The sequence below is a fragment of the Micromonospora sp. NBC_00898 genome (assembly GCF_045207895.1).
Taxonomy (GTDB): domain Bacteria; phylum Actinomycetota; class Actinomycetes; order Mycobacteriales; family Micromonosporaceae; genus Micromonospora.
In genome coordinates this window covers 2,105,010-2,215,656 of sequence record NZ_CP108775.1, presented here as the reverse complement: position 1 = coordinate 2,215,656, position 110,647 = coordinate 2,105,010, and the positions used below count along the sequence as shown (strand labels likewise).

The window sequence follows — 110,647 nt, the reverse complement described above, 5'->3', positions numbered from 1 at the left end:
CCGGCCACGCCGTCGCCTTCGCGGTGGCCGCCCTGCCGTACCTGGCGGTGGCGGGCTGGCTGGTCCGCTCCCGGCCGCGCCGCCCTCGGCCGGGCGCCGGTTGACGACGTTCCGCGATGAGTGACAAATCAGTAGTTAACGGATAAAAACTCTCGGCCCTGACTACGGTGTGTGCGGAGGTGGGGCCGGTGACGATGGAAGCAGAGCGCACCCTGCGCGAGGAGGAGCTCGCCGGACTGGCTGAGCTCGCCGCCCAGCTACGGGTGGACGCGATCCGGTGCAGCACCAGGGCCGGCTCCGGGCACCCGACCTCCAGCCTCTCCGCCGCCGACCTGCTCGCGGTGCTGATCTCCCGGCACCTGCGGTACAACTGGACTGACCCGCGCGGTCGCACCAACGACCACCTGATCTTCTCCAAGGGGCACGCCTCGCCGTTGCTGTACGCGGTCTTCAAGGCGGTGGGTGCGATCACCGATCAGGAACTGGTCGAGACCTACCGCCAGTTCGGGTCGCGGCTGCAGGGACACCCCACGCCGATCCTGCCCTGGGTCGACGTCGCCACCGGCTCGCTCGGTCAGGGACTGCCCGTCGGCGTCGGGATCGCGCTCGCCGGCCGGTACCTCGACCACCTGCCGTACCACGTCTGGGCGCTCTGCGGCGACAGCGAGATGGCCGAGGGCTCCATCTGGGAGGCGCTGGACAAAGCCGGTCACTACTGCCTGCGCAACCTCACCGCGATCGTCGACATCAACAGGTTCGGCCAACGCGGCCCGACCGAGTTGGAGTGGGACCTGGACACCTACCGGCGGCGGGTCGAGGCGTTCGGCTGCCAGGCGCTCGTCATCGACGGCCACGACCTGGCCGCCATCGACGAGGCGCTGGGCCAGGCCCGGCAGGCGACCGGCCCGACGGTGGTGCTCGCCCGGACGGTCAAGGGCAAGGGGGTACCGGAGGTCGAGAACCAGCCCGGCTGGCACGGCAAGCCGCTGAAGCCCGACATGGCCGAGCGGGCCGTGGACGCCCTGGGCGGGGTCCGCCGGATCCGCGTGACCGGGCCGCGACCCGAGCCCGCGCCGCCCGCCGCCGCCCCGGCCGGCGAGCCGCTCACCATGCCCCGGTACGACAAGGGGGCGGAGGTGGCCACCCGCAACGCGTACGGTGACGCGCTGCGCGCGTTGGGCGGCCGGCCGGACGTGGTCGCCCTCGACGGCGAGGTCAGCGACTCCACCCGCGCCGACAAGTTCGGCGAGGCGTACCCCGACCGGTTCTTCGAGATGTTCATCTCCGAGCAGCAACTGGTCGCCGCCGCCGTCGGGTTGCAGGTGCGCGGCTACCGGCCGTTCGCCGCGACCTTCGCGGCGTTTCTCTCCCGCGCCTACGACTTCATCCGGATGGCCGGAATCTCCCGGGCGGACCTCGCGCTGTCCGGGTCGCACGCCGGGGTGGAGATCGGGCCGGACGGTCCCTCGCAGATGGGGCTGGAGGACCTGGCGGCCATGCGGGCAGTGCAGGGGTCCACGGTGGTGTATCCCAGCGACGCCGTGTCGTGCGCCGCACTCGTCGCGCAGCTGGTCGACCGCAAGGGCGTCAGCTACCTGCGCATCACCCGGGGCAAGTACCCGGTGCTCTACGACAACGAGGACGCCTTCCCGGTCGGCGGCAGCAAGCTGCTCCGCGGCGGTGATGACGACGACATCGCGCTGATCGGCGCCGGGGTGACGGTGCACAACTGCCTCGCCGCCGCCGACGAGCTGGCCCGCGAGGGGATCAAGGCCCGGGTCATCGACCTCTATTCGGTCAAGCCGCTGGACCGGGAGCGGCTGCTGGACGCCGTCCGGGGCACCGGCGGTCGGCTGCTGGTGGTCGAGGACCACTACCCGGAGGGCGGTCTCGGTTCGGCGGTCCTGGAGTCGCTGGCCGACCTCGGCGAGCCGGTGCGGGTGACGCACCTGGCGGTACGCGGCCTACCCACCTCCGGCACCCCGACGCAGTTGATGGAACAGGCCGGGATCGGGGTGCGGGCCATCGTCGCGGCGGCGCGCGCCGCGGAGGCCCCGGGCCACTGACGCGGCGGCCGCCGTTTCACCCCTGGGTGCGCGGGTAGACGCAGCATTCGCGGCAGGAGGGGGTCCGAGGTGAAGTACGCGGAGTTCATCCAGTCGGTGGCGACCCGACCGAAGATGTCGTCGACGCTGGCCGAGCCGATCACCCGTGCCACGCTCGCGACGCTGGCCGAGCGGCTCAGTGGCGGCCAGGCCCGGGATCTCGCCGCGCAGCTTCCCGAGGAGCTGCGGGGAGACCTACGCAAACCCGACGAGAACGCCGAGCCGTTCGAGCTCCCCGAGTTCTTCGAGCGGGTGCAGCAACGCGCCGCGGTGGATCTCCAGACGGCGAACGTCGGGGTGTCGGCCGTGCTGGACACCCTGCGCGACGCGGTCAGCGCGAAGGAGTACGAGGACTCCGTCGCCCAGTTGCCGAAGGAGTTCTGGCAGCTGACGGGGCCGGCGGCGACCCGGATGGAACCACGCCGGATCGGCACGTAGGCCAGGGGCTGCGTCACGCCCGCCGCCCGCCCGTTTGCGGCCGGTGGCTGCGGGTAGCCACGCGGTCTCCGGGACGGGAAGGACGGAGCATGGCTGAGCTGGAGTTCTACGACAAGGTGGCCGCCCGGGCGGGCGTCCCGCCGGAGACGGCGCAGGCCCTGACCGAGGCCACCCTGCGCACCCTGGCGGAGCGGATCAGCGGCGGCCAGGCAGCGGACCTGACCGACCACGTCGCGCACGAGCTGCGCCCGTTCCTGGCCCGGGCCCGCCCGGAGGAGCCGCAGGCGTTCGGGTACGACGAGTTCCTGCGCCGGGTGGCGGAGCGCGCCGCGGTGCCGGACGGGGTGGCCGAGCGGGGGGCGCGGGCCGTCCTGCAGACCCTGCACCGGGTGGTCGGGCATCGGGAGTTCGAGGACGCGATGTCGGAGTTGCCGGCGGACATCGGGGCGCTGGCCCAGCCGGTGCCCCGCGGCGCCTGACCCGGCCGGCACGTGTCATGAGGGCGGAAGCGGGCCGGCCCGCCCCCTGCGGGGCGGGCCGACGCGTTGCGTACAGGAGCGAGCGGTCAGAACTGCTCGACGAAGTAGGGCACCACGTCGAGCCAGCCGTTGCCGGCCGCGCCGTAGAGCCGGCCGCTGCTGCCGGTGGACAGGGTGTACCAGGAGTCCACGTAGTCCGGGTCGTCGGTGTACCACGAGGTCGGAATGGCGTTGAGGATCGCGCTGACGAGCGGCTGGTACGCCCCGCCGTCCACGATGACCAGCAGCGCGCTGGCGATCGCCGCAGCCAGGGCCTGGTAGTTGGTGTCGCCGTCGTCCTCCATCATGACCGCGTCGGCCAGGTTGTACTTGTAGGCGGAGAAGTGCACCAGCAGCTGGTTCGGGTAGTAGGTCGTGCCGTCGTTGTTGAGGTACGGCATCTGCACCAGGTCGACCTTGGGCTTGCCGTCCAGCCCGAACCCGGCCACGACGCTGTAGATCTCGGCATCGCCCTTGATCCACGGCTCCATGTCGTCGTTGAGCCGGACGGCGTTGACCTTGGTGGCCCAGTACCCGGATGCCGTCGTCGCCGTGGAAGCGCTCCGCGCGCTGTCCACGACGCCCCGGCCAGCCAGTTCGGCGCGCATCACCGACAGACCCAGGGACAGCGCCCGGGTGGTGTCGACCTCCACCAGCAGCACCGGCCGCTGGGGCAGCCGCGTCGCGTCGAGCAGCACGGTGGCGCCCGTCCGGTCGTACGCGGTCACGCTGGCCGGGACGTCGTCGGTCGGCGTCGCCGCCACCACCGGTGCCTCCCCGCGAAGCAGGGCAGCCCGCATGTCGGGGTGCGCCAGCCGGAGCCGCAGCACCGAGCCGGACGTCGCCGGCAGCCCCTTGGCCGCGAGGACGCGCTGGTTGGCGGCCTGCGCGGCGCGGGACAGCGCGCGGCCGGCGAACGGGACGGTGAGCAGGTCGGTCGACCCGTGCGCGGCCGAGACGACGGTCCGGGTCACGGCCGGGTCGGCGAGTGAGCCGGCGAGCTGGCGGGCCAGCCCGTCGGTGATCGGAAAGACCGCGGCGGTGGCGGTGGTCGCGGCGGCCGGCGAGCCGACCTCCGGGCGGGCGTACGCGGGGGTGGTCACGGAGGTGGCCAGGACGGCCGCCGCGACGCCGAGGGTCAGGGCGGCGCGGCGGAGGGTACGAGTGGGCACGCGGGCTCCTCTGTGTCTGATCGCCGGGTCGTGGCGGCGAACTACAGAAGATATACATCGACGTAGCTGAGATCATCAATAGCGTACGGCGAGCTTCTGGTGAAGATCGTGCGACGACCGGTCGACCAACTCGTCCACCTGCTCCCGATGGTCCACACCGACGCCGACGATCCCCGCCCGGCTGGCCGAGGTGTCGCTCATCGGGCCGCCTACGACGACTCCAGGAGCTGTGTGGGGGAGGTCAGCTCAGGCGCCCGGCTCGCCGGTCTGCTCCCACATCGACTTCATCTCGTCGAACGCCTGCTCCATGATGCGCACCATGGCCTCCCGGGCCCGCTCGCCGTCCCGTCGCTGGATCGCCTGGGCGACGTCGGCGTGCAGTTGCAGGGCCTGCTCGGACGGGTGGTGCGGCATCAGGTGGTAGTGATGCCGGCCGGTGAGCACCTCGGCGACCAGTTCCTGGAGCTTCACGAACATCTCGTTGCCGGAGGCGGCCAGCACCCGCCGGTGGAACTCGATGTCCAGGCTGAGGAAACGCTCCTCGTCGCCGGCTTTGCCGGCGGCCCACATCTTGGCCGCGAGCCCGACGAGGTCGCTGGCCTCGTCGTGGTCGATTCGGCCGGCGGCCAGCCAGGCGGCGTGCGGCTCGACCGCGGTCCGCAGCTCGGTGATCGACCGCATCTGCCCCATCCGGCCGGCGGAGGCGAGCCGCCAGCGGATCACCTGCGGATCGAAGACATTCCACGCCTCGGCCGGGCGGATCATGACGCCGACCCGGCGCCGGGTCTCGACGAATCCCATCGACGCGAGCACCCGCAGCACCTCGCGGATCACCGAGCGGGAGACCGCGTACCGCTCGACCAGGTCGTCGATGTTGAGGACGGAGCCGGCGGCCACCTCGCCGCCGCAGATGGCGGTGCCGAGGTGGTCGAGCACGCGGGCGTGCAGCCCGGCCTCGGCAGGGGCGTGCTGGGCGGGTGCGACCCCTGGAGAGGACTGATCCACGCTTCGGAGCATATCAGTTGGAGATCACCTCTTGAATAAGTCCGCTTTTTAGGCCTAGCATCCCGTCGTTAAGCGGACGTTACAACGATGTGGCGCTCCTCCCCCCCGGGCGGCGGCCACGACAGAAGGAGATGGACGTGCGGCGTCGATCGATATTCGGAACTTCTCTGGCTGTGGTTGTCGCCATGGGCCTGTCCGCCTGCGGCGGCGGTGGCGACGACAGCGGTGCGTCCAAGACGGTCCGGGTCACCCTGGCCAACCACGTGTGGACGGAGAACATCAAGCAGGCCCTGCCCGAGTTCGAGAAGCAGACCGGGCTCAAGGTCGAGATCACCCAGCTCGGCGAGGACCAGCTCTCCGACCAGTACAACGTCAAGCTGAACGCCGGCTCGTCCGACATCGACGTGATGATGTACCGCCCCCTCCAGGAGGGGAAGCTGTTCGCCAAGAACAAGTACCTCGCCGACCTGTCGGAGCAGGTGAAGTCCAACAAGGACTGGGACTTCGCCGACTTCCAGGCCGGGCCGGTGGAGGCCACCTCGTACCAGGGCAAGCCGGTCGGCGTCCCGATCATCACCGAGCAGGAGGTCCTCTACTACCGCAAGGACCTGCTCGCCAAGGCCGGCCTGAGCGCCCCGCCGAAGACCCTCGACGAGCTCAAGGCCGCCGCCGCCAAGATCCAGGCCGCCCAGCCGGGCGTCGCCGGCTTCGTCGCCCGGACCGGTAAGTCGCCGGCCGTCACCCAGTTCTCCAGCTTCCTCTACAGCTTCGGCGGTGACTTCGTCGACGGCAGCGGCAAGGCCACCGTCAGCAGCGACGCCGCCAAGCAGGCGTACGCCTACTACGGCGGGCTCATCAAGCAGCACGGCCCGGCGAACGTCAGCACCGACATGAGCTGGCCCGAGGCGATGGCCATCTTCACCCAGGGCAAGGCGGCCTTCTACACCGAGGCCGACTCGCTCTACAAGAACGCCACCGACCCGGCCAAGTCCAAGGTGTCCGACACCGTCGGCTTCGCGCCGTTCCCGGCCGGCCCGGCCGGCTCGAAGCCGTACAACATTCCCTCCTGGGCGCTGGGCATCAACGACAGCTCGAAGAACAAGAGCAACGCCTGGAAGTTCATCGAGTGGGCCACCGGCAAGCAGCAGACCCTCGCCCAGCAGAAGTCCGGCGTGCCGAGCGCCCGTACCTCCGTCTGGGCCAACCCGGAGGGCACCGCGACCTACCCGAAGGACCTGGTCGAGGCCATCGCCGCCAGCACGAAGGACGGCGTGGGTCACGACCGGCCGCTGGTCGTGAAGGTCGCCGAGGCCCGCGAGATCGTCGGCCAGCCGATCGTCGACGCGATCGCCGGTAAGGACGCCGCGGCCGCGGCCGACACGGCGAACACCGCGTTCCAGAAGTTCCTGGACGACGAGGCCAAGTAAGCCGCGCGCGGGTGGTGGGGTCGGCCGGCCCCACCACCCGCGTCACCCGTCGGCCCGCCCACCCCCGGAGATCCCATGGCAACCGTCACCACCCCCGCCCGAGCGCCCGGCGGCGCCTCGGAAACGCCCGACACGCCCGGCTGGGCGCGCTGGGCCAACGAGCACCGCAAGTGGCTCTTCGCCGCGCCGGCGATGATCTTCGTCGCCGCGCTGATCGTCTTCCCGCTGGCCTGGACCGGCTACCTCAGCCTCACCGACGCCGAGGGCTCCGTCCGCGCCGAGAGCGAGTTCGTCGGCTTCCGCAACTACCTCGACGTGCTCTCGGACACCGAGCGGTTCTGGCCCGCCGTCGGGCGGACCGCCACGTTCACCGTCGTCGCGCTGCTCTTCGAGGTCGTCCTCGGGATGGCGGTCGCGCTGCTGCTGTGGCGGCCGTTCCGCGGCCAGAAGTGGGTTCGGGTGGCCATCCTGATGCCGCTGGTCGCCACCCCGGTCGCCGTCGGCATGATGTGGCGGCTCATCTTCGACCCCAACATCGGCCTGGCCAACCAGGTGCTCGGCTGGGTCGGCATCGGACCGCAGCCGTGGCTCGCCGGGCAGCACTCGGCGCTGCCCACCACCATCTTCATCGACGTATGGCAGTGGACGCCGATGGTGGTGCTGATCCTGCTCGCCGGGCTCACCTCGTTGTCCGAGGAGCCGCAGGAGGCCGCCCGGATCGACGGTGCCAGCACCTGGCAGCGCTTCCGGCACGTCACCCTGCCGCTGCTGATGCCCACGGTGATCGTGGCCATCCTGCTGCGCGGCATCGACGCGCTGAAGACCTTCGACATCCTCTACGCCACCAAGGGTCGCGGCGGCGGTTCCTTCCACGAGGTGGAGACCCTCAACGTGTACGCCTACGGCCTCAGCTTTGACTACAACGAGTACGGCGTCTCCTCGACCGTCCTCATCATCTTCTTCCTGATCATCATCGGGTCGATGTGGGCCCTGACCGCCCGCCGCAAGGAGGCGCAGCGATGAAGCCCCGTCCCGCCTACCGGGTGTTCCGGGTGGTGGCGCTCGCCGTCGTGGTGCTGGCGCTGCTCGCGCCGCTGCTCTGGATGATCGCCGCGTCGTTCAAGACCAACGTCGACATCTACGACACCGGCAAGGCGCTGGTTTTCTCGCCCACCACCGACAACTACGCCACCGTGCTCAAGCAGGCCAACTACGTCCAGTTCATCGGCAACAGCCTGTGGGTGGCGTTCGCCGCGACCGTGGCGTCGCTGCTGCTGGGCGTGCCCGCCGCGTACTCGATGAGTCGGTTCAACATGCGCAAGTCCGCGCTGGTGGTGCTGATGGCCCGGGTCATCCCCGGCGTCTCGCTGCTGGTGCCCTGGTACTACGTCTTCTCCAACCTGAAGATGGTTGGCGGCTTCAGCGTGCTGATCCTCAGCCACATGTTCGTCTCGCTGCCGCTGGTGGTCTACATCATGATGGGCTACTTCGACAGCCTGCCGACCGAGCTGGAGGAGGCGGCGCTGGTCGACGGGCTCACCCACATCGGCGCGTTCCGGCGGATCACCCTGCCGCTGTCCGTGCCCGGCGTCGCCACCGCCGGCATCCTGTCCTTCATCTTCTCCTGGAACAACTTCATGTTCGCCCTGGTGCTCTCCGGCGCCGACACCAAGACCCTGCCGGTGGCGATCTTCGACTTCGTCGGCTACGCCAGCATCGACTGGGGCGGGCTGATGGCCGCCGCCACCGTGGTCACCCTGCCGATCATGCTGATCGCCCTGTTCGTGCAGAAGTACGTGGTCTCCGGGCTCACCGCCGGCGCGACGAAGGGCTGACCCGTCATGACGACAATCGCGCGCATCGAGACCTTCCTCGTCGCACCCCGGTGGCTCTTCGTCCGCGTGGAGACCGCCTCCGGCATCGTCGGCTGGGGCGAGGCCACCTGCGAGGGACGCTCCGAGACCGTCCGGACCGCCGTCGAGCAGCTCGGCGAGCTGTTGATCGGCCGGGACGCGCTGCGGATCGAGGACCACTGGCAGGTCATGACCAAGGGCTCCTTCTACCGGGGCGGCCCGATCCTGGCCAGCGCCGTCGCAGGGCTCGACCAGGCGCTGTGGGACATCGCTGGCAAGCGCTTCGGGGCGCCGGTGCACCAACTGCTCGGCGGCCCGGTCCGGGACCGGATCCGGGTGTACGGCTGGGTCGGCGGCGACGAGCCCAGCGAGGTCCGCGACCACATCGCCGCCCAGGTCGAGGCGGGACTGACCGCGGTCAAGATGAACGCCTCCGGCCGGATGAGCCCGATCGCCTCGGTGGCCGAGCTCGACGGCGTGGTCGCCCGGGTGGCCGCCGCCCGCGAGGTCCTCGGCGACGACCGCGACGTGGCCGTCGACTTCCACGGCCGGTTCACCCTGGCCAACGCCCGCCGGGTGGCGCCGCTGCTGGAGCCGTACCGGCCGCTGTTCCTGGAGGAGCCGGTCGTCCCGGAGAACTCCCACCTGATCGGCGACTTCGTCCGGTCGACCACCACCCCGGTGTCCACGGGGGAGCGGCTCTACAACCGGCAGGAGTTCCTGCCGGTGTTCCAGGCCGGCATCGCGGTCGCGCAGCCGGACCTCTCGCACGCCGGCGGCATCACCGAGGTACGCAAGATCGCCGCGCTCGCCGAGGTGTACGACGTGCAGCTCGCCCCGCACTGTCCGCTCGGGCCGATCGCCCTCGCGGCCTGCCTGCAGGTCGGCTTCGCCACGCCGAACTACCTGATCCAGGAACAGAGCATCGGCATCCACTACAACCTCGGCGCCGAGGTGCTCGACTACTGCCTCGACAAGACCCCGCTGACCTTCGTCGACGGGTACGTCGAGCGGCTCACCGCGCCCGGCCTGGGCATCGAGATCGACGAGGCGGCGGTCCGCGCCGCCGACAAGCGCGGCCACGCCTGGCGCAGCCCGATGTTCCGGCACCTCGACGGCTCCTACGCGGAATGGTGACCATGACCCTCGACCTCACCGCCGAACTCGCCGCCACCCGCCTGCTGGCGGTCATCCGCGGCACCGACACCGCCGCCGCGATCGCCACCGGCACCGCTCTCCTCGCCGAGGGCGTACGCGTGGTGGAGGTGGCCCTGACCACCCCGGGCGCGCTCGACGCCATCGCCGCGATCCGCGCGGCGGCCCCGCCCGGATCGCTGGTCGGCGCGGGCACCGTGCTCACCCCGGCCGCCGTCGCCGACGTGGCCGCGGCCGGGGCGCAGTTCGTGGTCACCCCCGCCGTGGTCGACTCCATCCCGGAGGCGGTCCGCCGGGGCCTGCCGGTCGCCGCCGGGGCGCTCACCCCGACCGAGGCGTACGCGGCCGTGCGGGCCGGGGCGGCGGCGGTGAAGCTCTTCCCGGCGTCGGTGGGCGGGCCGGCGTACCTGAAGGCGCTGCGCGACCCGTTCCCGCAGATCCCGCTCGTGGCGGTCGGCGGAGTCGGCCTCGCCGAGCTGCCCGGCTACCTCGCCGCCGGCGCGATCGCCGTCGGTGTCGGCGGCCCGCTGGTCGGCGACGCCGCCTCCGGCGGCGACCTCGATGCGCTGCGGGAGCGGGCCCGGGCCTACCTCGCCGCCACGTCATGACCGCCGTCGATCTGCTCACCTTCGGCGAGGCCCTGGTGTCGCTGCGGTCGGCCGGGCCGCTGGCCGGCGGGGGCCCGCTGACCATGCACCTTGCCGGCGCCGAGTCCAACGTGGCGATCGGGCTGGCCCGGCTCGGCTACCGGGCGGCCTTCGCCGGCCGGGTCAGCGACGACGACCTCGGCGCGTTCCTGCTGCGGCAGCTGCGCGCCGAGGGTGTGGGGGTCGACCACCTCATCCGGGACCCGGAGCGATCGGCCGGGCTGATGTTCCTGGAACGCCGCACCGCCGACCTGACCCGGGTGCGCTACCACCGGGCCGGCTCGGCCGGGTCGGCCCTGGGCGTCGAGGACCTGCGCCCGGCCCTGACCGCCGGCGCCCGCGTGCTGCACCTGACGGGCATCACCCCGGCCCTGTCCGACAGCGCCCGCGCGGCCACCCGCTGGGCGGCCGAGACGGCGTCCCGGGCCGGGGCGTTGGTCTGCCTCGACGTCAACCATCGGGGGAAGCTGTGGAGCCGGGATGAGGCCCGCGCCGTGCTCACCCCGCTCGCCGGGTACGCCGCGGTCGTCGTCGCCTCCGCCGACGAGCTGGACCTCGTCGGCGAACCGGGCGCGGCCGAGCAGACCGTGGTGGCCGGGCTGCTGGCGCGGGGCGTGACGACCGTGCTGGTCAAGCTCGGCGGCGACGGCGCCCGCGCGTACACCGCCGACGGGGTCCGGCACGCGGCGGCGCTGCCGGTCACCGCGGTGGACACCGTCGGCGCCGGCGACGCGTTCACCGCCGGCTACCTCTCCGGCCACCTCGACGGCCTCGACCTGGCCGGCCGGCTGCGCCGCGCCGTCACCCTCGGCGCCTTCGCCGTCGCCGCACCCGGCGACTGGGAGGCCCTGCCGCGCCGCGACGAACTGTCCCTCCTGGACGGCCTCCAGCCCGGCAGCACCCTGCGCTGACCCCACCCCCGAGAAAGGCACCCGCTTTGAAGATCGTCGCAGCGGACGTCATCGTCGCCAGCCCCGACCGCAACTTCGTCACCCTGAAGATAACCACCGACGAGGGGCTCACCGGCCTGGGCGACGGCACCCTCAACGGGCGGGAACTGTCCGTCGCGTCCTACCTGGCCGATCACGTCGTGCCGCTGCTGATCGGGCGGGACCCGCACCGCATCGAGGACACCTGGCAGTTCCTCTACCGGTCGGCGTACTGGCGGCGGGGGCCGGTCACCATGGCCGCCATCGCGGCCGTGGACGTCGCGCTGTGGGACATCAAGGCCAAGGCCGCCGGGATGCCGCTCTATCAGCTGCTCGGCGGCGCGTCCCGGACCGGGATCATGGCGTACGGGCACGCCTCCGGGCGGGACCTGCCGGAGCTGTTCGACTCGATCCGCCAGCACCTCGACCTCGGCTACCGGTCGATCCGGGTGCAGACGTCGGTGCCGGGCATCAACGCCGTCTACGGCGTCGCCGCCCAGCCCGGCGCCGACGGCAAGCGGTACGACTACGAGCCGGCCCAGCGCACCCCGCTGCCCGCCGAGGAGGACTGGGACACCCGCGCGTACCTGCGCCACCTGCCCGGCGTCTTCGAGGCGGTCCGCAACGAGTTCGGCCCCGAGCTGCCGCTGCTGCACGACGGGCACCACCGGATGACCCCCATCCAGGCCGCCAAGCTCGGCAAGGCCCTCGAGCCGTACGACCTGTTCTGGCTGGAGGACTGCACCCCGGCGGAGAACCAGGAGGCGCTGCGCCTGGTCCGCCAGCACACCACCACCCCGCTGGCCATCGGCGAGGTCTTCAACACCGTCTGGGACTACCAGACCCTGATCCGCGAACAGCTCATCGACTACGTCCGGTCCGCGGTCACGCACACCGGCGGCATCACGGCCATGCGCAAGCTGCTCGACTTCGCCGCCCAGTACCAGATCAAGTCCGGCATCCACGGCCCGACCGACATCTCCCCGGTCGGCATGGCCGCCGCGCTCCACCTCGACCTGGCCATCCACAACTTCGGCATCCAGGAGTACATGCAGCACGGCGCCCTGACCAACGAGGTGTTCCGGCAGTCGTTCCGCTTCACCGACGGGTACCTGCACCCGGGGGAGCAGCCCGGTCTCGGCGTGGAACTCGACGAGGCGGCCGCCGCCCGGTTCCCGTACGTGCCGGCGTACCTGCCGTTCAACCGGCTCAAGGACGGCACCGTCCATGACTGGTGACCGGCCGCCCACCCGGCACGTCGTGGTGATGGGGGTGTCCGGGGCGGGCAAGACGACGGTGGCCCGGGGGATCAGCGAGCTGACCGGGCTCCGGTTCGCCGAGGCGGACGAGTTCCACTCGGAGTCGAACGTGGCGCGGATGCGGTCGGGCGTGCCGCTGGACGACGCCGCCCGCTGGCCGTGGCTGTGCGACCTCGCCGGCTGGATGGCCGCCCGGCACGCCGAGGGGGTGTCCACGGTGCTGGCCTGCTCGGCGCTGAAGCGGTCCTACCGCGACGTGCTGCGGCAGGGCCCGCCGAACGTGGAGTTCGTCCACCTGGCCGGGGCGGCGGAGCTGATCCGGGACCGGATGGGCCGCCGCGCCGGGCACTACATGCCGGCCAGCCTGCTCGACTCGCAGCGGGCCATCCTGGAGCACCTCGACCCGGACGAGTCGGGGGTGGTGCTGGACGTGGCGCTGTCGCCGGACGACCTCGTCGTGGCGGCGGTCACCGGGCTCGGCCTGCCACTGGGAGCGGCGGTCAGCGGCCGGTGAGCGACCGGCCTGGGCGGGGGCGCGCCCGGGCCGGTTCCGGCGCGGCTCAGTCGGGCAGGGCGTCCAGGTAGACCCAGCGGCCGTCCTCCCGGACGAAGCGGCTGCGCTCCTCGAGGGTGCCGGGACTCCCGGCCTCCCGGTAGTGGGCCCGGAACTCGACCGTGCCCTCGGCGTCGAAGAGGCCGCCCCGGTCGGTGCCGAGGATCTCCAGCCGGGTCCAGTGCAGCCCCGGGTCCAGCCGCAGCCGGGCCGGCCGGGTCGAGGAGTGCCAGCTGCGCAGCAGGTAGTCGGCGTCGCCGACGGCGAAGGCGCTGAACCGCGAGCGCATCAGCGCCTCGGCGGTCGCCGCCGTCGACTCGCCCCGGTGCAGCGGGCCGCAGCAGTCGTCGTCGGGCCGGCCGGATCCGCACGGGCAGGTCCGGTTCGGATCAGCCGCGCTCCGGCGGGCACCGCGTTTCGCCACGCGGTCATTCTCGCTGACGGCTACCGGGAGCTCGTACGGGCCGTCCGCCGGTTGCCGAAGGACTCCATGGTGGTCGCCTTCTTGGCCGGCGCCCGCGTCGCCGCGGTGGCCCGGGCCAGGGCCTTCGCCGTCGCCTTCCTGGCCGGTGCCTTCTGCGCCGCGACCTTCTTGGCCGGCGTCTTCTTCGCCGTGGCCTTCTTGGCCGGTGCCTTCTTCGCCGTGACCTTCGTGGGGGGTGCCTTCTTCGCCGCGGCCTTCTTGGCGGGTGCCTTCTTCGCCGTCGCCGCCGGTGCCTTCTTGGCGGCGGTGGCCTTGGCGGTCGGCTTCCGGGCGGGCGTCGCGGTGGCCGAGACGGCCTTCTTCCGGGCGACCCGAGCCGTCGTCGGAGTGGGTTTCTCACCTGGCGTCTTCGCCGCGCTGGCCCCGGTGGCCCGCTTCGTGGCGGTCGCGACCTTCTTCGCCGCGGCCTTGTTCGGCATCGGGGCCTTCCGCGCGCCGGTGGCTTTCCTGGCGCTTCTGGGCCTGGTGGCCGCCTGGGCCATCGCTCCTCCTCAGGTGCGCGTCGTCCGTGCCGGCGGATCGCGCGCCGGCTGACGGCGCCCGCCGACCGGCACGCTCGGCGGGCAGGTGTCTTCCCCCGGCCCCGGCGGCCAAACTCCCGCGCGGCGGCGCGTCCACCCGGTTGTGGTGGGAGCGGTGCCCCGCTAGGCCACCAGACCCGGCGGCGTCGCCCTCACGGCGCGGGCGTCTCGGCCAGCTCGGCCGGATCAACGTGCAGCGTCGCGAGCAGGCCCGCGTGCTGAACGACGTCGACCTCGTCCGGCAGCTCCCGCCTGATCCAGTCGGCCCGGACGTGCTGGCCACGCGCGCGTAGCACCTCGATGATCCGGTGTCTGGCGATCTTCATCGGTTGCTCCCTCATGAGGCCGTTGCGGAGATCCCCAGCCGCCGTCTGAGGTCGGGGTCGGGGGCGTGGTGTCGGAAGCGCGGCGGACAGCAGTTGCGGGGCGTGGACGCGATTGGCGGCGGTGGCCGCGCGGGCCATCGCCCCCTCTGCCAGCTCACCCGAGCTGTCCGGCGGGACGACGAGCAGGTCGAGCCGGTCGCCGCTCCGGCAGATCGCGGTCAGCAGGCTGGCGGGCTGACTGACGAACCAGCCCAACCGCAGCACCCGACCGGCGACGGTGAGTTGACGAGGGTGGCTGTCCCAGCCGTCGGCACTGAGCACCAGCCGGGTCACCGGTCCGTGGAGCGTGTCGATGGCGAGCACGAGGCCGGGCAGTTCCGCCAGCGGGTCCGTGGACCGGGGCCACCAGCCACCGTCGAGCAGCGTGCGGGTGGAGCCGGTCGGTTCCAGCCGCAGCCGGGGCGCCCGAGGTTCCGCGACGGGCTGGGATGCCTCGGTCAGGTCGGTGCCTGTGGTCCGGGCGGGATGCGGTGCGGACATGACGTCCCCTGGGTGGATCCGGCGTGGCGGCCACCTCGAAAGTGGGATGTCGTCGATTCCGGGATGGTCCTACCCTACTCCCCGTCAGCCGGTCAGCGATGCGCGACGAGCAGCGACGAGAGTGAGCGACGGATGGCCGAGGCCGTGGGCCGGCTCCGCGAGTAGGAGGCGGTCGGCCGGCGGGCCGAGGGCCTGCGCCGGGCGCGTCGACCCCCGGTCGGGCGGCGGCCTTGCGGGACGGTAGTGCAATGCCGGCATGGGCAACGACACCGAGGAACGTCTCGCCGCGGCCGCGCAGGCCCGGCGTGAGCACGAGCTGATCGGGCACCGGCTGGACGACCTGGCGAGGCGGATCCGTGCGGCGCGGGCTGACGTCTCCGCCCTGCGCCAGCGGCTCGACGGCGAACAGGCCGACGTCGACCGGCTGGAAGGACTCACCCTGAGTCGGGTGGTCGCCTCGTTGCGCGGAGCGCGCGACGACGCGCTGGCCCGCGAGCGCGCCGAGGCCCTCGCCGCCCGACTCCGCCTAGCCGAGGCCGAGCGGCTGCTCGCCGCGCTGCAGGAGGAGGCGGCCGCCGCGCAGGCCCGGCGGCGCCGGCTCGCCACCGCGCCCCGGCAGTACGAGGCGCTGCTCGACGAGCGGGAGCGGGCGCTCGCCGACTCCGCCGACCCACGGCGGTCCCGCCTGCTGGAGCTGGCCGACGCGCGGGGGCGGCTCGCGGGAGAGCACCGTGAGCTGACCGAGGCGCTGCGCGCGGCGAGCAACGCCGAGGGCGCCCTGCGCCACCTACGGGAACTGCTCGCCCGCGCGTCGGACTGGTCGACCTACGACGCGCTTGGCGGCGGCCTGATCAGCAGCATGGTCAAGCACGACATCCTCGACGACGCCGCCCATGCGGCCGCCCGCGCGGACGCCAACCTCGCGACGCTGCGGACGGAACTGACCGACGTGTTCGGCGCCACGCCGTACGCGCCGCGGCTGGGGATCGATGAGCTGACCCGGTTCACCGACATCTGGTTGGACAACATCGTCACCGACTTCGCGGTGATGCGGCGGGTCGACCGTGCCCTCGGCGACGTCGACCGGTCGCTCAACGAGCTGGCGCACGTGTATCGCCGGCTCCGGGAGCGGAGCGACGCGGTGGGCGCCCAGCTGTCGGCGGTCGCGGCCGAACGCGCCGCGCTGCTGAACCGGTCCTGAAGGACAACATTGGCTCAATGATCGGCGTGCGGAGCGGCTCTGTTTCTGGGCCGATTCGCTGCCTACCGTCGTCTCGTAACCGTTCAGGAAGGACCGAGACGACGATGACGAACGCCGACATGTGGTTCGACCCGCGCTGCCCGTGGGCCTGGAACGCCTCCCGCTGGCTGCTGGAGGTGGAGCGCGTTCGGGACGTGCGCGTCCAGTTCCACGTGATGAGCCTGACCGTGCTCAACGACGGCCGGGCGGGCCTGGAGGAGTGGTACCGCGAATGGCTCAAGCCCGGCCTCGGCCCGGTGCGGGTGGCGGTGGCCGCCGAGCAGAAGTACGGCACGGAGGTGCTGCGTGGTCTCTACACCGCCCTGGGCGCCCGCATCCACCACGACCGGGCCCCGATCGGCCGCGAGCTCTACCTGGCGGCGCTGGCCGAGGTGGGCCTGCCGGCCGAGCTGGCCGACGCCGCGGACTCCACCGACCACGACGAGGTGCTGCTGGCCAGCCACCACGCCGGACTGGAGCCGGTCGGCGAGGACCTGGGCACCCCGACCATCCACATCCGCGCCGGCGACGGCCGGCGGACCGCCTTCTTCGGGCCGGTCGTCGCCCCGATCCCGCGCGGCGAGGACGCTGGACGGCTCTGGGACGGCGTGCTGCTGGTCGCCGGCACCGACGGCTTCTTCGAGCTGAAGCGCGGGCGTACCCGCCGGCCGATCGAGGGCTGACCGGTGCCCGGCCGATTCCTGCCCCCGCCCGGGCCGGCGCGGACGCTCGCGCTGGCCCAGCTCGCCAACTCGATCGGCGACGGCGCGTTCCTGGTCACCTCGGCGCTCTACTTCACCCGGGTCGTCGGTCTGTCGCCCGGGCAGGTCGGGCTCGGGCTGACCGTCGGCTGGGCGGTCGGGCTGCTGGTCGGGGTGCCCGGCGGCCACGCGGCCGACCGGCGGGACGCCCGGACGGTGGCCGTGCTGCTCGCCGCCGCCACCGGCCTGGCCGTCGCCGGCTTCCTGCTGGTCCGGCAGCCCGTCACGTTCCTCGCGGCGGCCTGCCTCTACGCCGGCTGCCAGACCGGTCTGGCAGCGGTACGCCAGGCCCTGCTGGCGCGGCTGGTGGCGCCCGGCGGGCGGACCGAGGTGCGGGCGCGGTTGCAGTCGGTGGTCAACGCCGGGCTGGCTCTGGGCGCCGCCCTCGGTGGTGCCGCGCTGTCGGCGCGCACCGCCGGGGCGTACCGGCTGATCCTGGTGTTGGACGCGGTGGCCTTCCTCACCGCGGCGGCCCTGCTGTGCCGGCTGCCCACCACGCCGCCGGCGGCCCGGCCCGAGCGCGGTGCCGACCGGCTCGCGGTCCTTCGCGACCGGCCGTACGCGCTGCTCACCGGCCTGAACGCGGTGATGATGCTGTACCTGCCGCTGCTCAGCCTGGTGCTGCCGCTCTGGGTGGCCCGGCGCACCGCGGCCCCGCCCTGGCTGGCGGCGGGGCTGCTGATGGTCAACACGGCGGCGGTGATGCTCGCCCAGGTGCGGGTGGCCCGGCGGGTGGTGGACCGGGCCGGCGCGCTGCGGTCGCTGCGGCGGGCCGGCGCCGCCATGGTGCTCGCCTGCGGGCTCTTCGCGCTGTCGGCCGCCGCCGGCGGGCCCTGGGCGGCCGGGGCGATCCTGCTGCTCGGCGCCGCCGCCCAGGTGTACGCCGAGATGGCGCACGGCGCGGGGGCGTGGCAGCTCAGCTTCGACCTGGCGCCGGCCGACCGGCACGGCCAGTACCAGGGCTTCTTCGGCAGCGGAGTGCCGTTGGCCCGGATGCTCGGTCCGGCGCTGCTGACCTGGCTGATCGTCGACGGTGGACCGGCCGGCTGGCTGGTCTTCGGCGCGGCCTACGCCGCCGCCGCGTTCGCGGTGAGCGTGGCGGTGCGGTGGGCGCGGGGGAGCGGCTTCCGTCATGAACGGACGATGATCTGTTCCGGTCGGGGTGGTCGTGCCGCGCCGGTGGGCTGAGTCACGGTTAGTTGATCATGTGGCAGGTGGGATTCCTGCATAGCGTGGAAACATGAAGAAGCGCTACGTCGCCAGAGTGCCCATGCCCGGCCAACCCGGGCGGGGGCGATCGCGGACGGACGGCGCAACCGTCGCGCGCGGGACGGCGACACCGCCCGGCGCCGACACCGCGGCCGGGCCGGACGTCGGCGTGGCGGCGGTCCGCGCCGCCGTGCCGCCGGGCGACGCGTCGCCGCAGCCGCCACTGTCGACGATGCCCGCCGCCGGGCCCGGCGCGACCCCGGCGCCACTCGCCGTGGCTCCGGCTCCGACCGGCCGGGCGCGAGGGGTGGCGACGCCCCCGGAGGCGCCGGATGCCGGGGGCGGAGTCGACGGCGCCACCCAGATGTTCCAGGCGCCGGACGTCACCGCGGCGATCTTCGTGGACCACTCCGGCCGGCGGGGCCGGACGCTGCGCCGGGTCGTCTCCGCGCTGGCGCTGTTCGCCCTGCTCCTGATCGTGGCGCTCTGGGTCAGCCAGGGCGCGGAGGTGCTCGGGTTGCGGGTGGCCGCCTGATGGCGCTCTGGCGCGGCGGGGAGCGGATCGGCGGCACCGACGACCTCGCACCCCCGCCACCGGAGCGGATCCGGCAGCGCCGGCGGGCCCGGCGCCGCTGGGTGTTCGCCGCGGTGATCACGTTCATCCTGGTCAACGTGCTCGCCGTCGGCGCGTACGCCAACTCGCGCTTCGCCCCGGACCACCAGCGGACCGGAACCCAGAGCAGCGCGTCCGTGCCGGCGCCGGTACGCGCCGGCGGCACCGTCGTCGACCTGCGCGGCGGGAAGCTCGACGCGCGGCGGATGCCCGCCCGGACGATCGCGCTCACCTTCGACGACGGGCCCGACCCGATCTGGACACCGAAGGTGCTGGACGTGCTCAGCCGGCACCACGCCCCGGCCACCTTCTTCGTCCTCGGTTCCCAGGTCAGCCGGTACCCGGACATCACCCGGCGGATGGTCCGCGAGGGCCACGAGCTGGGCATCCACACCTTCACCCACCCCGAGCTGACCAACCTGCCCACGTGGCGGCGCCGGCTGGAGTACGCGCAGACCGAGGCGGCGATCGGCTACACCACCGGGGTCACCACGCCGCTGGCGAGGCTGCCGTACTCCAGCGCGGTCGACGCGGTCGACGACGCCGACTGGGCGGTCGTCCGCGACTCCGGGCGACGCGGGTACGTCTCCGTCTTCGAGGACACCGACAGCCAGGACTGGGCGCGGCCGGGCCCGGACGCGATCGTCCGCAACGCCACTCCGAAGGGCGACCGGGGCGGCATCGTCCTGCTGCACGACAGCGGCGGCGACCGCGCTCAGACCGTCGCCGCGCTGGACCGCTTCATCCCCGAGATGCAGGCCCGGGGCTACCGCTTCACCACCGTCTCGCAGGGGCTCGGCTGGCCCGCCGCCGCCCCCGCCGGCGTCGCCGACCGGATCCAGGGCGGACTGCTCGTCTGGGCGGTGCGGATCGCCGACGCGACGGTCCGCGGGCTCTGGCTGCTGCTGATCGCCGTCGGCCTGCTCACCCTGGCCCGCACCCTGCTGCTGTTCGGCTACGCCGTCCGACACGCCCGCCGCCGGCGCGCGCCCACCTGGTCGTGGGGCGACCGGATCACCGAGCCGGTGACGGTTATCGTGCCGGCGTACAACGAGCGCACCACCATCGCCGCGGCGGTGCGCTCGCTGGCCTCCGGCACCCACCCCGGCGTCGAGGTGCTGGTCGTCGACGACGAGTCCGACGACGGCACGGCGGAGGAGGTGGAGCGGCTCGGGCTGGCAGGCGTGCGGGTGGTCCGGGTGCCCGGCGGCGGCAAGGCCGCCGCGCTCAACGCCGGCGTGGCGCTGGCCCGGCACGACCTGCTGGTCATGGTGGACGCCGACACCGTGGTGGATCCGGACGCGCTGCACCGCCTCGTGCAGCCCTTCGGCGACCCGCGGGTCGGCGCGGTGGCGGGCAACGTCAAGGTCGGCAACCGGCGCCGGCTGATCGGCCGGTGGCAGCACATCGAGTACGTCATCGGGTTCAGCCTCGACAGGCGCCTCTACGACACGTTGCACTGCATGCCCACCATTCCCGGTGCTCTGGGTGCGTTCCGCCGCGAGGCCGTGCTGGCCGCCGGTGGGCTGAGCCGGGCCACCCTTGCCGAGGACACCGACCTCACCATGGGCATCCACCGCGCCGGCTGGCGGGTGGTGTACGAGGAGACCGCGGTCGCCCGCACCGAGGCGCCGAGCACCCTGCCGCAGCTGTGGCGACAGCGCTACCGGTGGAGCTACGGCACCATGCAGGCGCTGTGGCGGCACCGACGGTCGCTGGTGGAGCGCGGCTCGCCCGGTCGCTTCGGCCGGCGTGGCCTGCCGTTCATCGCCCTGTTCTCGGTGCTGCTGCCGCTGCTCGCCCCGGTGGTGGACATCTTCGCCGTCTACGGGCTGTTCTTCCTCGACCGGTACGAGACGGTGCTCGCCTGGCTCGCCGTGCTGGCCATCCAGGTGATCACCGCGATCCTCGCGTTCCGCCTCGACCGGGAACCGCTGCGCCCGCTCTGGGCGCTGCCGTTGCAGCAGTTCGTCTACCGGCAGGTGATGTACCTGGTGCTGGTGCACTCGGTGGTCACCGCGCTGAGCGGGGGCGCGCTGAAGTGGCAGAAGCTGCGCCGTACCGGGGAGGTGGCGGCCCAGCCCACGGCCGGGTGACGGCGGATCAGGTGAGCGGGGCGGTCGCCTCCCGGGCCGCCCGCCGGGCCGACGCCGGCAGCCCGGGCGCGTCCGCGACCAGCGCGCGGGCCTGCGCGGGGGAGAAGACGCCGGCCGCCGGCTCGGCCCGCCCGCACGGGCCGTCCGACTCGCCGGGGCTCTTCACCCAGAGCAGCGCCGCCACCCGCTCCAGCCGGGGATCGGTGGTGGGCGGTGCGCCCAGCGCCTGCGGGGAGGCGTTGCACCACTGGTCGTCCGCCGGCGCCGGCAGCCCGTTGCGGGACGTGTCGATGACCATCTCCCGGCCGCCGACGAGGTCGGAGACCGCCAGCCCCCAGCGGTGGCTGTCGGCGGTCGACTGCCGGTTCGACACGTTGACGGAGAAGCCCTCCGCCCGGGCGACGCCCGCCCGGCGCAGCCGCTCGGCGGTCTCCCGCGGACCGCGCCAGCGCGGGTGACCCGCGTCGCGGTAGACGTGGTGGCCGGCGTCGGCGAGCACCCGGACCGCGCGGGCCAGCAGCGCCGCCCGGGCGTCGTCGAAACACTCGGCGGCGACCGCATCGGGTTCGAGGATGACCGCCGCACGCTGGTCGCCGAGCGCGTCGACCACCTGGTCGACGAAGCGGGCGTACGCCGTGGCGTCCCGGGCGCCGCCACCGGCGCAGTCCAGGTTCGGGACGTGATAGATCACCACCACCGGCAGGGCGCCCTGGCTCCGGGCGGCGACCAGCACCTGGGCCAGGTCGGGGAGTTCTGCCGGGCCGGTCAGCCAGCGCGCCTGCGGGGTGCCGGCGATCGGGTCCAGCCAGGCCGCGCCGTGGTCGCGCCGCCAGTGCGCCGCGGGACTGTCCGTGTCCACCAGCAGCCGCGCGCCGCGGAACGGGTGCCGCAGCGGCGCGTACGACCCGCCGCCGCAGCCGCCGAGCGTCGCCAGCAGCGTGGCGGCCAGGAGCCCGCCGGACAGGGATGCGCGCACCCGGCCAACCTATGCGCTCCCGCCCGCCGCCGCAGCACGGCCGTGGTCGCCCCGGTGTCCGGCGGGTGCGGCCGGGCGAGCGCGCGGCGCGGCGGGCCCTCCGGACGATCGCCGCTCAGAGCTCCACCGGCAGCGGCACCGGGCGCTTGGCGACCCGGTCGTCCCCCGAGGACCGGCCGCGCAGGTGCCGGGCCAGCCAGGGCAGCAGGTGCCGCCGGGTCCAGGCCAGCTCGGCCCGGACCACCTCGTGGCGCGGCCGGCGGGCGGACACCGGCAGCGGGTGCGACCACGAGTCGTCGTAGCCGGGCAGGCCGGCGGTGTGCGCCAGTGCCGCGGCGATCCGCTCGTGGCCGGCGCTGTTGGCGTGCAGCCGGTCGTCGCTCCACAGGCGTGGGTCCGAGGCCACCGGGTGCGCCCCCAGGTCCAGCAGGGTGGCGCCGGTCTCCGTGGTGACCGCCCGGACCGCCGCGTTCAGCGCCACCACCCGGCCGCGCAGCGGCCGGGCCAGCGGCATCACCGGCGCCGGGTCGGGCAGGGTGAAGGTGAGCACGGTGGCGCCCTGGCCGACCAGGGCCCGCTGCACCGCGCCGACGTCCTCGGCGATCCGGTCCGCGTCGAACGACGGCCGGAGCACGTCGTTCATCCCGGCCACCACGGTGGCCAGATCCGGCGCCAGCTCAAGCGCCACCGGCAACTGCTCGGCCCGGATCCGCGCGGTGGTGCGACCGCGGATGGCCAGGTTCGCGTACTCCAGGCCGCCCTGCGCGCGGGCCACCGCCAGGGCGAACCGGTCCGCCCAGCCCCGGTAGCCGCCGTTACCGTCCGGGTCGTCCAGCCCCTCGGTGGTGCTGTCGCCGATCGCCACGTACCGCTGCCACAACATGGTCGCCAGCTTAGGACCGGCCCTCGCCGGGACACCGTGCGGCCGGCCCGGTCCCTGGACGGGCGTCAGAGCCAGCCGGAGCGGCGGAACAACCGGTACAGGGTGATCGCGGCCGTGGCCATCAGCAGCAGCGCCCCCGCGTAGCCGTAGCGCCAGCCCAGCTCGGGCATGTGGGCGAAGTTCATGCCGTAGACGCCGGCCACCGCGGTCTGGGTGGCGGCGATCGCCGCCCAGGAGGCGATCTTGCGCATGTCGTTGTTCTGGTCCACGGCGAGCTGCGCCAGCCGGGACTGCAGGATCGCGTTCAGCAGGTCGTCGTACCCGCCGATCCGGTCCACCGCCCGGGTCAGCCGCCCCTCCACGTCGACGAACCAGCGCTGCAACGCCGGCGGCGGCCCGCCGTCGCGCTGCTCGACCAGGGCGCGCAGCGGCGCCTGCAACGGCAGCACCGCCCGCTTGAACTCCACCACCTCGCGTTTGAGCTGGTAGATGTGCTGGATGTCGGCGTCGCGGTCGCGGGCGAAGACGCTCTCCTCGACGCGTTCCAGGTCCCGCTCCAGGTGCCCGGAGACCTCCAGGTAGAGCTCCACCATCCGGGCGCAGACCGCGTACGCCACCGCCCACGGCCCCTCGGCCAGCACCCCCGGGCGGCGCTGGATGTCCTCCCGGACCGGGGCCAGGGCGCCGGCCGCGCCGTGCCGGACGGTGATCACGAAGCGGTCGCCCAGGAAGACCATCACGTCCCCGGTGTCGATCACCTCGGAGGTGTCGGTCAGCTCGGTGTGCTCGACGTAGCTCGCGGTGCGCAGCACCAGCAGGGTGACGTCGCCGTGCCGCTGGACGGTGGGGCGGTGCCCGTCGGCGAGGGCCTGCGCCACGCTCAGCTCGTCCAGCCCGAAGACGCGGCCGACGCCCGCCATCACCGCCGCCCCCGGCTCGTGCAGGCCCAGCCAGACGAAGGAGCGCCGGGTGCGGCGGCTGCGCGCGTACGCGTCGGCGTAGTGCGGGCGTCCCGGCTCCCGCCGGCCGTTGACGTAGACGGCGCAGTCCACCACGGCGTCCGGGTTGGACCGTCGGGCGGCCGGCGTGGCCGCCGCGTCGGCCGGGCGGCCGAGCAGCCGACCGAGCAGGGCGGGAAGTCGCGCGCCCCGCCGGGTCCGTACCGCCGACCGGTCCACCGCGCACCTCCGCCCCGCCGGGAACTGACGGCCTACCGTACGGCACGGGCCGTCGGCGCGGTCAGCGCGAGGCGGTGGCGAAGACGACGATGTTGTCGGGGTAGTTGCCGGTGCGGGGATTGAACCGCCCGCCGCAGGTGATCAGGCGCAGCCGGGCCGCCGCGTCGCCCCCGTACACCCGGTCGGTGGGGAACCGCTCCTTCGGGTACGCCCCGACACCGTCCACGGTGAACGTCGCTCGCCGGCCGTCGACGCGGGTGACCTCGACGACGTCGCCGGGCTGGAGCCGGCCGAGGTCGAAGAAGACGGCTGGGCCGTTCTGCGAGTCGACGTGCCCGACCAGGACCGCGTTGCCGGCCTCGCCGGGGGTGGGCCCGCGGCGGTACCAGCCGGCCACCTCCGGCTCGTCCAACGGCGGCACCTCCAGGGCGCCGTTGCTGTCGATGGCCACCGGGACGATCTCCGCGTCGACGCCGATCCGGGGGATGGTGATCCGGACCGGCTGGGACCGGGGCAGCACCGGCCCCGGCGACTCGGACCGTTCGGTGGTCGGCGCGGCCGAGGCTGCGGGCTGCGGCGGCCGGTCCGTCGTGGTGCCCAGGCCGGCGGCGACCAGGCCGGCCCCGGCCGCGCCGGTCAGGGTGACCGCCGCGACCACCGCGGCGGTGCGGGCCCGCGACGGCCTGTCCTCGGGGTTGCGCTGCGGGGCCAGGTTCCCACCTCCGTCCGACGTGGGCGTGGTGCCCGCACCGGTCACGCCGGCGCGGGCACCCTCGCACAAGGGATGGTGTGTGGCGACGCCTCAGGCGATGACGGAGGCGCGGCGGCGGCGACGGATCAGCACGTAAGTCCCCCCGGCGACGGCCGCGGCGCCCAGCGCGCCGCCCGCGACGAGCACGCCCGTGTCCCCGTCCTTGCCGCCGGCGCCGGCCTGCGCGCCGCCGATCGGGGTGACGGTGAACTGCGCGCTGCCCCCGTTGCTGCCGTCGCCGCAGGTCGTCGTGACCGTGTAGGTGCCCAGGGTGAACCCGGCGGTGAAGAGTTCGGCGCTCAGGCCGCCGCCCGCCGCCGCGGTGGTGGACCGGACGTTCTCGTCCCGGTTGGGCCCGGTGACCCGGAAGATCGCGTCACCCGCCTTCGGGTTGCAGGTCGAGGTGAGCACGACCGTGCCACCGACCGGGGTGGTGGCGGGTGAGGCGGTGGTGTCGGCGAGCGCGGCGGCCGGGAGCAGGAGTGTGCCGAGGCCCACGCCGACCGCCGCCGATCCGAGAATTGACTGTGCCTTCATGCGCGTCTTCCCTCACTTTTCGTCCGCTGTCTGCGTGGGACGTCGTTCGGGTGGCCAACTCCGTGACTAGCACCGGTGTGGCCAACACTAGGAGGGTTGGGGTGCCCGTCCGGCGTAAATGAGAAATCTTCGTTGCCGTCACGTGTTCCCCCTCGCGCCGGAGAGCTGCGGAAATGCCCACCCAGGACCGCCCGTACCGCCCGGCGGCCCTGGCTCCCGCAGGACCGTCCGTCCGGTTCGCGCCGGTTGGGGCGGTCGCGACTGTCCGACCGGTGCGACCATTCCTGTCCGGGATGTCGGAAACCGCGGTGAGGGGTCCGGCGCCGCCTCGTGGGTCGGTGCCGCAGCGGGTGCCGGCCCGCCCGCACCGGCCTGACCCGCGGGCGGCCCACCGCCGGGCCCGAAGCGGCCCTGTGGGATCCCTCCGACGTGGACGGAAGCCGGGGCCGACCTGCCGTTCGCCGCCCGCCAGGCACCGTTCGCCGCACCGGGCCGACCGCTCCCGGCGGCTGTGCCGCCACTCAGGTCGCGGCCCCGAACAGGGAGAACTACAGTCGGCAGGAGCACACCGGATAGATCGCGACACATATCACGGTGAGGAGCGAGTCGATGACCAACCCGGCCGGCGTCGAGGTCACGGGACCCATGCACCCACGGTACGACGAGATCCTCACCCCCGACGCGCTGGCCTTCCTCGCCGAGCTGCACCGCGCCTTCGATTCGCGCCGCCGGGAACTGCTCGACCGGCGGCGGCGACGCGAGGCCGAGCTGGCCGGCGGCGCGGCGCTGGACTTCCTCCCCGAGACCCGCGAGGTCCGCGAGGCCGACTGGCGGGTCGCCGAGCCGGCGCCCGGCCTGGTCGACCGCCGGGTCGAGATCACCGGCCCGACCGACGCGAAGATGACCATCAACGCGTTGAACTCCGGCGCGAAGGTGTGGCTGGCCGACCACGAGGACGCCAACACCCCGCTCTGGGAAAACGTGGTCTCCGGCCAGCTCAACCTGCGCGACGCCATCGACCGCAAGCTCGCCTTCACCGCACCCGAGGGAAAGCAGTACGCGCTGCACGACGGGGAGCTGGCCACCATCGTGGTCCGCCCGCGTGGCTGGCACCTCAGCGAGAAGCACATCCTGGTCGACGGCGAGCGCACCTCCGGCAGCCTGGTCGACTTCGGGCTCTACTTCTTCCACTGCGCCCAGCGTCAGCTCGACCGCGGCGCCGGACCCTACTTCTACCTGCCCAAGATGGAGAGCCACCTCGAGGCGCGACTGTGGAACGACGTCTTCCTGGCCGCCCAGGAGTGGCTCGGCATTCCGCGCGGGACCATCCGGGCCACCGTGCTGATCGAGACGTTCCCGGCCGCGTTCGAGATGGACGAGATCCTCTACGAGCTGCGCGAGCACTCCGCCGGGCTGAACGCCGGCCGGTGGGACTACATGTTCAGCGTGATCAAGAAGTTCCGCACCCTGGGCAGGGACTTCCTGCTGCCGGATCGGAACGCGGTGACGATGACCGTGCCGTTCATGCGCGCGTACACCGAGCTGCTGGTGCGGACCTGCCACCGGCGCGGCGCGCACGCCATCGGTGGGATGGCCGCGTTCATCCCCAGCCGACGCGACCCGCAGGTCAACGAGACCGCCCTGACGAAGGTCCGCGACGACAAGACCCGCGAGGCCACCGACGGCTTCGACGGCTCCTGGGTGGCCCACCCCGACCTGGTGCCGGTCTGCCGGGAGGTCTTCGACCGGGTGCTCGGCGACCGGCCGAACCAGCTCGACCGCACCCGCGACGAGGTCCGGGTGACCGCCGCCGAGCTGCTCGACGTCCGGTCCACGCCGGGGCGGCACACCGAGGCCGGGCTGCGCAACGCGGTCAGCGTCGGCGTGCAGTACCTGGCGGCCTGGCTGCGCGGCACCGGCGCGGTGGCCATCTTCAACCTGATGGAGGACGCCGCCACGGCGGAGATCTCCCGCAGCCAGGTCTGGCAGTGGCTGCACAACGACGTCGACCTCGACGACACCGGCGAGCGGGTCACCCGGCAGCTGGTCGAACGGATCGCCGACTCCGAGATCGGCAAGCTGCCCGGTGAGCCGGGTGACTACGCCGAGGCCCGGGCGCTGTTCATGGAGGTTGCCGTCGCCGACGACTTCGCCGACTTCCTCACCGTGCCCGCGTACGAACGGATGCCCTGACCGACGACGGACGCGGAGGTGGGCGATGAGCACGACCACGACGGAGATCGACGCTCTCGCCGCCGTGCTGCGGGCCGCGCTCGGGGCTGAGCGGGTGATCAGCGACCGGCAGGAGCTGCGCACCTACGAGTGCGACGGGCTGGCCCAGTACAAGGTCGTGCCGGCCCTCGTCGCGCTGCCGGCCGACGCCGCGCAGTGCGCCGCCGTGGTCCGGGCCTGCGTCGCCGCCGGCGCGCCGTTCGTGGCCCGCGGCTCCGGCACGGGGCTCTCGGGCGGCGCGCTTCCGCACGCCGACGGCGTCCTGATCGTCACCTCGCGGATGCGCGACATCCTGGAGATCGCGCCGGACGACGAGCGGGCCGTGGTGCAGCCCGGCGTGATCAACCTGGCGGTCAGCCGGGCCGCGAACCCGCACGGCTGGTACTACGCGCCCGACCCGTCCAGCCAGCAGATCTGCTCCATCGGCGGCAACGTGGCGGAGAACTCCGGCGGCGCGCACTGCCTCAAGTACGGCTTCACCACCCACCACGTCACCGGCGTCGAACTGGTCACCCCCGACGGCGACCGGGTACGCCTCGGCGGCCGGGCCCCCGACGCCCCCGGCTACGACCTGCTCGGCGCGTTCGTCGGCTCGGAGGGCACCCTCGGCATCGCCACCGAGGTGACCGTGCGGCTGACCCGGCTGCCCGAGTCGGTACGCACCCTGCTTGCCGCCTTCGACAGCACCGACCAGGCCGGGGCGGCGACCTCGGCCATCATCGCGGCCGGGGTGGTGCCGGCGGCGGTGGAGATGATGGACGCGCTGGCCATCTCCGCCGCCGAGGCGGCCGTGCACTGCGGCTACCCGGCCGGCGCCGGGGCGGTGCTCATCGTCGAGCTGGACGGGCCGGAACCGGAGGTGGCCGCCCAGTTCGACCAGGTCGAGCGGCTCTGCCGGGACAACCGGGCGTTCGAGATCCGGATCGCCGCCGACGACGCCGAGCGGGCGCTGTTCTGGAAGGGCCGCAAGTCGGCCTTCGCCGCCGTCGGGCGGATCAGCCCCGACTACATCGTCCAGGACGGGGTGATCCCGCGGACCGCGCTGCCCGAGGTGCTGCGCCGCATCGGTGAGCTCTCCGCCGAGCGCGGCATCCGGGTCGCCAACGTCTTCCACGCCGGCGACGGCAACCTGCACCCGCTCGTCCTGTTCGACGCGTCCGTCGACGGGCAGGCCGAACGCGCCGAGGAGGTCTCCGGCGCGATCCTCGACCTCTGCGTCCGGCACGGCGGGTCGATCACCGGCGAGCACGGCGTCGGCGTGGACAAAGCGAAGTACCTGCCGCGGATGTTCACCGCCGAGGACCTGGACACCATGCAGCTGCTGCGCTGCGCGTTCGACCCGGCCGGGCTGGCCAACCCGGGCAAGGTCTTCCCGACGCCCCGGCTCTGCGGCGAGGTCCCCGGCCGGCGCTCCGGGGTCCACCCCGCGCAGGAAGCCGGCCTGGCGGAGGTCTTCTGATGGCCGCCGACGCGATCCTCGACCGGCTACGAGCCGCCGCCGGAGAGCTGATCCGGACGGCGGCCGAGCACGACACGATCGCCGGAGTGCCGGCCCGGTACGTCGCCGCGCCCCGCGACACCGCCCAGGCCGCGGCCGTGCTGCGCGCCGCCGCCGCCCTCGACCTGGCGGTGACGTTCCGCGGCGGCGGCACGAGACTGGACTGGGGGAGCCCACCGCGTCGGCTGGACCTGATCCTCGACACCACCGCGCTGGCCGGGGTGGTCGAGCACGCCGCCGGTGACCTGATCACCGTGGTCCGGGCCGGCACCCGCCTCGACGCGCTGGCCGCCACCCTGGCCGGCGCCGGCCAACAGCTCGCCCTCGACGCGCCGCTGCCCGGCGGCACCATCGGCGGGGCGGTCGCCACCAACGCCGGCGGGCCCCGCCGGATGCTCTACGGCACCGCTCGCGACCTGCTCATCGGGGTCACTCTGGTCCGCGCCGACGGGGTGGTCGCGCACGCCGGCGGCAAGGTGGTCAAGAACGTCGCCGGCTACGACCTGGCCAAGCTGGTCACTGGCGCGTACGGCACGCTGGGGCTGGTCACCGAGTGCGCGTTCCGGTTGCACCCGCTGCCGGCCGCCGCCGCGTACGTCACCCGCCGGGTCGGCGACCTGGCCGAGGCGGGCCGGCTGGCCGGCAGCGTACGCGCCGCGCAGCTCGTGCCGGCCGCGCTCGAGGTGGACGCCCCGCCCGGCGGCGCCGCGACCGTGACCGTGCTGCTGGAGGGCACGCCGGCCGGGGTCGCCGCCCGCGTGGAGACCGCCCGACGGCTGCTCGGCGCCGACGCCACCGCCTCGGACGAGGCGCCCGACGGCTGGGGCCGGTACCCGTGGCACGACGGCGACAGCGGGCTCAAGTTGACCTGCGCGCTCTCCGGCGTACCGCGGCTGCTGGCCGACGCCCGGGCGGCGGCCGACCGGCACGGCCTGCCGCTCGCGCTGCGCGGCTCGGCCGGCGTCGGCGTCCTCCACGGCGGGGTGCCCGGCGAGGCCGAACCGCAGCGGGTCGCCGCGCTGGTCGACGCGCTGCGGGCGGCGACCGCCGCCGTGGCCGGGCACACCGTGGTGCTCACCGCGCCCCCGGCCGTGCGGGACCGGGTCGACCTGTGGGGGCCGGTCGACGGCCTGGCGCTGATGCGCCGGGTCAAGCAGCGCTTCGACCCGGACGCCCGGCTCGCGCCCGGCCGATTCGTCGGAGGCATCTGATGGCGATCCCGCACCAGCCCGACGGCCCCGACCGCACGAGCGCCTTCAGCTCACCGGGCGGGACCAGCCCCGCCAGCGGACCGCGTGACGTGCTCGGTCTGGCCGCCCGGCCGCCCGGCGAGGGCGCCTTCGACGCCCACCACCCGCCCGCCGCCGACCTGATCGCCGACTGCGTGCACTGCGGCTTCTGCCTGCCCACCTGCCCCACCTATGTGCTGTGGGGCGAGGAGATGGACTCGCCGCGCGGGCGGATCCACCTGATGAAGCAGGGCCTGGAGGGCGAGCCGCTGTCCGACTCGATGGTCACCCACGTCGACCGCTGCCTCGGCTGCATGTCCTGCGTCACCGCGTGCCCCTCGGGCGTGCGCTACGACCGGCTCATCTCCGACACCCGCCAGCAGGTCGAACGCCGGCACACCCGGGGACCCCGGGAGCGGGCGCTGCGGGCGGCGATCTTCGCGCTCTTCCCGTACCGGCGCCGGCTGCGGCTGCTGCGCGGGCCGCTGCGCGCGTACCAGGCCAGCGGACTGGGGTGGCTGGTCCGGCGGACCGGCCTGCTGGCCCGACTGGCACCCACCCTGGCGGCGCTGGAGTCGCTCGCGCCCCCGCTGCGCCGGGCCGCCCGCCTGCCGGCGCGGCTGCCCGCGGTCGGCGCCCGACGGGCCGTGGTCGGCATGCTCACCGGCTGCGTGCAGTCCGCGTTCTTCCCCGAGGTCAACGCCGCCACCGCCCGGGTGCTCGCCGCCGAGGGCTGCGACGTGGTGATCCTGCCCGACCGGCAGGGCTGCTGCGGCGCGCTGAGCGTGCACAACGGACGCGAGGCGGAGGCGCAGGCCTTCGCCCGCCGGACCCTCGACACGTTCGCCGCCGCCGGCATCGACTTCTTCGTGGTCAACGCGGCCGGCTGCGGCTCCACCCTCAAGGAGTACGGCGAACTGCTCCGCGACGAACCCCGTTACGCCACGCTCGCCGCCGACTTCGCCGGCCGGGTCCGCGACCTGTCCGAACTCCTCGACGAGCTGGGCCCGGTTGCCACCCGGCACCCGCTGCCGGTGACCGTGGCGTACCACGACGCCTGCCACCTCGCCCACGCGCAGGGCGTCCGCGACCAGCCCCGCCGGCTGCTGCGCGGCATCCCCGGGCTGGAACTGCGGGAGATCGCCGACCCGGAGATCTGCTGCGGCTCCGCCGGCATCTGGAACGTGCTCCACCCCGGACCGGCCGCCGAACTCGGCGACCGCAAGGCCCGGACCGTACTGGCCACCGGGGCGCGGCTGCTCGTCACCGCCAACCCCGGCTGCCTCATGCAGGTCGCCGCCTCGGTGACCCGCGCCGGCGGCCACATCGCGCTGGCACACACCGCCCAGGTCCTCGATGCCTCCCTCCGTAACCGTCCCGTGGAGGAGCTGCTGTAGGACCCCGAGCCACCCGCCCCCATCCTCCAAGCGTCGAGGTGACCCATGTTCGACCAGTTCAAGGTCGTCACCGATCCCGTCGGTGACTCCGTCGCGCTCTCGGCCATCTTCGCGGTCCTGCCCCTGCTCACCCTCTTCGTCCTGCTCGGGGTGCTGAAGGTCAAGGCCTGGCTGGCCGGGCTGATCTCCCTCGCCGTCGCCCTGGTGGTGGCGGTCGCCGTCTACACCATGCCGGTCGGGCAGGCCCTGCTGTCGGCCACCGAGGGCGCCGCGTTCGGCTTCTTCCCGATCCTGTGGATCGTCATCAACGCCATCTGGGTCTACAACCTCACCGTCGAGAGCGGACACTTCGACGTGCTGCGCCGCTCCTTCGAGCGGGTCAGCCCCGACATGCGGATCCAGGCGATCATCATCGCGTTCTGCTTCGGCGCGCTGCTGGAGGCCCTCGCCGGCTTCGGCACCCCGGTCGCGATCACCGTGGTGATGCTGATGGCGCTCGGCTTCCGCCCGATCCACGCCGCCTCGGTGTCGCTGCTGGCCAACACCGCACCGGTGGCCTTCGGCGCGCTCGCCACCCCGATCGTCACCCTGGCCACCGTCACCGGTGGCGCCAACGACGACTCCCGGCTCACCGTGGACACCCTCGGCGCGATGGTCGGCCGGCAGACCCCGATCCTCGCGGTGGTCGTACCGCTGATGCTGGTGGCGCTGGTGGACGGGCGGCGCGGCATCCGGCAGACCTGGCCGGCCGCGCTGGTCGCCGGCCTGAGCTTCGGCCTGGCGCAGTTCATCGCCGCGAACTACATCTCCGTGCCGCTGACCGACATCGTCGCCGCGCTGGTCTCCGCCGCCGCCGTGGTGCTGCTGCTCCGCGTCTGGCGGCCGGTCACCCCCGCCGACCTGGGCCGCGAGCCGGCGGCCGTGCCCGCCGCCCGCGGGCCCGCCGAGGCCGAGCTGTCCGGACCCGGCACGGTCCGCGCCAGCGCCGGTTCCCGCTCCGGTACGACCACCACCGCCGCCCCCGGGCTGGGCGGCTCGGGCGGCCAGACGCCGCCGGGCGACCCACGTGTCGACGCCACGGCGCCGGTCGGCCGGCACCGCGATGGCGACGACCTGGAACCCCGGCCCACGGACCAGGTGCGCGCCGGGGCGGCGGGCGGCGCTGCCCGGCTCGCCGACACCCCGGTCGAGGTGGTCCGCGCCTACGCGCCCTACCTGATCATCATCGCGATCTTCTCCGTCGCGAACCTCGGGCCGGTGAAGACGGCCCTGGCGAAGGAGCCGTGGACGGTGAAGTTCGGTTGGCCCGGCCTGGACATCCTGGGCGGCAACGGCAAGCCGCTGTCGTCGGCCACGTTCACCCTCAACTGGCTGCCCGCCGCCGGCACGCTGATGATCCTCGCCGGCATCCTCACCGCCCTGCTGCTGCGGGTCTCCGCCGGCCGGGCGCTGCGGGCGTACGGGCGCACCTACGTCGAGCTGCGGTACGCGATCGTCACCGTGATGGCGGTGCTCGCACTGGCGTACGTGATGAACCAGTCCGGGCAGACCAACACCCTCGGCGCGTTCCTCGCCGCGGCCGGCGGGGCGTTCGTCTTCCTCTCGGCGATTCTCGGCTGGATCGGCGTCGCGGTGACCGGCTCGGACACCTCGGCCAACGCGCTGTTCGGCGCGCTGCAGGTGCAGACCGCGGCCCGCGCCGGGCTGGACCCGGTGCTGCTGGCGGCGGCCAACTCCTCCGGCGGCGTGCTCGGCAAGATGATCAGCCCGCAGAACCTGGCGATCGCCGCCGCCGCGGTCGGGATGGCCGGCCGGGAGGGGGAGATCTTCCGCAAGGTGTTCGGCTGGAGCCTGCTCCTGCTGCTGTTCATGTGCGTGCTGGTCGCGTTGCAGGGCTCGCGGGTGCTCGACTGGATGGTGCCCTGACCGTCAGTGTCGACCGGCCCGGGCCGGCACGCCGCGCTGGTGGCGTCCGGACCGGGTCGGTGCGGGGGAGGATCGAACCGTGCACGATGATGACCGGCTTGCCGTCGAGCTCACCGCCGTCGTCGTCGGCGGCGAGGTCGAGCGGCTGACCCGGCTGCTACGGCGTCACCCGGAGCTGGCTACCGCATCGGTGGTGGATCGCAACGGGGGCGTACGGTCGCCGCTGCACCTGCTGGCCGACGCTCCCGGCCACCGGCCGCGCGCTGCGGAGACCGTGCGGGTGCTCGTCGGCGCGGGTGCCGACCCGGAGGCCCAGGCCGGCGGGATGTGGCACACCGAACGGCCGCTGCACTGGGCGGCCAGCAACGACGACGTCCTCCTGATCGACGCGCTGCTCGACGCCGGCGCCGACCTCGAGGCCCTCGGCTCGTCCATCGACGGCGGCCCGCCGCTGTCCAGCGCCGTCGGCTACGGACAGTGGCACGCGGCGCGCCGGCTGGTCGACCGGGGCGGCCGGACCGAGCTCTGGCATGCCGCGGCACTCGGCCTGCTGCCCGTCGTCGCACGCCTTACCGAGGACGCGACCGACCTGGACGGGCCGCTCTGGAACGCCTGCCGAGGCGGTCAGCTCGCCACTGCGAGGTTCCTGGTCGAGCGCGGGGTCCGCCCAGGTGGGTGGCGTCGTGGTCCGGCGGGACGGCGCTCGATGCCGCGCGCGCCAGCGGGAACCGGGAACTCGTCGAATGGCTGGCGTCGGACGTCGGCTGACCGCGTGACGGACCGACCGGGGACTCCGCGCGACCCCCGGCCCTCGTGACCAACGGCTAAAGACGTGTCCGGCGATGATCGCGTGTGCTGTCTGGTCCGTTCGTAGCCCGCGCATCGGTCCCGGCCGATGCTCCAGTGGACTGTGATCAGCCTCGATCGAAGGTCAGCGCGCCCATCATCGCCGTCGAGTCCTCGGCGCCGAATGCGGTGCGTACCACGCCGGGATGGAGCACCGTGGCGGTGACGCCGGTGCCGTCCAGGCGCCGGGCCAGTTCGTAGGTGAACACGAACTTGGCGAGCTTGGACTGGTTGTAGGCCCGCTGACCGGAGTACTTCTGCTCGCCCATCAGATCGTCAAAGTCGATCTTCCCCATGGCCTGTGCGCCGGAGGACACCGTGACGACGCGCGCGGGTGTGCTCTGCTTCAGCCGGTCCAGCAGCAGGTTCGTCAGCAGGAACGGCGCGAGGTGGTTGAGCGCGAATGTGTGTTCCAGGCCGTCTGCGGTCAGATGCCGGTGGGCCCAGAACCCACCGACGTGGTTGACCAGCACGTCCAGCCGAGGATAGGCGGCGAGCAGCTCGCCGGCCAGCCTGCGAACCTCGGCCTGCGAGGACATGTCCGCGGCGAACACGTCCACCGCGGAGTTGCCCGTTTCACGGGCGATGCCGGCGGCGGCCCGCGCGCGAGCCTCGTCTCGGCCGGTGATTGCCACGCGGGCGCCGAGTGTGGACAGGCCGATCGCCGTCGCCTTGCCGATGCCGCCGGTGCCGCCGGTCACCAGGACCGTCTTACCGGCCATCACGCCGGAGGGGTTCTCAGTCATCGCGATTCCGTCTCGGGGCGGGATGCGGGGCGGACGTCGTCAGCGGACGATCTTGAAGTTGAACATCGGGGTGCCCAGGGCGTTCCACAGCCGCAGCCAGACCGGCAGCAGCATCTCGGTGCCGCGGGCGGTGGAGATGTCGCCGAGGTCGATGACGTCGGTGTGGCCGAAGCCCTCCAGCAGGCTGGTGGCGATCTTCTTGGCGTCCTCGTCGTTGCCGGAGATGAACGTGCTGTGGTCGCCGCCAGCGAGCTGGTGCGGGTCGACCATCAGGAAGGCATTCATCGTGTTGAGCGCCTTGACGACCTTGGCGTCGGGGAACTCGCGCTGGATCTGCTCGCCGAGGGAGTCGGTGTCCTTCACGAACAGGGTGGGCGGCATGCCCTGGGAGAAGTCCAGCGGGTTCGCGATGTCCACGAGCACCTTGCCGGCGAGGTTCTCGGCTCCGGCCAGGCGCAGCGCCTCGATCGACACGCTTCCTGAGGTGGCGTTGACGATCAGGTCAGACTCGGCCGCGGCCTGGGCGAAGGTAGCCACCGTCACCGCGGGGTGTGCGGCGGCCCAGGCGGAGAACGCCGGGTTGCCCATGCCGTCGGGCTGGGTGCGGGCCGTGGTCGCGGCGCAACAAGCTAACAGACAAGTCTGTCTAGTCAAACTGCTCAGGGCTGAATGACATGACGAGCGTCATAGAACCGCCATACGGACCTGTCTGTATCCTCGACCGCGAGTCCCTGGTCATCCAAGCGAGGAGGTGCGGCCCGATGAACGAGCAGGTCACGCAGCGGCAACCGGCCCGCGAGCGCATCCTCGATTCCGCGTTCCGGCTGTTCTACGCGTACGGCCCCCGAGGGGTCGGCGTCGACACCGTCATCGCCGAGTCGGGCGTCGCCAAGGCCACGCTGTACAAGCACTTCCCGCGCAAGGATGACCTGGTCCTGGCGTACCTGGACAAAGTTGATCAGGCATGGTTCGGGCAGCTGCGCGCCGCCGCCCGCGCCGCCGGCGACGACCCCCGTACGCAGATGGTGGGCATGTTCGACGCGCTGAGCTCGGGTTGCCGCCGCGAGGGCTACCACGGCTGCGCGTTCATCAACACCGCCGCCGAATCCGAGACGGGCACCGACGTGCACACCCGCACCGTCGAGCACAAGCAGGTCGTTCGCGCGTTTGTTACCGACCTGGCCCGCCGCGCCGGCGCCGCCGACCCTGAACTGCTGGCCCGCCAACTCACCCTGCTGCTCGACGGCGGGCTCGCCTCGGGCGTGCTCGACGTCGATCCGGCCGCCCCGGCCGCCGCGAAGGCCGCTGCGCAGGCGCTCGTCGACATCGCCTGCCCGGCCGCCTGACCGCCTGTCCATCCCTTGACCCCCGGAGACGAACGCAATGCCCGGCACCCTGCTCATCCTCGCCCACCCCGATCTCGGCGCCTCCCGCATCAACGCCGCGCTGGCTGCGGGTGCCCGCGAGGCTGATGGCGTTACCGTCCACGACCTGTACGCCGCGTATCCCGGCTTCGCCATCGACGTGATCCACGAGCAGCAGTTGCTGCTGGCGCATGACCGGATCGTGCTGCAGTATCCGACCTACTGGTACGCCACACCGGCGTTGCTCAAGCACTGGCTCGACAGCGTCCTGCAGCGCGGGTTCGCCTACGGCGGTGGCACGGCGCTGCGCGGCAAGACCCTGCAGGTCGCCACCACCACCGGTGGACCCGCCGCTTCCTACCAGCCCGAAGGGCACAACCGGTACACGATGGCCGAGCTGCTCCTGCCGCTGCATGCCACCGCGAACCTCTGCGGCATGCGCTTCGCTGAGCCGCTGGTCGTCCACGGCGCTGGATACCTCTCCGATGAGGACCTCAGCCTCGCCACCAAGAACTATCGAGAGCACCTGGCCCGCGAGCAGTTCTGATCCACGGCTGCCGAGCACAGGCCAGGCGCCTGGGCGGCTGACCTGGCCCGCCGCGGCGAAGGGTGTCGCGGGTACTGGTCGAGACCGCCTGCCCCGCCGGGGCTGACCGCGTCGGAGACTGACCCTTTCAGAAGGTGTAGCCGCCGGCGCACACGAGCATCTCACCGGTGATGTAGTCCGCTTCGGGCGGGCAGCGGCCCACTGCTCGTCGCTGGTCTTCTGGATCACCGCGTCCCACGGGTAGCCGGCGTTGTTCGCGGCCATCACGGGATGAGAAGTCCCCAGTAAACCGCCCAGGGTAGGAACAGCAGGCCGGCGGCGATGAGCAGGACGAGTCGGGCCCGGTGGGCGTGGGTGAGGTCGCGATGGTGGCGTAGCCACGACAGCGCGGTCGCGGCGGTGGCGATGATGGTGGCGGCGGCGAGGACCTGCAGGACGAGCCAAGGTATCGGGCGCCCGATCAGCACGGGTCCGGCGATGTTCGCCGCCGTGGCCATCATGAAGAAGACGTAGACGATCAGGCCCATCGTGGTTGCCAGGCCGGTAGCGGCCAGCCAGCGTGCCGAGCGCCGTACCAGCGGTGCGCCGCGACGCCCGCCGAGACGGCGTACGGCGGTGGTCAGCGGGTAGCGGGTCAGTAGCACGGTCATGTTGGCGTCCGGGTCCAGCAGCAGCCGCACCCCGGTGGTGAACACAACGCCTGCGCCACCGGCGTGGCCAGCGTGCTCGGCGCCGCTGGCCGGATCGACACGGCGGGGTCACCGGGATCCGCGGGGCGCCAGCGGGGGACCCGTCGAGGCCCGACCGCTGACGCCCGGCCCGCGTGTCAGGCCGTCGATGTGACGGGCCGCACCCGCGGACGCGGCAGGAGGAGCGCGGCGACCAAGGCGCCGACCAGGCACCCGCTGGCGTTCACGACGATGGCGGTGGTGACGCCGGTGAGGACGGTGTCGGCGCTCTCGCCACCGAGGGAGTTGACCGTGGCGGCGACTACGGCGGACATGACCGGGATGCCCATCGTGATGCCGACCTGCTGGCTCAGGGTCGCGATGCCGGTGGCCAGCCCTTGCTCGTCGTCGGGCAGACCGGAGGTGGCGGTGACCATGAACCCGACGATCGCCACCAGGTTGGCCACGCCGCCGACGAAGGTGGCGGCCAGCAGCAGGACCACCCAGGCGTGCGCCGGGCCGAGGAGTAGTAGGGAAAGGGTGGCGGCGGCCTGCACGCCGAACCCGGCAACGAGAGTCCGCCTGTCGCCCCACCTGGTGATGATCCTGGGTCCGACCAGCCCGCCGAGCACCGTGCCGATGCCGAGGACGGCGAAGGACGCACCGGCGATCAGCGGCGGGTAGCCGAGCACTTTCTGCAGGTAGAGGGTGAGTAGGAAGACCAGGGAGGTTTCGGTAGCGAAGGCGAGCAGTCCGGCGGCGTTGCCCCACCGGACGGTCGGCCGGCGCAGGATAGCCGCGGGCACCAGCGGCGCGGTGACGTGCCGCTCCACGATCCAGAACACGACAAGCAGTACGGCTCCCGCGCCCAGCGTCGCCAGGGCCAGCGGGTCGCCCCAGCCCTGCTCCCCGGCGGTGGTCAGCCCGTATACGATCGCGAGCAGCCCGCCAGTGACTGTGACTGACCCGAGCAGGTCGAGGCGGGGACGCCGCGCGGGCCGGCTCTCGGCCACGACGAATGGGGCGACCGCGAGCACCGCGACCGCGACCGCGACGTTGATGAAGAACGCTAACCGCCAGGTCAGCAGGTCGGTCAGCAGCCCACCGAGAATCGCCCCGGTAGTGAACCCGGCGGCCATCAGCGCGCCGTTGAGGCCAAGGGCCCGCTCACGGGCCGGTCCCTCGGGAAACGACGTGGTCAGCAGCGACAGCGCGGCCGGGGTGACCGCGGCGGTGGCCAGACCCTGCGCCACCCGGGCGACGATCAACATCTCTGGATTGGTGGCGGAGCCTCCGACTAGGGACGAGGCGCCGAGCAGCGCGACGCCGGCGAGGAAGAGCCGTCGCCGGCCGAACAGGTCGGCGATCCGCCCGAAGAGCAGAGTGAAGCCCGCCGCGCAGAGGGCGAAGGAGGTTGCGATCCACTGCAGGTTCTCCAGGGAGAGCCCGACATCGCCCCCGATCACCGGCAGCGCGACGTTGAGGATGGAGAAGTCCACCGCGAGGGTGAAGCTGGCGGTCAGCAGCACGGCGAGGGCGAGACGGTCCCGTCGGCTCATTTCGTGGGTCGCCGGCGCGATGGCCGGGTCGGGCTGGTCCAGGCGCGTCATCGAGGGTGTGGTCCTTTCCTGAGCATGGCCGCAGGTCCGAGCGGCACGGCCGCTCGTGGTATCCGCGATGTCGACACCACCCTCGACCGCACCGGCACGCCCAACCAGCGCCCTGGCCTGCCTGGTCTCCGGCTGCCTGGCACGGACAGGGACAGGCAGCGGGGCCCGGCACCGGGCACCATGGGGTGATGGACGGTGAGCACCTGCCGAGCACCGGTGAACTCGGCGACTTCCTGCGCAGCCGACGCGCCCAGGTCACTCCGGAGGACGTCGGTGTCGTTTCTTACGGCGCCCGGCGGGTCCCCGGCCTACGCCGTGAGGAGCTGGCCCAGTTGGCCGGCGTGAGCCCCACCTACTACACCCGGCTGGAGCAGGGGCAGAGCACCAACGCGTCGGAGTCGGTGATCGAGGCGATCGCGCGCGCCCTGCGGTTGACCGACGACGAACGGGCCCACCTCTACGACCTCGCCCGCCCCCGGCCCGGCAAACGGCGGCGCCCCAGCCGCCCGGATACCGCGAGTCGGGGCATCCGACAGCTGATCACCGCGATGACCGACGTACCGACGTTGGTGCTCGGTCGACGAAACGAGGTCCTCGCCTGGAACCGGATGGGACACCTGCTCCTCGCGGGCCACCTCGACCGTGACGCGCCGGACCGCCCGCAGGACCGGCCCAACCTGACCCGGATGCTCTTCCTCGACCCGCACACCCATGACCTCTACCCCCGGTGGGACGAGGAGGCGGCCCGAGCCGTCGCCTCGTTGCGGTTGGTGGCCGGCCGGCACGCCGACGACCGGGACCTCGCCGCGCTGATTGGGGAGCTGTCGATGAAGAGCACCGCGTTCGCCGCCCTCTGGTCGAAGCATCCCGTGCAGAACTGCGTGTCCGGCCGGAAGCACCTGCGGCATCCAGAGGTGGGCGAACTCGAACTGGACTTCGAGGCCCTGCACCTCCCGGACGGCGCCGGACACCGACTGATGACGTACACCGCCGTGCCGGGATCACCCACCGGGGCCGCCTTGCGGCTGCTTCAGGCAGGTGTCGGGACGGAGGGCGCCGTTGCGTTGTAGGACGGGGGGTGTTGAACCCCGTGCTGGGTCCGCGGTCAGATCGCTTGGGCGCCGACAGCGGCGCACCCGTCTCCAGCAGGATCCTGAGGCCGGTCAGCAGCTCCGGCCACCGCTATCGTCGCCGGTCCGGACGATGCGGCTAATGGGTGCGGTCAGCGTGGCCCGTGTGAGGTGATGGCGGCGACCCACAGGGCAGTCATCTGGTCCCGGCGCCGTCGGCTCAGCAGCGCGAAGCACACGGTGAGCACCACCAGGTCGGAGTGGTCGCCGGTTACCTCCACCTCGACGGCCCCGCCCCGCAGCGCCGAGGCCCGCGCCGCGATCCGGCCGGTGTCGCAGGTCAGCAGGGCCCGGTAGTGCCGGAATCCGCGCGTGGTCTCCCACCGGCCCAGGAGATCCCGCCGGGCCAGCGGCGGGTCGAGTTCCAGCGCGGTGGTCCCGGGCGGTCCGGCGGTCACCCGCCTCCGACGGGGGCCGTGGGACCGCACCGACCAGGTCCCCTCGGCCGTCGTCGCCTCGGCGTGGACCAGCCCCCGGCCGGTCCGCAGGGTCCCCTGTGGGATATCCGCTCCGGTGCTGAGCGTCCAGAACCGGCGGGCGGTCCGGCGCAGCGTCATCGTGGTCATGTCAGCCCCGTTCTCGTGGTGGTCGAACGGTGTGCCGGTCACCGGGCCGGCGGCTCGGGGCGGACCAACCCCACCTCGTAGGCGAAGACGACTGCCTGGACCCGGTCGCGCAGGCCGAGCTTGGTGAGGATGGCCGAGACGTGGGTCTTCACCGTGGCGGTGCTCAGGTACAGCCGCTCCGCGATCTCCGCGTTGGACAGCGCCCGCGCGGTCAGCGTGAGCACCTCCACCTCCCGGGCGGTGAGCGTGGCCAGCTCCCGGGATGAGGAGGCCGCCGGACCGGGGAGCCGGTCGGCGAACCGGTCCAGCAACCGCCGGGTCACGCTGGGTGCGAGCAGCGCCTCGCCGCGCGCCACCACCCGCACCGCCTCGGCGAGCTCCGCCGGACGGGTGTCCTTGAGCAGGAAGGCGCTGGCCCCGGCGCGCAGCGCCGCGTAGACCGGCTCGTCCAGGTCGAAGGTGGTGAGCATGATGACGCGGGCGGGGTTGCCGGCGGCCACCAGCTCGCGGGTGGCGGCGATGCCGTCCTGCCGGGGCATCCGCACGTCCATCAGCACCACGTCCGGGCGGGTCCGGTTCGCCACCGCGACCGCCTCCGTCCCGTCGGCCGCCTCGCCGACGACGGTCAGGTCCGGCCGGGCGTCGATGATCATCCGCAGCCCGGCGCGGATCAGGTCCTGGTCGTCCGCGACCACCACCCGGATCGTCATCGGGACACCTGCACGGGGAGCCGGGCCTGCACCCGGAACCCGCCCGCGGGCAACGGGCCCGCGTCGAGCGTGCCGCCCAGCAGCCGGGCCCGCTCCCGCATGCCGAGGATGCCGTTGCCCTCGCCGACGCCCGGCCGCCGGCCGGGCGCGACACCGTCGTTGACCACCTCCAGTCGCAGCACGCCGTCGTCGTAGCGGAGGCTGACCTCGGCCCGGGTGGCGTGGCCGTGCTTCAGGGCATTGGTCAGCGACTCCTGCACGATCCGGTACGCCGACAGCTCCACCCCGCCGGGCAACGCGTCGGCGACGCCGTCCCGGTGCATGGTCACCTGGAGGCCGACCGCCCGCACGGCGTCGGCGAGGGCGTCGAGCTGCGCCAGCCCTGGTTGCGGCCCGTCCGGGTCAGGGCCGGCGTCGGTGGCCAGAGCGTGCAGCATCGCCCGCAGCTCGGTCAGCGCCGACCGGGCGGCCACCTGGATCGAGCCGAGCGCGGCCCGGGCCTGGTCGGGGCGCTGGTCGAAGACGTCCTCGGCGGCGGCGGCCTGTACCGCGATCACGGCGACGTGGTGGGCCACCACGTCGTGCAGCTCCCGGGAGATCCGTTCCCGTTCCCGGGCGATCAGCTGCCGCCGCCGGGCGCCGCGCCGCTCGGCCTGGCCGCGTTGCAGCTCACCGACCGTCCAGCCGAGGCCGAGCCCGATGACCGCGAAGAGCAGGTCCCGCCAGCCGCCGGTGACCAGCTTCCACGGCGTGGGCGCGACCAGCAGCCCCAGCGCGATCAGGGAGACCCGGGGCGGGCGGAGCCGGGCGACGTACGACAGCGGGGCCGCGACCAGTCCCAGCCAGCCCAGCTGCGGGCAGAGCGCCTCCAGCCCGACACCGGCCAGCGCGGCCACCGCGAGGGCGTACGTCGGATGCCGCCGGATCCAGAGCAGGCAGCTGGCCTGGAGGACGGCCAGCCCGACGGCGACGGCCGTCCCGCCGGGGGTCGCCGGGCCCTGGTCGGAGGCGGCCACGAACGGCACGGCGACGGCGAGCAGCACGGCGGCGATCCCGCCGTCGATCAGCAGGAGCACGGTGGATTTCGACCAGCGGCACATGACCCGGATGTTAGGCGTCCATCCGGCCCGGCCTCATCGGTCGCGAGACGGAGATCCCGGCCCGCCTGGTCCGCCGGACGTACCCGGGAACCGGTCCGCGGCGCGATCCGTGGGCCGCCCTGCCGCGCCTACCGTGCCGTCAGAAGTCGTTCGCGCAACCACTGTGGAGGTACGTCATGGACACCGTCATCACCGGACAACCGCACACCGCCGGCGTCGTACGGCCGACGCGGCGACGCGCTCGTGCCCTGGCGGTCCTCGGCGCCGCGGCCGCGGCCCTCGCCGTCTGGGTGGTCGCCGTCCCCCTCGCCGGGGTGGACCTGGCCGTCCGCAACGGCGCCACCGAACAGCCGGTCGGCCCGGGCGCCGTGGCGGTCTCCGCCCTGCTGGCGGGGCTGGCCGCTTGGGCGCTGCTCGCCGTGCTGGAGCGGTTCACCCGGCGGGCCAGGCCGGTCTGGACCGGGGTGGCCGTCGCCGTGCTGCTGGTGTCGATGCTGGCACCGCTGGGCGGGGGAGTGGGCGCCGCGGCGAAGCTCACCCTGGCCCTGATGCACCTCGCCGCCGCACTGGTCATCCCGGCGCTGCGTCGCACCGCCACCGCCCCGGTGACGCCGGAGGCCGCTGCTCGCCGGTGACACCGCCGCGCCCGCCGGCACCCCGGACGACCGCCGCCCGGGGTGCCGCCGGCCTGCTCACCCGTAGATCGCGAGGTCCGGGTCCGCGGCGATGTCGGCGAGCTGGTCCACGGTCAGCGGTGGGACCGGCGCCACCACCACGGCCTCGTGGACCGGGCCGTCGCCCTTGCTGGACGGTCGGCCCGACGGGTCCTGTCCGCCGCTCGCCGCGCCCTCGTTGCTCGTCCGGACGGCGACCACCGTGCGGCCGGTGTAGAGGTACACGGAGCTCTGCCGGACCTGCGACCCGGGCTCGTCGACGGGGCCGAGGCGGTCGCCGACGATCATCACCTCGCCGTGTGGGCCGACCCGGCGCACCTCCCGCTGTCCGAGGGCGACGAGTTCGGCGGCGGTGGCGGGCGGCTGGACCTGCGCGAAGATCAGCACGTCCAGGTTGCCGCGACCGGCGGGGGAGTAGACCTCGGCGCTGGCCACGTACTGCGGCTGCCGCGCCGCCCCCTCGGTCTCGAAGCGCAGCGCCTTCGCGTGGAAGGCGGGGGCGAACCTCGCGTCGGGCATCAGCCGGGTGACCGCTCGGGCCAGCGCGCAGTCCAGACGGTCCAGCACCGTGGCCTCCACGACGGGATGGGCGGTGGCCGGCGGCAGCGACCGGGCCGGCCCGGTCGCTGCTCCGCGCAGCTCCGGGCAGACCGCGCCGAGGTCGGCCGGCGCCCCGGGGGCGGTGGCCGGCGCGTTGCCGGTCACGGTGAGCACGCCGGCGACGGCGACGGCGGCGAGCGCCCCCGCGCTGACCCCCACGGCGGTGCGGCGGCGCCGCTCCCGGCGTCCACGGGCCAGCAGCGCCACCGAGGTGAGCGACATCGGGGGCTCACCGGTCGAGACGTGCTCCCGGATCGCCGCGGTCAGGTCCTGCTCCTGCATGGTCACTCCCCTCGCAGTGCCGGCTCGGCGAGCGCCGCGCGCAGCTTGTCCAGCCCTCGGGCCGTCTGACTCTTCACCGTGCCCTGGGAGACGCCGAGCAGCTCGGCCGCCTCCGCCACCGACACGTCCTCCAGGTGGCGCAGCACGACCAGCGCGCGTTGGCGGGGCGGCAGGGCGTCGAGCGCGGCCCGCACCCGCAGCGCGGTGGCCACATGCGCCTCGTCGCCGGTCACCCGGACCTCGGGTGGCTCGGCCACCAGGCGTTCCCGGCGGCGGGACCGCCGGTTGGACAGGAAGGCGTTGACCACGGCGCGGCGGGCGTACGCGTCGATGGTTCCGGGTTCCAGCCGGCGCCAGTGTCGGTACAGCTGCAGGAACGTCGCCTGCGCCAGGTCCTCGGCGAGATGCCAGTCGCCGCACAGCCCGTAGGCGAGTCGCCGCAGCGCGGCGGCCCGCGCCGCGAAGTAGGCGGCGTAGTCGGACTCCCAGGTGGAGTCTTGTCTCCAGATCACACGTTCTGTACGCCGCAACGGCGTCCGGGGTTGCACGCGGCGTCCGGGTCGGTGGTCGCCGGATGCGGCGGTGCCGGCCGCCAGTCAGGCCGCAAACCAGCCTCCTAGGATGCCGTAGGCGCGGTGACGCGCACCACGGCGGCCGCTCTTGGTCGCCACGGCCGGCCCATCGGCTGCGCGACTAGGGGAGGAGGCCGGCGCGGCGGGCGGCCACCACGACCTCCAGGCGGGTGTGCGCGCCGAGCTTGCGCATCGCCGAGCGCAGGTAGCTCTTCACCGTCTCCGGCCGCAGCCCGAGCTGGTCGGCCACGTTGGCGTTGGTGCAGCCCAGCGCCACGCGGGCCAGCACGTCGGTCTCCCGGGGGGAGAGCGGGCTCGCCGGGCCGGGCGGGGCGCCGCCGGGCGCGGTGGCTGCGCCGGCGAGCCGGTCGGCCACCGCGTCGAGCCGGTCCCGCAGCGCCGGGTCGTCGATCCGATGCAGCAGTCCGCGCAGCTCGGCGTGGGCCTGCCGGACCTCCTCCCAGTCCGGGCCGACGGCGGCCGGGGTGGGGGAATGGCCGCCGGCCGCGGTCCCGGGGGCGGCCGTCCGCAGGGTCGTCAGGGCGTCCCGGGCGGCGTCCCGGTCGCTCAACCGGCGTTCCAGTTCGCGGCCGGCGTCGACGGCGGCGGCCACGAGGCGGTCGCCGAGGAGCAGCCGCTGGCGGACCGCCCCGTACAGCACCGCGCGTACCTGTCGGCGTACCACGACCGGGACGGCGACGACGGAGTGCAGCCCTTCGGCGGCGACCGGGCCGTCGTACTCGTGGCTGATCGAACGGGCCACCGGGTAGTCGTCGACCCGTACCGGCAGTCCCAGCGCGAGGGCCTTGCCGCCGAGGCCGGCTCCGGCCTGGATGGCCAGCCCGCGCAGCGCCCCGGTGGTGGTGCCGGCCAGCTCGGTGATGGTCATCCGGGCCTGCCCGCCGGGCTGGACCAGGCCGCCGAACGCCACCGGCAGGCCGGTGCCGCGCAGCAGGTGCAGCAGGGCGCGGCGGACCTGGTCGCCGTCGTCGTGCGGGTACAGCGGCTCCACCTTCCTCACCTCCCCGGCGGTCCGGCACCCCACGGCCACCCCCGTCCGGGGGTGGTGAGACGCAGGTCACCCGATCGAGGATCAGGGTACTGCGCGCGGCACCGTCCCCCACCGCCGCGCGCCTGGCGACAGGAAGGACACCCCACCATGCCCACCGCCGGCACCGACGCCTTCCGGGAGGCGCGCGACCTTCTGCTCGCGCACCGCGAGGACTACGACACCGCGTACGAGAAGTTCCGCTGGCCGCGCCTGGACGAGTTCAACTGGGCACTGGACTGGTTCGACGTGCTCGCCGAGGGCAACGACGCCCCGGCGCTGTGGATCGTCGAGGCCGACGGGGGAGAGGGGCGCTGGTCGTACGAGGAGCTGTCCCGCCGCTCCAACCGGGTGGCGAACTGGCTGCGGGCCCGGGGGGTGCGGGCCGGGGATCGGCTGATCCTGATGCTGGGCAACCAGTTGGAACTCTGGGAGACGATCCTCGCGGCGATCAAGCTGCGCGCCGTGATCATCCCGGCCACACCGCTGCTCGGCCCCGCCGACCTGGCCGACCGCGTCGAGCGGGGCGCGGCCCGGCACGTGGTGGTCGGCGCGAAGCACACCGGCAAGTTCGCCGAGGTGCCCGGCGACTACACCCGGATCGCGGTCGGCGCCCCCGTCGACGGTTGGCACGCCTACGCCGACGCGTACGGCGAGCACGACGCGTTCACCCCCGACGGGGTGACGAAGGCCGACGACCCGCTGCTGCTCTACTTCACCTCCGGCACCACCGCCCGGCCCAAGCTGGTCGAGCACACCCACTCCTCGTACCCGGTGGGGCACCTGTCCACCATGTACTGGATCGGGCTGCGCCCCGGCGACGTGCACCTGAACATCTCCTCGCCGGGCTGGGCGAAGCACGCCTGGAGCAACGTCTTCGCACCGTGGAACGCCGGCGCGACGGTCTTCGTCTACAACTACTCCCGGTTCGACCCGGCGGGGCTGATGGCGGCGATGGACCGGTGCGGGGTGACCAGTTTCTGCGCCCCGCCGACGGTGTGGCGGATGCTGATCCAGGCCGACCTGACCCAGCTGCGCACCCCACCTCGGTCGGTGGTCGGCGCGGGGGAACCGTTGAACCCGGAGGTGATCGAGCAGGTCGAGACGGCCTGGGGGGTGACCGTCCGGGACGGGTACGGGCAGACCGAGACCACCGCGCAGATCGGCAACCCGCCTGGGGCGCCGGTGAAGCCCGGCTCGATGGGGCGTCCGCTGCCCGGCTACGTGGTGACCCTGGTCGACCCGCTGACCGGCCGGCCGGGCGACGACGGCGAGGTGTGCCTTGACCTGACGCACCGGCCGACCGCGCTGATGGTCGGCTACCAGGGCGACGACGAGCTGACCGGCACCGCGATGCGGGACGGTTGGTACCACACCGGGGACATCGCCTCCCGGGACGCCGACGGCTGGCTCACCTACGTGGGGCGCACCGACGACGTGTTCAAGGCGTCGGACTACCGGATCTCGCCGTTCGAGCTGGAGAGCGTGCTGCTGGAACACGAAGCGGTGGCGGAGGCGGCGGTGGTGCCGTCGCCGGACCCGGTGCGGCTGGCCGTGCCGAAGGCGTACGTGGTGCTCGCCCCGGGTTGGGCGCCGACGGCAGAGACCGCGGCGGCGCTCTTCGCGCATTCGCGGGAGCGGTTGGCGCCGTACCTGCGGGTGCGGCGGTTGGAGTTCGCCGAGCTGCCGAAGACCATCTCCGGCAAGATCCGCCGGACCGAGCTGCGTGCCGCCGAGCGGGACAAGCACGCCGACGCGCAGGCCCGCCCGGCCGGCGAGCACCGCGAGGAGGACTTCCGGTGAGCCTGCCCTCGTACGCCAGCGGGATCTCCGACACCCCGCTGCTCGGTGACACCATCGGGGCGAACCTGGCCCGCGCCGTCGAGGCGTACCCGGATCGGGTGGCCCTGGTCGACTGCCCGAGCGGCCGGCGGTGGACGTACGACGAATTCGGCCGCGCGGTGGACGCGCTGGCCCGCGGCCTGCTCGCGGCGGGTGTGGCCAAGGGTGACCGGGTCGGCATCTGGGCGCCGAACTGCCCGGAGTGGGTGCTGGTCCAGTACGCCACCGCGGCCATCGGCGCGATCATGGTGAACATCAACCCGGCCTACCGTCGGCACGAGCTGGAGTACGTGCTGAACCAGTCCGGGGTGAGCGTGCTGGTGTCGTCGCCGGGCTACCGGACCAGCGACTACCGGGGGATGGTGGAGCAGGTCCGGCACGCCTGCCCGGGGCTGCGGCGGGTCGTCTACCTCGGGGAGTCGAGCTGGGACGACCTGGTCGGTGGCGCGGTGGCGGTGCCGGCGGCGCGGCTGGTCGAGCGGGCGGCGGAGCTGAGCTGCGACGACCCGATCAACATCCAGTACACCTCGGGCACCACCGGGTTCCCGAAGGGCGCGACGCTGTCGCACCACAACATCCTCAACAACGGCTTCTTCGTCGGTGAGCTGGTGCGCTACACCGAGTCGGACCGGGTCTGCCTGCCGGTGCCGTTCTACCACTGCCTTGAGCGGTACAGCTTGCAGGTAACATCGCCGCCATGGCGAGACCCAAGGGGGGCGGCCCTGTGCGGGCCAGCATCTACGTCCGCATTTCCAAGGACCTCACGGGCGAAGAGCTCGGCGTAGCGCGGCAAGAGGAGAAGTGCCGGGAGCTCTGCGCACGCCTCGGCTTCGAGGTGGGGGAGGTGTTCTCGGACAACGACGTCAGCGCCACGAAGGGGAAGGTCCGGCCAGGCTTCGAGGCACTGCTGGCCAGCCAGCCGGAAACGGTCGTGTGCTGGCACACGGACCGGCTCGTGAGGGTGACGAAGGACCTTGAACGAGTGATCGCGCTCAGCGTGAACGTGCACGCGGTGCGCGCTGGACACCTTGATCTGTCGACTCCCGCTGGTCGAGCCGTCGCCCGTACGGTCACGGCGTGGGCGACATACGAAGGCGAGCAGAAGGCGGAGCGCCAGGCTCTCGCGAACCTGCAAGCGGCGAAGGCGGGCAAGCCCTACACGGCAGGCATCCGCCCCTTCGGGTATGGCGAGGATCACGTGGCGTTCGTTCCGGCCGAGGCTGAGGCCATCCGCGAAGGTGCCTCGATGATCCTTGCCGGTGGGTCCCTGTCGTCTGTCGCCCGGAAGTGGACCGAGGCCGGTCTCCTGTCGCCTCGCTCGATCGCGGCCGGAGCGAAAGCGTGGACCCTGCGAGGGGTGAAGAAGGTACTCACCTCCCCGAGGTACATCGGCCAGCGAACCTACCGAGGCGAGGTCATGGGCGATGCTGAGTGGCCGGCCATCCTCGATGACGCGACCCACTACGCGGTGGTGTCCATCCTGTCGAGCCCCGACAGGTTCAGCGGAGGTCCGAGGACCGGCAGGACGGCGACGACGCTCCTGGCTGGCATCGCAGTATGTGGCGTGTGTGGGGAGACCGTGAGCGGCAGGGGGTACCGGGGGACGAAGGTCTACGGATGCCGTCAGACCCACACGCGTACGCCTCGGGACATCGCCGACGAGAGAGCGGAGAAGGCGACTCTCGCCCGCATGGTGTGGCCCGACTTCCTGCCCACCGTCCTTGCCATGCACGCAGAAGGTGGCGATGCCGACACGGCACACCTGCAAGCCGAGATGAAGAGTTTGCGTGAACGCCTCGACGGTCTCGCCTTGGCCTACGCCGAGGGGGCCATCAGCCTCTCTCAGATGACGGCTGGAAGCGAAGCCCTGCGGGTCAAGCTCGAAGAAGTCGAGTCCAAGCTGTCCGGGGTCACCGGTCTACCTCCCCTCGACCCCGTTTCCGGCATCGCTGGACTCATCGAAGGATGGGCCCACACTCGCTTGCCTGTGAAGCGTTCATGGGTGGCGTTCTGCACGATCGTGACTCTGAGGCCAGCGAACGGGAAACACGCACGGAACATGACGCCAGAGGATCACGTCTCGCTCGACTGGCATCACCTTGCAGGGGATGGCGAGGAGTAGCTGAGCAGGCAAAGGGCCCGGCGGCCCCTCGGCGGTCGGACTCGACGGCTCTGCAAGAGGCCGCAGACACCCATGTATGACAGCGGCCCCCGGCGCTGAGCCGAAGGCCTGCCTGTGTCGCTGTGCGCCCGTCTCAGGCGCTCTCTTCAAGGTGCCGGTACAACCGTGGCACGGGAGACGCCCACGACCTTGGCGATGGCGCTCACGCTCTCGCCCTTGGCCTTCCTGGCGGGCCACGGTGAGCACGTCCCCGTTGATGACGGACGGCCGGTGGGTCGGGTGCTGCCGCACGTCGAGGTGAAGGTGGTCGACCCGGCGACCGGGGTGACCGTGCCGCGGGGCGAGCCGGGGGAGTTGTGCACCCGCCGCTACTCGGTGATGCTCGGCTACTGGCAGGAGCCGGAGAAGACCACCGAGGCGATCGACCCGGCCCGCTGGATGCACACCGGCGACCTGGCCGTGATGCGCGAGGAGGGCTATCTCACCATCGTCGGTCGGATCAAGGAAATGATCATCCGGGGTGGCCAGAACGTCTACCCGCGCGAGATCGAGGAGTTCCTCTACCGGCACCCGAAGATCGCCGACGTGCAGGTCGTCGGCGTCCCCGACGAGCGCTACGGCGAGGAGGTCCTGGCCTGCGTGATCCTGCGTGACGGGCACGACACCCTGAGCGTCGAGGAGGTGGCGGAGTTCTGCCGGGACCGGCTGGCCCACTACAAGATCCCCCGGTACGTGCGGGTGCTGGACGCCTTCCCGATGACCGTCAGCGGCAAGGTCCGCAAGGTGGAGCTTCGCCGCGAGGGCCTGGGCGCGGTGGGCGAGGGCTGACGCTCTACGCTTCCCGGTTGGGTGGCCCCAGGTGCGGCCGTCCCACGGGGGGAGGCCGACGTGGGTCACGTGTTCGTCCGGCTCGCCGGGCACGGGCTGCGGCTGGTGCCGCACTGGCCGTACCGGTTCGCGCGGGCCGCCGGTCCGTCCCTCGTGGAGGTGACCGTCGGCTCCCGGCAAGGCGAGCGCCGGGCGGTGATCGGGCCGGGCGCGGCGTCGGTGCGCGACGTGGTGGACGTCGACGAGGGCCCGGTGACCGGGGACTGGCGGCTGGAGGTAGGGCCGTTCACCCTCTGCTGGCCGGACGGGTTGGAGGTGCAGTCGCCGCAGGACCCGGCAGACCCTACGCCGTGTTACCTGTTCGCGTCCGAACACGCGATGATCTTCCCGCAGGGACCCGCGACCCTCGAACGGCTCGCGGCCCCGGACGCCCTGGTGGCACCGGGTCAGCGGATCGTCGGGCGGCGTCTGCTGGGCGAGGACATCGACGTGGCGGAGTTGGCGTACGAGCATGACGGCGCGCCGTGGTGGCAGGCGCACTGAGTCGTCCCGGTGGGCCGCCAGCGGGCGCTGATCTTCACCGGTCAGGCTCCGGTGGAGGGGTGTGGTCTGGTGCGGGCCGCTGGTGACCGGATGGCCGTCACGCTCTGCTGAGGGGCAACGGTGGCTGGTGCGCTGGGATATCTTGCGCACCGTGACGGAGATCAACAGCAAGCGGCTGGTCCTGCGGGATTGGCGGGAGTCCGACCTGGCACCGTGGGCCGCGATGAACGCGGACCCGCTGGTCCGCGAGCACCTGGGCCCGGTGCTTGACCTCGAGCAGTCCACCGCGTCGGTGCGCGGTTTCCAGCAGGACCTCGACCGTAAGGGCTACGGCTTCTGGGCGGTCGAGGTGCGCGACACCGGCGAGTTCATCGGCTTCACCGGCCTGGACGACGTGGACGACGGGGTGCCGTTCACCGGGGTGGAGATCGGGTGGCGGCTGGCCCGTTCCGCCTGGGGCCACGGCTACGCAACCGAGGCCGCCCACGCCGTGTTGGAGTACGGCTTCGACGTCCTCGGTCTGGCGGAGATCCTGGCCGTCACGACCCCGACGAACCGCCGCTCCCAGGCGGTCATGCGTCGCCTCGGCATGACCACCGACCCGGGCGAGGACTTCGACGACCCGGAGGAGGAGGGTCCGCTGCGCCGGCAGACGCTGTGGGGCCTTCGCCGTCCCGACCCGCGCTGACGCTGTCGTTGGTCCCGGCCTGAGGAGTGGGTCATGCCCGCCAGAACTGGCGGGGCGCATAACCCTCGCGGCGCAGCCAGTGCTCGGTGTAGACGATGCGCTCCGCGGCGACCACCACCAGCGGTCCGGCCGGCGGCTCGTCTAGCGACCGGGACCGCTCCACGTGGTCGGACTGCCACCGGTACGCCGGCCAGTGGTGGTCGAAGTCCGGGTCGCCCGCGGTGAGCACCCGGGCTCGTCCGAACACCTGCGCGCCCCGGCTGCTGGCCTGCCCGACCAGCGGCGCGAAGACGCCGATGGAGACCCGCGGGTCGGCGGCGATGTTGCGCATCTTCGGCGAGGAGCCGACCGCGGTGAACATCAGCGTGAAATCGAGGTGGTGGTAGCGCACCGGGGTGGCGAGTGGCCCGTCCGGGCCGGTGGTGGCGAGCACGCACATGTTCTGCGAGGAGAGCAGGTTGAGGATGCGCTCTTCCAGACGGTCCCGGTCGAGTCGGGCGGTGGGGGAGGGGCCGGCGAGCCAGGGGTTGGTGACGGGCATGGGTGATCTTCTCATCCCCACCCGGCGTCGTCGCGGGCGGCGACAATCGGCTGCGGCCGGGGCGGCCGGCGGGAATCCTGGCGGGATGGACATCGACCGCCACGTGCCCGCCGGACGGGAGGCGGCACGGTCGCCGCTGCCGTCCGCGCTCGGCGGCCGGTGGGACGGCCTCACCCTGGACGTCGCGGCGCCGGACCGCCCCGGGCTGCGCGTCGAGGTCGCCGGCGGGCGCAGGATGCTGATCCGCCAGGGCGACCGGGTTGTCCTGCTGGCCCGGCCCCGGGCCGGCCACTTCGGCGTGCACTACCTCCGCACCGGCCGGTACCGGTCGCCGCTGCCGCCGATCACCGCAGCTCACGCCCGCCGGGTCCGCGAGGCCAGCACGGACGACGACGCCTGGGCGGCGCGGTGGTCCCACGCGTTCACCGGGTGGCTCCACGACACCGGGGAGGGGCCGCTGCACCGTGGGTCGTGGGTCCTCGCCCACGGCATGCCGAGCTGGGGCGTCGTCGGCCACTGGTGGCGGCTGCGGGACGTCGACCCGGACCGGGGCCACATCACCTGGTTCGGTTACGGGGACCCGGTCGAGGACCAGCGGGACGTGCTGCCGCTGCGTCCGTTGTCGCCCGCCGACGACGGACGGGTGCGCGCGTTCCGCAAGCAGGCCCGCGACGGGATGCTGCCGCCGGCGCTGCTGTGGTGGGTGAGCGGGCTGAACACCCTGCTGGTGCTCGACGGACACGACCGGATCGCCGCGGCGCTGGCCGAGGGGACTGTGCCCGGGGTGCTGGTGCTCTCGCCGGCCGTCGACGCCCGGCTGGGCGAGGCCTGGCAGCGGCGGGAGGTCGACGAGTACGCGCACCGGATGGGGCACCTCCACCGCACCTGGGGCGATGTGTCCGTCCCGGCCGTGTCCCGGCGGTTCGCCGCGTCGCTCGGCCACATCGCCCGCAGCGAAGGGACCAACCGGGCCTGGCTGCTGCCGGGTGGTCGGACCGCCTGGGACCGGCTGGTGTCCCAGCTCGCCCCGGACTGGATCAACGACGGCCGGCGGTGATGCCCGGCTGACGGCGTTCGAGGCTGCCCGGCAAGTGTCCAGGGGCAGCCTCGTGCACCTCCCGCGACGCCAGCCGTCGCTCTCTGCGCCATCGACCTTCCCGCAAGTTCCCCCCTGGGCAAACAGGTCCGCCGCCACGTCGAGGAGACGGTCCCTCCGCCTCACCACCGCCTCCGTCCCACAACCGAACCTACGGTTCGGTTGCCTGCAACCGGGAAGGCAGCAGATCGCATTCGGTGTTACGTCCCGAGGAAGGCCGAAGTTCTACTTGCCCTACTCGAGCAGGAGACAGAGAAGATGGCGAAGGCGTACTGGATCAACACCTTTCGGTCAATCAAAGACGAGAAGAAACTAACCGCCTATGTCGAGCTGGCCGGGCCGGCGATGCGCGCCGCGGGTGGCAGGTTCCTGGCGCGCGGACTTCCGGCTCGAGCGTTCGAGTCCGGAATCGTGGAGCGCACGACGCTGATCGAGTTCGACAGTGTCGACGCCGCGGTCGCCGCCTACAACAGCCCCGCCTACCAGCAGGCGCTGCGGGTGCTCGACGAGGGAGCCGAACGCGATCTGCGCATCATCGAGGCGGTGTCCTGAACGCACGCTGTCGGCGGTGCGGTCGAGCCCGCTGGGGCCTGTGCGTGAACGACCTGCTGGGTGGGTGAAAGTCGCGCGACTGCTCCGCGCCTTACCCATGACAGCGCCCCTCGGCGTGGGCGGCAGATTCAGGGATACGAGCGGCAGCCGCGGAGCACGCGCTCCGCGGCTGCCGCTCGTGTCAGCGCAGGTGCGACGGTACGCAGGGCCGGACCGACCCGCTGCCCGTGCCGACCGCCGCAACCGCCACGAGCCGCTCACTCCAGGAGAGTCTCTCCTTCCGCCCCACGCGGACCGCCACCACCGGCATCCCCCGCCCGAGCCGCACTCCCACAGCGAAGCCCTCGCGTACGCCCGCCTCGGTTCCGTCGCCGGCTCCTGCCATGACTGCCCGCTACGAGGCCGCGTCGACCCAGGCGCTGGGCGACACGCGCGCGGCGGAACTCGACAACGAGGGCATCGCCGCGGCACGGGACTGGACTGTGATCGTCACGCTGTCTGCGGGGAGCAGGTTCGCCAGCGCCAGCGGGGCCGAGTGGCGGCAGGACGGGCAGGCGGTCACCTCACCGGGCCACCCGTACCGGCCGGACAATTGCAGACCCTAGGTTCGACGTCCACGCCCCGCTCGCCCAGGCGTCCGAGGAGTGCACGGTGGGCGACAGCCCCGTGCGATGGACTGTGAAACGCTTCGTGGCCTCGCCGAGGAGGCGCCGGAAACGTCAGGAATCAGCCCTCGCCCGCCACAGTGCCAGCGCCAGCCAGGCCGAGCCGACCGCGACGAGCAGGCCGTGTGCGACCCGGACGGCCGCGGGCGTGTAGAACTGCGGAAGGAAGAGGGCGAAGCCGAGTGCGAAGAGGATGCCGCTGGGGCGCGGCAGCACCCCCGAACGCCAGACCGCGACGGCAGTCAGGACGGCCGACACCCCGAGCGCGATCAGGCCGAGCCCGAACGTCGTGATCGCGACCGGGTTGTATCGGACCGTGTCGACCAGGTCGAGCAGGTCGAGAGGCTGGCCAGCGGCGTACTTGCTGGCGATGGCGTGCAGGCCGAAGTCCTCGGCGCCGTAGTAGGGCAGGACGAGTCCCACGCCGATCCAACCGGTCACGACGGCGGCGAAGGCGAGCGGCTCGGCTCGGGTGTGCCTGACCGCGTCGCGTACGGCGAGCAGACCCAGCGTCACCAGGATGAAGCCGATCATGGCGAACAGGTGCGAGGCGACCCAGTAGTTGGAACTCATCGCCCGGGTCGCGCCGTTGACCGTGGATTCGTCGTGCCACGGTCGGGTCGCCGGGTAGAGGACGAACAGGACGCCGGCGACAGCGAGGGCGAGGGCGCCGAGCCGGGTGCGGGCGGGGGAGGTGGGCATCGTGTTCTCCAGCGTCAAGATCAGGTGGGGGGCAAACTCGCGGTGAACATGTGGATCAGTTGCTCGTGGGTGGTGTCCAGGTCCTCGGGCAGGCCGAAGCCGCCGGCCGCCTCGATCGAGGCGAAGCCGTGAACGATCGCCCGCAGGCAGCGGGTGACGTGGATGGCGGCCTCGCCTTCGAGTCCGTAGCCACGCAGCACCGCGAGGAAGACCTCAAGCAGCCGTGCACCGGCGCTCGCCAGGGCCGGGTCGTGAAGTGGATCCGGCGGCATCGCGGCGTGGCGGGCCGGATGTTCGACCGCATAACGACGGTAGGTGTGCATCAGGGTGGCGACGGCGTCGTCGCCGCTGCGGCCGACCAACGCGGTGGTGAAGCGTTCGGTCAGTTCTTCCATGATCCGTACGGCCATCAGTGTCCGCAGCTGAGCGAGGCTACCGACGTGCTTGTAAAGCGAGGGTGCGGCGACTCCGGTGCGTTCGGCGACCGCGGCCAGGGTCAGGGCATCCAGGCCCCGATCATCGATGAGGTCGAGAGCCGCGTCGACGACGGCCGCGGTGGACAGCCCGGCCCTAGGCATGATCGCACTCCCGGCCGCCGGAGCGGGTTTGGGAGAGGGCTTGGCTAATCCTCATAGCCAAAAGGCTACATCGAATAGCCGAGGCCGCCAACACGCTGGTCACGGCGGCTCCGTCACGCCGAAGGGCCCGCGACTCAGGGCTCCTGCCCTCAACGACGCGGATTCGGGGTACGTGGACCAAGGGTGGTGATGAGACGGACCGTGCCGCTGGCGGCCGGGACGAAAGAGCGACGATCGCCGCCACGTACGCCGTCGGCATCCTCGAGATCACGGCAAAGGTGGGAGCCCCGAGCCGACCGCGAAGGAAATCTCGTTCAAGGCCGAGCGCGGCAGGAAGCAGTGACGCCAGACCGCGGTACATCCTCGCCGGCATCTGCATCGTGTCGACGCCGCGTGAGAAATGGCCCCGTGGTTCCGGCTGAAATTTGACCCCCTCCGGGAAGCACTGGGAGGTGCTGAGCGTGGAGGACTGGGCGGAGATCCGTCCGTTGCACCGGGCGGAGGGGATGGCGATCAAGGCCATCGTTCGTCGGCTGGGGGTCTCCCTGGAACACGGTGCACAAGGCTCTGGCAAGTCATGAGCCGCCTCGCTATCAGCGGGCGGTGAAGGGTTCGATCGTGGATGCGGTGGAGCCGCAGATCAGGGCGTTTTTGGCGGAGTTCCCGGACACGCCCTCGACGGTGATCATGGAACGGGTTGGCTGGACCCGGGGCAAGACGGTGTTCTGCGATCGGGTGCAGCAGTTGCGGCCGTTGTTCCGCCGCCCCCACCCGGCCCAGCGGCCCGCTTTTGGGCCACGCCGCGCGGCCCCGGCACGGTTCCATTCCTCAAGCCGCCGCCAGCAGGTCATCCCGGACCCGAACCCCAACTCCTAGCCAGGAGCTCCCACTGGATGCCGGTTTGCAACACGAAGAGGATCCCGCACAACACCTGCCGGTCCGGGATCCGCTTGCGTCCCGGATACCGACGATTGCGCTGCGGCTTGGGCAGCACCGGCGATCGTTGCCACAGCCCGTCCGGCACGATCCACGGCGGCTGCTCACCACGCCTCACGGCCGAACCCTGTAGATCACCCTCTATAAGGGACGGAGGGTCCATAGATCATTTTGTTAGGAGCTCTTAGCTAGGCTGACCCGCATGGCATCTCTGGACGAGGCAGCGCCTCGGGGGTCGGGTGTGCTGCGGCACGCCGCACGGGACCGTGGGTGGGAGCCGGCAACCGTCGGTGACCCGGAGACGGCGCAGGCGATCGAGCGGCACATCGAGCACCACTTCGGACCGATCGCGTTCGTCTGGCACGAGCTGGTCTCCGACCTGGTCCACGTCGACGTGCACGTGGTCGCGCCCACCCCGGAACGCCCGTTCCACACGCTGGTGACCTCCGGCATGAGCGACCGGCCGATGGCGGTCCCGGCCGAGGCGGGCACGAGCCCGTACGCGGAGCTGATGATGTGCCTGCCGGCCGACTGGCCGCTGACCGCCGAGGCGTTCCGGGACGAAAGCGCGTACTGGCCAGTTCGGCTGCTGAAGACGGTCGCCCGGCTGCCGCACGAGTACGACACCTGGATCGGCGCCTGGCACTCCGTGCCGAACGGTGACCCGGCCGAACCGTACGCGCCGGACAGCCCGTTCGTCGGCGTCGTCGTCACTCCGATGCTCTGCTGCGCGCCGGAGGCCCGCACCGTCACCACCGACGGCGGCAAGGAGATCGCCCTGCTCGCCCTGGTCCCGTTGCACGCCGCCGAGGTGCGGTTGAAGCTGACCGAGGGCACCGACGCGCTGCTGGAGGCCTTCGACCGGGTGGCGGTCAGCGAGCTGTTCGACCCGGCCCGGCCGAGCAGCGGGTGACCCTGGACGGGCGTACGCGGGTGTTGGCTCGCCTGGCCGACCAGCTACGGGACCGGCGGGGGTCGCATCCCCTGCGGGTCGCCGTCGACGGTCCCGACGCGGCCGGGAAGACCCGGCTGGCCGACGACCTGGCGCACCTGTTGAGCCCCGAGCGGGACGTGATCCGGATCAGCGTGGACGCCTTCCACCGACCGTCCGCGGTCCGTCGCCGTCGCGGTTCCCTCTCGGCCGAGGGTTACTACCTGGACTCGTTCGACCACGACACCATCGTCGCGGAGGTGCTGCGCCCGCTTGGGCCGGGCGGTGCCGGACGGTACCTGCCGGCCGCCTACGACCACCACCTCGACAAGGCGGTGCCGCCGTCGCACCGGCGCGCCACGCCGGACGCCGTCGTGCTCTTCGACGGCGTGTTCCTCCTGCGCCCCGAACTGCGGGACCACTGGGACGTGACGCTCTACCTGCACGTCGAACCCGACGAGACGGTGCGCCGCGCGCTCGTCCGGGATCTCGACCTGTTCGGCTCGGCCGCCGCGGTGCGGCAGCGCTACCGCGAGCGGTACCTGCCCGGTCAGGAGCTGTACCGGGCCGAGGCGCGACCCCTCGAGCGGGCGGACATCGTGCTCGGCATGGACGACCCGCTCGACCCGGTCGTGCTGAGGTGGGCGGACTGAGCCCGGGTCAGTCCCGGCGCCGGGCCTGGAGGGTGTAGGTCTGCGCCAGCCGCCAGGGCCGGTCGGCCAGGCGCCACTCGCCGTGCGCGTCGCGGACCATGTGGCCGGGCAGCGCGTCCCAGGGCGCGCTGTCGTGCTCGACCAGCATGGTGAGGTCCAGCCCGGCGTCGAGCAGGGCGGTGACGACCTCGCCGAGGCCGTGGTTCCACGAGTGCGTGACGGTGTGCTGGAAGGTCGCCTCCGTCTGCACGTACGTGCCGGGACCGTCCCACACCAGCGGCTCCGGCCGCTCGAAGTACGGGTACTCGACCGCGAGCGCGCCGTCGGGGCGGGGGTCGTCGAGGGTGCAGAGCATCGGATGCCCCTCGCGGAGGAAGAGCCGCCCGCCGGGGCGCAGCAGGTCGGCGACGACGCTGGCCCAGCGGCGGACGTCGGGCAGCCAGCACAGCGCGCCGATGCCGGTGTAGACGAGGTCGAAGCCACCCCGGCCCAGCACCGCCGCCGCGTCGTAAACGTCGGCCTCGACGAACTCGACGGCCGCGCCGGTCCGCTCGGCGAGGGCGCGGGCCTGGGCCAGGGAGGCGCCGGAGAAGTCCAGGCCGGTCATCCGGGCGCCGAGTCGGTGCAGCGACACCGTGTCGGTGCCGATGTGGCACTGCAGGTGCGCGCCGCGCAGGCCGGTGACGTCCCCCAGCCGGGGCAGGTCGAAGCGCACCACCTCGCTGAGGAACCCGGGGTCGCCCAGGAAGCGGTCCACCGCGTAGTCCGGCGACGCGGCGTGAGCGGCGGCCCGCTCATCCCAGTTGGCGCGGTTGATCGTGCGGTAGTCGGTCACCGGCAGACCCTCGCACGGGCCGGAGGTGCGGCTCAACGGAGATTCGCCTGGTAGGTTCGCTGGCCGTGACGGGGAAGACGGGGGAACGGCTCGACGGGCGCTTCGCCCGGCTCTGGGCGGCCAGCACCATGTCGGCGCTGGGCAGCGGGATGGCCACCGTGGCGGCGCCGCTGTTCGTCGCGTCGCGGACCGACGACCCGCTGACCGTCTCGGCGGCCTCCGCCGTGGCATGGCTGCCCTGGCTGCTCTTCGCCCTGCCCGGCGGCGTCCTCGTCGACCGGGTCGATCGGCGGCGGCTGATGGTGGTCATCGACTGGGTACGCGTCGCCGCCCTCGCCGTGCTGACCGCCGCGATCGTCACCGGCCGGGCAGGGGTGGCCCTGCTCTACGCCGTGCTCTTCGTGGTCAACGCCGGCGAGGTGGTGTTCCGGACCGCCGGGCAGGCGATGCTGCCGACCCTGGTGCCCCGATCGTTGCTGGAACGCGCCAACGGCTGGCTGGGCGGCGGCACCACCCTGACCCAGGGCATGATCGCCGGTCCGCTCGGCGGGCTCCTGTTCGTGCTGGCGGCGAGCATCCCGTTCGGCGTCAACGGCGCCACGTACGCGCTCAGCGCGGTGCTCATCGGCCTGGTCGGCGGGTCGTACCGGGGCGCGCCCGCGTCGGGTGGCCGCCACTCGGTCCGAGTCGAGGTGGTGGAGGGCTTCCGCTGGTTGCTGTCGCAGCGGCTGCTGCGCACCATGACGTTCCTGATCGGGCTGCTCAACCTCACCCTCACCGCGGCGATGGCGGTGCTGGTGCTGCTCGCCACCCGGCGGCTGGGCCTCGGCTCGGTCGGCTACGGCGTGCTCTTCACCTGCATGGCGGTCGGTGGGCTGCTCGGCTCGGTGGTCGGCGACCGGCTGGTCGCGCGGATCACCGCCACCTGGACCATCCGGGTCGGCCTGCTGATCGAGGCCGGTCTGCACCTGGCCCTGGCAGCCTCGCGCAGCGCGGTGGTCATCGCGGTCGCGCTGTTCGCGTTCGGGGTGCACGGCGCGCTGTGGAACATGGTGTCGAACTCGCTGCGCCAGCGGTTGACCCCGGCCGCCCTGCAGGGGCGGGTGGGCAGCACCACCCTGTTCATCGCCGCCGGCGGCAACTGCCTGGGCGCGCTGCTCGGCGGGCTGGTCGCCGCCCGGTTCGGGTTGACCGCGCCGTACTGGGTGGGATTCGTGGTCGCCGTCGCGGTGACCGCGGTGACCTGGCGGGTCTTCGACCGGTCGACGGTCGCCGCCGCGTACGCCGACCCGGCGCCCGCGCCGGACGACCGGCCGGCGACCGTCGCCTAGCGCGGTGCCGACCGAAGGAGGCCCCGACCCCGGTCAGGCGAGCGGCGGGACGGGCAGCGCGACACCCTCGGCGGCGGAGCGGTGCGCCAGCTCGATCAGCGCGACCGTGTCGACCGCGTCGGACGGGTCGACCGGCATCGGCCTGCCGTCGCACAGCGCCGCCGCGACCTGCGTGTAGAAGTCCTGGTAGCGGCCGGGTTCGGTGGGTACCGGGCGCAGGTCGCCGTCGACGCCGAGCTGGCCGTACTGCTCGGGAGGGACCTCGCCCCAGCCCGGCTTGTCCGGTCGGCCGCCGTCGCGCAGCGCCGCCTCCTGCGGGTCGAGGCCGTAGGTGGTGTAGCCGGCGCGGTCGCCGAGGACCCGCATCCGCGGCCCGAGCTGCGGGGTGACCGCGCTCATCCACAGGTGCGAGCGGACGCCGCCGGTGTGGGTCAGCGCGACGAACGCGTCGTCATCGACCTCGGCGCCGGGCCGCCGGCGGTCCACCTCCGCGTAGACCCGCTCCACCGGGCCGAAGAGCTGGACGGCCTGGTCGACCAGGTGGGCGCCGAGGTCGAACAGCGCGCCGCCGGCCTCGCCGGGTGCGGCGCTCTCCCGCCAGCCCGGCTTGATCGCCGGCCGCCAGCGTTCGAAGCGGGACTCGAAGCGGGTCACCCGCCCCAGCTCGCCGGCCTCGACGAGCCGGCGGACGGTCAGGAAGTCGCCGTCCCAGCGGCGGTTCTGGAACACGGTCAGCGGCACCCCCCGGTCGGCCGCCTCGTCGACCAGGGCGCGGCACTGCGCGGCGTCGGGGGCGAGCGGCTTGTCCACCACGACCGGCAGCCCGGCCGCCAGGGCCGCGCGGGCCATCGGGGCGTGCTGCCGGTTCGGCGCGGCCACCACCACCAGGTCGAGGGTGTCCGCGGCGGCCCACAGCTGGTCGGCGTCGTCGACGAGCCGGGCCTCGGGGTGCTCCCGGCGGGCCTGCTCCCGGCGTTCCGGGTTGGCGGTGACGATGGCGTCCAGCCGCAGCCCGGGGGTCGCGGCGATCAGTGGGGCGTGGAACACCCGCCCGGCGATCCCGTACCCCAGCAACCCCACCCGCAGCGGCGCCTGCGCCATGCCCGTCCCCCGTTCCTCGGTGATCCCCCGAATCTACGCGCCGCCCGGGGCGCGGGTCGGCGGGTCCCCCGGCGGGCGGCGGCGGAGCGTGTGGCAGCGTGGCGGGGTGGATGCATCCCCGGTCGACGTCGACCTCGCGCTGGTGGGCGGCGGCGGCGCCGCCGCCCTGGTCCTGGCCGCGCTGGACCGGCACGGGCTGACGGGGTTGCGGGTCGCCGTGGTCGACCCGGTGCACAAGCGCGGCCAGGATCGGACGTGGGCGTTCTGGGACAGCCCCGGCAACGACCTCGACCCGCTGCTCAGCGCGAGCTGGTCGCGGGTCGACGTGGTCACGCACGCCGGCCGCCGCGTCCTGTCGCTCGCCCCGCTGCGGTACGCCATGCTCCGTTCGGCCCCGGTCTACGACCGGGCTGCCGAGGCGGAGGCGCACCTGGGCGCCGTGCGGATCGGCGCGGCGGCGGGCGCCCTCGACGACGACGGTCACCGGGTGACCGTCCGCGACCCCGACGGCCGGGCGCTGGTGCGGGCCGGCTGGGTGCTTGACTCCCGGCCCCGCCCGCCGCGGCGGCCCGGGCGGACGAGTTGGTTGCAGCACTTCCGCGGTTGGTGGGTGGAGACCGACGGGCCGACGTTCGACCCGGGCCGGGCGGTGCTGATGGACTTCCGCACCCCGCAGCCCGCCCGGGGTGTCTCGTTCGGCTACGTGCTGCCGGTCAGCGACCGGTACGCCCTGGTCGAGTACACCGAGTTCTCACCCGCCCCGCTCACCGACGCCGGGTACGACGCCGCGCTGCTCGGCTACCTCGACCTGCTCGGCCTCGACCCGGCGGCGCTGCGGGTGCGGGAGGTGGAGAACGGGGTGATCCCGATGACCGACGGCCCGTTCGTCGGCCGTCCCTCGCCCCGGGTGGTCCGCCTCGGCACCGCTGGCGGCGCCACCCGGCCGTCGACCGGGTTCACCTTCTCCGCGATGCACCGCCAGGCCGAGCAGGTGGCCGCGGCCCTCGCGGCGGGCGGGCCGCCGGTGCCGCGGCCCGCGTACCCCCGCCGTCACCTGTGGATGGACGCGGTGGCGTTGCGCGCCCTGGACCGGGGGCACGTCGGCGGGGTGGAGTTCTTCGGCCGGCTCTTCGACCGCAACCCGGCCGAGCGGGTGCTGCGCTTCCTCGACGGGGCCACCTCCCCGGCGGAGGACCTGGCGGTGATGCGGTCCAGTCCGCTGCTGCCGATGACCGGCGCGGTGCTCGGCGACGCCGTCGGCCGGCTCCGCGCCCGGCTCCGCCGCGACCCGGCCCCCGTGCGGGGCACCGGGTCGCGGACGGGCGGTCAGGCCGGCCGGTAGGCGGCGATCAGCACCCTCACGAGGTGACGTCCACCAGCAGCAGCGGGGCGGTGCCGGACTCGCGGCTGCCGTAGCTGCTCGACGACGCTCCGTTGGAGGTCAGACCGACGGTGAACGTGCCGTTCCCGTTGACCAGGGGCGTGATGTCGAGGGTGACCCAGGTGCCGCTCGTCGTCCGGCCGGTGGCGGCGATCGACGTGCTGCCGATCAGGGGCGCGTTGTTCCAGCTCATCAGTGTCTCCGACCAGGTCGAGTCCGCGACCGGGCGGACCACGAAGCCGCTGGACGAGCCGGCCGCGACCCACATCTTCAGGCGCGCTCGAAGCACCATGCCGGTCTGCCCGGACACCGTGAACTTCAGGTAGGCGTTGGTGACCGGATCGGCGTCGACGCGCAGGAGCGTGGCGGTCCCGTACCTGCTCGTGGGACTGGACGCCTTGACGTAGGTGTCCGCCACCGGCGGGATCGGCGTGGCTGCCGGGGTGGTGACCGAGGCCGGCGCGCTCTGATTCGAGAAGTTTCCGGCCGCGTCGAAGGCGGAGACCGTGTACGTGTACGACGTCTCCGACAGGGCCGTGGTGTCAGCGAAGGTCGCGCCCGTGGCGGTCCCGACGGCCGTGCCGTCGCGGTACACCGTGTACCCCGTCACGCCGACGTCGTCCGCCGCGGGTGCCCAGGACAGCTCGACCCGGTTGGGCCCGGTCACCGAGGCCTGGAGGCCGGCGGGCTCCGTCGGCGGGCTGGAGTCGGCCGTGGTGACCGTCGTCGGGTTGCTCGGCCCGGAGAGGTTGCCCGCCGCGTCGACCGCCATCACCAGGTACGTGTGTGACGTGCCCGTCCCGCCGACCGCGTAGTCCCGGAACGTCTCGCCCGACGAGGTCTCCGCCAGGAGGCTCCCGTCCCGGAACACCCGGTACCGCACGACCCCGACGTTGTCGGTCGACGCGTCCCACTCGAGGCCGACCGCGCCGGGCACCACGCTGGTGACCCTGAGGTTCGGCGGGGCCGACGGTGCCAGCGTGTCGCGCACCGCGCTGACCGCGTTGGATTCCGCGCCGGTGTTCGAGGCCGCGTCGAGCGCGCGTACCGTCCAGGTGTGCGACTCGTTCGCCGGCACGTCGTGGTCGGCGTATGTCGTGGCCGTCCCGGTCGCCACCACCGCACCGTCGCGGAGCACGTCGTACCCCGTGACTCCGACGTTGTCCGTCGCCGGCGACCAGGTGAGGGTGACCGCATCCGGGGCAGGCGCGGCGACGAGCCCGGCCGGCAGGGTAGGCGCCGTGGTGTCCGGGCCGAGGCTCGTCACGGCCACCGGTGGAGTACGGGTGGATCGGTTTCCGGCCGCGTCGACGGCGTCGACCGTGTACTCGTACCGGGTGGCGCCCGCGACGGAGGTGTCGGTCCACGAGGTCGCGGTCGGGGCCAGCTCGGCCACCGCGGCGCCGTCGCGGTAGACGCGGTAACCGGTCACGCCGTAGTTGTCGGTCGCGCCGGTCCAGTCGAGACTCACCGACGGGGTCGGGTTCGTGATCGCGGTGGCGGTCAGGTCCGCGGGTGCGGTCGGAGCGAGTCCGTCCGCCCCCTTGCAGGACACGGTCGACGAGTCGACGAGGGTCGTGCCGGCGGCCCCGGCCGCGTGGTACTGCACGGCGGCGCGATTGCCGAAGAGTTCCATGCGCACCGCGCCGTAGCTCTTGTTCGTCTTGACCACCCGGGCGTCCGAGCTGGCGAAGCCCTGACTCGAGTGGCCGCCGCCGCCCGCCACGAGTTCGACTATGCCGTCGCTGGCGAGCGTGCCGCCCGCGCCCATGGGCGCCCAGCGCTGGTAGTTGTGGTCGTGCCCGGTGACGAGCAGCGTGACGTGGTGGGAGGCCATGAGGTCCCACATGGCCTGCATCCGCGGCGCCGGGTCCTCGGACCCGACCGTGAACAGCGGGTGGTGCCAGAACACAAGGGTGCACGGGCTGCGGTTGGCGGCGAGGTCCGCGGCGAGCCATTCGTACTGCGGCGTGCCCGGCGCGACCTTGTTGTAGTTGCTGGTCGAGTCGATGGCGATGAAGTGCCAACCGTTGGCGTCATAGCTGTAGTAGTGCGGGATGTTGTCCCAGAAGTGGAAGTAGCCCTCAGCCGCGGCGCCGTCGTACTCATGGTTGCCGACGATCGGAGTAGTGACGCCGCGCAGCCGACCGTAGAATTCCGTAGAGCCCCCGTACCAGTTCTTGAACTCCGTCAGGGTGCCCTCTTCGTACACGTCGCCCAAGTACAGGAACAGGTCCGGGTTCCACCCGACGAGTGCGTCGGTGACGTTGACCGCGTTGGTCTCGCCGCCGGCACCGTCGCCGACGGTGGCCACCACGAACGGTTCCTGCGGACCGCGGGCGTGGATGGGCGGCACGGACCATTGCCGCGTGTTCGGTGGGGCGGTGGCGTTGCCGTTGGCGAAGGTCGCGGTGATGACCGTCGCCGGGGTGACGTACCCGTCGCGCATTCTCGCCGAGACGCCGATCGCGTGTTCACCGTCAGCGAAGTCCGCGGTGGAGATGGTGAACTGGTGCGGCGACTGGAAGTCCGTGAGCAGGTGCTGGCCGTCCAGGGTCCACTCCGTCTTGGCGACGCCAGGACTCGTGCCGACCGTCACGTTGACGGTCGCCGTGACGAGGGTGTCGCCCACAATCGTGCTGCCGTTCGCTGGCTGGGTGAGGCAGACCAGTACGGTGTAGAGCCCGCCGGGCGCGTTCGACGTCTGGCAGGCGGGGGAGGCGCTTTCCGCGGGGCCGCTCAGGGCCAGGTTCAGCCCGGCGGCGACGAGCACGGCGACGATTGCGGACGCGGCCCTGGGGCGGGTCGCACTGCCTGGGTTCATCGGGAGTCCTCTCCCTGGTCAGCGGCTGGCAGAGGGGTAGCTGGTACCGGTGCCGACGTCCCGGATCGGGCCGACGAGGTTGCCGGTGAACACGTTGTCCGAGCCGACGACGGTCGAGTGGCACAGCGCTGAGGCGATGTTCAAGCCGTACTTCTGGGTCCTGGTGGTCTGGTCGTCGGTCGCGCGGTTGCCCCACACCCGGTTGCCGTCACAGGAGACCGCATCCGTCGAGGTGATGCGGATGCCGTCGCGGCCGGACGTGTCGTCTGAGCTGTCGGTGATGGTGTTTCCGGTGATCTCGTTGTCGTCGCCGCTGGTCACGTTGATGCCGTCCTGGCCGGCCTGGGTGATCGTGTTGGCGGTGATGACGTTGCGGTTGGCTTTCTTGTTCGGCTGGTCCGCGATGGGCGAGGACTTGTTGATCTGGATGCCGTGCCCGCCGACGTCGGTGATGAGGCAGCCGGATACCCTGTCCCCGCTGGACGCGAGCAGCTCGATCCCGTCACCGGAGACGCCGACGATGACGCAGTCCCGGATCGTGTTGCCTGTGGACGTCCAGCCCGCGTTCTTGCCGTCGAACACGATGCCTCGACCTCGCGCGGCGATCACCTTGACCCGCTCCACGAGAACGTTGTTGCCCTCGTCGAAGTCGAGCGCATCGCTGGTGGAGCGGGTCGGTCCTCCGGCCGAGACGGTCAGGTCCCGGACGGTGACCCCGAAGGCGCCGGTGAAGTTGAAGGGTTCGGTGTCGCTGGCGGTGCTGTTGTAGTTGCGGATGACCGTCTCGTCGACGCCGGCGCCGACGAACGTGATGTCGGTGACCTGCACGAGTTTGAAGTAATCGGCGCCGAGGTCGAACACACCGGCGGTGAACTGCACCGTCCCCCCTCCGCTCCCGTTGAGGTCGTGGACCGCGCTCTCCACCACGAGCTTGAGACTCCCGGCGTACGTCTGCCCGCTGGTCTGGGAGACCGCCTGGTAACTGCCGGAGCTGCGGGTGACGACGAACGGCGAGGGAGACGGTGGCGCGGGCACGAGCTGGGGCTTGTTCGGCCCCTCACGACTGGTGATCCGGACGCTGGTGTCGTCGGTGGTGGTGAGGGCGACGGTGACCGGACCGTCGCCGGTCACCATCGCCGTCACGTTCAGCGACACCCAGGTCCCCGTGGTCACCGGACCGCTGGCATCCAACGCGGCGCCCACCGCGGGTGCGTTGGCGTAGGTGAGTGTGTTCTCGGCCCAACCGTTGTCGCTGACCTCGTGCGCCTCCACACCGGCGCGAACACTCGACTCGGCGTAGAGGCGCAGCACCGCCGGCGTGCCGGGCGCGATGCCCTGGACGTCGAAGCGGAGATAGGCCACCTGCCGGGGGGAGCCGTCGGCCTTGAGGTAGGTCCTGGTGCCGAAATTGGTACCAGGATCGGCGCTGGTGACGAAGCTGTCGGCCACCGGGGTGAAGGCGGACGCGGCGTGGGCCGGTGCCGCGATGGTCAGCGTCGTCGCGACGAGCAGAGCGACCAGGGCCGCTCTGCCCACCGTCGCCCGACGGTGCGTTCCTGACATGGAATCCCTCCTGATAGAGAACTGCGGGCGTGGAACCAGCGAAGCCGCGCGCACGGCAAGCCGCGCCCTCCCCAGGAGCGGATCTTCATCAGAGGTCGGCGAAGAGGTCCTCCTTCCTCGTGTCGTACGGCCGGTCGCGAGGGGCGCCGGCCGGTGTGGAGCGCCGTCGCTGGAAGGCCACCCCGAGCGGTAACAGCACCACCGCCGCGCCGACGACCAGGAGCGCGCCCCAGGCGCTCAGCCCCCAGTGGTCGCCGTCGCCGGGCTCACTGCTGTCCACCGGCACGTCCACGTCGACGCCAACCCCGAGCAGGTCCGCCAGCACGTTGATGTCGGCCGCGCCGAAGCGCTCGCTCGGCTCGATGTGGGTGTTCTCGCTGAACTCGTTCCAGCTGATCACCCCGAGCGCGTCGGGTTGGGACAGCCGCGCGGCGGTGAAGGAGGCCCGCAGGGTGTCGCCCTCCCGGCGCGGCACCTCCCGCTTCCCGCCGACCAACCGGGCGTCGAAGCCGGGCGTCACCGGGGCGACCCACAACCCGCCCCGCTGGTGCACGGCCCGGGACATCTCCGCCAGCTTCCGCCCGCTGGCACCGGCCACCGGGTCCACGGACGACCAGTAGTAGGCCTGGCCGTCGAGGGCGCCCTCGCTCGACTCGACATCCTCGAGGCTCTTGGCGTTGCCGAGGACCAGCAGCTTCCCGCGTACGCCGGCGATTGTCTGCTGGATCTGCGCGGCGGTGAAGCGGTCGCTGCCGGTCCAGACCACCACCGGCCGGCCGAAGATGTCGAAGACCGGGTCGGTGGCGTACCGGGTCGCGAAGTACGACAGGTCCGTGCGGACGGTGTCGAACGCCAGCGGGGTACGGGAGAAGTCGAGTCCCTGGTACACGATGCCCAGCCGGAACTTCTCCTCCCGGGCCACCTCGACCAGCTTGGCCAGGCGTTCGTCGAGCTGCGGGGTGTGCTTCCACGACACCAGGAAGCCGTTGATGCCAGCGGTCTTCGCCATCCGCACGTGCCGCCGCATGATCTCGGTGTCGTCACTGGAGTAGCGCCCGAGCAGCGGATAGTCGATCTTCGCCCGGTTCCAGGACGTCGGGTTGAACCAGATGTAGTAGTAGGCGAGGACCGGGACGGGAGCCGCCGCCGACGGAGGCGGGGTGTCCCGCCGGTGGCCCACCTCGGCGTGCGCCGACGCGGGCGGCAGCAGGGTGACCGTGAGTGCGGCGAGCAGCAGCAGCAGGGCGACGCCGCTCCGCGCCGGTGCCGGCTGCCGGTCGTCGGCGGGCTGGACGTGCGGTCGGCCCGCGGCCTCGGATCTCATCCGCAACCGCCTGCGGTGCCGCGATCGGGGGCGTTCCCGTTCCCTGGTCCGGGTCATCAGGGCACCCCCGGCGTGGCGCAGCCGGCCGAGCAGATGCGGCCTGCCGAGCAGCACCAGGCCCACGGCGACGAACAGCACCGCGACCGTCACCAGGATCAGATCGGCCAGGCTGATCACGGTGAGCGACACCACCTGGTCCTTGCTGATGCTGACCGGACGTCCGAACGACACGCCGCCGCCGAAGACGGTGATCGTGTACGTGCCCCGCGGCAGGTCGGGCACCAGCGCCGTGCCGTCCCGGCCGAACGGCAGCCGCTGGACGCCGCCGTCGGCGCGGGTGAGCTCGATGCCGTCGCCGACCTGCCGGGTGAAGAACATGTCGGTCGCCGTGAACGAGACTCGGAAGAAGAGCAGCTGCACCACCCACGCCTGCTGCTCCCACGGCACGAACCGTTGTCCCGCCCGGTTCACCACCGAGGTGCCGTCGACCATCGCGCTGTCGACCACGTAGTAGAGCTGCTTGGACACCAGGCCCTGGGGGCCCTGCTGGGTGCGGCTCTCGGAGACCCAGAGCGGCCGGCCCAGCTCGGCGCCGCTCAGGTCATGGATCTCGCCGGTGTTGCTGCGCAGCCGCATCGCGGTGACCCGGTCCGCGGGCACGGTGTTGCCGAAGCGGTCGATGAAGCTCCAGGAGACCAGTCGGGCGGTACGCACACCGAGCTCGACGACCTTGCCGCGCGCGCCGGCGTCGACGTTGCCGCGGAAGCGGTCGAACACCACCTTGCGGTCGCTGCTGATCCGGGTCTCCGGCACGACGAGGCGCCTGCCCAGGTCGGTGAAGTTGCGGACGGGGACGTTGATCCGGCCCTTGGCATCGGACCTGGCCACCGTGCCGTCCACCTTCACGACCACGCCGGGCAGCGGGGGCACCGTCTGCAGGTGCAGCGTCCCCGGCTTCGCCGACGCGGGCCGCGCGTGTGCGGCGGTGGGTAGCACGACCACCGTCAGCACGGCCGCGACCAGCGACAGGAGGGCCGTCCGCGCGATCCGCCGGGTCACGTCCATCGCCGCCGTCGAAGCGCCGCGACGCCGACCAGCGCCGCCACAAGGCTGCCGGTGACGGCGTACGAGGTGTACACCGGGACCGGGTCCGGTCTGACGACGACCGGGGGCGTGCGTTCAGTGCTGAGGAAGGCCGCCGGCCGCGGTGGCCGGTCGAAATCGAAGGCGCTGAGGAACGTCTGCGCTTTGCCGTCCCGTTCGGCCAGGGGTTTCAGTCGCCAGTTGACCTCGATGAACTTCAGCACGGAGGTGAAGTCCAGGGTCGTGGAGTCGACGTGGCCGCGTCTGGCGTACGGGCTGACCAGCAGCGCCGGCACGCGGAAGCCGTATCCGTACTTGTCGACCTGCGGGGGCGGCACGTGGTCGTACCAGCCGCCCCAGTCGTCGTACGACCAGAGGAACGCCGAGGAGTCCCAGTTCGGTGAGCGCATCAGCTGCGCCAGCAGCGTCCGGACGAGGTTCTGGCCGGCCCGGATGCTGCCGGGCGGATGCTCACTGTCGCCGGCCGGGGCGATGAAGGAGACAGCGGGCAGTTGGCCCTTGGCGGCGTCCTCGTAGTACTCGTCCAGGTCCACGATCTTGCCGAACAGCCGTGGGTCGTCGACGTAGCGCGCATAGGCGAGCAGCGGCACCCAGATCACCTGTGCCCCCCGGTCGATGTCCTCCTCGCTGGTGCGGGACCGGAACGTGATCGTCGGGTCGTAGTTCTCCACGTAGAACTTCCAGCTGATCCCGGCCGCCTCCAGCCGGTCGAAGATGGTCGGGATGTCGCCCCAACCCTCCTTCGGGATGGACTCCGAGGCGCCGCTCGCGCCCGGGCCGCCCGTCACCCGGAACATGTGGTTGCGGATGCTGCCCGAATTGGACGAGCTGAAGAAGCGGTCGAAGAGCACGTACTCGTCGGCGACGTTCCAGTAGTACGGCAGGTCGCGGTCGTCGTAGTAGGCCATCGCGAGCTTTCCGTCCTTGCCCTGCGTGCTCACTCCCTCGACGAACCCGTCCATCCGGCCCTTGTCGTACTGCACCCGGAACGCCTCGGCGGTGTGGTCGAGGTCGAGGCTGCCCAGCTCGCCCAGGTGGAAGGGCTTGACGCAGGGTTCGGCCTGGCCGCGGCGCACCGGCATGCAGGTGTCCGCGGGGATCCCGTCGACCCCGGGCCGGGTGCCGAAGTAGTTGTCGAAGGTGTGGTTCTCCTGCATGAGGAAGACGAAGTGGTCGACCGGTGTGGTGGGGCTCGGCGGGGGTGCCGTCCGGGGCGCGGCGTGCGCGGCCGCGGCCGGGTTCGCCAGCGCCAGCAGGCAGGTGATCAGCAGCGCGCGGGCCAACAGGCGACCGGCGCGCGGGCGGGTGGGGTCGGTCATGGACGCACCTCGTAGATGATGACGACCGGAACGGGGACCCGGGCCCCCGTGGAGTCGGTCCCGTCGACGTACTCGGTGTGCACGACGCGCCCGTGGTAGCGGCGGATCAGGACCATCAACCGCTCGGAGAAGAACGCCGAGCGTCCGGCGGAGAACGAATCCCAGACGACGTACTGCAGGTCGTTGTGGCGTAGCCACCAGTCGGGGTTGGGCAGCGGCTCGTACGACGGGTTGCGCCGCAGCGGGTTCGGGCTGACCGAGAGGCCGTAGCTGCGCCGGTGGCCGTAGTACTGGATGATGTTGGCCATCGAGGGGCCGAGGGTGAGCACCACCGACCCGTCCGGCGTGTTCGCGGCGAGCCACCGGCCGGCCTCCCGGCCCCCCGGCACCCCGCCGGATCCGGCGAGGAAGGTCGAGTTGTCGGCCCGGTTGACCGCGTTCCAGCTCGGGACGAGCAGGCTCAGGGTCACCACCGCGAGCACCGAGATCCGCAGCGCCCGCACCGCACTGCGATCTTCGGCGTCCGGTGACCGGAAGGCCCGGCGAAGCAGCCGGGCGATGCGTTCGGGCGCCGGTAGACCGATCAGCGCCCGCGCGGCGAGCACCGCGACGGGCGCCGCTGCGGGCAGCAGGTACTGGAAACCCTTGACGGGCCACAGTTGGAAGAACACCACCGGTGCGGCGATCCACGACACCAGCAGCGTCTCCCGCCAGGAGCGGCGCCGGCGCAGCCACCACAGGCCGCCGGCGGCCGCCGCCACCACGAGAAGTCCCATCGCCACCGGCACGGTCTCGATGTAGAACCCCATCGAGTGGTTGGGGCGCCGGAACAACTGCCACACCAGATAGCTCTTGCCGGTTTGGCTGCGCCCGGCCAGCGCCTGCGAGACCGGGTGCGTCAGGAAGACCGCCACCATCGCCGCGAGGGCCAGCAGCGACATCCGTACCGGCCGACGCACCGTCGGCGTCAGCGCCAGGAACGCGTACACGCCGCCGGCCAGGACGACACTCGTCTCCTTCGTCAGCATCGTCAGGCCCAGCATGGCGCCCGCGGCGACGTACCAGAGCATCCGCTGGCCTTGGACGAACCGGACCAGGCAGTACAGCGTGAGCGTCGCGAACAGCACCATCGGGCCGTCGAGGAGGACCTGGCGGGTGACGACCACGTGGTACGGCATGACGGCGACGAGCAGCGCCGCGACCAGCCCGACGCGCCGGCCGTAGAGCCGGGCACCCAGCAGGTGGACGGCCAGCACGGTCGCCACGCCCAGCATGGCCACCACCACCCGCCCGGCGACGTCGACCTCGCCGGTGCGGAAGAACGGCGACAGCAGGGTCTGGAAGAGCATCGGATGGGCGCGGAAGACCGGGAAGAACGGCGAGTAGTTCGGATTTCCGGCGAGCGAGGCGGCCTGCCCGGCGTAGACGGCCTCGTCGCTGTTGAAGCCGAGGGCGTCCAACTGCCACACCCGTAGGAACAGCGCCAGCGCCGCGACCGCGACGAGGGCGGCGGGCGCCGCCCACCGGCGCCACCCGCGTTCCTGGCCGGCGCCCCCGGGGCGCGACGCCGGCTCGGGCGCCGGCTGGTCGACCGGGTGGAGCACGACCGTCGAACGGTCGTGCTCCACCTCCTCGACCGAGGATCGGCTCACACTCACGCACGCGCTCCGCTCGGGGCCAGCGCCCCACTCCACCGAGGCCACGTCGGGAGAATCACCTGCTGCTCGGTGGGCAGGTCCCCGCGGTCCTCCCGCAGCAGGCGCGGGATCTCGTCCGCCCAGCCGAACCGGTCCGAGGCCACCACCCGGCTGCGGACCTGGGACAGGAAGCCGGTGAGGATCTCCCGCTCCCGCTGGCGCAGTTGCGCGTACCCCTGCCCGCCGATGGTGATCGCGGGCGCCAGGTATCGGAACGGCGGGAACCCGTACGCGTCGTCGGTGTTCTGGATCATCCGCTCCAACGTCTCGTCGTGGCCGAGGTCGCTGATCCGGGGCGTGCCGCGCTCGATGATGAACAGCTCCTCCACCCGGGTGCTGGTGCCGATGCGGCAGGGGACAAGCCGGTCGACGCTGTACTTCGGCGGCGGGACGAGCCGCTGGGTGATGGCGTTGATGCCCATGATCGGCAGGTTGAACCGGCTCAGGGTCAGGGCCAGCGATCGGCCACCCTTGGAGTGCAGCCGGCTCTGGAACTGCAGCCGACGCCACTCGGCCGGGGTCAGGTCCTGGGCCTGCACCGCGCGCAGGGTGTGCGCGCTGATGGTCAGCGGCTTGGGGAAGCACATCGCGACGCCGTCCGGGCTGACCAGTGTCATGTCGTCGGAGAGGAAGAGCCCGCCGTGGTCGCGCAGCAGGCGCAGCACGGTGGCCGTCTTGCCCGTGTCGGTGAGGGCGGAGAGCATCACCCCGACGCCGTTCAGGCTGACGCACGCCGAGTGCAGCAGCATGTGGCCCCGCGACACCAGCACGAACCGCAGCAGCGCTTCGATGATGTTGGTGTAGACCACGTGCGGTGAGCGGGCGAGCAGCGGCCCGACCTGGATGTCGATCGGGGAGCCGAGTTGGATCCGGAAGTTCGCGCCCAGCCGGCCGAGGTGCTCCTCGTACCGCAGGACGGACTGGTTGGCGTACTCGGTCATGGCGGCCCGGCGCCGCGGCCCACGGCCGCCCACGTCGCTGACCCGTACCGCGATGTCGACGTCCGAGTCGGCGACCCACTGGGCGCGGAAGAACTCCAGTTCCGGCAGCATGATCTGGGACCCGATGGTGACCACCCCGGCCACGTCGTACCGGTACTTGAGGTACTGGTACCGCTTGCGGGAGGGGGCGGCGGCGGCCTCCGGGGCCCGCAGGTTGACCAGCATGCGTACGGGATCCCGCCGGCCGGTGCTGCCGGAGGTGTAGATGACCCGGTCGTTGATCAGGAAGCGGACCAGGAACAGTGCGACCAGCGTCAGCGCGTTCGCGGTCAGGATGCCCACGCCTGCCCAGACCAGGGCCTGCAGCGCCGGCAGCCGCAACAGCAGCAGCAGATTGTTCAGCAGGAAGAACCGACCCGACCGGCCGGCCAGGGAGCCGTGTCGGTTACGCCGGTAGACGAGGGTGTCCACGAGGACGAAGTTCCAGGCCGTCGAGAGCTGGGTCGCCAGCGCGGCGCCCAGCAGGTGGTGCAGGTTGGCGGGCTCGTAGAAGAACCACAGGGCGGCGGTGTTGACCACCATCCCGGACAGTCCGACCAGTCCGAAGGTGATCATTCTGCCGAGCTCCCGCAGCCGGTCCGGGGCGGCGGCCGGGCCCTCGCGCATCTGGCCGACCAGCCGCTGGCTGCGCAGCCGCCACAGGTGCCGCAGGAAGGTCAGCCCCTCCCGCAGCGATGCCTTGGACCGACCGGCGTGCCGGGGAGCCATCTCGTAGGCGACCTCCGCGACCCGCGCGCCGGGGTGGCGGACGAGCAGCTCCAGCAGGACCTTGAAGCCGATCGGGTTCACCCGGTCCAGGTCGACGGCCGCCCGGCGGAACGCGAACAGGCCGCTCATCGGATCCGTGATGGTGGTCAGGCGACGGGGAAAGAGGCTCTTCGCCAACCGGGTCGCCCACGACGAGGTGACCTCGCGGGTGGCACCGGCGAGCCCCTCGTTGGAGCCCTCCCCGGCGTAGCGGGTGCCGACCACCACGTCCACGTCGTGCCGCATTGCGATGGCCGCCAGGCTGCCGGCCGACTCCGGCGGATGCTGGAGGTCCGCGTCCATCACCAGGACCCACTCGCCGCGGGCGTGCCGCGCGCCGAGCACCACCGCGCCGCCCAGCCCGCCGGCGCGCCTGCCGGGCGGCCGGTGCAGCACACGTACGGCGACCGGGGCGTCGGCCGCGTGCCGGGCGAGGACCTGCACCGTGTCGTCGTCGCTGTCATCCACGATGATAATCTCCGCGCGCAGCGGCGCGAGGGCCGGGCCCAGTCTGGACAGCAGCGCGGGAATGTTCTCCGCCTCGTTGCGGGTCGGCACGATGACGCTCAAGCGGATCTGACGGTCCGATGCGGGCCGGTGCAGATAGGTCGGTTCGAGGTCCGAGTCGCGTCCGTGCTGGCGTCGCCGGGGTTCGCCGCCCGGATTCCCGGGCTCTTCGTCGTCCCTGTCAATCGAACGTGTCTGTGCAACCTCGGTCATTCGACCCTCCATCAGTTGCGCTTCCGGGCAGTAACGAGCCGCCGGATATCCGGCTCAGGAACAGCGAAAGAAGCCTGCCGTACGGGAAATGTGCCCCGGGGTCGAACTGGTTCGGCCTCGGGGCGATGGGAAATGACGGGGTGGCCGCGGGTTCGTCAGAGATTACGAAAGGTAAACACGACGTGTCTAACACTCAACGAGTCGTGAACGCGACAGCGACTCAGCGGAGAACTCAGCCGTTCGGCCACCATGCCCAACCTGGGCCGAGTGCGGATCGGCCAGCGTCTGGTTGCGCTGGGTGATCGCTGGGCGGCGACACGGGGAATTTCCCGCTGATCGTCGGGAGTGGGCGGACGCCTTTTGCTGCAACGGGGTAGGGCATCGGCGCGGCCGGATCAACGGATCGAGGTGGCGCCATCGACGCTCACTGACCGCGACGGCGGGCATTTTTTTCAAACGGGCGCGGGTGGCCGTTCGGCTGAACACCCACCTCCGGAAAGCGCCATCGCCGTCGACGGGTAATCCGAACAGACGCACCGAATGATGTAGTGCGACGACCGTTCTACCGCGGACTCCGATGCCCGAGCGGACCAATGAGGACAGGGCTGCTCGGCGCGGCCCGGTATCCAATCGGTGGGGCGAACACCTCGACCGGTTTGTTCGACCCGAACGTGTCGCCGCCGAGTGGATCCAGCGGATCGCAGGACGAATCATCCGCAGGGAGCGCCGCACCCGCCACAGCGGAGGAGGTCGGGCACCCTCGGCAGCCGCCGGCGCGGCCCGGGCCGCTCAGGCCGATCCGGCGACCACCGCGTCACGGATGAGCCTCCGCAGGCCCTCCATCGGGTCGCCGTCGCCCGCGCCGAGCCGGTTGCGTACCGCGGCCACCGTCAGCCCCAGCTCCGGGTACGCGAACGCGAGGCTGCCGCCGCTGCCCGCGGTGCCGAACGAACCGTCGGCCTCGACCGCGTAGCCCAGCCCGAAGGCCGTCTCCTGCCCGAACACCCATTCGGTGCCGCGCACCGCCACCGTGGACACCTCGCGCAGCCGCTCGGGCGAGATCAGCCGTGCGCCGTCGACCGGGCCGAGCAGCGCCGCGTACATCCGGGCCACCGCCCGCGCGGTCATCGTGCCGACGGCCGGCACGTCGGCGCGCAGCACGTCGGGGTTGCCGCCGATCGTCGCGTCGGGCCGGACGGCGGGCGGGGCCACCGCGTCGAAGTTCGGCAGATTCGCGCCGGCGTACTCCATCAGCGCGGCCAGTCCGGCGTCCTCCAAGCGGGCCAGCCGGCCGAGGTCCGCCTCGGGAACCCCGAGGAAGAGTTCCCCGGTAACGCCGAGCGGCGCAGCCACCTCCTCGGCGAGCACCTGGGAGATCCGTCGGCCGGTGACCCGCCGGACCACCTCTCCGACGAGCCAGCCGAACGTCCACGCGTGGTATGCGATCCGCTCGCCCGGCGCCCAGCGCGGCTCGGCGGCGGCGACCAGGGCGCACATCCGCTCCCAGTCGGTGAAGTCCGCGGGGGTGATGTCGGCGGGCAGCGCCGGCACGCCCGCCGTGTGGGTGAGGGCGTGGCGCAGGGTGATCGCGTCCTTGCCGTGCTGGGCGAACTCCGGCCACACCTCGGCGATGCGCAGGTCGTAGTCGAGCTGCCCGCGCTCGGCCAGCACGTGCACCACGGTGGCGGTGAGGCCCTTGCCGGTGGAGACGGCGTGCACCGGGGTGTCCGCGGTCAGCGGCCGGCCGGTCGTCGGGTCGGCGGGGCCGGCCTGTTCCTCGACGATCGGCTCACCGTCGAGGTAGGCCGCGACCTGCACCCCGGCCTCCCGGCCGGAGGAGACCAGCTCGTCGATCGTCCTGCGCACCTCAGCCCGCAGGCCGTCCCAACGTCCGTCCATGGTGAGCCAGCCTGCCAGAGCGGCGCGCGCCGGTCGCGGGGATTTCAGCCGGTCAGCAGCCGGGCCCGCAGCGCGGCGACCAGCGCGGCGGCGAGGGCCAGGTGCCTGATCATGGCCGCACGCCGGCGGCCGTACGCGGGTCGGGTAATCCCGCCGGCCGGCGTACCCGGTAGGTTGCCGGCATGGTGGAGGCGGCGGGCGGCGGGGTCGTGGAGATCTGGACCGACGGGGCGTGCAGCGGCAATCCCGGCCCGGGCGGCTGGGGCGCGCTGCTGCGCTGGCGCGAGCACGAGCGGGAGCTGTGCGGCGGTGAGGCGACGCCGACCACCAACAACCGGATGGAGCTGACCGGGGCGATCCGGGCGCTGGAGAGCCTGACCCGGCCGGTCACCGTCCGGCTGCACACCGACAGCACGTACGTCCGCAACGGCATCACCGGCTGGCTCGCCGGCTGGAAGCGCAACGGCTGGCTGACGGCGGCGAAGCAGCCGGTGAAGAACGCCGACCTGTGGCAGCGGCTGGAGGCCGCCTGCGCCCGGCACGACGTGACCTGGCTCTGGGTGAAGGGCCACAACGGCCACCCGGAGAACGAGCGGGCCGACGCGCTGGCCAACCGGGGCATGACCGAGGCCCGTGCGGACGTGGCCGGCGTCCGGTGAGGCGACGGGCTGTGTCGAACCCGGTCGGTTCGCCGAGCCGCCGCCCGGGCTGGACGGGCGGGTCCGGCAGGCGGCCGACCGCTGCCCGTCCGGCGCGATCAGCCTCGGTTGACGGCGCCGGCCGGTCACTCCTCGACCGGGGGCTCGCCAGTGCCCGAGACGGCGTCGACGTCGTACCCGGCCCGGCTGGTCTCCCGGGCCGGTGTCGCCTCCTCGGCCGGCAGGTCGGCGAAGTCGTCGCCGGTGTCGTCGGTGGTGTGCAGGGACTCGCCCGGCGGCCGCAGCGACGCCTCGTACGCGGTCGTGCCGTCGGGCTCGTCGGTGTCCGCCCGGCCGAAGGTGTGTCCACTCGTCATGTCGTCCTCCTGCCCGCGTCCCGGGACGGCAAACGTCGTCCGCCCGGGCCCGGTCAGCGGGGCGCGTCGGGGTGCCCCGGCATGCCCGAGCCGCCCGAGCTGCTGCCCGAGGCGCCACCGGCCACCCCGGAGCCGTCGTCCTCGGTGACCAGGTCCGGCTTCGGCGCGCCGTCGTCCGGCGCCGGGACGTCGGTGTCCGCCCCCACCTGGACCAACCGGGCCTGACCGGCCTCGTCCTCGGCGTGCGCCGGATCGACCGGTTGCTTTCCCTGCCGGGTCCGATATCCCACGGTCGCCTCCCTGGTGCCGCCGGCCGCCGACGCCGTGCTGGCGGCGGCAGTTCGGGCTACCCGACGGCATCGCGGCGAAACGTCACCACCCGCGGCGGTAACGGGGTCAGCGCCGCCGGCGGGCGTCCGGGCGTCCGGTCCGGGGACGGGTCGGCGTGACCGTGAGCGACCAGTGCGCGGGGCGGCGCAGCGCGGCGGGCAGGGTGGTGCGGTGATCGCCGCGGGCGGCGTCGAGCTGGGACTGGTGCAGGAAGAGGCAGCGGCTCAGGTCGGCCCCGCGCAGGTCGGCCCCGCGCAGGTCCGCGCCGGTCAGGTCGGCCGCGCCGAGGTCCACGCCGCGCAGGTCGGCGCCGATCAGGCAGGCGCCACGCAGGTTCGCCCCGGCCAGGTCCGCCCGGCGCAGGTCCACCCCGATCAGCACCGCCCCGCGCCGGTCCGCGCCCGGCTGACCGGCCCGGGCCCGCTCGCCGGCCTGGGAGAGCAGCGCGTTGACCCGCCCCCGGTGGGCGTCGACGTCGAGGGCGAGCAGCTCCTCCGGGGTGCCGTCGGTGAGCCGCCCGGTCTCCTCCAGCGCCCGGGTGAGGTCGTCGCGCAGCGGACCGGGCGGGGTCAGGGCGAGCGCCTCGGTCAGGTACCAGAGCAGTTCGTGCAGCGGCCGCATCACCGCGAAGGTGTCGAACATCCGGCGCGCGGTCGCCGGGTCCGCGCGCCAGTCCCGCCCGCCGAAGGTGACCTGGGCGACCTGCTGGCCGGCGCCGAAGCAGTCGAAGACGGTGCAGCCGGGGAAGCCGCGCTGGCGCAGGTCGCGGTGAATGCCGCAGCGGGAGTCCGCGCCCAGGTTCGGGCAGGGCTGCCCGGCGGGCTTGTCGAGGGCGAAGTCGGCGGAGGCGGAGAAGGCGGGCGCGACGCAGCAGATGCCGAAGCAGCGGGTGCAGTCGGCGCGCAGCTCCCGCCCGCCGACGGTCGCCGGCGACTGCTGTTCTGTCGTGTCCGACACGCTGAACCGGCCTCCCGCCGCTCGGAGTCGCTGAGGGTGCCCGCGGCGAGGTGGCCGCGACCGGACCCATTCTCCGCCCACCCGCCGGTGGCCGTCCCGGCGGCCCGGGCCCGCCGGCTGGTCGTCGCGCCCGTTCGGTCACGCCGGTACCCCTGAGCTTCGTATCGTGACCGTAACCGGCACGAAAGGCGGCGGGATGGACGAACAGGCACGGGAACAGACGCTGCTCACCGCCCTGACGACCGAGCACTTCGTGCTGCAGACCTCCCGGGGCGCCACGATCGCCGAGTCGGTCGGCCGGGCCACGGTGTTCCTCACCATGCTCTCCGCCGCGCTGATCGGGTTGGGCTTCGTCTCGACCAGCGGGCAGTTGCTCAAGCCGTACCTCGGTGCGGTGGTGCCGACCCTGGTGATCACCGGCCTGTTCACCTTCGGCCGGCTGGTCCAGAACATGGTGGAGAACGCGCTGGACCTCCAGCGCATCCAGCGCATCCGCGCCTACTACCACCGGCAGTTCGCCGGCGAGCACGAATTCTTCGCCGACGCGGTCGGCGGCGGCGACCCACGGCGCGCCGCCTGGGCGGCGGTCGGCAGCCGCCCGGGCCACTGGCAGTTGCTGCTCACCACGGCGGCGATGGTCGGGGCGGTCAACGCCCTGCTGGTCGGGCTGGGCGCCACGCTGCTGACCGGCCTGGCGGGCGGCAGCCCGACGGTGAGCATCGCGGTCGGGGTGGTGGTGGCGCTGGTGGCCTTCGCCGCGCAGGTCGCGTACATCGAGCGGGCCTCCATCTCGCTGGCCAGATGAGCGCCGCACGCCGGCGGCGCCCGCGCGGGCGCGGGCGCCGCGCACCGGTCAGAAGTCGAACAGCGCGCCGGTGCCGCGTCGCAGTGCGCAGCGGTTGTCGAAGGTCCGGGTGTACGACACCGGCCGGTCCTGCCAGAGGCCGACGGCGCGCACGGTGAGCGGGGCGTGCTCCAGGCTGCACGGCCCCGGGTCCACGTCCAGGGCGGCGAGGTCGCCGTTGACGCGCGCCACGAGCCGGCAGGCCGTCGCCGGGTCAGGCTGCAGGCCACCGGCCGGGCCGCAGATCAGCACGGTGGCGTGCGGGCCGGCGGTCGCCGGGTCGACGGTGAGCAGCAGCACCGAGGGCGTCTCGGGGCCGGGGCGGGGCGCCGCCTCGGCCGCCCGGGGGTGCGGGGCGGCCACGGCGGCGAGCCCGCCGAGGGCCGCGGCCAGGGCAAGCGCGGCGGTGCGTCGGGCGAAGGGCATGGTGCCGCCCTTCCGTTGGGGCCCCGGGTGGGGGCCGGCTGCGGCCCGACCGTCGTGCGGCCGGGCCGTGCCGAACCCTAAGTGGACGGTGTGAACGCGAAACGTCACGAAGTGTTTCGTCGCCCGGGGCGCCCCGACGGACGGCGTCAGTCGCGCCGCAGGCCATTCCGCGACATTGTCCGAACGGCTGACAACCGGAACGCGGGGTCACCTGGAGCGTTTTTCCACCATGGCCGATAGGATGACAACCGAATTCCGTCGTTATTGCGCGGCGTCATTGGCGAAACCGGATCGTTGTCACTCATTGACAACCGATCCCGTCGTTACCGGAACGATTCAATCGGCCGTGGATAATCGGTTTACGGTCGGCGGAAAGGACGTATTCGCCGCCGCCGAGGGGGCCCGTCATGAGCGACCTGTCCCACCCGCCGTCGTTGTCCGCCGCCGGTGACCCGGCCGTCGTCGACCCCGCCGTCACGGTCAACTCGCCGGCGGATCCGCCGCCGTCGACCGAGCGCCGGGAGATCACCGGCCGGTCCCCCAACCAGCTTGCCTGGCTGCGGCTCAAGCGGGACTCCACCGCCGCGTCAGTGCTCTGACCCTGCTCGTCGCGGCGGTCGTCGCGCTCAGCGCGCCGCTGCTCGGCTGGCTCACCGGAATTGATCCGACGGACAAGTTCGTCGATCGCCTCAACGATTTCGGAATGCCGGTCGGCTATGCCGGTGGTATCGGTGCCGACCACTGGCTCGGGCTCGAACCGGGCAGCGGCCGGGACATCCTGCTCCAGTTGGTGTACGGGCTGCGTACGTCATTGTTCATCGCCCTCGCCTCGGCCCTGTTGGCCTCGTTCATCGGGGTGACGGTGGGCGTGCTGGCCAGCTCTCGGCAAGTCCCGGGGCGGGTGGACCACGAAGATCCACACGATCGGGGGAGGACGCGGTCGGAACCTGGCCAGTCACCTGACCCCGGGCCAGGACTCCGATACCCGGGAGCTTCCACGGCTACTCGACGAAGTGGCGGTGCGACGGCCCGGCGGCGTCGGTCGGCCCCGCAAGCGCCTGGACAGCCTCGCCGCGGACAAGGCCTACAGCTCACGGGCCAGCCGGGCGGCGCTGCGCGCCCGGCGCATCCCTCACGACATCCCGGAAAAGGACGACCAGAAGGCCAACCGCACGCGCAAGGGCTCCCGCGGTGGCCGGCCACCCGGGTTCCGCCCGCAGGGATACCGGCAGCGCAACACCATCGAACGACTCATGAACCGGCGCAAGCAGTTCCGGGCCGTGGCCACCCGCTACGACAAGCTCGCCTGCCGCTACCGCGCCACCGTCCAGATCGCCGACATCTTCATCTGGCTACGCGCCAAACCCGACCGCCGCCCATGATCCAGGAGACACGCCCTAGCGGGTCGGGTGATCACGGGACGCCGGCGAGCAGGTGCCGGCCGGCCGTGACCCGGCGCGGGTCGCGCTCAGGGGCGACGGGCCGCCCAGGTGGTCCGGCTGCCCCGGGCGGTCAGGTCGCGGCGGTGCAGGAGAGCGTCGGGGTGGTCGCCCGCCAGGAGGTGGTCGAGGGTGCCGAGGTCGTCGGCGGCCAGCCGGCCGTCGAGGAAGGAGCGGATGTGGCGCAGGTAGGCGTGCGCGTAGCGCCCGGTGCTCGGCGGCGCCGGGCTCGCCTCGACGGTGAAGGTGCGCTGCGCGGTGACCTCGAAACCGGCCGCCGCCAGGTGCGGCCGCCAGTCGGGGTGCGAGTTCCAGTTCGCCTGCGCCAGGGCTTCGTGGCAGCGTGACTCCAGGCCGGGTCGGCCCAGCCCGACGTCGTCGGGGAGGAAGCGGGGCAGGTCGTCCATCTCGATCACCACCAGCAGGCCACCAGGGTTCAACACGGCGTGGACGTCGCGGAGCACCCGGTCAGGGTCGGCGACCTCGTGCAACGACGAGGCCGCCCAGGCGACGTCCACCGCACCGATCTCGGGCCAGGCGACGTCCAGGTCGGCCTGCACGACGCGCAGCCGATCAGCCAGCCCCTGCCCGCGCGCCGCGGTTCGGAGACGGTCGAGCATCAGCGCCGACCTGTCGATCGCGACGACCGCGGCGGAGTGGAAGCGCCGCGCCAGCGCCAAGCTGCCGGTGCCTGTGCCCGCACCCAGGTCGACGACGGTGCGCGGGACGTGCGGAGCGTGCTGCCCGACCCACGCGGTCACCTCGTCCAGGTACGGGCCGAGCACCTCCGCGTCCAGGTCCAGCAGCTCCGCCAGCCCGGCCTCGTCGTGGTGTGCCTGCCCGCCGCCGTGGTGCTGGTGAGTGTGGTGTGCCATGCCGCCACGCTAACCGGTCCGTGCGCCTGAGGCATACAATCTTGCTCATGACGCAAGAAGTCGCCCTGGACGCCGTGATCCGCCAGCGCATCCGCGGCCTGCGAACGGCCCGCGGCTGGTCACTGGATGCTCTCGCCGCCCGCTGCCACCTCAGCCCCTCGACCCTGAGCCGCATCGAGACCGGGCACCGCAGGATCGCCCTCGATCAGCTGGTCCCCATCGCCCGGGCGCTCGGCACCACGCTCGATCAGCTCGTCGAGTCCGTCGGCGACGAGGACGTGGTGATCCGACCGCAGCCGGCTCACACGCGAGGGCTGACGACCTGGCTGCTCTCCCGCGAACGCGCCGTGCAGGGCGTGACCGTGGCGAAGATGCGGATCACCCCCGAACGGCCGACCGGGGCGGAGCACCTGGGTGTGCACCCCGGCCGCGAGTGGTTCACCGTCCTGTCCGGCACTGCCCGCCTGCGACTGGGGGAGCGCACCATCCTGATCCAGGCCGGCGACGCCGCCGAGTTCTCGACCATGGTCCCGCACGCCATCGGCGCCCATGACGGTCCCGTGGAGATCCTCACCATCCTCGACCACGACGGGGAGCAGGCCCACCTGCACGCCTCGGACGACGCCCCGCAGCCGTGAGGTCGGCGGCAGGCGGGCGCCGCCGGGTTATCGCGCCTCAGACCGACCGCCAGCCGTCGGACGGCAGCCCCGAGGCCTGCGGACCCATCAGCAGCATCCCCCCGTCCACCACCCACGACGCCCCGGTCACGTACGCCGCCGCCGGCGAGGCGAGGAACGCCACCACCGCGGCGATCTCCCGCGCGTCCCCCGGCCGCCCGACCGGCACCCCCGGACGCTCCTGCGTGAACGGGTCGACGTCCTCCTGCCCGGTCATCGGGGTGGTGATCTCCCCGGGGGCGACCGCGTTGACGGTGATGCCGTCCGCCGCCAGCTCCTGGGCCATCACCTTGGTGAGCAGCCCGAGGCCGCCCTTCGCCGCGCAGTACGCCGACGTGCCGACCCGGGGCGCGTGCTCGTGCACGCTGGTGATGTTGACGATCCGGCCGCCGGCGCTGGCCGCCCGCATCCGGTGGACGGCCCGCTGCGAGCAGAGGAACGGCCCGTCCAGGTCGACGCTGAGCACCTCCCGCCACTGCTCCCACGCCACGTCCACGAAGGGCGTGGCGAGACCGACGCCGGCGTTGTTCACCAGCACGCCGATCCCGCCCAGCCGGTCGGCCAGCTCGTCGACGACCGACCCGGCCTCCGGGAGGCGGGTCAGGTCCATCTCGGCGACCTCGCAGCGCCGACCGGTGGCGCGTACCTCGGCCGCGGTGCGCCCGGCGCCGTCGGAGTCGCCGTACCAGGTGATGCCGATGTCGAAGCCGGCCTCGGCGAGCGCCACCGCGCAGGCCTTGCCGATGCCGGAGTCCGCGCCGGTGACGACGGCGATTCTGGGGTAGTCCTCGTATCGCTGGGGCATGGTGTCGCATTATCCGGCCCGGGCGAGCGGAGTCAGCCCGGGTGTAATCGGCCCGGACCCGGGTAGCCGGGCCGACATGGAGCTGGTCGAGGAGTCCCCGTACCGGTTCCGGATCGACCGGCGTGACCCGATGCGGGTGCCGGGACTGGTCTTCGCGTCCCGGTCGCTGCTGCCGGACGCCGGGGCCGACAAGTCGCTGGAGCAGGTGGCGAACGTGGCCACCCTGCCCGGCATCGTCGGCGCCTCGTACGCGATGCCGGACGTGCACTGGGGCTACGGCTTCCCGATCGGCGGCGTCGCCGGCACCGACGTCGAGGCCGGCGGGGTGGTCTCGCCCGGCGGGGTCGGTTTTGACATCTCCTGCGGGGTGCGACTGCTCACCGCGGACCTGGACCGCGACCGGCTGCGGCCCCGGCTGGACGCGCTGATGGACGGCCTGGGCGCGGCGACCCCGCGCGGCATGGGCAAGGGCGCGGTGTGGCACCTGCCGGACCGCGCCGAGCTGGACGCGGTGCTGCGCGGCGGCTCCCGGTACGCCGTCGAGCGCGGCTACGGCGTCCAGCGTGACCTGGACCGTTGTGAGGACTACGGCGCGGTCGACGACGCGAACCCGGCCCAGGTCAGCGAGCGGGCCGTGGAGCGCGGCGCGCACCAGGTCGGCAGCCTCGGCTCCGGCAACCACTTCCTGGAGGTGCAGGCCGTCGAGGAGGTGTACGACGAGGCGGTGGCGAGCGCCTTCGGGCTGCGCGCCGGTCAGGTCTGCGTGATGATCCACTGCGGCTCGCGAGGGCTGGGCCACCAGATCTGCACCGACCACGTCCGGGCCATGGAGAAGTCGATGGGCGGCTACGGCATCCACGTGCCGGACCGGCAGCTCGCCTGCGCCCCCGTCGCCTCCCACGAGGGGCGGGCCTACCTGGGGGCGATGGCCGCCGCCGCCAACTACGCCCGGGCGAACCGGCAGTTGCTCGCCCACGCGGCCCGGCAGGTCTTCGAGCGGGTCACCGGCGCCGGGCTCGACCTGGTGTACGACATCTCGCACAACCTCGCCAAGATCGAGACACACGACGTGGACGGCGCGCCGAGGCGGCTGTGCGTGCACCGCAAGGGCGCCACCCGCGCGCTGCCGCCCGGCCACCCGGACCTGCCGGACGACCTGCGCGACGCCGGGCAGCCGGTGCTCATCCCCGGCTCGATGGGGACCGGCTCGTACGTCCTCGCCGGCGTGCCGGGCTCGCCGGCGTTCGCCTCCACCTGCCACGGGGCCGGCCGGGTGCAGAGCCGCAAGCAGGCGACGAAGGCGGGGCGCGGGCACGACCCGCGGCGCGAGCTGGAGGCGCAGGACATCGCGGTGCGCGGGGCGTCCCGGCGCGGGCTCGCCGAGGAGATGCCGGCCGCGTACAAGGACATCACCGCCGTGGTGGCCGCGGCCGAGGGCGCCGGACTGTGCCGGCGGGTGGCGCGGCTCGTGCCGCTCGGGGTGGTCAAGGGCTGAGCGGCGTCACACGTCCAACGTCACCGCGCAGGACCAGCCATCCCCGTCGGGGCCGAAGCGCAGCTCGTGCAGGGACACCGCCTTGGGTACCGCGCCGACCAGCTCCACCGCGTCCGTGCCGGTGGCGCGCCAGCGCACCGTCAGGCCGCCGTCGTCGGCCGGGCGCACCTCCGTCGCCAGCGGCAGCTCACCCTCCGTCTCCATCCGGAAGATCACTTCATCCAGTACGCTCACCAGCAGGTCCTCGTCCGCGCCGGGCGGGACGTGGAATTCGACGTCGGCCTCGGGGGTCGCGCCGGTGGGATCCACGAAGGTGTCGACCAGGGCGGTAACCGCCTCTGCCACGCACCCCTCCCGGTCCGGCGCCCACGCCTCGATCCGCACGTCAGCGGTGTGCGGCACCATCCGGTGCCCGCGGGCGGGTCGTCGCTCCATGCCCCGATCATGCCGGCGTCCACGGCCGGCCATCGCGAATTGTCGGAGCCGGTCGCTGGGTTGCCGGCATGATCGCAGACGACGCCGACGCCGTGACCTTTCGATCCTCGCGGAGCACGGCCTCCTGCCCGAGCCGGACGCGCGGGGCGCGGCGCTGGCCCGGTTCGCCGCGAACGCGCGCCGGCTGCGAACGGGGGAGATCACCCCGGCCGAGTTCGAGGGGATCCTGGGTGACGACGCGGGCGCGGTCCGCTGGACGGCCGACCAGGACCCGGGCTGGCAGCTCGGCGACTGACGGGGACCACGGGATCATGCCGGCCTCGGTAGGGTCTGCCGGGTGAAGATCACCAAATTCACGCACGCCTGCGTCCGGATCGAGCACGACGGCCGGGTCCTGGTCATCGACCCCGGAACCTGGAGCGAGGCCAGGGCCCTGGTCGGGGCCGACGCGGTGCTGGTCACTCACGAGCACGCCGACCACATCGACGTGCTGCGGCTGGCCGGCCTGGGCGTGCCGGTCTTCGCGCCCCGCGACGCCCGGCTGCCCGACCTGGCGCCGCTGCCGGTCACCCGGGTGGCGGCCGGTGAGCGGCTCACCGCCGCCGGCTTCGCGGTGACCGCGGTGGGCGGCCGGCACGCCGTCATCCACGACGGCGAGCCGGACTGCGTCAACCTCGGCTACCTGGTCGACGACGCGGTCTACCACCCGGGCGACTCGCTGCACCTGCCCGGCCGGCCGGTCGACACGCTGCTGGTGCCGGCCCAGGCGTCCTGGCTGAAGATGACCGAGGCGATCGACTTCGCCCAGGCCGTCGAATCGCGGCGGGTGTTCCCCATCCACGACGCGCAGCTCAACGACCGGGGGCTGGAGAGCGTCAACGGCTGGCTCGGTGAGACCCTCGGCGACCGCTACCGTTACCTGGCTCCCGGCGAGACCGCCTGATCCGCCGGCCGGCCACTGGGCGGGGCTCCGCCCGGCGGTCGGCCGTGGCGCCGACCGGCTCAGAGCTCCGCCGGCAGGTCGAACGCGGGGAACAGTGCGTGGCCGAAGGTGGTGATCTCGGCGATCCGCCCGTTCCGCACCCGCAGCACGTCCAGCTTGAACGCCCGGAACACCGGGTCGCCGGGTCGCCGCAGGTAGCTCGCGGCGGCCGGCAGCCGGTTGGCGTACGTCGGCAGCAGCCGCCAGTCGCCCTCCCGCTCCGGCCCGAAGGCCCGCTCCAGCAGCGGCGCGATGGCCGCGACCCCGTCGAAGCACATCGGCGCCGGCGGCATGGTGATCCGCAGGTCCGGCGCCGCCGCGGCGAGCGCGGCGGTCGCGTCGCAGCGTTCGTGGGCGTCGATGAACCGGGCCAGCAGCTCCCGTTCCCGCTCGTCGGCCGGGTTGGCCGCCCAGTCGGCCCGCCGGGCCGGCAGGTGGGACTGCAGGGTGGCCCGGGCCCGCTGCAGCGCGCTGTTCGCCGCCGCCACGCTGGTCTCCAGCAGCTCCGCCGTCTCCGCCGCCGACCAGCCGAGCACGTCGCGGACCAGGAAGGCGGCCCGCTGCCGGGCCGGCAGCACCTGCATGGCGGCGAGGAACGCCAGCTCGATGGTCTCCCGGGTCACCGCCACCGCGTCCGGCTGCTCGTCACCCGGCGCGACCCGGTCCAGCAGCCGGTCCGGGTACGGCTGCAACCACGGCACCTCCGCGTACGACCGCACGGCGCGCGGCTGCCGGCCGGTGCGGCGCAGCAGGTCCAGGCAGACGTTGGTGGCGATCCGGTAGAGCCAGGCCCGGGCCTGCGCGCCGTCGAAGCCGTCCCGCCCCCGCCACGCCCGCAGGTACGTCTCCTGGACGGCGTCCTCGGCGTCGTCGAAGGAGGCGAGCATCCGGTAGCAGTGCACGTGCAGCTCGCGACGGTGGCGTTCGGTGAGCGCGGTGAAGTCGGGGTCGGCCGGCGCGGTGTGGACCTGGGTCGTCACGCTACCGCCGCCCCGACCCGGCCGACCTCCTGGACCAGCCACTCGTTGCCGTCGGGGTCCCGCAACGACAGGAACGAGCCGTAGTCCCGGCGCTCCGGGTCCGGCCCGGGGGTCTGCACGCCACCCGCCGCGAAGTGGAAGACCTCGCTGGGCTTCGCGCCCCGGTCCACCAGCTCCGCCAAGGCCGCGTCGATGTCCGGGACGACCAGGTGCAGACCGCTCACCGAGCCGGCGGCGTCCGGCTTGCGCATCAGCGCGATCGAGCAGGCGGAGCCCGGCGGGGTGAGCTGCACGACGCGGAAGTCCTCGCCGGCGGAGTGGTCGACGTCCAGCCGGAACCCGGTCTGGTCCAGGTAGAACGCCTTGGCCCGGTCCACGTCCGAAACGGGCACCACGACGAGCTCGAGTTTCCAGTCCATGATCGGCCTCCCTGGCCTCGGTGACGGCTGTCGTGACGTACAACGTCCGGTCGGTCGGGGACTCATCGGTGTTCCGATGAGAATGTCACCTCGCCGTGCGCTGAGGGGTCGTACCGGGTGCAGCGATCGGACAAGGGAGGGGACGATGTGGACCCGCAGGAACAGATCAGACAGGTGTACGCCGCCTCGGCGGCCCGCCTGGTGGCCCAGATGTACGCGATGACCGGTGACTACGCCGAGGCGCAGGACGTCGTGCAGGAGGCGTTCGTCCGAGCCCTCGCGAGACCCGGCCAGCTGCGCCAGGTCGACAACCCGGAGGCGTGGCTGCGGACGGTGGCGCTGAACGCCGCCCGGTCCCGGTTCCGACGCCGGTCGATCCTGCACCGCATCGCCCGGTCCGGTCGCCTGCACCCCGGCGAGCACAGCACACCGGCCCTGTCACCGGACCATGTCGCCCTGGTGGCGGCCCTGCAGAAGCTGCCCCGGCAGGCCCGGGAGACCGTCGTGCTGCACCACCTCGCGGACCTGCCGGTGACCGAGGTGGCCGCCGCGATGGGCTGCTCGGTGGAGGCGGTCAAGACCCGCCTGGTCCGAGCCCGCCGCGCCCTGGCCGGGCACCTCACCGACGCCGAGCCGGCCGGCCCGGCCCACGCCTTCGCCGAGGGGGATGTTCGCCATGCCTGACCTGGACTTCGCCGGTCTCAACACCGCCGCCCAGGCCGCGTTCAAGCCGCACTTCGAGCAGGTGCGTACGCGCGCCCGGCGCCGGCGGCGGACCCGGATCGCGGCGGTTGTCGTCGCGGCGGCGGTGGTGGCCACCGGGTCGGGGATCGCGGTCGCCGCCCGGCCGGCGGGGGAGCGGCTTCCGGCGCCGGCCTTCGGTCCGGACCGTACCCCGGAATTCATGCCCGGGCCGCAGCCCACGCCGACGCCCGGTGCGGGCCGCCAGGTGTCGACCGGCCGACCGGCCGCTGGCGACCTGGACCATCTCTACGTTCGCTACCAGGAGTGCCGGACCGGCTGCCCGGTGCGCTGGGCCGGCACGGATGACCGCGGCCGCACCTGGCGGACCGGCCGGCTGCCGGTGCCGGACGACGCCATGGTGGACCTGCGGGCGGTGGGTCCGCGCACCCTGGTCGCCTGGTACGTGTCCCGCTCCGACCCGAGCAGCCGGTCCGCGGCCTGGATCGCCAGCACGGACGGCGGGGCGACCTGGCGGGAGGTGGCGGTGCGAAAGGTGGCCGCGCTGCCGGCCGGCTGGCGGGTGCTGGAGCGAAAGCCCGGGCCGAGCGACGAGCCGCTGCTCGCCGTCGATCCGGCGACCGGGGACATCGGCCAGTTGACCACGCGGTCCACTTTGCAGCAGTCGGGGTACGTCGCGGGGTTGCCGGCCTCGGCGGGCCTCTGGGTCAGCGGGCGCACCGGCTCCCGGACCGGCGACGGCGGCCGGATCACCTGGACGGGCAGCGCGGTGGAGGTCAGCCGGGACGGCGGGCGGACCTGGCGGCGGCACGTCTTCGACGCCCCGCTGACCGCCTCCGACGACGACTTCGGCGCGGCGGCGCTGGCCTCGTCCGACGGTCGCACGCTCTACGCCGTCGGCCGGGTCGCCGGACGGCTGGTGATCTACCGCAGCGCGGACGGCGGCGTGTCGTGGCAGCGCACCCCCGGCACCGCGACGGTGGGCGGACGCACCATCCGGGCCGCGGTGCGGCCGGACGGCGTGCTGGTCGTCCAGGCCGGCCTGACGGCCGCCGAGCGGCCGCTGATGTTCGCGAGCACGGACGGCGGGCGGACCCTCCGCCCGACCACGCTCGGTCCCGGCGCGTCGGCCGAGCCGGTGCCCGGCGGGTACGTGCAGACGGGCTGGCCGGACAGCAAGGGGGTCTGGCTCTCCACCGACGGCGTCGCCTGGTCCTGGATGGACCCGCCGCGGCTGTGACACCCGTGGCTGCTCCCGGCGCCGGCCAGCGCCGGGAGCAGCCGCCGGGCCACGAACCCGTTCGGGCGTGGCGTCGTCGCCTGCTCAGCCGGGCGGGATCGCGAAGGTCGGCTCGGCGGCGCTCAGCACGGCCGCCCGGGCCGACGCCGACCAGACGTCGGCCAGCGCGGACGCCAGTTCGGTCAGCATCTTCGGCACGTCGGCGCCGGCCGAGGCGTGCATCGCCTCCATGACGATCAGGACCTCGCCGGTGGTGTCGCCGACCGCTGACCGCCCGCGTCCGACGTGGAGCTCGCCGCCGCGGCCCTGCGCCGGGGCGTCAAGGTGCAGCCGCTGTCCTGGCACGGGCAGCGACCGCAGCCGCCCGGCCTGGTCCTCGGCTACGCCGCCAACGCCCCGGGCGACATCGAGCGGGGCATCGCCACCGTCGCGGCCGCCCTGTGCGGGCTGCGCTGATCGGCCGGTCAGGTCAGGACGGTGCCACGCGGGGCCCGACCCGCGGTTCGGCGCCCGCGGCGGGGGCCGGAGTGCCGGCCGGCTGGTGCGGCGGGGCGTAGAGCGCGGCCAGCGCGGCGGCCGTGTCGGCGAGCCGGTCGCGCAGCTCGGCGGGGGAGAGCACCTCCACCTCGGCGCCGAGCCGGAGGAAGTCGCCGTGGGCGTGGGTGAGCGACTCGATCGGCACCACCGCCCGCACCCACCCGACCTCGTCCGGCGGGCCGGCGCTGGCGTCGACCGCGGCGACCACCGCGTCGCTGCCCACCTCCCGCAGCCGGTCCCGCCCCTGGGCGGAGAGCCGGATGATCGCCTCGTCGCGGTGCAGCCGGGCCCGGAACTCCACCACGTGCGCCCGCCACCAGGCCGGCAGGTCGAATTCGGCGGGCCGGTCGAAGGGCTCGTCCAGGGCGGTCAGCTCGAGGATCTGGTTCACCCGGTAGGTGGCTGGCTCGGCGCGTTCCGGCCGGGCGGCCACCACGTACCAGCGGCCGCCCTTGAGCACCAGGCCGTACGGCTCCAGGATGCGGGGCACCTCGCCCCGCCAGCTCCGGTAGCGGACCCGGATCCGGTGCTGCCGCCAGACCGCGTCGGCAGTGGGGGCCAGGTGCGGCGAGGGGTCGCCGTCGGAGTACCAGCTGGGGGTGTCCAGGTGGAACCGCTGCTGAAGCTGTGCCGCCCGGTCGGCCAGCGGCGGCGGCAGCGCGGCCCGCAGCTTGAGTTGGACGGTGGCGACCACCGACTCGTAGCCCAGCTCGGCGGCCGGCCCGGGCAGCCCGGCGAAGAGCAGCCGGTCCGCCTCCTCGGCGGTGAGCCCGGTCAGCCGGGTCCGCCAGCCGTCGACGAGCCGGTAGCCGCCGGCGTGCCCGGCCTCGCCGTACAGCGGGATCCCGGCGGTGTGCAGCGACTCGACGTCCCGGTAGATGGTCCGGACGGAGACCTCCAGCCGCTGCGCCAGTTCGGCGGCGGTGAGCCGGCCGTGGCTCTGGAGCAGCAGCAGGATCGACAGGAGGCGACTGGCGCGCATCCACTGACAGTAGCTGTCAGGGGAGCGGTTCTACCGTCCCGGCATGGCTTTTCGCGACAAGGAGTTGACCGTGCCGGGGACCGTCGAGGTCGCCGGCCGGCACGTCAAGCGTTACCACATCGACCAGCCGGACCGCCGGCTCGAACCGGAGGTGGTGGAGGCCGCGTACGCCTTCCTGCCCAAGCTGCTGCCCCAGCCCGACGGGGGCACCCCGCCGGCGAGCTGGGTGGTGCTGCACCGGGGCGCGGACAGCGGCGCCTACCTGCTGGCGTACAGCTGGTTCTGGGACAACGTGGTGGAGTGCCGGATCGCGGTCGCCGGGCAGTCCGCCCTGGACTGCCCGGACGACGACCCGGCGCACTTCGTGCCGATGCCCCGCCCCGGCGTGGGCTGCGTCTGGGAACTGGGCGTGCTGGAGCACGAGCGCACCGCGTGGATCCGCCACGTCCTCGCCCCCGACCGGCCCGACCTGGCCGGCTACCTGGCCGACACCCGCGCCGAGGGGCCGGTGGGCTTCTGATGGGCGACTTCGACTTCCTGGTCGGGACCTGGGACGTGGCCAACCGTCGCCTGATGAAGCGGCACGTCGGCAGCGACGAGTGGGACGAGTTCCCGGCCACCTCGGTGGCGCACCGGTTCTTCGACGGCGCCGGCAGCTTCGACGAGATGCGCTGCCCCACCCGGGGCTTCTCCGGCTCGACCGTGCGGATCCTCGACCCCGCGACCGGGCTCTGGTCGATCTACTGGATGCACAGCCGACGGGGGATCCTGGAGCTGCCGCCGGTGGTCGGCCGGTTCGTCGACGGCGTCGGCACCTTCTACGCCGACGACACCGACGAGGGGCGGCCGGTCCGGTGCCGGTTCATCTGGTCCCGGATCACGCCCACCTCGTGCCGCTGGGAGCAGGCGTTCTCCACCGACGGCGAGTGCACCTGGGAGACGAACTGGACCATGGACTTCACCCGGACGTCGACCGGCTGAGCCGGCTCAGGCCGGCGGCGGGGTCGTGGTGCGGTAGATCGCGGTCAGCCACACGTCGAGCAGGACGTCCACCACGTCCCGCTCGGCCACGGCCGGGCCGTCGCCGGCGAAGGTGGCGTACCAGACGCGCTCGTTCATCGAGTTCAGCGCGATGGCGAGGTCCCGGGCGGGCAGCCCGTCCGGGGCCGCGCCGCGGCGGCGTTCCCCCTCGATGGCGGTCTGCACCGCGTGCACCCAGCGGTCCAGCACGGCGGCCCAGAGGCGCCGCACCTCGGTGTTGGTGCCGCGCACCTGGGCGCAGGCCAGCACCACCGCCCGATGGCCGCCGAAGGTGGCGTGGAACCGGCCGATGAGCTCCCGCCAGCGGGCCCGCGGGTCCTCGGCGAGGCGGTCCAGCACGTCGCCCGCGGTCGCGTCCGCCTCCTCGATGACCCGGTCGAGCAGGGTGAGCAGCACCGCGTCCTTGGACCGGAAGTAGAAGTAGAAGGTGGGCCGGGAGATCCCGGCCCCCTTCGCCAGGTCGTCGATGGAGATGTCGCCGAAGGCACGCTCTGCCAGCAGCTGTTCGGCGGTGGCGAGGATGGCCAGCTCCCGGTCGTCGCCCGTCGAGCGGCCCGGTCGCCGCCCGCGCGTCGGCGCGGCTCCGGCGGGCGTACGGGCGGTGGTCATGACGGCTGATGGTACACCCGCTCGACACTCTGTCGATTCGACTCGACAGGGTGTTGACTGGCGTCGACGGCGGTGGATAGTGTCCGTTCCACTGCCCCGCGAACGGGAGATTCCATGGCCTCCGACCACGTCGACGTCCTCATCGTCGGTGCCGGGCTCTCCGGTATCGGCGCCGCCGTGCACCTGCGCCGCAACTGTCCGGAGAAGACGTACGCGGTGCTCGAGGCCCGCGGGGCGATCGGCGGGACATGGGACCTGTTCCGCTACCCTGGCATCCGCTCGGACTCCGACATGTACACCCTCGGCTACTCCTTCAAGCCGTGGACCGACCCGAAGGCGATCGCCGACGGCGACTCGATCCGGGAGTACGTCCGGGACACCGCCCGCGAGCATGACGTGGAGCGGCACATCCGCTTCCACCACCGGGTGGTCCGCGCCGAGTGGGACAGCGCCATCGCCCGCTGGACCGTCCACGCCCACCGCGACGACACCGGCGAGGAGGTCGTGCTCACCTGCGCGTTCCTCTTCACCTGCTCCGGCTACTACCGGTACGACGAGGGCTACACCCCTGAGTTCCCCGGCGTCGACCGGTACGCCGGCCAGCTCGTCCACCCCCAGCACTGGCCCGACGACCTGGACTACGCCGGCAAGCGGGTGGTGGTGATCGGCAGCGGCGCGACCGCGGTGACCCTGGTGCCGGCGATGGCCGAACGGGCCGCCCACGTCACCATGCTCCAGCGCTCACCCACGTACGTCATCTCGCTGCCGTCGCGTGATGTGCTGGCCGACGCGCTGCGGCGCTGGCTGCCCGCGAAGGCCGCGTATCCGGTGGTGCGCTGGAAGAACGTGCTGCTCGGGGTGGCCAACTTCCAGCTCAGCCGGTGCGCCCCGGGCGTGGTCAGGAAGCTGCTGCGCCGCGCGGCCAAGGGCAGGCTGCCGGTCGGCTATGACATCGACCGCCACTTCTCGCCCCGCTACAACCCCTGGGACCAGCGGCTCTGCGTGGTGCCCGACGGCGACCTGTTCGCCGCGGTCCGGGCCGGGCGGGCGGCGGTGGTGACCGACACCATCGACACCTTCACCGAGCATGGCGTGCGGCTCACCTCCGGCGAGGAGCTGCCCGCCGACGTCGTGGTCACCGCCACCGGCCTCAACCTGCTCGCCCTTGGCGGGATGATCCTCGCGGTGGACGGGCGGGAGGTCGACCTCGCACAGACCGTCGCGTACAAGGGCATGATGCTCTCCGGCGTGCCGAACTTCGCCATGACGATCGGCTACACCAACGCCTCCTGGACGCTGAAGGCCGACCTGGTCGCCACGTACGTCTGCCGGCTGCTGCGCCACCTCGACGCCACCGGCCAGGAGATCGTCACCCCGGTCGCCCCGGCCGCCGGCGAGCTGGCGCCGATCATCGACCTGAAGTCGGGGTACGTGCTGCGCGCCGTCGACCAGCTGCCCAAGCAGGGCGCGACGACGCCCTGGCGGCTGCACCAGAACTACCCCCGCGACGTGCTGCTGATGCGGCACGGCCGGCTCACCGACTCCGGCGTCCGCTTCTCCCACGCCGGCGCCCCGACCGACGACTCCCCGGCCGACCCCACGCTGCGCGGGGCGCGCCCGCCCGCCGACACCCCCGTCGCCTGACCGAGAGGAGCACCCATGCGTGACTTCGTCTTCCCCGGCGGCACCGCGGTGGTCACCGGCGCCGCCAGCGGCATCGGCGAGGCACTGGCGCACGCCCTCGCCCGGCGCGGCGCCGACCTGGTCCTGCTCGACCGGGACGCCGAACGGCTCGACGCGGTGGTCGCCGCGATCCGCGCCGCCCACCCCGACCGGCGGATCGACACCCACCTGGTCGACCTCGCCGAGGCCGACGCGACCGACGCGGTGGCCGCCGAGATCCGCCGGGCGCACCCGCGGATCCGGCTGCTGGTCAACAACGCCGGCGTCGCCCTGGGCGGCCGGTTCGACCAGGTCACCCTGGAGGAGTTCCTCTGGGTCGTGGACATCAACTTCGGGGCCGTGGTCCGGCTTACCCACACGCTGCTGCCCGCGCTCAAGGCCGAGCCGGGCGCCCACCTGGTCAACGTCTCCAGCCTGTTCGGGCTGATCGCGCCCGCCGGGCAGGCCGCCTACTCGGCCAGCAAGTTCGCCGTCCGTGGCTTCACCGAGGCGCTGCGGCACGAGCTGGCCGACGACGGCGTCGGGGTGACCTCCGTGCACCCCGGCGGCATCCGGACCCGGATCGCGCAGAGCGCCCGGGTGGGCAGCGGCGTCTCCCGGGAGGAGTACGAAACCGGCCGCCAACAGTTCGAGAAGTTGCTCTCCATCGACCCGGCGAAGGCCGCCGAGGTGATCCTGCGCGGGGTGCAACGCCGCCGCGGGCGGGTGCTGATCGGCTGGTCGGCGAAGCTGCCCGACCTGTTGGCCCGGCTCGCCCCCGCCTCGTACCACCGGGTCCTCGCCGCCGGCCTCAACCGGGGTGCGGGCGGCCCGGCGGCCCGGTCGACGTCCCGGCTGGAGTCCGCCCCGGCGGCGGATTCGGTGCCCACGCCCCGCCCGGCGGTCGACCCGCTGACCTCCGAGGCCACCCCCGGGCAGCCGGCGTGACGGTCTCCCTCCCGCCCGCCGACGAGCTGACGGTGGCCGGGCGGCGGATCCGCTGCCGCATCTCCGGCAGCGGCCCGGCCGTGGTGCTGCTGCACGGCATCGGGCGCACCCTCGACGACTTCACCGGCCAGCACGAGCTGCTCGCCGCCGACCACCGGGTGGTCAGCGTCGACCTGCCCGGCCACGGCGGCTCCGCGCCGTTGGACGCCCCGCACACCCTGCCGGCGCTCGCCGCCGCCGTCGCGGAGTTCCTCGACGCGGCCGGGGTCGACCGGCCGGCGCACCTGGTCGGCAACTCCCTCGGCGGGGCGGTGGCGATGCGGCTCGCCGCCGACGAGCCGTCCCGGGCGGCCAGCCTGGCGCTGGTCAACAGTGCCGGGTTCGGCCGGGAGGTGACCGTCGCGCTGCGGCTGCTCGCCCTGCGCCCGCTCGGCCGGCTGCTGCTGCGCCCCCACCCGGCCGTCGCCCGCCGCACCGAGCTGGCGATCTTCCGCGACCCGGCGTACGCCACCGAGGAGCGGGTGGCGACCGCACTCGCGGTGGCCCACCAGCCGCATGCCGCCCGGGTGATGCTGGAGCTGGTCCGCAGTCTCGGCACCTGGCGGGGTGTCCGCCCACAGTGGCGGGCTGAGCTGCTCGACGCGGTCGCCGCGCTGGACCTCCCCACGCTGGTGGTCTGGGGCGACCGGGACCTGATCCTCCCCGCCACCCACCTGGCCGCCGCCCGGTCCCGGCTGCCCCGGGCGCGGACGCACCTGTTCCCCGACACCGGGCACATGCCGCAGATCGAGCGGGCCGAGGAGTTCCACGCGCTGCTCCGCGACTTCTGGACCGACGTCGACCGGCTCTGACCCGCTCACGGCAGGGCACCGCCGTGCGAGTCGGCCAGCCCCGGTCAGGCGGTGGTGCCGTCGGCCGCCCCGTGGTGCCGCAGCACGAGCGTCACCGCCACCAGCACGAACAGCAGGCCGGCGAGCACCGGTACCGGCGCGGGCAGCCACGGCGTGATCAGGGCCAACACGGCCGCGACCGGGAACAGCACCAGGCCGAGACCCCGCTTCCAGGGCAGGTGCAGGGCCCAGAGGGCGAGCAGGTACACCGCGACGGGCACCGCCACGGCGTACCCGGCGGTCCGGCCGGAGACGTGAGCCTCGTGCAGGTCGTGGTCGACCGCGACCGCCAGGCCGGCGCCCACCGCGGCGATCGCCGCGAAGATCAGGTAGTGGCCGTAGCCCCAGAACAGCGCGCCGCGCAGGGAGCCGGGTGGTAGCTGGCCCGGCCGGTCGAAGTAGAGCCACCAGAGCGCGAAGACGATCACCGCTCCGGCCGCGGCGAGCCACCACAGCTCCGGGTTCCCGGCGTCCACCCCGCTCTGGATCGCCACCGAGATGGCGAGGATCGCCTCACCGAGCACGATCAGGGTGAACAGCTGGTATCGCTCGGCGATGTGGTGCGGGTGCCAGCTGGTCTTCCCGAGCCGCTCGGACACCACCGGCACGAGCACGTCGGCGAGCGCCAGCACCAGGTACGCCGGCAGGCCCCAGCCGTCCGGCAGGGTGAGCCGCAGCAGCCAACCGAGCTGCACGACGAAGACACCGACCGCGTAGGCCGTTGCGGTCGCCCGCCCCTCCGGGTCGCCAGCCGCCGCGCGCAGCCAGTTGACGACCGCGGCCAGCCGCATCACCACGTAGCCGTAGGTGATGGTGGTGAAGTCCGCGTCGGTGAACGCCCGTGGCACGCCGGCGGCGAGGATCAGCGCCCCGGCGATCTGCACCAGGATGGTGAGTCGGTAGACGTCGTCGTCGGTGTCGTAGGCCGAGGCGAACCAGGTGAAGTTCATCCAGGCCCACCAGATCGCGAAGAACACCATCAGGTAGCTGGTGACGGCGTGCCCGAGGTGGCCCTCCGCCAGGTCGTGGTGCAGGCTGCCGGACGCCTGGGCCACCGCCACCACGAAGCAGAGGTCGAAAAAGAGCTCCAACGGCGTGGCGACCCGGTGCTCCTCGTCGGGCCGGCGCGCCCGCATCGGTTGGTACCAGGAGCGGACGTGTGTGGTGCCGGTGGTCACGAGACAGCTCCTCGCCGCAGGCCGTTGCGCCCACACGATAGTGCGGTGTCCACTAACGTTCACCGGGTTTGCGGTGGGTGCTGTGGATCCTCGCCTTGGGGGCGAGCGACTCCCCACCGGGTGGTGGGGCGGGCCTCCGCGGGCCAACTGATCCTCGCGCCGCCCCGTGGTGCGCTGGGCGGGACCGGTGCGGGCCAGCGCGGTCAGGTCCGCCTCCACCCGCGCCGGCAGCGGGTGCCGGTGCCGCAGCACCCGGCCCAGCTGCCGGGCCGCGTCGGCCAGCCCGGCCCGGCCGTCCGGGTCGCGCCAGGCCTCGGCGACCATCGCGCGCACCACCCGGCCGGGCCGGCGCATTGCGGCGGTGAGCACCCGGTTGGGCGCCTCGATCCGCCGCCGGGGCGCGGGGGTCCCGGCCCGTCGGCGCCGGGAGGTGGTGGGCCACCAGCTCCGGGACGTACGCCAGACGCCAACCGGCGGCGGCCAGGTTCATCGCCAGCAGCGCCTCCTCGCCGTACATCCCGAGCCGTTCGGCGAAGCCGCCGACCTGCCGGTACGCGGCGGGGCGCAGCACCACCGCGCAGGTCAGGAAGCCGAGCACGGTCGGGTCGGGCGCGTCCGGGGCGGTGCCGAGCGGGGCCTGGGCCATCGCCGCGGAGATCGGGTCGAGCCGGTCCTCCCGGCCGACCAGCCCCCGCCTGGTCAACAGCGCGGTCCGGGGGAGGGCGCGACAGCAGCTCCGCGGCCCGCTCCAGCGATCCGGGCGCCCAGTACGAGTCGTCGTCGGCGAACACCACGAACGGGGTGTCGGCCAGCGCCACGCCCACGTTGCGGGCCGCCCCGGCCCCGGCGTTGCGGCCCAGCCCGACCACCCGGACGTGGGGAAAGGCCCGTGCGACGGCGGGCCGGCGTGCCGTCGTCCGACCCGTTGTCCACCACGATCACCGGCGCGGTGTGCCGGGCCAGCAGTGCCAGGAGCTGGTCCCGCCGGTTGCGGCTGGCCGACGACGATCGTCGGGTCCGGTGTCCTGGCGGCCCAGGTACCCGGCGACGCCGACCCTCAGTCGGCCTCGGCCCGATTCGGCGGGTCCGAGCAGGTGCGGAGCCCGCCCTGGCGGGGAAGACGGCCGGCGTGGCCGAGGTGACCCTGCTGCTCGCCGGCGACGTGATGACCGGTCGCGGCGTCGACCAGATCCTGCCCCGCCCGGGCCCGCCCGCGCTGCGGGAAGAGCTGGTCACCGACGCCCGGCGCTACGTCGAGCTGGCCGAGTCCGTCGCCGGTCCGGTCCCGCGCCCGGTCCCGCCGGAGTGGCCGTGGGGTGCGGCGCTGCGCCTCCTCGACGAACTGCGCCCGGACGTGCGGATCGTCAACCTGGAGACGGCGGTGACCGGGCGCGGTGAGTACGCCCCGGGCAAGGGCATCCACTACCGGATGCACCCGGACAACCTCGGCTGCCTCACCGCGGCCAGCCTCGACGTCTGCGCGCTGGCCAACAACCACGTCCTCGACTTCGGGCCGGAGGGGCTCACCGACACCCTGGACGGCCTGCGGCGGGCCGGGATCACGCCGGCCGGCGCGGGCCGGGACGAGGACGAGGCGTGGCGGCCGGCGCGGGTGCCGCTCGACGGCGGCGGCCGGCTGCTGGTCTGGTCGGTGGGCGCCCCCTCCAGCGGCATCCCGCCGCAGTGGGCGGCGACCGGCGGGCGACCGGGCGTGGCGTACCTGCCGGAGGTGTCCGAGGCGACGGCCGGGGCGCTCGCCGACCGGATCGGCCGGGAGGCGGGGCCGGGGGACCTGGTGGTGGTCTCCGTGCACTGGGGGTCGAACTGGGGCTACCAGGTGCCGGACGAGCACGTGCAGTTCGCGCACCGGCTCGTGGAGTCCGGGGTGCACCTGGTCCACGGGCACTCGTCGCACCACCCCCGCCCGGTCGAGCGGTACCGGGGCCGGCTCGCCCTGTACGGCTGCGGCGATCTGATCGACGACTACGAGGGGATCGGCGGGCAGGAGTCGTACCGGCCGGAGCTGCGGCTGCTGCACCTGGCCACGCTGGACGCCGGCACCGGTGAGCTGCGCCGGCTGCGGCTCGTCCCGGTGCGGATGCGCCGCATGCGGCTGGAGCCGGCGGCACCGGAGGAGGCCCGCTGGCTGGCGGACCTGCTGGACGGGCTCGGCGCGCCGTACCGGACCCGGTTCGTCCTCGGCGACGACGGCCTCGTCACGCTGCGAACCGACTGACCGACTGACCAGGCGGCGCGTGGCGTGGGCCACCTTCGGCGGGCCCGGCACGACGCTCCGGCGGAGCCGGGACGCATCATAGATACATGACGCATCCCACGGCCTCGCCGCGCGCCGTCGCGCCGTCCGCCGCCGAGCGGGCCTACCGGTATCTCAAGCGCGCGATCCTGGAGCAGGTCCATCCGGGTGGTTCGCTGATCAGCGAGGGGGAGATCGCCGAGGCGGCCGGCGTCTCCCGCACCCCGGTCCGGGAGGCGCTGCTCCGCCTGGAGGCGGAAGGGCTCGTCGCCCTCTACCCCAAGCGCGGCGCGCTGATCCGGCCGGTCTCCGCCCGCGAGATCGCCGACGTCATCGAGGCCCGCCGGCTGGTCGAGCTGCACGCCGCGGAGCGGGTCTGGCCGCGCCGCGCCGAGCTGAAGGCCGACCTGGCCCGCTGGCTCACCGAGATGCGCCGGGCGCACGCCGCCGGCGACGTGACCGCGCTGATGGCCGCCGACCGGGCCTTCCACGCCACCGTCGTCGAGGCCGCCGGCAACGAGATCCTCGCCGAGCTTTACCACCGGCTGCGCGACCGGCAGCTGCGCATGGGCGAGGCCAGCTTCCGGCTCTCGCCCGGCTGGGCCGAGGTGGCCCTCACCGAGCACGCCGGCCAGCTCGCCGCCTTGGACGGCGAGGACCCGCAGGCCTGGCTGGACGCGGTGGGCGCGCACATCGACAACGCCGCGACCGTGTTCCGGACCCTGCGATGACCGGCGCTCCACGCCGGTCCGCCGTCCTGGTCTACGCGGTCGCGCTCACCGCGTACGTGGCCGCGGTGTTCCACCGCAGCTCACTCGGCGTGACCGGGGTGGACGCGGCCGACCGCTTCCACATCAACGCCTCGGCGCTGGCCATCTTCTCCGTCGCCCAGCTCGCCGTGTATGCGGCCATGCAGGTTCCCGTGGGGGTGCTGCTCGACCGGTTCGGCTCCCGCCGCCTGCTGCTCACCGGTGGGGCGCTGATGGTGGCCGGGCAGCTCTGCTTCGCCGTCGCCACCGACGTCCGGCTCGCCGTCGCCGCCCGGGTCCTGGTCGGCCTCGGCGACGCGATGACCTTCATCAGTGTGCTGCGGATCGTGGCGTTCTGGTTCCCCGGGCGGCGCAACCCGCTGCTGGTGCAGCTCACCGGCACCGTCGGGCAGCTCGGCGCGGTCCTCGGCGCCGTACCCCTGGTGGCGCTGCTGCACCACGCCGGCTGGACCCCCGCCTTCCTCACCGCGGCAGCGCTCGGCGTGACCGCGCTGCTGCTGGTGCTCGTGGCGGTACGCGACACGCCGCACGCCGAGCACACCGCGGCCGCCGCCCCGGACCTGGCCACCGTACGCCGGCAGCTCGCCGCGGCCTGGGCCCAGCCGGGCACCCGCCTGGGCCTCTGGACCCACTTCGTCACCCAGTTCTCCGGCTCGGTCTTCGCGCTGCTCTGGGGCTACCCGTTCCTGGTGCAGGGCCAGGGCCTCTCGCCCACCACCGCCGCCTCGCTGCTCACCCTGATGACCGTCGCGACGCTGGTCTGCGGTCCGGTCATCGCGCACCTGTGCGCCCGGCACCCGTTCCGGCGCTCGGTCGTGGTCTTCGCCATCACCGCGACCACCGCCGCCGTCTGGGCCGTGGTGCTCGCCTGGCCGGGACGGGCGCCGCACTGGCTGCTGGTGACCCTGGTGGTCGTCCTCGCGGTGAACGGGCCCGGCTCGGTCATCGGCTTCGACTACGCGCGCACGTTCAACCCGGTGCACCGCATCGGCAGCGCCACCGGGATCGTCAACGTGGGCGGATTCGTGGCCTCGATCCTGCTGATCCTGGCCGTCGGCGTGGCCCTCGACCTGGCCACCCCGGCCGGGCGGTCCACCCCGCCGCTGGACGCGTTCCGCTGGGCCTTCGCCGTGCAGTACCTGCTCTGGGGCCTCGGCGCGGCACAGGTGCTGCGCTACCGCAACGCCGCCCGCCGCCGGTACGCCGCCGAACGCGCGACCTCGCCGGTCCCGGCCGTGGCGGGCGCCTGACCGGCCGTGGCCGGCCCGGTCAGCGAGGGAGGCGCCGGTGAGTGAGCGAGTCCAGCACCAGGGTGAGCCCCGCGCCGACCAGCCAGAAATCCTTGGCGAGGGGGATGCCCGCCTGCGTGGGCCTCAGGCTGTGCGGCTCGCGCAGCCCCGGCGTCTTCAGGTAGAGCTGCACCAGCCCAGCGCCGAACGCGGTCAGCCCCAGCCCGACCAGGAACGACGGCGCGAACGGGGCGATCAGCGCGGCCCCCAGGGCGATCTCGCTGCGGGACAGCAGCTTGGCGAATCGGGCGGCGTCCAGCTGCCGGAGCTGTGGGACCGCCCCCACGGCCATGCCGTGCATCGCCTCGGCGGCCTCGCCCTCCAGGGTGCGCTTGCTGAGCCCGGAGTTCAGAAAAAACGCGCCGATGCTGAACCGCAGCGGCGCATGCGTCAGCCTCATGACCACTCCCGTCGGTGCCGGAGAACCGTGCCCCGGCCTACCCGGTACGGGCGGTGCTAACCCGCCGAACGGCGCTGAGCCGACGGTGGCGCCGGGCGGTAGGTTCGCGGGGAGGCGTGATCACCCGCGCAGGCAGGAGAAGACCGTGAGCCAGGAAGTCCGGGGAGTCGTGTCGCGGCGCAAGGGCGCGCCGGTGGAGGTCACCACGATCGTGGTGCCGGACCCGGGGCCGGGCGAGGCGGTGGTGAAGGTCCAGTCCTGCGGGGTCTGCCACACCGACCTGCACTACCGCCAGGGCGGCATCAACGACGACTACCCGTTCCTGCTCGGCCACGAGGCGGCCGGCGTCGTCGAGCAGGTGGGGGAGGGGGTCACCGGGGTGGCCCCCGGCGACTTCGTGGTGCTCAACTGGCGCGCGGTCTGCGGGGTGTGCCGGGCCTGCCGCCGGGGTCGCCCCTGGTACTGCTTCAACACCCACAACGCCGCCCGGAAGATGACCCTCACCGACGGCACCGAGCTGTCGCCCGCGCTCGGCATCGGCGCCTTCGCCGAGAAGACCCTCGTCCACGCCGGGCAGTGCACCAAGGTCGACCCGGCGGCCCGGCCGGCCGCGGTGGGCCTGCTCGGGTGCGGGGTGATGGCGGGCCTCGGCGCGGCGATGAACACCGGCCAGGTCACCCGGGGCGACTCCGTCGCGGTGATCGGCTGCGGCGGCGTCGGCGACGCCGCGGTGGCGGGCGCCGCCCTCGCTGGCGCGACGACGATCATCGCGGTGGACACCGACTCCCGCAAGCTCGACTGGGCCCGCAGGTTCGGCGCCACGCACACCGTCAACGCCTCCGAGGACGACCCGGTCGAGGCGATCCGAGCCGCCACGGGTGGCTTCGGCGTCGACGTGGTGATCGACGCGGTGGGCCGCCCGGAAACCTGGAAGCAGGCCTTCTACGCCCGCGACCTGGCCGGCACGGTGGTGCTGGTCGGGGTGCCCACCCCGGAGATGAAGATCGACCTGCCGCTGCTGGACGTCTTCGGCCGGGGCGGCGCCCTCAAGTCCAGCTGGTACGGCGACTGCCTGCCCAGCCGGGACTTCCCGATGCTCACCGAGCTGTACAAGCAGGGCCGCCTCGACCTCGACGCCTTCGTCACCGAGGAGATCGCCCTGGACCAGGTCGAGGAGGCGTTCACCCGGATGCACCACGGCGACGTGCTCCGCTCGGTGGTGGTCTTCCCGTGACCGTCCGCGTCGACCACACCGTCACCTCCGGCACCTTCTCCCTCGACGGGCAGACCTTCGACGTCGACAACAACGTCTGGGTGGTCGGTGACGACGGCGAGTGCGTGGTCGTCGACGCCCCGCACGACGTGGCGGCCGTCCTGCGGGTCGTCGGCGACCGCCGGGTGGTCGCCGTGCTGGCCACCCACGCCCACGACGACCACGTACGCGTGGGTCCGGAGCTGGCCCGGGCCACCGGCGCTCCCGTGCTGCTGCACCCCGCCGACCGGGTGCTCTGGGACCTGGTCCACCCGGACACCCCACCCGACGGCGAGCTGGCAGACGGCCTCCTACCGTGACTGGGTTTGGCATGCCTTCGACGTGGCGCTGCCGGCGAGCGTGCCCGCCGGGGTGAAGGTGTGCAGCCCGACGGTGCGGCCCCGCGACGGCAGAGTTCGTGTCGACCTGCCCTGGCAGGCCCCGCACACCCCGCCGCCGGTGGACGGGCACACGCGTGGGCTTGGTGTCGACTGGGGGGTGAACACCTGCTGACCGCCACCGTGGCCGACCTCGACCAGGGCGGCTCCGTCGTCGTGGACGGGCGTCCGTTGCGGTTCGACGCGACCGGCGTGTCGGCGAAACTGGTGCGACTACGCCGCCACCGCGAACACCTCAACACCAAAGCCGACCACCTGTCCCGGCTGCGGGACGGCCGGCCCGCCGACGCCCCCGCCGAGGCGGCCCTGGCCGGCAAGCTAGCCTGCTTGGAGGCCGAGCATGCGGCGGTGTGCGCCCGGATCCGGCATCTCAACCACGCGGTTGCCTGGTCGGCGGCGCGGTGGCTGGTCGACCACGCGACCGGGGTCGGCGCCACCGTCGTCTACGTCGAGAACCTCGCGACGCTCGAGGCGGGTGGCCGGTCACGCAGCCTCAACCGGCGACTGTCCGGTGCGGTACGCGGCACGGTGTTCACCGCCGTCGCTCACCTCGCCGCGCAAGCCGGTATCGCAGTCGTGACTGTTCCGGCGCGTGGCACGTCGTCGGGCTGTCCCCGCTGCGGCGGCGCGGTCACGCACGTCAAGACGCCGGACCGGTGCGTGGCCGGGTACCGGTGGGCGATTTGCTCGTGTGGCCTGTCACTGGACCGCGACCACGCCGCCGCGCAACGCATCGCCGCCCGGGGCCTGGCCAACCAGACCAAAACCCGCCCCGACCGTAGCGGCCAGGCCGCGATCCACGCAGCCACCGACACACCCGTGCGGCGCCGGGCGCGTCGACCAACCCCAGCCGCGACGACCAGGCCGGTGCGGGACCGACGCAAGACCGCACCCACCCGCAAGCAGACCCGACCTACAGGTGCCAAAACCTCACGCCTGCTGCCCTCGCGACGGCAGGTTCCCGCCCCGACAGAACCCCCACCGGGAACTGGCGGCAAGCGTCCGGCGGGACGGACACCCCAGGAGACCAACCCGCCAGGGCCGGTCCGCCAGGTGCCGCACACGGTTCCCACCACCGCCCGGCGACACCCCCACCGGGTCCGCGGGGCAATCCTCGGCCGCGGCTTCCACCGCCACGTACACGCCACCCCCATCACCCACCAGGACGGCGGTACAGGCACGATGTCCGCCCCGCTGAGGATCACATAGGAAACCAGAGACGCTCGACTCCACCCGCCCGACCGGGCGCAGCGCGTATCCGTCGTCGTTCACGCCAGGGCCTCTCTCAGCATGTACAGCCGCACGGTCGTGCCGGCGGCGGTGGTGTGCACCCGAACCAGGTCGCACAGGGCGTACACGATGACGCGGCCGCGCCCGCCGATGCCGTCGTGCGCCGGGGCCAGCCGGCCGGCGAGCGGGTCGGCGAGCCAGCCGTCGTCGTGGATCTCGCAGACCAGGTGCGTTCCGGTCAGCCACACCTGCAGGGTCCCGGCGCCACCGGCGTGCGCCACGCTGTTGGTCGCCAACTCGGTCACTGCGATCTGCAGGTCGGCGATCCGTTCGGCGTCCAGGCCGGCGCCCGCCGCGTGGTCCGCGACGAACCGGCGTACCCGCGGCAACGTCTCCAGGTCGTACCGGAACGTGGCGACCTGCTCGTCCGGAACGGGCAGCGGCTTGTTGTGCCGGGCGACCACGTCCGCCGGGGCGTAGCCCGCGCTGGGCCGCCGCCCGGCCCGGTCAACCAGCACCGGGTGGGTGCAGCGGGCCTCCGCGAGCACCACCGGGTCGAGCCGGGCCGCGTCGTACGGGCACGGCGGGTCGGCCGTCCGGTACGCCCACAGCAGTGGGGCCCAGCCCCGCTCGGCGTACGGCCCGACGGTGGCCGGATGCGCGGCGGCCACCGTGCGCAGCTGCTCGGGCGCGAAGAGCCGCCGGTCGTAGAGGCACATGCCGGCCACCCGCCGGTCGAGGAACAACCGGTTGACCTGCGCCTCGTAGCGGCTCAGCTCGTCCAGGCCGGTGCCGGTGCGCAGGATCCAGCCCATGTCGCCGGCCAACCGGAGCCCGGAGTAAGCCCTCCCGATGGGTCCGGGTGATCTCGCCGGCGAGGGATTCGATCATCGGCTCGACGGCCAGCCACGGGTCCGCAGCGCCCGGGGGGTGACCGTGTCGGTGAAGCAGATGACCTTGTGGCCGAGCCGGAGCCCGGTGGCGGTGAAGCGCGTGACGGCCTCGAGTGCCGCGCGCTCGTCGTCGTGCGCCCAGCAGACGTGGTCTCCGAGGTGGACCCGGTCGACCACGGCGGTTGCAGTCACTGTCATCGCCTTCCGGTCCGCGCGCCCCGCACTGTAACGCCGGCCCCGGTGTCGACCCAACGGGCCGCGCTCCGGCCACCTGCTTGCCGACGAGGGGCGCGCCCGGTTACCCTGCGAAGGGACCCGGATGCCGGCGGACGACGCCGCCCGGAGTCCTTCTCACCCACACCGCCCGGTCCACGACCGTCGCGGGGTGTCGATTCACGAGTCCCGCGCCACACTGCCGCGGGGACTCCGCCGTTCCGGCCGGACCATCCCGCCGCCGGCGGACACACGTCCTCTCGCTGGCATCGGACGCGCTCGACGCCTCCGCCGCGCCGCGCGTCCCTTCGCCGCGCCGCCCGGCCGCCGCGGTCCGCCGCACCGCCTGGCCGTCTCTTTCCCGGTACGCCCGCCCCACCGTCGCCGGTCGATCCGACGTCGGCGGCAGCGGTCACCTCATCCGAAAGGCACCCGATGACCACCGAATCCACCGCCCTGACCCCGGTCAGCGGCATCGTCGACACCGACGGCGACCACGCCTACGTCCGGGTCGAGGGCTACCTGCCCTCCGCGGGCGACCTCCACGTCTCGGCGTCCCAGCTCAGGACCTACGGCCTGCGCCGCGGCGACCTGGTCACCGGCGCGGTACGCCCCGGCGCGCCGCACCGGGGGCGGCACCCAGCGCTGGCGCGGCTGGACACCGTCAACGGGATGGAGCCGGAGGAGGCGCGGCGGCGGCCGGAGTTCTACAAGCTGACTCCGCTGTACCCGCAGGAGCGGCTGCGGCTGGAGACTGAGCCGCACATCCTGACCACCCGGGTGATCGACCTGGTCATGCCGATCGGCAAGGGCCAGCGGGCGCTGATCGTCTCGCCGCCGAAGGCGGGTAAGACGATGGTGCTGCAGGCGATCGCGAACGCGATCACCCGCAACAACCCGGAGTGCCACCTGATGGTGGTGCTGGTCGACGAGCGGCCGGAAGAGGTCACCGACATGTCTCGGTCGGTGAAGGGCGAGGTCATCGCGGCCACGTTCGACCGTCCGCCGCAGGACCACACCACGGTGGCGGAGCTGGCGATCGAGCGGGCGAAGCGCCTGGTCGAGCTGGGTCACGACGTCGTCGTGCTGCTCGACTCGCTGACCCGGCTGGGCCGCGCCTACAACCTGGCCGTCCGCTCCGGCGGGCGTACGCTCTCCGGCGGCGTCGACGTGGCCGCGCTCAACCCACCGAAGCGGCTGCTCGCCGCGGCCCGCAACGTCGAGGAGGGCGGCTCGCTGACCGTGATCGCGTCGGCCCTGGTGGAGACCGGGTCCGCGGCCGACACGCTGATCTACGAGGAGTTCAAGAGCACCGGCAACGCCGAGCTGCGGCTGGACCGGTCGCTGGCCGACCGGCGTGCCTTCCCGGCCGTCGACATCCGACCCTCCGGCACGCGCCGGGAGGAACTGCTCGCCACGGGCGCCGAGCTGCACCGGTTGCGTGGCCTGCGCTCCGCACTGTCCGCACTGGACCGGCACCAGGCGCTCGACCAGCTCCTCCGTCAGCTCGCCGGCACGCCGGACAACCACCGCTTCCTCGCCCGGCTGGACCCGCCGACCCGGGCTAACATCAGGTCGCATGACCGATGATCCAGCCGATCGTCCGCCCACCGTCCGCCAGCTGCGTCTGGTCGTCGAGGCCGACGACTACGACGCCGCGGTCGCCTTCTTCCGTGACGCCCTCGGCCTGCCCGAACAGGCCGCGTTCTCCGGCGGGGACGGCGCCCGGGTGGTGATCCTGGAGGCGGGCCGGGCCACGCTGGAAATCGCCAACCCGGCGCAGAAGCGGATGATCGACGAGGTGGAGGTCGGCCGCCAGGTCGCCCCGCGGATCCGGGTCGCGTTCGAGGTGGACGACGCCCCGGCCGTCACCGACCGGCTGGTCGCGGCGGGCGCCGCCGAGGTGGCCCCGCCCACGGTCACCCCGTGGCAGTCGCTCAACGCCCGGCTCGACGCCCCGGCGGGTCTGCACATCACCGTCTTCCAGGAGCTGCGTACGCGGGACGAGCGGACCGCGCTCGACGGCTTCGGCGTCGACCGCGACGGCTGACCGCTCGCCGAGCCGGGCGGCCGGAACCGGGTTGCCCGCGGCAGGAGTGTTGTCGATACTCGGCCCGTGTCCGTCCCCCGTGCCGCCCAGGCCGACTCCCGCGCGCTCACGCCGGCGCAGACGGCCGCGCTGCGGCACGTTCGGCAGGTCGCCCTGCGGGACCGGCCGGCCGCGCTCGCCGTCATCGCCCGGCACCTGGCCGGTTCCGGCGCCGCGTACCGGCCGGAGGAGGTGATCGCCGCGGTCGCCGCGCACGGCCGGCTGACGCTCAACTTCCACCCGGACCGCCTGCTGCGGGACGGCCGCGCGGTGGCGACCGCCCTGGACGAGGAGGGCGTCTACCGCAGCCAGTTCGAGACGGGCATCTCCAACGGCGGCCTGACCGCCTTCCCCGGCGGGGACCGGGACCGTTGGGAGGAGACCCTGTTCGGCGGGGCCTACCAGCACGGCGACGTACGCCCCGCCGACCGCCCCAAGTACGGCGGCCTGAATCTGCTCGACCACCCGGACGGCGCCTCCCCCCGGTTCGGCTCCTGCCACCTGCGGCTGCGCCCCGAGGTCCTCGGCCGGGCCACCCTCTGCTTCGGCGACAGCCACCTCGGCCCGAAGGATCTGGGCACCGTCGACGTCGTCGAGCCGGTGCTCGCGGCGCTGTTGGAGGCCACCGCCGGGACCGGGGTCAGCCTCGGAGTGGCGGGCATGGACACGGCCACCCTGCTGCGGACGCTGGTGCGCCGCCGGGAGCGGGAGTCCGAGCGGCCCGGCCCTCCGGGGCGGGCGCTCGACGACTACGTGGAGGCGCAGATCCACGGCGAGCTGAGCCTGGAGCGGGACGTGGAGGCGCTGGTGGCCGATCCGTCGTTCCGGGACACCGACGCGGGACGGACTTTGGCGGGCATCGCCCGGCGGCACGCCTGCCCGCTGCTCTGGCACACCGGCTTCGAGTTGCCGGTGGACGGGATCGACCCGGATTTCCGGGGACCGGC

Annotated in this window: 114 protein-coding genes and 5 pseudogenes (2 of these 119 only partly in view); 66 read left to right on the top strand and 53 right to left on the bottom strand. The window is 73.2% G+C overall.

The window, feature by feature from the left end; translation table 11 throughout:
• The 4 genes from OG799_RS10870 to OG799_RS10855 form a co-directional block, all read left to right on the top strand.
• A protein-coding gene (locus tag OG799_RS10870) for an MFS transporter (protein WP_406044904.1) crosses the window boundary here: on the top strand, positions 1-104 show its 3' end. The gene continues 1,243 nt to the left of window position 1, outside the view; 104 of the gene's 1,347 nt are visible here — the last part of the coding sequence; its start codon lies off the left edge, out of view; the stop codon is at positions 102-104.
• Between the two features lie 90 nt (positions 105-194).
• Complete coding sequence (locus OG799_RS10865) at positions 195-2,066, top strand: transketolase (RefSeq protein WP_406046260.1); 1,872 nt, start codon at positions 195-197, stop codon at positions 2,064-2,066.
• A gap of 69 nt (positions 2,067-2,135) precedes the next feature.
• On the top strand, positions 2,136-2,543 hold the full coding sequence (locus OG799_RS10860; RefSeq protein WP_406044903.1) for a DUF2267 domain-containing protein: 408 nt from the start codon (positions 2,136-2,138) through the stop codon (positions 2,541-2,543).
• 89 nt (positions 2,544-2,632) lie between these two features.
• Positions 2,633-3,022 carry a DUF2267 domain-containing protein gene (locus OG799_RS10855; protein ID WP_406044902.1) on the top strand — a complete coding sequence of 130 codons (390 nt, stop codon included), beginning with the start codon at positions 2,633-2,635 and terminating at the stop codon, positions 3,020-3,022.
• A gap of 86 nt (positions 3,023-3,108) precedes the next feature.
• Here the strand turns inward: OG799_RS10855 and OG799_RS10850 are convergent, their stop codons facing one another.
• From OG799_RS10850 to OG799_RS10840, 3 genes are all read right to left on the bottom strand, one after another.
• Positions 3,109-4,233: a DUF3103 family protein gene (locus OG799_RS10850; RefSeq protein ID WP_406044901.1), complete on the bottom strand. Its 1,125-nt coding sequence runs from the start codon at positions 4,231-4,233 to the stop codon at positions 3,109-3,111.
• 75 nt (positions 4,234-4,308) lie between these two features.
• Complete coding sequence (locus tag OG799_RS10845) at positions 4,309-4,434, bottom strand: hypothetical protein (RefSeq protein WP_406044900.1); 126 nt, start codon at positions 4,432-4,434, stop codon at positions 4,309-4,311.
• A 45-nt stretch (positions 4,435-4,479) separates the two neighbouring features.
• Entirely contained in the window at positions 4,480-5,238 is a 759-nt protein-coding gene (locus OG799_RS10840) for a FadR/GntR family transcriptional regulator (RefSeq protein WP_406044899.1), read from the bottom strand.
• 185 nt (positions 5,239-5,423) lie between these two features.
• Here OG799_RS10840 and OG799_RS10835 point away from each other — a divergent pair, with 185 nt between their 5' ends.
• From OG799_RS10835 to OG799_RS10800, 8 genes are all read left to right on the top strand, one after another.
• Positions 5,424-6,665 carry an ABC transporter substrate-binding protein gene (locus tag OG799_RS10835; RefSeq protein WP_406044898.1) on the top strand — a complete coding sequence of 414 codons (1,242 nt, stop codon included), beginning with the start codon at positions 5,424-5,426 and terminating at the stop codon, positions 6,663-6,665.
• 75 nt (positions 6,666-6,740) lie between these two features.
• Entirely contained in the window at positions 6,741-7,688 is a 948-nt protein-coding gene (locus OG799_RS10830; RefSeq protein ID WP_406044897.1) for a carbohydrate ABC transporter permease, read from the top strand.
• Entirely contained in the window at positions 7,685-8,500 is an 816-nt protein-coding gene (locus OG799_RS10825; protein ID WP_406044896.1) for a carbohydrate ABC transporter permease, read from the top strand. The genes OG799_RS10830 and OG799_RS10825 overlap by 4 nt, the downstream gene beginning before the upstream one ends.
• A gap of 6 nt (positions 8,501-8,506) precedes the next feature.
• Complete coding sequence (gene dgoD / locus OG799_RS10820; RefSeq protein WP_406044895.1) at positions 8,507-9,655, top strand: galactonate dehydratase; 1,149 nt, start codon at positions 8,507-8,509, stop codon at positions 9,653-9,655.
• Between the two features lie 2 nt (positions 9,656-9,657).
• Positions 9,658-10,281: a bifunctional 4-hydroxy-2-oxoglutarate aldolase/2-dehydro-3-deoxy-phosphogluconate aldolase gene (locus tag OG799_RS10815; RefSeq protein ID WP_406044894.1), complete on the top strand. Its 624-nt coding sequence runs from the start codon at positions 9,658-9,660 to the stop codon at positions 10,279-10,281.
• Positions 10,278-11,231, top strand: coding sequence for a sugar kinase (locus tag OG799_RS10810; protein WP_406044893.1), 954 nt, complete (start codon positions 10,278-10,280; stop codon positions 11,229-11,231). The genes OG799_RS10815 and OG799_RS10810 overlap by 4 nt, the downstream gene beginning before the upstream one ends.
• 26 nt (positions 11,232-11,257) lie before the next feature.
• Positions 11,258-12,487 (top strand): D-mannonate dehydratase ManD, encoded by a 1,230-nt coding sequence (gene manD / locus OG799_RS10805; protein WP_406044892.1) that lies wholly within the window; start codon positions 11,258-11,260, stop codon positions 12,485-12,487.
• Positions 12,477-13,022: a gluconokinase gene (locus OG799_RS10800; RefSeq protein WP_406044891.1), complete on the top strand. Its 546-nt coding sequence runs from the start codon at positions 12,477-12,479 to the stop codon at positions 13,020-13,022. The genes manD and OG799_RS10800 overlap by 11 nt, the downstream gene beginning before the upstream one ends.
• A 46-nt stretch (positions 13,023-13,068) precedes the next feature.
• Here the strand turns inward: OG799_RS10800 and OG799_RS10795 are convergent, their stop codons facing one another.
• Complete coding sequence (locus OG799_RS10795; RefSeq protein ID WP_406044890.1) at positions 13,069-13,485, bottom strand: YchJ family protein; 417 nt, start codon at positions 13,483-13,485, stop codon at positions 13,069-13,071.
• A gap of 66 nt (positions 13,486-13,551) precedes the next feature.
• Between OG799_RS10795 and OG799_RS10790 the strand changes: the two genes are divergently transcribed.
• A complete protein-coding gene (locus OG799_RS10790) occupies positions 13,552-14,079 on the top strand; it encodes a hypothetical protein (RefSeq protein WP_406044889.1) in 528 nt (175 codons plus the stop codon).
• 139 nt (positions 14,080-14,218) lie between these two features.
• Here OG799_RS10790 and OG799_RS10785 read toward each other — a convergent pair whose 3' ends face one another.
• On the bottom strand, positions 14,219-14,932 hold the full coding sequence (locus OG799_RS10785) for a DUF5994 family protein (protein ID WP_406044888.1): 714 nt from the start codon (positions 14,930-14,932) through the stop codon (positions 14,219-14,221).
• A 256-nt stretch (positions 14,933-15,188) separates the two neighbouring features.
• Here OG799_RS10785 and OG799_RS10780 point away from each other — a divergent pair, with 256 nt between their 5' ends.
• The 5 genes from OG799_RS10780 to OG799_RS10760 all read left to right on the top strand — a co-directional run bounded on the left by OG799_RS10780 (position 15,189) and on the right by OG799_RS10760 (position 20,851).
• Positions 15,189-16,133 (top strand): hypothetical protein, encoded by a 945-nt coding sequence (locus OG799_RS10780; RefSeq protein WP_406044887.1) that lies wholly within the window; start codon positions 15,189-15,191, stop codon positions 16,131-16,133.
• Positions 16,134-16,237: 104 nt separating this feature from the next.
• On the top strand, positions 16,238-16,855 hold the full coding sequence (locus tag OG799_RS10775; RefSeq protein ID WP_406044886.1) for a disulfide bond formation protein DsbA: 618 nt from the start codon (positions 16,238-16,240) through the stop codon (positions 16,853-16,855).
• A 3-nt stretch (positions 16,856-16,858) separates the two neighbouring features.
• Positions 16,859-18,121, top strand: coding sequence for an MFS transporter (locus OG799_RS10770; RefSeq protein WP_406044885.1), 1,263 nt, complete (start codon positions 16,859-16,861; stop codon positions 18,119-18,121).
• Between the two features lie 52 nt (positions 18,122-18,173).
• Positions 18,174-18,677, top strand: a complete 504-nt coding sequence (locus OG799_RS10765) for a hypothetical protein (RefSeq protein ID WP_406044884.1) — start codon at positions 18,174-18,176, stop codon at positions 18,675-18,677.
• The gene (locus OG799_RS10760; RefSeq protein WP_406044883.1) at positions 18,677-20,851 is read left to right on the top strand and encodes a bifunctional polysaccharide deacetylase/glycosyltransferase family 2 protein; all 2,175 of its coding nucleotides are present in this window, start codon (positions 18,677-18,679) and stop codon (positions 20,849-20,851) included. The genes OG799_RS10765 and OG799_RS10760 overlap by 1 nt, the downstream gene beginning before the upstream one ends.
• 7 nt (positions 20,852-20,858) lie before the next feature.
• Here OG799_RS10760 and OG799_RS10755 read toward each other — a convergent pair whose 3' ends face one another.
• The 5 genes from OG799_RS10755 to OG799_RS10735 form a co-directional block, all read right to left on the bottom strand.
• Positions 20,859-21,827: a glycoside hydrolase family 6 protein gene (locus OG799_RS10755; RefSeq protein ID WP_406044882.1), complete on the bottom strand. Its 969-nt coding sequence runs from the start codon at positions 21,825-21,827 to the stop codon at positions 20,859-20,861.
• A gap of 115 nt (positions 21,828-21,942) precedes the next feature.
• Positions 21,943-22,710, bottom strand: a complete 768-nt coding sequence (locus OG799_RS10750; RefSeq protein ID WP_406044881.1) for an SGNH/GDSL hydrolase family protein — start codon at positions 22,708-22,710, stop codon at positions 21,943-21,945.
• A gap of 65 nt (positions 22,711-22,775) precedes the next feature.
• The gene (locus OG799_RS10745; RefSeq protein ID WP_406044880.1) at positions 22,776-23,888 is read right to left on the bottom strand and encodes a magnesium and cobalt transport protein CorA; all 1,113 of its coding nucleotides are present in this window, start codon (positions 23,886-23,888) and stop codon (positions 22,776-22,778) included.
• Positions 23,889-23,949: 61 nt separating this feature from the next.
• Positions 23,950-24,600, bottom strand: coding sequence for a class F sortase (locus tag OG799_RS10740; RefSeq protein WP_406046259.1), 651 nt, complete (start codon positions 24,598-24,600; stop codon positions 23,950-23,952).
• Positions 24,601-24,690: 90 nt separating this feature from the next.
• Entirely contained in the window at positions 24,691-25,176 is a 486-nt protein-coding gene (locus OG799_RS10735) for a hypothetical protein (protein WP_406044879.1), read from the bottom strand.
• 609 nt (positions 25,177-25,785) lie between these two features.
• On the opposite strand from OG799_RS10735, the gene aceB reads away from it, so the two are divergent.
• From aceB to OG799_RS10705, 6 genes are all read left to right on the top strand, one after another.
• Complete coding sequence (gene aceB / locus OG799_RS10730) at positions 25,786-27,369, top strand: malate synthase A (protein WP_406044878.1); 1,584 nt, start codon at positions 25,786-25,788, stop codon at positions 27,367-27,369.
• 25 nt (positions 27,370-27,394) lie between these two features.
• Positions 27,395-28,867, top strand: coding sequence for an FAD-linked oxidase C-terminal domain-containing protein (locus OG799_RS10725; RefSeq protein WP_406044877.1), 1,473 nt, complete (start codon positions 27,395-27,397; stop codon positions 28,865-28,867).
• A complete protein-coding gene (locus tag OG799_RS10720; RefSeq protein WP_406044876.1) occupies positions 28,867-30,117 on the top strand; it encodes an FAD-binding oxidoreductase in 1,251 nt (416 codons plus the stop codon). Before OG799_RS10725 ends, OG799_RS10720 begins: the two co-directional genes overlap by 1 nt.
• Positions 30,117-31,532, top strand: a complete 1,416-nt coding sequence (locus OG799_RS10715) for a (Fe-S)-binding protein (protein WP_406044875.1) — start codon at positions 30,117-30,119, stop codon at positions 31,530-31,532. Before OG799_RS10720 ends, OG799_RS10715 begins: the two co-directional genes overlap by 1 nt.
• Before the next feature lie 45 nt (positions 31,533-31,577).
• Complete coding sequence (locus tag OG799_RS10710; RefSeq protein WP_406044874.1) at positions 31,578-33,458, top strand: L-lactate permease; 1,881 nt, start codon at positions 31,578-31,580, stop codon at positions 33,456-33,458.
• A gap of 79 nt (positions 33,459-33,537) precedes the next feature.
• Entirely contained in the window at positions 33,538-34,275 is a 738-nt protein-coding gene (locus OG799_RS10705) for an ankyrin repeat domain-containing protein (RefSeq protein ID WP_406044873.1), read from the top strand.
• A 97-nt stretch (positions 34,276-34,372) separates the two neighbouring features.
• On the opposite strand, the gene OG799_RS10700 is transcribed toward OG799_RS10705, so the two are convergent.
• Together OG799_RS10700 and OG799_RS10695 are read right to left on the bottom strand one after the other, a co-directional pair.
• Positions 34,373-35,005: an SDR family NAD(P)-dependent oxidoreductase gene (locus tag OG799_RS10700; RefSeq protein ID WP_406044872.1), complete on the bottom strand. Its 633-nt coding sequence runs from the start codon at positions 35,003-35,005 to the stop codon at positions 34,373-34,375.
• Positions 35,006-35,089: 84 nt separating this feature from the next.
• Positions 35,090-35,638 carry an NADPH-dependent F420 reductase gene (locus OG799_RS10695; RefSeq protein WP_406044871.1) on the bottom strand — a complete coding sequence of 183 codons (549 nt, stop codon included), beginning with the start codon at positions 35,636-35,638 and terminating at the stop codon, positions 35,090-35,092.
• 173 nt (positions 35,639-35,811) lie between these two features.
• Here OG799_RS10695 and OG799_RS10690 point away from each other — a divergent pair, with 173 nt between their 5' ends.
• Together OG799_RS10690 and OG799_RS10685 are read left to right on the top strand one after the other, a co-directional pair.
• Entirely contained in the window at positions 35,812-36,396 is a 585-nt protein-coding gene (locus tag OG799_RS10690) for a TetR/AcrR family transcriptional regulator (RefSeq protein WP_406044870.1), read from the top strand.
• A gap of 37 nt (positions 36,397-36,433) precedes the next feature.
• Positions 36,434-36,961, top strand: coding sequence for an NAD(P)H-dependent oxidoreductase (locus tag OG799_RS10685; RefSeq protein WP_406044869.1), 528 nt, complete (start codon positions 36,434-36,436; stop codon positions 36,959-36,961).
• Between the two features lie 263 nt (positions 36,962-37,224).
• Here the strand turns inward: OG799_RS10685 and OG799_RS10680 are convergent, their stop codons facing one another.
• Both OG799_RS10680 and OG799_RS10675 read right to left on the bottom strand, forming a co-directional pair.
• Positions 37,225-37,656, bottom strand: a complete 432-nt coding sequence (locus OG799_RS10680) for a hypothetical protein (RefSeq protein WP_406044868.1) — start codon at positions 37,654-37,656, stop codon at positions 37,225-37,227.
• A 131-nt stretch (positions 37,657-37,787) separates the two neighbouring features.
• Complete coding sequence (locus OG799_RS10675; RefSeq protein ID WP_406044867.1) at positions 37,788-39,239, bottom strand: MFS transporter; 1,452 nt, start codon at positions 39,237-39,239, stop codon at positions 37,788-37,790.
• 188 nt (positions 39,240-39,427) lie between these two features.
• Here OG799_RS10675 and OG799_RS10670 point away from each other — a divergent pair, with 188 nt between their 5' ends.
• Complete coding sequence (locus tag OG799_RS10670; protein WP_406044866.1) at positions 39,428-40,309, top strand: helix-turn-helix transcriptional regulator; 882 nt, start codon at positions 39,428-39,430, stop codon at positions 40,307-40,309.
• A 152-nt stretch (positions 40,310-40,461) separates the two neighbouring features.
• On the opposite strand, the gene OG799_RS10665 is transcribed toward OG799_RS10670, so the two are convergent.
• From OG799_RS10665 to OG799_RS10655, 3 genes are read right to left on the bottom strand one after another with little or no spacing between them, the layout of a single operon-like run.
• Positions 40,462-40,935 (bottom strand): hypothetical protein, encoded by a 474-nt coding sequence (locus tag OG799_RS10665; RefSeq protein WP_406044865.1) that lies wholly within the window; start codon positions 40,933-40,935, stop codon positions 40,462-40,464.
• A gap of 38 nt (positions 40,936-40,973) precedes the next feature.
• The gene (locus tag OG799_RS10660; protein WP_406044864.1) at positions 40,974-41,645 is read right to left on the bottom strand and encodes a response regulator; all 672 of its coding nucleotides are present in this window, start codon (positions 41,643-41,645) and stop codon (positions 40,974-40,976) included.
• Positions 41,642-42,745, bottom strand: coding sequence for a sensor histidine kinase (locus OG799_RS10655; protein WP_406044863.1), 1,104 nt, complete (start codon positions 42,743-42,745; stop codon positions 41,642-41,644). The genes OG799_RS10660 and OG799_RS10655 overlap by 4 nt, the downstream gene beginning before the upstream one ends.
• A gap of 176 nt (positions 42,746-42,921) precedes the next feature.
• On the opposite strand from OG799_RS10655, the gene OG799_RS10650 reads away from it, so the two are divergent.
• The gene (locus OG799_RS10650; protein ID WP_406044862.1) at positions 42,922-43,380 is read left to right on the top strand and encodes a DUF6069 family protein; all 459 of its coding nucleotides are present in this window, start codon (positions 42,922-42,924) and stop codon (positions 43,378-43,380) included.
• Positions 43,381-43,437: 57 nt separating this feature from the next.
• Here the strand turns inward: OG799_RS10650 and OG799_RS10645 are convergent, their stop codons facing one another.
• The 3 genes from OG799_RS10645 to OG799_RS10635 all read right to left on the bottom strand — a co-directional run bounded on the left by OG799_RS10645 (position 43,438) and on the right by OG799_RS10635 (position 45,885).
• Complete coding sequence (locus OG799_RS10645; RefSeq protein ID WP_406044861.1) at positions 43,438-44,301, bottom strand: hypothetical protein; 864 nt, start codon at positions 44,299-44,301, stop codon at positions 43,438-43,440.
• Between the two features lie 2 nt (positions 44,302-44,303).
• On the bottom strand, positions 44,304-44,813 hold the full coding sequence (locus tag OG799_RS10640; protein WP_406044860.1) for a SigE family RNA polymerase sigma factor: 510 nt from the start codon (positions 44,811-44,813) through the stop codon (positions 44,304-44,306).
• 181 nt (positions 44,814-44,994) lie between these two features.
• Positions 44,995-45,885: a LuxR C-terminal-related transcriptional regulator gene (locus OG799_RS10635; protein WP_406044859.1), complete on the bottom strand. Its 891-nt coding sequence runs from the start codon at positions 45,883-45,885 to the stop codon at positions 44,995-44,997.
• Positions 45,886-46,032: 147 nt separating this feature from the next.
• Between OG799_RS10635 and OG799_RS10630 the strand changes: the two genes are divergently transcribed.
• From OG799_RS10630 to OG799_RS10605, 6 genes are all read left to right on the top strand, one after another.
• On the top strand, positions 46,033-47,724 hold the full coding sequence (locus tag OG799_RS10630; RefSeq protein WP_406044858.1) for an AMP-binding protein: 1,692 nt from the start codon (positions 46,033-46,035) through the stop codon (positions 47,722-47,724).
• Complete coding sequence (locus tag OG799_RS10625; RefSeq protein WP_406044857.1) at positions 47,721-48,548, top strand: AMP-binding protein; 828 nt, start codon at positions 47,721-47,723, stop codon at positions 48,546-48,548. The genes OG799_RS10630 and OG799_RS10625 overlap by 4 nt, the downstream gene beginning before the upstream one ends.
• Entirely contained in the window at positions 48,461-49,885 is a 1,425-nt protein-coding gene (locus tag OG799_RS10620) for a recombinase family protein (protein WP_406044856.1), read from the top strand. Before OG799_RS10625 ends, OG799_RS10620 begins: the two co-directional genes overlap by 88 nt.
• Positions 49,886-50,050: 165 nt before the next feature.
• A complete protein-coding gene (locus OG799_RS10615; protein WP_406044855.1) occupies positions 50,051-50,713 on the top strand; it encodes an AMP-binding enzyme in 663 nt (220 codons plus the stop codon).
• Between the two features lie 60 nt (positions 50,714-50,773).
• The gene (locus tag OG799_RS10610; protein WP_406044854.1) at positions 50,774-51,256 is read left to right on the top strand and encodes a hypothetical protein; all 483 of its coding nucleotides are present in this window, start codon (positions 50,774-50,776) and stop codon (positions 51,254-51,256) included.
• Between the two features lie 151 nt (positions 51,257-51,407).
• Entirely contained in the window at positions 51,408-51,944 is a 537-nt protein-coding gene (locus tag OG799_RS10605) for a GNAT family N-acetyltransferase (protein WP_406044853.1), read from the top strand.
• A 31-nt stretch (positions 51,945-51,975) separates the two neighbouring features.
• Here the strand turns inward: OG799_RS10605 and OG799_RS10600 are convergent, their stop codons facing one another.
• Complete coding sequence (locus OG799_RS10600) at positions 51,976-52,485, bottom strand: pyridoxamine 5'-phosphate oxidase family protein (protein WP_406044852.1); 510 nt, start codon at positions 52,483-52,485, stop codon at positions 51,976-51,978.
• 85 nt (positions 52,486-52,570) lie between these two features.
• Here OG799_RS10600 and OG799_RS10595 point away from each other — a divergent pair, with 85 nt between their 5' ends.
• On the top strand, positions 52,571-53,542 hold the full coding sequence (locus OG799_RS10595; protein WP_406044851.1) for a hypothetical protein: 972 nt from the start codon (positions 52,571-52,573) through the stop codon (positions 53,540-53,542).
• Between the two features lie 297 nt (positions 53,543-53,839).
• Positions 53,840-54,133 carry a DUF1330 domain-containing protein gene (locus OG799_RS10590; protein WP_406044850.1) on the top strand — a complete coding sequence of 98 codons (294 nt, stop codon included), beginning with the start codon at positions 53,840-53,842 and terminating at the stop codon, positions 54,131-54,133.
• Positions 54,134-54,314: 181 nt separating this feature from the next.
• Here the strand turns inward: OG799_RS10590 and OG799_RS10585 are convergent, their stop codons facing one another.
• Entirely contained in the window at positions 54,315-54,518 is a 204-nt protein-coding gene (locus tag OG799_RS10585; RefSeq protein WP_406044849.1) for a hypothetical protein, read from the bottom strand.
• Between OG799_RS10585 and OG799_RS10580 the strand changes: the two genes are divergently transcribed.
• Positions 54,517-54,738, top strand: a complete 222-nt coding sequence (locus OG799_RS10580) for a hypothetical protein (protein ID WP_406044848.1) — start codon at positions 54,517-54,519, stop codon at positions 54,736-54,738. The two genes, OG799_RS10585 and OG799_RS10580, sit on opposite strands and share 2 nt — an antisense overlap.
• 114 nt (positions 54,739-54,852) lie before the next feature.
• Here OG799_RS10580 and OG799_RS10575 read toward each other — a convergent pair whose 3' ends face one another.
• Together OG799_RS10575 and OG799_RS10570 are read right to left on the bottom strand one after the other, a co-directional pair.
• Positions 54,853-55,500, bottom strand: coding sequence for a hypothetical protein (locus OG799_RS10575; protein WP_406044847.1), 648 nt, complete (start codon positions 55,498-55,500; stop codon positions 54,853-54,855).
• A 20-nt stretch (positions 55,501-55,520) separates the two neighbouring features.
• Positions 55,521-56,078: a TetR/AcrR family transcriptional regulator gene (locus OG799_RS10570; RefSeq protein WP_406044846.1), complete on the bottom strand. Its 558-nt coding sequence runs from the start codon at positions 56,076-56,078 to the stop codon at positions 55,521-55,523.
• 452 nt (positions 56,079-56,530) lie between these two features.
• Between OG799_RS10570 and OG799_RS10565 the strand changes: the two are divergent.
• A pseudogene (locus OG799_RS10565) lies at positions 56,531-56,784 on the top strand (helix-turn-helix domain-containing protein); the annotation flags it as partial.
• 141 nt (positions 56,785-56,925) lie between these two features.
• On the opposite strand, the gene OG799_RS10560 reads toward OG799_RS10565, so the two are convergent.
• Positions 56,926-57,177 (bottom strand): transposase, encoded by a 252-nt coding sequence (locus OG799_RS10560; RefSeq protein ID WP_406044845.1) that lies wholly within the window; start codon positions 57,175-57,177, stop codon positions 56,926-56,928.
• A gap of 39 nt (positions 57,178-57,216) precedes the next feature.
• Here OG799_RS10560 and OG799_RS10555 point away from each other — a divergent pair, with 39 nt between their 5' ends.
• Positions 57,217-57,927 (top strand): suppressor of fused domain protein, encoded by a 711-nt coding sequence (locus OG799_RS10555; protein ID WP_406044844.1) that lies wholly within the window; start codon positions 57,217-57,219, stop codon positions 57,925-57,927.
• Positions 57,924-58,598, top strand: coding sequence for a uridylate kinase (locus OG799_RS10550; RefSeq protein WP_406044843.1), 675 nt, complete (start codon positions 57,924-57,926; stop codon positions 58,596-58,598). Before OG799_RS10555 ends, OG799_RS10550 begins: the two co-directional genes overlap by 4 nt.
• A gap of 7 nt (positions 58,599-58,605) precedes the next feature.
• Here the strand turns inward: OG799_RS10550 and OG799_RS10545 are convergent, their stop codons facing one another.
• Entirely contained in the window at positions 58,606-59,433 is an 828-nt protein-coding gene (locus OG799_RS10545; protein WP_406044842.1) for a class I SAM-dependent methyltransferase, read from the bottom strand.
• A 65-nt stretch (positions 59,434-59,498) separates the two neighbouring features.
• On the opposite strand from OG799_RS10545, the gene OG799_RS10540 reads away from it, so the two are divergent.
• Positions 59,499-60,764 (top strand): MFS transporter, encoded by a 1,266-nt coding sequence (locus tag OG799_RS10540; RefSeq protein WP_406044841.1) that lies wholly within the window; start codon positions 59,499-59,501, stop codon positions 60,762-60,764.
• Between the two features lie 33 nt (positions 60,765-60,797).
• Here OG799_RS10540 and OG799_RS10535 read toward each other — a convergent pair whose 3' ends face one another.
• Entirely contained in the window at positions 60,798-61,865 is a 1,068-nt protein-coding gene (locus OG799_RS10535) for a Gfo/Idh/MocA family oxidoreductase (RefSeq protein WP_406044840.1), read from the bottom strand.
• A gap of 88 nt (positions 61,866-61,953) precedes the next feature.
• On the opposite strand from OG799_RS10535, the gene OG799_RS10530 reads away from it, so the two are divergent.
• Positions 61,954-63,207, top strand: coding sequence for a lycopene cyclase family protein (locus OG799_RS10530; protein ID WP_406046258.1), 1,254 nt, complete (start codon positions 61,954-61,956; stop codon positions 63,205-63,207).
• Positions 63,208-63,223: 16 nt separating this feature from the next.
• Here OG799_RS10530 and OG799_RS10525 read toward each other — a convergent pair whose 3' ends face one another.
• The 7 genes from OG799_RS10525 to OG799_RS10495 all read right to left on the bottom strand — a co-directional run bounded on the left by OG799_RS10525 (position 63,224) and on the right by OG799_RS10495 (position 77,444).
• Positions 63,224-66,070: a DNRLRE domain-containing protein gene (locus OG799_RS10525; RefSeq protein ID WP_406044839.1), complete on the bottom strand. Its 2,847-nt coding sequence runs from the start codon at positions 66,068-66,070 to the stop codon at positions 63,224-63,226.
• An 18-nt stretch (positions 66,071-66,088) separates the two neighbouring features.
• Entirely contained in the window at positions 66,089-67,633 is a 1,545-nt protein-coding gene (locus tag OG799_RS10520) for a DNRLRE domain-containing protein (protein WP_406044838.1), read from the bottom strand.
• 88 nt (positions 67,634-67,721) lie between these two features.
• The gene (locus OG799_RS10515; protein WP_406044837.1) at positions 67,722-70,022 is read right to left on the bottom strand and encodes a hypothetical protein; all 2,301 of its coding nucleotides are present in this window, start codon (positions 70,020-70,022) and stop codon (positions 67,722-67,724) included.
• Positions 70,013-71,380, bottom strand: a complete 1,368-nt coding sequence (locus tag OG799_RS10510) for an alkaline phosphatase family protein (RefSeq protein ID WP_406044836.1) — start codon at positions 71,378-71,380, stop codon at positions 70,013-70,015. Before OG799_RS10510 ends, OG799_RS10515 begins: the two co-directional genes overlap by 10 nt.
• A complete protein-coding gene (locus tag OG799_RS10505) occupies positions 71,377-73,038 on the bottom strand; it encodes a glycosyltransferase family 39 protein (RefSeq protein WP_406044835.1) in 1,662 nt (553 codons plus the stop codon). Before OG799_RS10505 ends, OG799_RS10510 begins: the two co-directional genes overlap by 4 nt.
• On the bottom strand, positions 73,035-75,395 hold the full coding sequence (locus OG799_RS10500) for a glycosyltransferase (RefSeq protein WP_406044834.1): 2,361 nt from the start codon (positions 75,393-75,395) through the stop codon (positions 73,035-73,037). Before OG799_RS10500 ends, OG799_RS10505 begins: the two co-directional genes overlap by 4 nt.
• A 939-nt stretch (positions 75,396-76,334) precedes the next feature.
• Positions 76,335-77,444 (bottom strand): serine hydrolase domain-containing protein, encoded by a 1,110-nt coding sequence (locus OG799_RS10495; protein ID WP_406044833.1) that lies wholly within the window; start codon positions 77,442-77,444, stop codon positions 76,335-76,337.
• A gap of 182 nt (positions 77,445-77,626) precedes the next feature.
• Here OG799_RS10495 and rnhA point away from each other — a divergent pair, with 182 nt between their 5' ends.
• Complete coding sequence (gene rnhA, locus OG799_RS10490; protein ID WP_406044832.1) at positions 77,627-78,103, top strand: ribonuclease HI; 477 nt, start codon at positions 77,627-77,629, stop codon at positions 78,101-78,103.
• A 125-nt stretch (positions 78,104-78,228) separates the two neighbouring features.
• Here rnhA and OG799_RS10485 read toward each other — a convergent pair whose 3' ends face one another.
• The 3 genes from OG799_RS10485 to OG799_RS10475 form a co-directional block, all read right to left on the bottom strand.
• Positions 78,229-78,459 (bottom strand): hypothetical protein, encoded by a 231-nt coding sequence (locus tag OG799_RS10485; protein WP_406044831.1) that lies wholly within the window; start codon positions 78,457-78,459, stop codon positions 78,229-78,231.
• A 53-nt stretch (positions 78,460-78,512) separates the two neighbouring features.
• Positions 78,513-78,749 (bottom strand): preprotein translocase YidC, encoded by a 237-nt coding sequence (locus OG799_RS10480; RefSeq protein WP_406044830.1) that lies wholly within the window; start codon positions 78,747-78,749, stop codon positions 78,513-78,515.
• 106 nt (positions 78,750-78,855) lie between these two features.
• Positions 78,856-79,746 carry a pentapeptide repeat-containing protein gene (locus OG799_RS10475; RefSeq protein WP_406044829.1) on the bottom strand — a complete coding sequence of 297 codons (891 nt, stop codon included), beginning with the start codon at positions 79,744-79,746 and terminating at the stop codon, positions 78,856-78,858.
• Between the two features lie 196 nt (positions 79,747-79,942).
• Here OG799_RS10475 and OG799_RS10470 point away from each other — a divergent pair, with 196 nt between their 5' ends.
• Entirely contained in the window at positions 79,943-80,551 is a 609-nt protein-coding gene (locus OG799_RS10470) for a hypothetical protein (protein WP_406044828.1), read from the top strand.
• 48 nt (positions 80,552-80,599) lie between these two features.
• Here OG799_RS10470 and OG799_RS10465 read toward each other — a convergent pair whose 3' ends face one another.
• On the bottom strand, positions 80,600-81,016 hold the full coding sequence (locus tag OG799_RS10465; RefSeq protein ID WP_406044827.1) for an SSI family serine proteinase inhibitor: 417 nt from the start codon (positions 81,014-81,016) through the stop codon (positions 80,600-80,602).
• Positions 81,017-81,317: 301 nt separating this feature from the next.
• Positions 81,318-81,758 (bottom strand): hypothetical protein, encoded by a 441-nt coding sequence (locus OG799_RS10460; protein WP_406044826.1) that lies wholly within the window; start codon positions 81,756-81,758, stop codon positions 81,318-81,320.
• Between the two features lie 148 nt (positions 81,759-81,906).
• On the opposite strand from OG799_RS10460, the pseudogene OG799_RS10455 reads away from it, so the two are divergent.
• Positions 81,907-82,398, top strand: a pseudogene (locus OG799_RS10455) (IS5 family transposase); the annotation flags it as partial.
• Positions 82,399-82,484: 86 nt separating this feature from the next.
• Here the strand turns inward: OG799_RS10455 and OG799_RS10450 are convergent.
• On the bottom strand, positions 82,485-83,330 hold the full coding sequence (locus OG799_RS10450; protein WP_406044825.1) for a class I SAM-dependent methyltransferase: 846 nt from the start codon (positions 83,328-83,330) through the stop codon (positions 82,485-82,487).
• 47 nt (positions 83,331-83,377) lie between these two features.
• On the opposite strand from OG799_RS10450, the gene OG799_RS10445 reads away from it, so the two are divergent.
• The gene (locus OG799_RS10445; protein WP_406044824.1) at positions 83,378-83,968 is read left to right on the top strand and encodes a helix-turn-helix domain-containing protein; all 591 of its coding nucleotides are present in this window, start codon (positions 83,378-83,380) and stop codon (positions 83,966-83,968) included.
• A gap of 37 nt (positions 83,969-84,005) precedes the next feature.
• Here the strand turns inward: OG799_RS10445 and OG799_RS10440 are convergent, their stop codons facing one another.
• Entirely contained in the window at positions 84,006-84,812 is an 807-nt protein-coding gene (locus tag OG799_RS10440; protein WP_406044823.1) for an SDR family oxidoreductase, read from the bottom strand.
• A gap of 76 nt (positions 84,813-84,888) precedes the next feature.
• Here OG799_RS10440 and OG799_RS10435 point away from each other — a divergent pair, with 76 nt between their 5' ends.
• The gene (locus OG799_RS10435; protein WP_406044822.1) at positions 84,889-86,307 is read left to right on the top strand and encodes an RtcB family protein; all 1,419 of its coding nucleotides are present in this window, start codon (positions 84,889-84,891) and stop codon (positions 86,305-86,307) included.
• A 6-nt stretch (positions 86,308-86,313) separates the two neighbouring features.
• Here the strand turns inward: OG799_RS10435 and OG799_RS10430 are convergent, their stop codons facing one another.
• A complete protein-coding gene (locus tag OG799_RS10430; RefSeq protein ID WP_406044821.1) occupies positions 86,314-86,742 on the bottom strand; it encodes an archease in 429 nt (142 codons plus the stop codon).
• Between the two features lie 337 nt (positions 86,743-87,079).
• Between OG799_RS10430 and OG799_RS10425 the strand changes: the two genes are divergently transcribed.
• Positions 87,080-87,685, top strand: coding sequence for an MBL fold metallo-hydrolase (locus tag OG799_RS10425; protein ID WP_406044820.1), 606 nt, complete (start codon positions 87,080-87,082; stop codon positions 87,683-87,685).
• Between the two features lie 59 nt (positions 87,686-87,744).
• On the opposite strand, the gene OG799_RS10420 is transcribed toward OG799_RS10425, so the two are convergent.
• The gene (locus OG799_RS10420; RefSeq protein WP_406044819.1) at positions 87,745-88,704 is read right to left on the bottom strand and encodes an RNA polymerase subunit sigma-70; all 960 of its coding nucleotides are present in this window, start codon (positions 88,702-88,704) and stop codon (positions 87,745-87,747) included.
• Complete coding sequence (locus OG799_RS10415; protein WP_406044818.1) at positions 88,701-89,123, bottom strand: VOC family protein; 423 nt, start codon at positions 89,121-89,123, stop codon at positions 88,701-88,703. The genes OG799_RS10420 and OG799_RS10415 overlap by 4 nt, the downstream gene beginning before the upstream one ends.
• Before the next feature lie 147 nt (positions 89,124-89,270).
• On the opposite strand from OG799_RS10415, the gene OG799_RS10410 reads away from it, so the two are divergent.
• Entirely contained in the window at positions 89,271-89,807 is a 537-nt protein-coding gene (locus tag OG799_RS10410; RefSeq protein ID WP_406044817.1) for an RNA polymerase sigma factor, read from the top strand.
• The gene (locus OG799_RS10405; protein ID WP_406044816.1) at positions 89,800-91,065 is read left to right on the top strand and encodes a hypothetical protein; all 1,266 of its coding nucleotides are present in this window, start codon (positions 89,800-89,802) and stop codon (positions 91,063-91,065) included. Before OG799_RS10410 ends, OG799_RS10405 begins: the two co-directional genes overlap by 8 nt.
• A gap of 84 nt (positions 91,066-91,149) precedes the next feature.
• Here the strand turns inward: OG799_RS10405 and OG799_RS10400 are convergent, their stop codons facing one another.
• Entirely contained in the window at positions 91,150-91,296 is a 147-nt protein-coding gene (locus tag OG799_RS10400; RefSeq protein WP_406044815.1) for a hypothetical protein, read from the bottom strand.
• Positions 91,297-91,350: 54 nt separating this feature from the next.
• On the opposite strand from OG799_RS10400, the gene OG799_RS10395 reads away from it, so the two are divergent.
• A complete protein-coding gene (locus OG799_RS10395; protein ID WP_406044814.1) occupies positions 91,351-91,521 on the top strand; it encodes a hypothetical protein in 171 nt (56 codons plus the stop codon).
• A 13-nt stretch (positions 91,522-91,534) separates the two neighbouring features.
• Here the strand turns inward: OG799_RS10395 and OG799_RS10390 are convergent, their stop codons facing one another.
• Complete coding sequence (locus OG799_RS10390; RefSeq protein WP_406044813.1) at positions 91,535-92,584, bottom strand: helix-turn-helix transcriptional regulator; 1,050 nt, start codon at positions 92,582-92,584, stop codon at positions 91,535-91,537.
• Positions 92,585-92,627: 43 nt separating this feature from the next.
• Between OG799_RS10390 and OG799_RS10385 the strand changes: the two genes are divergently transcribed.
• Both OG799_RS10385 and OG799_RS10380 read left to right on the top strand, forming a co-directional pair.
• Positions 92,628-93,104, top strand: a complete 477-nt coding sequence (locus OG799_RS10385; RefSeq protein ID WP_406044812.1) for a hypothetical protein — start codon at positions 92,628-92,630, stop codon at positions 93,102-93,104.
• Positions 93,104-93,565 carry a hypothetical protein gene (locus OG799_RS10380; RefSeq protein ID WP_406044811.1) on the top strand — a complete coding sequence of 154 codons (462 nt, stop codon included), beginning with the start codon at positions 93,104-93,106 and terminating at the stop codon, positions 93,563-93,565. The genes OG799_RS10385 and OG799_RS10380 overlap by 1 nt, the downstream gene beginning before the upstream one ends.
• Before the next feature lie 6 nt (positions 93,566-93,571).
• On the opposite strand, the gene OG799_RS10375 is transcribed toward OG799_RS10380, so the two are convergent.
• Positions 93,572-94,234 (bottom strand): TetR/AcrR family transcriptional regulator, encoded by a 663-nt coding sequence (locus tag OG799_RS10375; RefSeq protein ID WP_406044810.1) that lies wholly within the window; start codon positions 94,232-94,234, stop codon positions 93,572-93,574.
• Positions 94,235-94,348: 114 nt separating this feature from the next.
• Here OG799_RS10375 and OG799_RS10370 point away from each other — a divergent pair, with 114 nt between their 5' ends.
• From OG799_RS10370 to OG799_RS10360, 3 genes are read left to right on the top strand one after another with little or no spacing between them, the layout of a single operon-like run.
• Complete coding sequence (locus OG799_RS10370; RefSeq protein ID WP_406044809.1) at positions 94,349-95,878, top strand: flavin-containing monooxygenase; 1,530 nt, start codon at positions 94,349-94,351, stop codon at positions 95,876-95,878.
• Between the two features lie 15 nt (positions 95,879-95,893).
• Entirely contained in the window at positions 95,894-96,844 is a 951-nt protein-coding gene (locus OG799_RS10365) for an SDR family NAD(P)-dependent oxidoreductase (protein ID WP_406044808.1), read from the top strand.
• On the top strand, positions 96,841-97,695 hold the full coding sequence (locus OG799_RS10360; RefSeq protein ID WP_406044807.1) for an alpha/beta fold hydrolase: 855 nt from the start codon (positions 96,841-96,843) through the stop codon (positions 97,693-97,695). The genes OG799_RS10365 and OG799_RS10360 overlap by 4 nt, the downstream gene beginning before the upstream one ends.
• Positions 97,696-97,739: 44 nt before the next feature.
• Here OG799_RS10360 and OG799_RS10355 read toward each other — a convergent pair whose 3' ends face one another.
• The 3 genes and pseudogenes from OG799_RS10355 to OG799_RS10345 all read right to left on the bottom strand — a co-directional run.
• Positions 97,740-98,912, bottom strand: coding sequence for a low temperature requirement protein A (locus OG799_RS10355; RefSeq protein WP_406044806.1), 1,173 nt, complete (start codon positions 98,910-98,912; stop codon positions 97,740-97,742).
• 52 nt (positions 98,913-98,964) lie between these two features.
• Entirely contained in the window at positions 98,965-99,615 is a 651-nt protein-coding gene (locus tag OG799_RS10350) for a hypothetical protein (protein WP_406046532.1), read from the bottom strand.
• 25 nt (positions 99,616-99,640) lie between these two features.
• A pseudogene (locus tag OG799_RS10345) lies at positions 99,641-99,781 on the bottom strand (glycosyltransferase family 2 protein); the annotation flags it as partial.
• Between the two features lie 260 nt (positions 99,782-100,041).
• Between OG799_RS10345 and OG799_RS10340 the strand changes: the two are divergent.
• From OG799_RS10340 to OG799_RS10330, 3 genes are all read left to right on the top strand, one after another.
• Complete coding sequence (locus OG799_RS10340) at positions 100,042-101,148, top strand: CapA family protein (RefSeq protein WP_406044805.1); 1,107 nt, start codon at positions 100,042-100,044, stop codon at positions 101,146-101,148.
• Positions 101,149-101,234: 86 nt separating this feature from the next.
• A complete protein-coding gene (locus OG799_RS10335; protein WP_406044804.1) occupies positions 101,235-101,897 on the top strand; it encodes a GntR family transcriptional regulator in 663 nt (220 codons plus the stop codon).
• On the top strand, positions 101,894-103,186 hold the full coding sequence (locus tag OG799_RS10330; RefSeq protein WP_406044803.1) for a nitrate/nitrite transporter: 1,293 nt from the start codon (positions 101,894-101,896) through the stop codon (positions 103,184-103,186). The genes OG799_RS10335 and OG799_RS10330 overlap by 4 nt, the downstream gene beginning before the upstream one ends.
• Before the next feature lie 19 nt (positions 103,187-103,205).
• Here the strand turns inward: OG799_RS10330 and OG799_RS10325 are convergent, their stop codons facing one another.
• A complete protein-coding gene (locus tag OG799_RS10325; RefSeq protein WP_406044802.1) occupies positions 103,206-103,625 on the bottom strand; it encodes a hypothetical protein in 420 nt (139 codons plus the stop codon).
• 145 nt (positions 103,626-103,770) lie between these two features.
• Here OG799_RS10325 and OG799_RS10320 point away from each other — a divergent pair, with 145 nt between their 5' ends.
• From OG799_RS10320 to OG799_RS10305, 4 genes and pseudogenes are all read left to right on the top strand, one after another.
• On the top strand, positions 103,771-104,859 hold the full coding sequence (locus OG799_RS10320) for an S-(hydroxymethyl)mycothiol dehydrogenase (RefSeq protein ID WP_406044801.1): 1,089 nt from the start codon (positions 103,771-103,773) through the stop codon (positions 104,857-104,859).
• Positions 104,856-105,185 (top strand): annotated as a pseudogene (locus OG799_RS10315) (MBL fold metallo-hydrolase); the annotation flags it as partial. The gene OG799_RS10320 and the pseudogene OG799_RS10315, both read left to right, overlap by 4 nt.
• A gap of 34 nt (positions 105,186-105,219) precedes the next feature.
• On the top strand, positions 105,220-105,390 hold the full coding sequence (locus OG799_RS10310) for a hypothetical protein (protein ID WP_406044800.1): 171 nt from the start codon (positions 105,220-105,222) through the stop codon (positions 105,388-105,390).
• Between the two features lie 8 nt (positions 105,391-105,398).
• On the top strand, positions 105,399-106,484 hold the full coding sequence (locus tag OG799_RS10305) for a zinc ribbon domain-containing protein (protein ID WP_406044799.1): 1,086 nt from the start codon (positions 105,399-105,401) through the stop codon (positions 106,482-106,484).
• A gap of 59 nt (positions 106,485-106,543) precedes the next feature.
• Here OG799_RS10305 and OG799_RS10300 read toward each other — a convergent pair whose 3' ends face one another.
• Both OG799_RS10300 and OG799_RS10295 read right to left on the bottom strand, forming a co-directional pair.
• Positions 106,544-107,359 carry an MEDS domain-containing protein gene (locus OG799_RS10300; protein WP_406046257.1) on the bottom strand — a complete coding sequence of 272 codons (816 nt, stop codon included), beginning with the start codon at positions 107,357-107,359 and terminating at the stop codon, positions 106,544-106,546.
• Between the two features lie 33 nt (positions 107,360-107,392).
• Positions 107,393-107,590: a hypothetical protein gene (locus tag OG799_RS10295; RefSeq protein WP_406044798.1), complete on the bottom strand. Its 198-nt coding sequence runs from the start codon at positions 107,588-107,590 to the stop codon at positions 107,393-107,395.
• A 447-nt stretch (positions 107,591-108,037) separates the two neighbouring features.
• On the opposite strand from OG799_RS10295, the pseudogene rho reads away from it, so the two are divergent.
• The 3 genes and pseudogenes from rho to OG799_RS10280 all read left to right on the top strand — a co-directional run.
• Positions 108,038-109,201: pseudogene (rho, locus tag OG799_RS10290) on the top strand (transcription termination factor Rho); the annotation flags it as partial.
• Entirely contained in the window at positions 109,191-109,661 is a 471-nt protein-coding gene (locus OG799_RS10285) for a VOC family protein (protein ID WP_406044797.1), read from the top strand. The pseudogene rho and the gene OG799_RS10285, both read left to right, overlap by 11 nt.
• A 66-nt stretch (positions 109,662-109,727) precedes the next feature.
• Positions 109,728-110,647 carry the 5' portion of a DUF3626 domain-containing protein gene (locus tag OG799_RS10280; protein ID WP_406044796.1) on the top strand. It continues 205 nt past the right edge of the window, so only the first 920 of its 1,125 coding nucleotides appear in the window; its start codon is at positions 109,728-109,730; its stop codon lies beyond the right edge, outside the window.

Bases quoted from the DNA above. Each gene is read 5' to 3' on its own strand.
- OG799_RS10750 (WP_406044881.1), bottom strand. From the start codon at position 22,710: ATGTTGTGGCAGCGGTACGTGGCGATCGGCGACAGCACCACCGAGGGG.
- OG799_RS10630 (WP_406044858.1), top strand. From the start codon at position 46,033: ATGCCCACCGCCGGCACCGACGCCTTCCGGGAGGCGCGCGACCTTCTG.
- OG799_RS10725 (WP_406044877.1), top strand. From the start codon at position 27,395: ATGAGCACGACCACGACGGAGATCGACGCTCTCGCCGCCGTGCTGCGG.
- OG799_RS10380 (WP_406044811.1), top strand. From the start codon at position 93,104: ATGGGCGACTTCGACTTCCTGGTCGGGACCTGGGACGTGGCCAACCGT.
- OG799_RS10570 (WP_406044846.1), bottom strand. From the start codon at position 56,078: ATGCCTAGGGCCGGGCTGTCCACCGCGGCCGTCGTCGACGCGGCTCTC.
- OG799_RS10810 (WP_406044893.1), top strand. From the start codon at position 10,278: ATGACCGCCGTCGATCTGCTCACCTTCGGCGAGGCCCTGGTGTCGCTG.
- OG799_RS10560 (WP_406044845.1), bottom strand. From the start codon at position 57,177: ATGGACCCTCCGTCCCTTATAGAGGGTGATCTACAGGGTTCGGCCGTG.
- OG799_RS10335 (WP_406044804.1), top strand. From the start codon at position 101,235: ATGACGCATCCCACGGCCTCGCCGCGCGCCGTCGCGCCGTCCGCCGCC.
- OG799_RS10720 (WP_406044876.1), top strand. From the start codon at position 28,867: ATGGCCGCCGACGCGATCCTCGACCGGCTACGAGCCGCCGCCGGAGAG.
- OG799_RS10790 (WP_406044889.1), top strand. From the start codon at position 13,552: ATGGTGGTCGCCTTCTTGGCCGGCGCCCGCGTCGCCGCGGTGGCCCGG.
- OG799_RS10330 (WP_406044803.1), top strand. From the start codon at position 101,894: ATGACCGGCGCTCCACGCCGGTCCGCCGTCCTGGTCTACGCGGTCGCG.
- OG799_RS10515 (WP_406044837.1), bottom strand. From the start codon at position 70,022: ATGGACGTGACCCGGCGGATCGCGCGGACGGCCCTCCTGTCGCTGGTC.
- OG799_RS10830 (WP_406044897.1), top strand. From the start codon at position 6,741: ATGGCAACCGTCACCACCCCCGCCCGAGCGCCCGGCGGCGCCTCGGAA.
- OG799_RS10685 (WP_406044869.1), top strand. From the start codon at position 36,434: ATGCCCGGCACCCTGCTCATCCTCGCCCACCCCGATCTCGGCGCCTCC.
- OG799_RS10590 (WP_406044850.1), top strand. From the start codon at position 53,840: ATGGCGAAGGCGTACTGGATCAACACCTTTCGGTCAATCAAAGACGAG.
- OG799_RS10665 (WP_406044865.1), bottom strand. From the start codon at position 40,935: ATGACCACGATGACGCTGCGCCGGACCGCCCGCCGGTTCTGGACGCTC.
- OG799_RS10825 (WP_406044896.1), top strand. From the start codon at position 7,685: ATGAAGCCCCGTCCCGCCTACCGGGTGTTCCGGGTGGTGGCGCTCGCC.
- OG799_RS10485 (WP_406044831.1), bottom strand. From the start codon at position 78,459: ATGACGAGTGGACACACCTTCGGCCGGGCGGACACCGACGAGCCCGAC.
- OG799_RS10555 (WP_406044844.1), top strand. From the start codon at position 57,217: ATGGCATCTCTGGACGAGGCAGCGCCTCGGGGGTCGGGTGTGCTGCGG.
- OG799_RS10580 (WP_406044848.1), top strand. From the start codon at position 54,517: ATGACTGCCCGCTACGAGGCCGCGTCGACCCAGGCGCTGGGCGACACG.
- OG799_RS10435 (WP_406044822.1), top strand. From the start codon at position 84,889: ATGGAGCTGGTCGAGGAGTCCCCGTACCGGTTCCGGATCGACCGGCGT.
- OG799_RS10585 (WP_406044849.1), bottom strand. From the start codon at position 54,518: ATGGCAGGAGCCGGCGACGGAACCGAGGCGGGCGTACGCGAGGGCTTC.
- OG799_RS10715 (WP_406044875.1), top strand. From the start codon at position 30,117: ATGGCGATCCCGCACCAGCCCGACGGCCCCGACCGCACGAGCGCCTTC.
- OG799_RS10765 (WP_406044884.1), top strand. From the start codon at position 18,174: ATGAAGAAGCGCTACGTCGCCAGAGTGCCCATGCCCGGCCAACCCGGG.
- OG799_RS10600 (WP_406044852.1), bottom strand. From the start codon at position 52,485: ATGCCCGTCACCAACCCCTGGCTCGCCGGCCCCTCCCCCACCGCCCGA.
- OG799_RS10645 (WP_406044861.1), bottom strand. From the start codon at position 44,301: ATGCAGGAGCAGGACCTGACCGCGGCGATCCGGGAGCACGTCTCGACC.
- aceB (WP_406044878.1), top strand. From the start codon at position 25,786: ATGACCAACCCGGCCGGCGTCGAGGTCACGGGACCCATGCACCCACGG.
- OG799_RS10855 (WP_406044902.1), top strand. From the start codon at position 2,633: ATGGCTGAGCTGGAGTTCTACGACAAGGTGGCCGCCCGGGCGGGCGTC.
- OG799_RS10465 (WP_406044827.1), bottom strand. From the start codon at position 81,016: ATGCCCTTCGCCCGACGCACCGCCGCGCTTGCCCTGGCCGCGGCCCTC.
- OG799_RS10660 (WP_406044864.1), bottom strand. From the start codon at position 41,645: ATGACGATCCGGGTGGTGGTCGCGGACGACCAGGACCTGATCCGCGCC.
- OG799_RS10510 (WP_406044836.1), bottom strand. From the start codon at position 71,380: ATGACCGACCCCACCCGCCCGCGCGCCGGTCGCCTGTTGGCCCGCGCG.
- OG799_RS10845 (WP_406044900.1), bottom strand. From the start codon at position 4,434: ATGAGCGACACCTCGGCCAGCCGGGCGGGGATCGTCGGCGTCGGTGTG.
- OG799_RS10470 (WP_406044828.1), top strand. From the start codon at position 79,943: ATGGACGAACAGGCACGGGAACAGACGCTGCTCACCGCCCTGACGACC.
- OG799_RS10440 (WP_406044823.1), bottom strand. From the start codon at position 84,812: ATGCCCCAGCGATACGAGGACTACCCCAGAATCGCCGTCGTCACCGGC.
- OG799_RS10620 (WP_406044856.1), top strand. From the start codon at position 48,461: ATGGCGAGACCCAAGGGGGGCGGCCCTGTGCGGGCCAGCATCTACGTC.
- OG799_RS10370 (WP_406044809.1), top strand. From the start codon at position 94,349: ATGGCCTCCGACCACGTCGACGTCCTCATCGTCGGTGCCGGGCTCTCC.
- OG799_RS10535 (WP_406044840.1), bottom strand. From the start codon at position 61,865: ATGGCGCAGGCGCCGCTGCGGGTGGGGTTGCTGGGGTACGGGATCGCC.
- OG799_RS10865 (WP_406046260.1), top strand. From the start codon at position 195: ATGGAAGCAGAGCGCACCCTGCGCGAGGAGGAGCTCGCCGGACTGGCT.
- OG799_RS10405 (WP_406044816.1), top strand. From the start codon at position 89,800: ATGCCTGACCTGGACTTCGCCGGTCTCAACACCGCCGCCCAGGCCGCG.
- OG799_RS10690 (WP_406044870.1), top strand. From the start codon at position 35,812: ATGAACGAGCAGGTCACGCAGCGGCAACCGGCCCGCGAGCGCATCCTC.
- OG799_RS10525 (WP_406044839.1), bottom strand. From the start codon at position 66,070: ATGAACCCAGGCAGTGCGACCCGCCCCAGGGCCGCGTCCGCAATCGTC.
- OG799_RS10775 (WP_406044886.1), top strand. From the start codon at position 16,238: ATGACGAACGCCGACATGTGGTTCGACCCGCGCTGCCCGTGGGCCTGG.
- rnhA (WP_406044832.1), top strand. From the start codon at position 77,627: ATGGTGGAGGCGGCGGGCGGCGGGGTCGTGGAGATCTGGACCGACGGG.
- OG799_RS10780 (WP_406044887.1), top strand. From the start codon at position 15,189: ATGGGCAACGACACCGAGGAACGTCTCGCCGCGGCCGCGCAGGCCCGG.
- OG799_RS10400 (WP_406044815.1), bottom strand. From the start codon at position 91,296: ATGGAGGCGATGCACGCCTCGGCCGGCGCCGACGTGCCGAAGATGCTG.
- OG799_RS10390 (WP_406044813.1), bottom strand. From the start codon at position 92,584: ATGCGCGCCAGTCGCCTCCTGTCGATCCTGCTGCTGCTCCAGAGCCAC.
- OG799_RS10595 (WP_406044851.1), top strand. From the start codon at position 52,571: ATGGACATCGACCGCCACGTGCCCGCCGGACGGGAGGCGGCACGGTCG.
- OG799_RS10415 (WP_406044818.1), bottom strand. From the start codon at position 89,123: ATGGACTGGAAACTCGAGCTCGTCGTGGTGCCCGTTTCGGACGTGGAC.
- OG799_RS10520 (WP_406044838.1), bottom strand. From the start codon at position 67,633: ATGTCAGGAACGCACCGTCGGGCGACGGTGGGCAGAGCGGCCCTGGTC.
- OG799_RS10445 (WP_406044824.1), top strand. From the start codon at position 83,378: ATGACGCAAGAAGTCGCCCTGGACGCCGTGATCCGCCAGCGCATCCGC.
- OG799_RS10385 (WP_406044812.1), top strand. From the start codon at position 92,628: ATGGCTTTTCGCGACAAGGAGTTGACCGTGCCGGGGACCGTCGAGGTC.
- OG799_RS10325 (WP_406044802.1), bottom strand. From the start codon at position 103,625: ATGAGGCTGACGCATGCGCCGCTGCGGTTCAGCATCGGCGCGTTTTTT.
- OG799_RS10800 (WP_406044891.1), top strand. From the start codon at position 12,477: ATGACTGGTGACCGGCCGCCCACCCGGCACGTCGTGGTGATGGGGGTG.
- OG799_RS10430 (WP_406044821.1), bottom strand. From the start codon at position 86,742: ATGGAGCGACGACCCGCCCGCGGGCACCGGATGGTGCCGCACACCGCT.
- OG799_RS10785 (WP_406044888.1), bottom strand. From the start codon at position 14,932: ATGTCCGCACCGCATCCCGCCCGGACCACAGGCACCGACCTGACCGAG.
- OG799_RS10835 (WP_406044898.1), top strand. From the start codon at position 5,424: ATGGGCCTGTCCGCCTGCGGCGGCGGTGGCGACGACAGCGGTGCGTCC.
- OG799_RS10375 (WP_406044810.1), bottom strand. From the start codon at position 94,234: ATGACCACCGCCCGTACGCCCGCCGGAGCCGCGCCGACGCGCGGGCGG.
- OG799_RS10675 (WP_406044867.1), bottom strand. From the start codon at position 39,239: ATGACGCGCCTGGACCAGCCCGACCCGGCCATCGCGCCGGCGACCCAC.
- OG799_RS10695 (WP_406044871.1), bottom strand. From the start codon at position 35,638: ATGGGCAACCCGGCGTTCTCCGCCTGGGCCGCCGCACACCCCGCGGTG.
- OG799_RS10450 (WP_406044825.1), bottom strand. From the start codon at position 83,330: ATGGCACACCACACTCACCAGCACCACGGCGGCGGGCAGGCACACCAC.
- OG799_RS10760 (WP_406044883.1), top strand. From the start codon at position 18,677: ATGGCGCTCTGGCGCGGCGGGGAGCGGATCGGCGGCACCGACGACCTC.
- OG799_RS10670 (WP_406044866.1), top strand. From the start codon at position 39,428: ATGGACGGTGAGCACCTGCCGAGCACCGGTGAACTCGGCGACTTCCTG.
- OG799_RS10655 (WP_406044863.1), bottom strand. From the start codon at position 42,745: ATGTGCCGCTGGTCGAAATCCACCGTGCTCCTGCTGATCGACGGCGGG.
- dgoD (WP_406044895.1), top strand. From the start codon at position 8,507: ATGACGACAATCGCGCGCATCGAGACCTTCCTCGTCGCACCCCGGTGG.
- OG799_RS10365 (WP_406044808.1), top strand. From the start codon at position 95,894: ATGCGTGACTTCGTCTTCCCCGGCGGCACCGCGGTGGTCACCGGCGCC.
- OG799_RS10710 (WP_406044874.1), top strand. From the start codon at position 31,578: ATGTTCGACCAGTTCAAGGTCGTCACCGATCCCGTCGGTGACTCCGTC.
- OG799_RS10815 (WP_406044894.1), top strand. From the start codon at position 9,658: ATGACCCTCGACCTCACCGCCGAACTCGCCGCCACCCGCCTGCTGGCG.
- OG799_RS10735 (WP_406044879.1), bottom strand. From the start codon at position 25,176: ATGAAGGCACAGTCAATTCTCGGATCGGCGGCGGTCGGCGTGGGCCTC.
- OG799_RS10650 (WP_406044862.1), top strand. From the start codon at position 42,922: ATGGACACCGTCATCACCGGACAACCGCACACCGCCGGCGTCGTACGG.
- OG799_RS10575 (WP_406044847.1), bottom strand. From the start codon at position 55,500: ATGCCCACCTCCCCCGCCCGCACCCGGCTCGGCGCCCTCGCCCTCGCT.
- OG799_RS10285 (WP_406044797.1), top strand. From the start codon at position 109,191: ATGACCGATGATCCAGCCGATCGTCCGCCCACCGTCCGCCAGCTGCGT.
- OG799_RS10495 (WP_406044833.1), bottom strand. From the start codon at position 77,444: ATGGACGGACGTTGGGACGGCCTGCGGGCTGAGGTGCGCAGGACGATC.